Genomic DNA, 97,519 nt, shown 5'->3' with positions numbered 1-97,519 from the left:
CGCCCGGCTTCAGCGGCGAGATCGTCAGCGACGGCCGCACCCTGCGCTGCGGCCCGCAGGCCGCGCCCTATGCGACCGAGGTCCGCCGCGGCGAGGCCCCCGCACCGGGCAAGAAGGTCTTCTACAGCAACGGCAATGGCACCGGCAGCTGGCAGGACGGCAAGCTCATGGTGCCCGGCAGCACCCGCATCCTGCCGCGCCACGTCTACGAGGACGGCCGCGCCGAGCGCACGATCATTCCCGCCGGCTACCGTCCGGCCTGGGAAGACGACCGGCTGAACCCGCATCGCGCCCTGCAGACGGTCAAGGGCTACTACGACACCCAGCGCGTCTGGACCCACGAGGTGCCCTATGCCTCGACCGCCGGCACAGTGGTGACCGCCGTCGCCCCGCGCGTGCGCTTCGAGGGAGACCCGGTGCTGCGGCGCGCGCCATCGACCGCCGGCACAGTGATCGCCGCGGCCTCCGACAGCGCCTCCGACGAGGGCCCGGGGCTGCGCTACGTGCAGATCGGCGCCTTCTCCACGGCTGAGAAGGCCGCGGCCGCACGCAACCGGCTGCAGGCCGCGGGCCTTCCGGTGCAGGAGCTCTTGCGCAAATCCGACGGCATGCGTCGTCTGCGGGTCGGCCCCTATGCCGACGCGCGCGCCGCCAGCCTGGCGCTGGCCAGGGTCCAGGCCACCGGCTACCGAGGCGCCACCCTGCGCTGACCGTGGCTTTCTTCTAGGCAGAAATATCCCGGGGGAGGCGCGCGCAGCGCGTCGGGGGCAGAGCCCCCGCCTTGCGTGACGCGTTGCATCGCACCGCGATCCGCCCGGCGCGTCAGCCGCCGCAGATCCCCTGCAGCCGCACCCAATCCGCATCGCTCAACACTTGGACGCTGCCCTCGGCAGCGCGCGGATCGCCCTCGACCAGTGGCAGAACCGACTCGCCGGTGATGTCGCGGGCATAGGCATAGGGCGAGCTGCGCAGCTCGATCTTCGCGAAGCCCTCGAGCAGAGCGTCGAGCGGCACCGGCACCTGCGGGCGGGTGAGCAGCACCTCGGCGTAGCTCTCCAGCGTGCCGCGCGGCAGCGAGCCGGTGGTCAACAGCTTGAGGCTCGACCAGAGCCCGGCATGACGCAGCAGATCGCCCAGCGGGTCCGACTGCCTGGCGCGCAGCGACTCGGCGAGGATATAGCCCGCCGCCACGTCCGGATCCTCGTAATCCTCGAGCAGGTCGCTGCTGAGCAGGATGATCCCGCCGGGCAGATGCGCCGTGTCGCGCAGCCCGTCGTGCAGCACCACAAGATCGCCCCGCCGCGCCTCGCCCAGCACCCGCGCAGCGAGGTGGCGCAGTGGCCGCGCGGCCTCGCCCGTGCCGCAGGGGCGGCCGGAGACGCGGGTGATCTGGCCAAGCAGCGCCTGGCCGATCTCGACGCGCTTGGCGCGGGGCACAACGCGCTCGGCATGGTCGAGGAGCGCGCCGGGCAGCCAGAGCAGGATCCCGGCGGCAACCAGCGCGGCAACGCCGATGACCATGCGCAGGCGCAGCTTGCCGGGCTTGGGGCGACGCCGCTCGATGTCGCGCAGCACGCGGTCGATGGCGTCGATCATCGTGCTCTCGTCCTCGGTCAGCTCCAGCGTCTCGCCGGGATCGCCGTCGGGGTGATAGAGCGCCGGGCTGCGGCCCTTGTTGGCGCGCACCACGGCGGCCATCGACCAATGCGAGAGCGCGCGGCCGGAGATGTCCGAGACTGTGAGCGTGGCATCGCCCATCGAAAGGATCACCTCGCGCCGCTGCGCATCCGGCTCGGGCCGCCAGAGCGCGGTGGCTTCGAGGCGCTGGTACTCCTTGAGGGCTGTCATGCTCGGGGTGCGTTCTCGGCGATCTTCGGGGCGTTTCTGCGGCGCTTGTCCGGGCCGGGGGGCCCGCTGCTCTGCCTTGTCTCCGCCCCTGATTATCAAGCTCCCCGGGCGGGAGCAATCGCTGCCGCGCGGCGCGGTGCGGGCGCGGCCCCACGGCGCGATCACGGTTGCGAAAAAGACGCGGGTTTCGGAGGGTTGCGGATGTTCAGTTCCGGGTACCGGCACTAGGGTCGGCGGCATGATCATCTCGCCCGGCCGCGGCTACATCTTCGTGCATATCCCCAAGACCGGGGGCAGCTCGCTGGCGCGGGCGCTGGAGGCGCGCGCGCATCCGGACGACATCCTCATCGGCGATACGCCGAAGGCGCTCAAGCGCAAGGCGCGGCTGAAGCGGCTGACGCCGCGCGGGCGGCTTTGGAAGCACGCCACGCTCGCGGATATCGACGGTATCGTGACGCCCGCCGAGATCGCCGGGATGCGCCGCGTCGCGCTGGTGCGCAATCCCTGGGACCGGATGGTGAGCTATTACCACTGGCTGCGCGCTCAGAGCTTCGACCACCCGGCGGTGCACCTGTCGCAGGCGCTCGAGTTCACGCCTTTCGTGCTGCACCCGCAGACCAGCGCCAGCCTGCGCGCCTGGCCGGCGGCGCGCTACCTGCAAGACGTCACCGGCGCGGACCGGAGCGACATCTGGCTGCGGCTCGAACATCTCGAGGCGGATCTCGCGCCCTTCGAGGCGCACCTCGGCTTCCGCCTGCAGATCGGCCACGAGAACACCTCGGAGCGCCGGCGGGACCACCGCGGCTATTACGACGATCAGACCGCCGAGCATATCGCCCGGCTTTGCGCCGGAGAGATTTCGCGCTTCGGATACCGCTTTGGTTGAGGGTTGTCGAATTGTGGCGATGGTCCGAAAAAATATGCTCGGTTAAGGGCGATTAACGTTCTTGTTAACCATTTGTTAACAACTTCGAGATTTGACTGGCTGCACGGTCGCGACCTCGTACGCCTGTGGCCGTGCCAGGGGGTGAACCGCTCCTATGATCGTTTCCGTTTTCTGTATGCTGGCAAGCATTTGATCTTGGTTCGGGTACACCCTCTGGCGTTTTTTTGATCCCGACAATCCCCCAGCATACGGCCTCGGCCACACCCGCTCCACGGCCCGGTGCGCGGGCTGCAACCGGGCAGCGTCCGTCAGCGAACAGGATCAAGTAGAGCGTTTGGCAGGCGGCAATCCTTAACCACGTCCTGACCGCAGGGCACGGGCTCCAGCGCCTTGGACAGGCACAGCCTTGCCTCCTGGATGCGACCGGATTGGCAGGTGATGGTCAACATGTCCGGCTCCCAGCCGGGATTGGCCTTCAGGAAGGCTTCCTCGACGACCTTGGCAGGCAGGGTGACCGGCGCCTCGAGCCGACGCAGAACCTCGGGGCGGGTGACGCTCTCGTAGGCGCGGCGGGCGAGGGCGAAGTAATCCTGCGCCGAGAGCCCGGCGCAGGCGCCATGCTTCTTCCACTGGTACCAGGCCAGCCCCGGCGTGCCCATGATTTCGGCCATGGCGGCGGTCTCCTTGCGGCTCGGCGGCCGGGCGGAGCTGTCGCAATAGGAAGGGTAGCCGCGGCTGTATTGCGGCCAGAGCCCGTGCAGCACCCAGCCGAGCGCGCGGTCGCATTGCGGCGAGTTCCGCGCCTCGCCTTCAAGCGCGCACCACGTCGGAGACCAGCTCAGCGACAGCACGTAGTAGTCGAAGACCCCGGCGCGCTCGCCCTCGGCCCGGGCGGGCGCGGCGCAGGTGACGGAGACGAGCAGGATCAGCAGCCAGCGCATTTTCTCTTCCCTCTTGGGTTCCGCGAGACTATATAGGCCCGAAGTTCCCCGACAACGGTAACCCGTCCTGGAGAAGTAATCCGGGACCTCCCGAGGCCAACGCCTTGGGGGAGGGGAGAAGATTTACGTAAGGAGATGACCCATGGCAAAACTGCTGCATCCCAAGGCGACCGCTGTCTGGCTCGTCGACAACACCACTCTGACCTTCAAGCAGATTGCCGACTTCACCGGCATGCACGAACTGGAAATCCAGGGCATCGCCGACGGTGACGTGGCCGGCGGCGTGAAGGGCTTCGACCCGGTCGCCAACAACCAGATCGAGCAGATCGAGATCGACAAAGCCGAGAAGAACCCGCTCGCCAAGCTCAAGCTGAAGTACAACCCCGCCGCTGTCGACGAAGACAAGCGCCGCGGCCCGCGCTACACCCCGCTGTCGAAGCGTCAGGACCGTCCGAACGCGATCCTCTGGCTGGTGAAGTTCCACCCCGAGCTGACCGACGGCCAGATCTCCAAGCTGGTGGGCACCACCAAGCCGACGATCCAGTCGATCCGCGAGCGCACCCATTGGAACATCCAGAACATGCAGCCGATCGACCCGGTTGCGCTGGGTCTGTGCCGCCAGTCCGAACTTGACGCCGCCGTTGCCAAGGCCGCGAAGAACCGCGACGAGGTGATGACCGACGACGAGCGTCGCAAGCTGGTGTCGACCGAGCAGAGCCTTGGCATGGACAGCCACGAGCCGCGCCTGCCGACGGCGATCGAAGGTCTCGAGACCTTCTCGCTCTCCGACCCGCGCGGCGACGACGACGACGACGAGGACAAGGGCCCGAGCGACTTCTCGGATGCAGACAGCTTCTTCAACCTGCCGTCGAGCGACGAGGATGACGACGAGGACGACAGCGACGATCCGCGCGGCTGACACGCACCTCCGCTGACCAATCGAGAAAGCCCGCCGCAGCCACGCGGCGGGCTTTCTTTTGCCGAAAATCCAGGCGCCGCGCAGCGCCGACGGTCCGACTTCCGGCCCCCGAGAACACAGGTCCTTTACCTTAGCGTCAGCCCTTTGTGCGCCCAATTGACGGAAATCCCAGGACCGGCTATCGCCCGCGATGATGCACCCCGAGGCGGTGCAGCGTGTCGCCCGCCGCGTGGCCATTTCCGGCAAATGAGCGGGCCCTTTGGACAGATGAACGATGCTGGGAACGTCTTTTCCCTGTGGTGATCCGCTTGCCGAGCGCCGCGCCGCTTTTGCCGAGACCATGGCCCATCTGGGCGACTACGGGGGGGGCGATCGAGGCGTTGATCGGGGCGATGGATCTGGTGCCGGGCTGGGCCGCAGGGTGGTTCCGCCTTGGCGAGTATTACGAGGTCGTGGGCGAGGTGGATGCCGCCGCCGAGGCCTGGGACAAGGCCGTGGTCGCCGACCCGCGCGATCCGTTGGGCGCAGGGCTGCGGCGCGACCTGCTGCGCGGAGTGCCGGTGGCCGAGAGCATGCCTCCGGCCTTCGTCGAGCTGCTCTTCGACCAATACGCGCCGCGCTTCGAACGCTCGCTGGTCGGCAAGCTGAACTACCGCGGTCCCGAGCTGCTGCTCTCGGCGCTGAAGGCGCAGGACTTCACGCGGGCGCGGCACGCGCTCGATCTCGGCTGCGGCACCGGATTGATGGGTGAGCTTCTGCGGCCGCATTGCGACCGGCTCGACGGCTATGACATCTCCTCGGGGATGCTGGCCGAAGCCGAGGCCAAGGGCGTTTACGACGGGCTGGAGAAGCGCGACATCGGCGAGATGGCGGCGATCCTGCCTCGCTACGACCTGATCCTGGCGGCGGATGTCTTCATCTATCTCGGCGCGCTCGAGCGGGTGATCGGCTGGTGCGCCGGGGCGCTGGCGCCGGGCGGGTATCTCGCCTTCACGATCGAGCTGGGCGAGGCGCCCGTCCATCTGCGCGAGAGTCGCCGTTTTGCCCATTCGCAGAGTTATGTGACCGGCCTGTTGGCCGAGGCGGGCTTTGCCGGGGTGGCGCTGACGGCCTGCGTGCTGCGGCAGGATCGCGGGCAGGACGTGGCAGCGCTGCTGGTCACCGCCCGCGCCACGGCGCGCGTGCTCGACCGCGAGGGTGACGGGGAAACCGAGGCGCTGGTCTAGGCCAGTGCCCCCCGGGCGGCTCAGAAGCCGAAGCTGAGGTGCAGGCGCAGGGCGCTGTCGCCTTCGAAATTCGAGGCCGCCTCCAGCCGACCGCCAAGCCCGTGGCCGTCCTTGGAGCCATAGTCGAGGCCCAGCGAGAGCTGGTCCTCGCTGAGCAGCTCGCTTGCGTCGAAGCTGCGGCTGCCTGCCTCGGTGACATAGGTCATCTCGTCCTGGTCGCCGCCGAAGACGGTGTAGGCTGCATAGGGGCGCAGGATGCCACCCACCGCGCGCATCGGCGCGCCGAGCTCGGCGCGGAAGGCAGTGGAATAGGTGACCCGGCTCTGGATCTCGCCGCCCTTCCGGGCAAGCTCGTAATCGCCCGTGGCGTGGCGCAGCACGTCTCCTGTCACCACGAGGTCGAGCCCGGTTCCCGGGACCTCGCCCTCGCGCAGCATGGTCTCGCCGCGCAGGCTGAGGCCGAGGATACGGCCGTCGTGGTCGGTGCTGCCGGTGGCCCAGGCGGGGCTCGAGAGCTTGTTGTGGGTGCGGCTCATGAAGAGCGCTCCGCCGTACTCCACGCCGTTCGACGATCCCGAGTAGCCGGTGCCAAGGAAGTAGGAGCGGATGCGCGCTTCGTGGATGTCGTCGTCGAGATAGGACACCCCCTGCGCGTAGCCCGCGAAGGCCGAGAGCCCGTTCTCGAAGCCCCAGCCGAGCACCAGGCCCCGGCTGTTGTATCCCGAGTCCTGCGCGTGGTTCGGCGCGGTGGTCCCGCCCGCCGCATAGCCGCCGAGGAAGAAACCGTCCTGCCGGCTGGTCACCGCCGTATGGCCGATGCCGAAGCCGATCTCGCGCGACAGCAGGTCGACCTGCGACAGCGGCGCCGGATCGAGCACGGGGACCGACGCCTCCTGCGCCTGAGCGGCGCAAGGCGCGAGAGTGCCGAGAAGAGCGAGGCGGAGGAGGGTGGATGCGCGGGTCATGTGGCGGGCTTTAGCGCCAAGTCGCGGGGCCGCCCAGAGGCGCGGGGTCACAGCCACGTGACCCCGGAGGCATCAGAGTTTGCGCCGCGCATTGAGCGCCGCGGTGATCGTTCCATCGTCGAGGTAGTCGAGTTCGCCGCCTATCGGCACGCCCTGCGCCAGAGAGCTCATCTCGACGCGGGTTTCGAGCTGATCGGCGATGTAATGCGCCGTGGTCTGGCCATCGACCGTGGCATTGAGCGCAAGGATCACCTCGGTGATGCCCTCGCTCTCGATCCGGGCCACGAGCTGCGGGATGCGCAACTCTTCGGGGCCGACGCGGTCGAGCGCCGAGAGCGTGCCGCCCAGCACGTGATAGCGGCCCTTGAAGCTGCCGCCGCGCTCCATCGCCCAGAGATCACCCACATCCTCGACCACGCAGAGCTGGCCGTTGGCACGGCGCTCGTCGGCGCAGATCGGGCAGATTTCGGAGGTTCCGACATTGCCGCAGTTGAGGCACTCGCGCGCCGTCGCGGCGACCCGGCTCATCAGCTCGGCCAGCGGCGTGAGCTGCAGCTCGCGCTTGCGGATGAGGTGCAGCACGGTGCGCCGCGCCGAGCGCGGGCCGAGGCCCGGCAGGCGGGCCATCATCTCGATCAGCGCGTCGATCTCGCTGCGCTCGGGCATTCAGGGGTCACTCCTCGGTGCGGGACTCCGGCGACCTTCCTGCGAGGGTTCGCCCTGTCCCGCCACGCGCCATGCCTGCGGCAGGCGCGTCAGAACGGCATCTTCATGTCGGCGGGGAGGCCCAGCTCTTCGGTGAGCTTGCGCATTTCCTGCTCGGCGCGGTCCTGCGCCTTGGATTGCGCGTCCTTGATCGCGGCGAGGATCAGGTCCTCGACCACTTCCTTGTCGTCGCTGTTAAAGATCGACGGATCGATGTCGAGACCCTTCAGTTCGCCCTTGGCGGTGGCGGTCGCCTTGACGAGGCCGGCACCGGACTCGCCGGTCACCATGGTGGTGTGCAGGCCTTCCTGCAGATCGGCCATCTTGCCCTGCATCTCCTGCGCGGCCTTCATCATCTTGGCCATGTCGCCAAGACCGCCCAATCCCTTGAACATCTGGTTTCTCCTGTCTGGGGCCGCGGCGGGCCCTGTGTCCGAGTTGTCTCCTAGATACGGATCGTGCGTCGGGGCGACAAGGGAAGCTGCGCCGGAATTGCGGAAAACAAGGGCGCTACGGTACGGAAGTCGCTCCGGGTCAGCCGGCTGGCAGGTCTATTTGCCGTCGCGTCCGGCCGCTTCGTCGAGCAGGCGGGTCAGCAGCAGCGCCGCGCCGCCGAGCATCAGCGAACGTCCAATCGAGTCGGTCACGTTGGTCGGGGCGAAGGGTTCGATGTGGTCGCGGGTGGTCTGCGCCGCGCGCCGCGTGCGGGATCGGCGCGGAAGGTCGCCGAATTGCTTGGGCGTTGGCACGTGGCCGATGCGCGGCTTGGCCTTGATCAGCATCGCGCCGATGGCCAGCAGCCCGCCGGCAAAGACGATGGGGGCAAGGCGTTCGCGCCGGCTGGCGGGCAGGGCGTCGCCGATACGCTCGCGCAGGGCGGGCAGGGTGGCCTTGTGAACAGCCTTATGGGGGTCGAAAGTCATGGCGGCTCCTCCGGGTCTGACACAAGTCAAACCCGGAAAGGCCGCGCAGGTTCCCGCCCCGGGTAGCGATCACTCTTCCTCGAAGGGATCCCACTCGTCCTCGACCTCGGGAAGCGCCTCCACCGCGGCCTGCTGCTGCTCGGCCTGGGGGGTGCGGATCTCGACGATCTTCGCCTTGGGGAAGGCGGCGATGGTGGCCTGTACCAGAGGATGCTGTTCGGCCTCGGCACGCAGGGCCAGTTCGGCGGCGTCGCGCTTTTCGACGATGGTCGGGGAGTCGCAGCCGTTCACCAGGGACACGCCCCAGCGCGCGCCGGTGAAGCGCTGCAGCGCGGTGCCGAGCCGCTGCGCCAGATCGCCCGAGGCGTTGCGGGCCGGGGTGAACTCGATGCGGCCGGGCTGGTATGCGGCAAGGCGCAGGCCGCTTTCCACCTCGACCAACAGCTTCACGTCGCGGTTGGCGCGGATCAGCTCGAGCACGTGCTCGAAGGTGGGATAGCGGGCGAGGGCATTGTTCTGTGCTACCGCGGGCACGGCATTGCCATAGATCGCGCTGGGGCCGGAGGGGCCGGGGTGCGTCGGCTGCACGTGGCTGGCATAGGCCTGCGTGCCGCCGCCTGCAGAGGCTCCCGCCGGCGCATGGGTGTAGCCGCCGCCGGGGCCGTTCGGGCTGGGTGGCGGGGGCGTGTCCTGCAGCTTGCGAAGCAGCTCCTCGGGCGAGGGAAGCTCGGCCACATGGGTCAGCCGGATCACCGCCATCTCGGCGGCCATCATCGCGTTCGGCGCCTGCGCCACCTCGTCCAGCGCCTTGAGCAGCATCTGCCACATGCGGGTCAGCGCGCGCATGCCGAGGTTGGCGGCCAGCGCCGAGCCGCGCAGCCGCTCATCGGGGCCGACGGTGGGATCCTCGGCGGCCTCGGGGGTGATCTTCACCACCGAGATCCAATGGGTCAGCTCGGCCAGATCCCGCAGCACCGCCAGCGGGTCGGCGCCCTCGGCGTATTGCTCGGAGAGCTCGGTCAGCGCGCCGGGGGCGTCGCCGTGCATGATTTTCTCGAAGAGGTCCATCACCCGGCCGCGGTCGGCGAGGCCGAGCATGGCGCGGACCTGATCGGCGGTGGTCTCCCCGGCCCCATGCGAGATCGCCTGGTCGAGCAGCGAGGTGGCGTCGCGGGCCGAGCCCTCGGCGGCGCGGGTGATCAGCGCCAGCGCATCATCGGTGATCTCGGCGCTTTCCTTGGTGGCGATCTTGCGCAGCAGCGCGATCATCACCTCGGGCTCGATGCGGCGCAGATCGAAGCGCTGGCAACGCGACAGCACCGTCACCGGCACCTTGCGGATCTCGGTGGTGGCGAAGATGAACTTCACGTGCGCGGGCGGCTCCTCCAGCGTCTTGAGCAGCGCGTTGAAGGCGCTGTTCGAGAGCATGTGCACCTCGTCGATGATGTAGATCTTGTAACGCGCCGAGGCCGCCCGGTAGTGCACGCTGTCGATGATCTCGCGGATGTCGCCGACGCCGGTGTTCGATGCCGCGTCCATCTCGAGCACGTCGACGTGGCGGCCTTCCATGATCGCCTTGCAGTGCTCGCAGACACCGCAGGGCTCGGTGGTCGGCCCGCCGGTGCCATCGGGGCCGATGCAGTTCATCCCCTTGGCGATGATACGGGCGGTGGTGGTTTTGCCGGTGCCGCGGATGCCGGTCATGATGAAGGCCTGCGCGATGCGGTCCGCCTTGAAGGCGTTCTTCAGGGTGCGCACCATTGCATCCTGCCCGACGAGATCGGCAAAGGTCTCGGGGCGGTACTTGCGCGCGAGTACCTGGTACTTGGGGCTGTCGTCAGTCATGGAATCCGTGGCGCTCCTTCGGTTGCGGCCAAGGTAAGGTGGGGGAGGGGCGAGGTAAAGCCGGGCGTCGGGGAGGGCGCGGGCACGGGGCCGATCTTGGCGCATGTGTTGCGCGGGGACTTCCCCGCGGCGTGCCGCTCTGCTATGACCCGCATCAGGCCCGATCGCAGGGGGCCGCCCCGTCCGCGGAAAGCGCGCGCACCTGCCTTCGAGAGCCGATCCCATATCTTCGGTTTCACTCCTGCCCAGATCAGCGGACACTCGGGCGATGACGGAGGACACCGGCATGCTCTTTTCAGGGCCGACCCCATCCATCGACGATCTGCGCCGCGAGGCGCGCCGACTTCACAAATCCTACGACGCGGGGGACCGCGGCGCGCGTGAACGCCTGCGCGAGCTGCCGCCGCGCAGCGACGACCGCGCGCTCAAGCGCGCTGACTTCCTGCAGGTCGTGGCGCGCGAGCGCGGCTTCGAAAGCTGGCCCAAGCTCAAGCTGGCGGCCGAGTCGCAGGGCCTTGACCGGGCAGCGAAAATCCAGCGGCTGAAGATTGCACTCTTCCACGGGCAGATGCCGGTGGTACAGGCGCTCCTGGCCGAGACGCCCGATCTCGCCGAGGGCCTCTTCGGGCTGCAATGCGCACTGGCCGACCTGCCCGGCGTGCGCGCCGCGCTGGCGCAGGCGCCTCAGCTTGCCACCGAGCGGCTCGGCCGCGCAGCCCGATCCTGCATCTTGCCTTCTCGCGTTGGCATCACGTGCATCCCGAGCTGCGCCCCGCGACGCTGGAGATCGCCGCCTTGCTGGTCGCACAGGGCGCCGATGTGAATGACGCGCAGGAGGGGCCGCAGGGCGCGCGCCTTTCGGCGCTCTACGGAGCGCTCTGCGTTGCGCGCAACCTCGAGCTGGCGCGCTGGCTGCTGGAGAACGGGGCCTCGCCCGACGATGGAGAGTCGCTCTACCACTCGGTGGAGATCGGCGCGCCGGAGGGGCTGAAACTGCTGCTCGAGCATGGGGCGACGCCGCAAGGCACCAATGCTCTCTTGCGGGCGCTCGACTTCAACGACCACGGCGCGGTCGAGCTTCTGCTCGCCCATGGCGCGACACTCGACGAGGAGGTGCAGACCATCCCCGCGCTGCACCAGGCGGCGCGGCGCGGTTGCGACCGGCGTATGGTGGATCTGCTGCTTGAGGCCGGGGCTGACCCGGCGCGAGAGTGGCGCTGGGTCTCGTCCTATGCCTTTGCCAAGGTGCTGGGCAGCCGCGCGCTGGTCGAGGCGCTGGAGGCACGGGGCGTCACTGCCACACTGTCACGGGAAGAGACGCTCATGGCCGAGGCGGCCGAGGGGCGCACGACCAAGGGCGCTTACATCGACCCCGAGGCGCTGCCGCCCGCCTACGACGGACTGCTGCGCGGGCTCGCGGGCCGGCCGGACCGGCTGGCGCAGATCAAGGCGCTGGTGTCGCTCGGGCTGCCCTATGATGCGCCGGACGGGACCGATGGCGTGACCCCGGTGCAAGCCGCCGCGTGGGAGGGCTACCCCGAGGTGATGGCGTATTTCCTGAACCTGCGCCCGGACATGAGCCACGTGAACGCCCATGGTGGCACGCTGCTCGGCACTTTGCTGCACGGGGCCGAGAACGCGCCGAAGATCGGGGCGCGCGACCATCTCGCCTGCCTGAAGCTGCTGCTCGAGCATGGCGTCGCCCTGCCGCGCAAGGCCATGGCGATGGTCGGCAGGCCCGACCTTGCCGGGTTCCTGAGGGGCTGGGCCGAGGCGCATCCGGGGCAGGTCGTCTGATCCGGGCCCAGGTGCCGGTCGGTTCGCGCTAACCGGGAAATTCTGTTTCACAAAACCGCGGCACGCCCTACAATCTGGGCTGCCGCACGTTTTTTCATATAAGGAATTTGGTCATGCGTCTCAGAGGAGTGCGCCGAAGCAGCAATGTCGAGGACCGCCGCCGGTCCGGTGGCCGCGTCGCCATGGGAGGCGGGCTCGGGGGCATCGCGCTGCTGATCGTCTTGGCCATCGGCTATTTCGCCGGGGTCGACGTCACCCCGCTTCTGAACAACAGCACGGTGGAGACCTCGAGCGAGCCGCGGGAGCTGACGCCGCAGGAGAAGCTCGCCGGCGAATTCGCCTCGCAGGTCCTCGCCACCACCGAGGAAGTCTGGACCCAGATCCTGCCCGAGCAGGCGGGCCGAGAGTACACGCCGCCGACGCTGGTGCTCTTCTCCGGCCAGACCGCCTCGCCCTGCGGCGGCGCCAGTGGCGCGACGGGGCCGTTCTACTGCCCTCTCGACCAGCAGGCCTATCTTGACACCGAGTTCTTCGCCACGCTCGAGCAGCAGCTCGGCGCCGAGGGCGACTTTGCCGCCGCATATGTGATTGCCCACGAGGTCGCGCACCACGTGCAGAACCTGCTGGGCATCCTTCCGCAGGTCGAGGAGATCCGCCAGCAGTCGAACGAGACCCAGGCTAATGCGCTGACCGTGCGGCTCGAGCTGCAGGCCGACTGCCTGTCGGGCGTCTGGGCCACGCATGTCGATGGCATCCTCGAGCCCGGCGACGTCGAAGAGGCGCTGAACGCGGCCAAGATGATCGGCGACGACCTGCTGCAGAAGCGGGCAGGGCGGGTGCCGCAGCCGCATACCTTCACCCATGGCACCAGCGCACAGCGCTCGGGTTGGTTCGCGCGCGGCTACGAGGCGGGCAATATCGCCGCCTGCGACACCTTCTCGGGAGACATCTGATCGGATGATGATCCATGCGCTCTCGGTCCTCGACGGCATCCTTGCCATCTCGCCCCTGCCGGGCGGCGGCGGGGATTTTGTCGGGGACATGGCGCATGTGACCGAATGGCGCCCGGCGATGGTGATCACCCTCGTCACCCGGGCCGAGATGGAGGCGGCGGGGGCGGCGCTGCTGGGGGTGCACGTGCAGGACCACGGCTCGCGCTGGCTGCACCTGCCGATCCCCGATTTCGGCACCCCGCCCGAGGAGATGCGCCGGCTCTGGCCCGAGGTCAGCGCGCAGGCACGGCAGGCGCTCTCGGGCGGCGGCCGGGTGCTGGTGCATTGCCGGGGCGGCTGCGGGCGCTCGGGCATGGTGGCGCTGCGGCTGATGATCGAGGCCGGGGAGGCGCCCGACGAGGCGCTGGCCCGGTTGCGCCACGTGCGGCCCTGCGCCGTCGAGACCGACGCGCAGATGGGCTGGGCCATGGAGGCCCCGCGCCGCGCCGCGCTCTTTCTGCGCCACATGGACTGACCGCGCCTGCCGATTGCAGCGATTGCCACGCCCGCGCGGCTCGGCTAGACCGCGCTGCAGAGCCAGCCTTTCGCCAGCCCCTTAATCTTCAAGGAGATGGTGAATGATCCCCTGCCGCAGACGCTTCCTGACCACGCTTGCCGCTTTTGCAGGCTACCCCGCCCTCCCGGCGCTGGCGCAGCGGCAACAGCCCCCCCGCCGTTTTCCCGCTGTTCGACACGCCTCCCGCCAGCCATGAGCTCTCGCATTTCGACGTGAGCGCGGCGGGTTTCACCTATCGACTCTTCCTCGCCCATCCGCGCGGCGAGGCCCCGGCGCAGGGCTGGCCCTCGCTCTGGATGCTCGACGGCAACGCCGCCTTCAGTCGCCTGGATGCGGCGCTGCTCGAGGCCCATCCGGGGCTTGCGGTCGTCGGCATTGGCTACCCGGTCGAAGAGGCCTTCGACGGCGCCTCGCGTGCGCGCGACTACACGCCGGTGCCGCTCGAGGCGCCGATGCATGGCCGCGGGCGGGACTGGGACTTCGGCGGTGAGGCAGCCTTCCGGGCGAGGCTGCTCGGCCCGCTGGCGCAGGCGCTGACCGAGCGCGCGCCGCTCGATCCGGCGCGGCGCAGTCTCTGGGGACATTCCTACGGTGGGGTCTTTGCGCTGGCGACGCTGCTGTCAGAGCCCTCGGCCTTCCGCGCCTACATGCCGGTCAGCGCGACCACGGGCTTCGGCGGCCGCAGTCTCTTTGCGATGGAGGCGGAGGCGCCGCGCCTGGCTGATGGCCGTGCCGAGGTGCTGATCATGCTGGGAGACAGCGAGCACCGCTCGGGCACGCCCGCGCCCGAGGCGCCGCGCCCGAACCCGGACACCCTGGAAATGGGCGCCCTGCTGGCGCGTCGGAGCGATCTGCATGTGCAGGTCGAGGTGCTGGAGGGGCTCGGGCACGGCGCGACCTTTGCCGCTTCCTTGCCGCGCTGCTTCGCTCTGGCCGAGGGCTAAGGCCGTCTCGGGCCAAGGTCCCTGCCGTTCAGCCGAAGCGGCGGGGATTGCAGGGCGTCATGCTGGTGCCGGGCCGCTGGCCCACGCAGAGCGCACCCTCGCCGTCATCAAGCCTTGGGCAGAGGCGTCTGGCCCGTCTCCGCACCAGCGCGGTGCGCCGGGGTTCGCAGCGCCTTTCGAGCGGCCCGAATTCCACCGAGCCGCCGCCCGCCGCCCGCCGCCCGTCCGGCATCGAGCTGGCGACCGGATTGGCGTCCATGTCCATGACCAAGAGGTTGAACCGCACGCCGAGGGGGCGAACTGCATGTGGCAGCCGTGCTCGGCGATCAGCGGCCGCAGCCCGAGCGGGTGCAGCCGCCGCGCTGACCAAGCCCCTGCGGCCAGCATGACCCGCGCGGCCGAGGTGCTGGCACCGGCCCGGCGCCATAAGTCGTGCAGGAATGGGCAAGAAACCGCGCGATTGACGGTGGACAATGAAGCGGCCACCGAGGTCTGCGACCCTGAGAGCATCGGTGAGTGACGCAAAGTCAGCGCAGCCATGAACCCGCCTCAGGGGATGACCATGGACGCTGCTTTGGCGGAGTGTTGGCACTTATCGATTGGAGCTGTCGCGGAGACTCGCAAGTCGCGAGAGGACCCCCGGATCCTGAAGACCTCTGCAGCGGCGTTCGCTTTGCCAAGTTTCCGCATCATTCGAGGCAGAGCATTGCGACGGTCAGCGTGCAGCGCCGCCTGCAAGCGCCACATTTCGGAGCTTCGGCACCGGCTGGGAGTCATGCTGACCGTCGTACCATTTCCGCCTGCCCGGGGTCATCCGCGCATGAGGGGTATCTTCTGCGTGGCGCTCCTTCCGCCCGGGGCCAATGTCGCGCCTTGGTGGGCAAACTGTGGTCTTGTTGACGGAGGACAATGTGGGCGATGCGGCGGGCTGGCACCTTGCCTGCATCGGACCATCGCTCCGCGATGCCAAGGTGTGCAGGGAGGCGCGTCCCCGCAATGCGTGAGTGGAGCCTTGGGCGCGTGTTGAGTCGATGGTCCGAGACCCGCCCCGCGCTTGAGCCGCGCGCCTGGATCCTGCCCCCGTCCGATGCCCCGCCGTGTGCGCCGAAGAGACCCCGCTGCAGCGTCGCTCTTAATTTCGGCGACCGCCGGAGCCCGGCCCGATCATCCCGGCAAAGACATCGCCCGTCCAGCCGGGTTTGCTGGAGGAGGTCCCGCAGGAAGCGCTGGCGGGCTTCCTGTTGCCGGAACCTGCCGATGTCCCTGGGTCGAGGCGCCGCGACTGCAGCCCCGCCGCGATCCGGTCATCCTGCCACCGCGCGATCAGGCGGAGCTTTGCCCGGTCGAGGACTTTCACGCGGTCGCTGGCGTCGAGGGAGATCACCCGCTCGGCGTGGAGCTGACGCAGGGACCGGCACAGGGTCTCTGGCGACATGTCCAGCAGCGAGGCCAGATCGCGGCGCTTGAGCTCGATGTGGAAGCCCTGCTGCCCCTCGCCGGGGCAGAGCGAAACCTCGTCGAGGATCCAGAAAGCAACCCGCTGCAGGGCGCCCCGACCGCGCATGTTGGCGACCGAAGCCTGCAGGCTCAGAAGCTGCGCCTGCAGCGCATCCAGATAGGCCCCGTAGCGCTGCGGATGGCCGGCGAGAAAGGCGTCCCAGGCGGTCTGTGACATCCAGCACACCTCCACCGGAGTTGCGGCCTCCCAGGAAAACGGGCTCTTGGCACCGGAAGGAAGGCCGATCAACTGCCCATGCCGCAGGACCTGCAGCAGGCGTTCGTCGCCGCTTTCGAAAAGCATCACGGTCTTGAACAGACCCCGGGAGATGATGCCGACGCGCTCGCAGGCCTCGTCCTGCCGGATGAGTGTCACGCCTTCGGCATAGCTTTGCACGGTGGCACGCTCCGAGAGGATGTCGAGGGAACAGCCATCGAGGTGACCGCAAAACCCGCTCCGGCGCGCAGCGCAGAACCGGCAAGGATCCGTCACCGTCTTGGACAAGAAGTGCGTCTGCATCGGCTCCCCATCCCTGTGCACGCTTCAGGAGAGCGAATATTTCGAAAACAACTCTCGGCCAAAATCATAATTGTGCAGATTTGTAGTCGTCGCCAGCGTCCCAAGCTGGCCAGAGACCTCCATGGTTATGATCTTGCGGAGAATAAATCAGATTTCTCCTCGTGCCGGGGCGGCCCATCCGGGGCGCTCCGGTTTTTCATCGCCCATTGATCCGTATCATATCGCGGCCCGACCGGGGGTGGCACGCTGCCGGGACGAATTGCAACGCACGCGCGACATCTGGGAGGAATCGCGATGGCACATGTTGTTGTTCTTGGGGCCGGGCTTGGCGGCACCATCATGGCCTACGAGCTGCGCGAGCGCCTGGGGCCGGATCACGAGATCACGGTTGTCAGCAAGGGCTCGAGCTACAGCTTCGTGCCTTCCAACCCTTGGGTCGCCGTCGGCTGGCGGAGCCGGGCCGATATCGAGGTGGACCTTGCCGGGCCGCTGGCCCGCCGCAACATCCGGTTGCGGCCCGAGGGGGCGCTGCGCGTCCACCCCGAAGAGAACAGCGTCGAACTCGCCGGGTCAGAGAGGCTGCGCTATGACTACCTCGTCATCGCGACCGGTCCCGAGCTGGCCTTTGACGAGATCGAGGGATTGGGGCCGGAAGGCCACACCCAGTCGATCTGCGAGGTCGCCCACGCGGTGCGGGCCAAGGGCGCCTTTGACACGCTGGTCGCCACCCCGGGGCCCGTTGTCATCGGCGCGGTGCAGGGGGCAAGCTGCTTCGGCCCGGCCTATGAGTTCACCTTCATCGTCGACACCGCGCTGCGCCGGGCAAAGGTGCGCGACCGGGTGCCGATGACCTTCGTGACGTCCGAGCCCTACATCGGCCATCTTGGTCTCGACGGAGTGGGCGACACCAAGGGGCTGCTCGAGAGCGAGATGCGCAGCCATCACATCAAATGGATCACCAATGCCCGGGTCACCTCGGTCGAGGCGGGCGTGATGCACATCGAGGAACTGGGCGAGGACGGCGCGGTCAAGAAGACCCACGCGCTGCCCTTCGCCTTTTCGATGATGCTGCCGGCATTCCGCGGCGTCGAGGCCGTGCGCGGCATCGACGGGCTGACCAACCCGCGCGGCTTCATCCTTGTCGACAAGCACCAGCGCAACCCGGCCTTCGCCAATATCTTCGCCATCGGCGTCGGCGTGGCGATCCCGCCCATCGGCCCGACGCCGGTGCCGGTGGGTGTGCCGAAGACCGGCTTCATGATCGAGAGCATGGTCACCGCGACGGCACTGAACATCGCTGCGCTGGTGGCGGGCAGGGAGCCGCACGAGGTCGCCAGCTGGAACGCCATCTGCCTTGCGGACTTCGGCGACTCCGGTGTGGCCTTCGTCGCGCAGCCGCAGATCCCGCCCCGCAACGTGAACTGGGCTGCCTCGGGCAAATGGGTGCATTACGCCAAGGTCGGCTTCGAGAAGTACTTCCTGCACAAGGTCCGCTCCGGCAAGGCGGAGCCCTTCTACGAGAACCTCATGATGCGGGCGTTGGGGATCGACAAGGTCAAGGAGACGCACACCGAGTGACTGGATCGGCGGATCCGGCAGGGGGGGAGAATGTGGCGGCGCGGGCTCCGGCCGGAGCCCGCCGCCCGGGAGGATCGCGAATGAAGCTCTCGTTTCACGGTGCAGCGCGTCAGGTCACCGGCTCGTGCCACCTCGTGGAAGCGGCGGGGAAGAAGATCCTCGTGGACTGCGGCATGTTCCAGGGCGCGCACGAGCTGCACGACGAGAACGCTGCTGACTTCGGCTTCGAGCCCGCGGAGATCGACCTGCTGCTGCTGACCCATGCCCATCTCGACCATTGCGGGCGGATCCCGCTGCTGGTGAGCCGCGGCTTCTCGGGGTCGATCCTTTCGACCGCGGCGACGCGCGACCTGGCCCGGCTGGTGATGATGGACTCGGCGCACCTGCACGAGGAGGAGGCGCGGCGAAACCGACGCAAGGGCCGGAAGGGCGGGCGCTTCGAGCCGCTCTATGACACGGTGGATGCCCTCGATGCGGTAGGGCTCTTCGGTAAGCCCGTGCGCTACGCCAAGCCCATCGAGCTCTTCCCCGGTATCATGGCGACCTTCTTCGAGGCTGGGCATATCCTCGGCTCGGCCTCGATCCTGCTGGAGATCACCGAGGGCACGCGGCGGCGCAGGGTCCTGTTCTCGGGCGACATCGGGCCGGGCGGTCGCGTGCTGCTGAACGACCCGGCGCCGCCCGCCGATGTCGACGTGGTGGTGATGGAGACGACCTATGGCGACCGGGACCACCGATCGCTGGCCGGTTCCGTTCAGGAATTCTACGCCGCGATCCGCGCCACGGAGGCGCGCGGCGGCAACGTCATCATCCCGACCTTCGCGCTGGAGCGCGCACAGGAGCTGCTGTGGTACCTCCGCGAGGGGCTGGAAGCGGGACACATCAAGCCCGGCCTGAGCCTCTATCTCGACTCGCCCATGGCGATCTCGGCAACGCGCATCTTCGGCCGGCACCTCGAGGCGATGGGGCCCGAGCCCGCACGGATGGTCCGCAACGGGGAGGATCCATTCGACCTTCCGGGGCTGCATTTCACTCAGGAGGCGAGGGGCTCGATGGAACTGAACGACGTGCGCTCCGGCGCGGTGATCATGGCCGGCTCGGGCATGTGCACCGGCGGGCGGGTGCGGCACCACCTGCGCCACACGCTCGCGCACCCCGAGTCCAGCATCATTTTCGTCGGCTTCGCCGCCGAGGGTACGCTGGCGCGGATCATCATCGACGGGGCGTCGCGGGTGAAGCTCTTCGGCGATGAAGTGCCCGTGCGGGCGCAGATCCATACGATCAACGGTTTCTCTGCCCATGCCGGGCGGAGCGCCCTGAAGGCCTGGCATGCAAGTCTCGGCACCCCGGACCAGACGTTCCTGGTGCATGGCGAGCCGAAGGTGATGGAGGCTTTCGGCAGGGAGCTGACGGGCGGCACGGTCCGGATACCTGTCATGGGAGAGGCATTTGAGCTCTAGGGGCCGGGCGGCGGCGCCGCGAGCCTTGCAGCGTCGAGGGAGGACAGCAGATGGATGATCACGGGCACAGCGGCGGACCTGTTCTGACGTGGTTCGAGGACCTGACGCGGAATGATGTGCCCGAAGTGGGCGGCAAGAACGCCTCGCTCGGCGAGATGGTGGCCCGGCTCGGCAGCGAGGGGATCCGCGTACCGTCGGGCTTTGCCACCACCGCTGGTGCCTACCGCAGCTATATCGCTGCGAACGGGCTCGACGCGGTCCTGGCCGATGCGCTCGAGCAGCTTGCCGATGGGCGGCTGACGCTCGCCGAGGCGGGGCGCCGAATTCGCTCGGCCGTGGCGGCCGGAACGTGGCCCGCCGAGATCGAGCAGGCCATCCGCGCCGCCTACCGTGCACTGGCCGGCCGCGCCGGGACGGACGAGCCCGCCGTGGCGGTGCGCTCCTCGGCCACCGCCGAGGATCTGCCCGACGCCAGCTTCGCGGGCCAGCAGGAGACCTTTCTCAACATCCGCGGCGAGGCGGCGCTGCTCTCCGCCTGCCGCCGGTGCTATGCCTCGCTCTTCACCGACCGGGCGATCACCTATCGGCAGATCAAGGGGTTCGATCATCTCGCCGTGGCGCTTTCGATCGGGGTGCAGCTCATGGTGCGCTCGGACGAGGGCGGCTCGGGGGTGATGTTCTCGCTGGACACCGAGAGCGGCTTTGACAAGCTGGTGCTGATCAACGCCGCGTGGGGGCTGGGCGAGAACGTGGTGCAGGGGGCGGTGAGCCCCGATGAATACCAGGTCTACAAGCCCTTCCTCGATGACGAGACCCGCGTGCCGATCCTGCACAAGGCGCTGGGGGCCAAGGAGATCAAGATGATCTACGGCGCCGCCTCCGAGGCGCCGACCCGCAACGTGCCGACCTCGAAGGCCGAGCGCGAGAGCTTCGTGCTGTCGGACGCCGAGATCCTCGAGTTGTCGCGCATGGCGGTGAAGATCGAGCGCCACTACGGCCAGCCGATGGACATGGAATGGGCGCGCGACGGGCAGGGCGGGCCGCTCTATATCGTGCAGGCGCGGCCCGAGACCGTGCAGTCGCGCAGCAAGGGGCACGCCTTCCGCAGCTACCGGCTGGGCAAGACCGGCCCGGCGCTGCTGAAGGGGCTCAGCGTCGGCAGTGCGGTGGCGACGGGCGAGGTTTGCTTGATCGAGAGCGCCGCCGACATTGGCCGCTTCCGCGACGGCGCGGTGCTGGTCACCTCGACCACCGACCCTGACTGGGTGCCGATCATGAAACGCGCCGCCGCCATCGTCACCGACCATGGGGGACGGACGTCGCATGCGGCGATCATCAGCCGCGAGCTTGGCGTGCCGGCCATCGTCGGCACCGGGCAGGCGACGCATCTGTTGCACGACGGGCAGGCGATCACCGTCTCCTGCGCGGGCGGCGACGAGGGGGTGATCTACGCCGGGGAGGCCGACTTCGAGGTCGAGGAGACACGGCTCGACGAGATCCCGCGCACCCGCACCAAGGTGATGCTCAACATGGCCAACCCGGCGGCAGCGACGCGCTGGTGGCGGCTGCCGGCGGATGGGGTGGGGCTGGCGCGGATGGAATTCGTGATCTCAAACGAGGTCAAGGTTCACCCGCTGGCGCTGACCCGCTACGACAGCCTGCCCGACGGCCCGGACCGCGAGGCCATCGACCGGCTCACCCGCGGCTATGCCGACCGCACCGAGTATTTCGTCGAGACGCTCGCCCGGGGCCTCTCGCGCATCGCCGCGACTTGGTACCCGAACCCGGCAATCATCCGGATGAGCGATTTCAAGACCAACGAATACGCCGGGCTGCTGGGGGGGCGCGGGATTCGAGCCTAAGGAAGAGAACCCGATGATCGGTTTCCGCGGCGCCTCGCGCTACTACTCTGACGCCTACCGCGACGGCTTCGCGCTCGAATGCCGCGCGATCCGCCGCCTGCGCAAGACCATCGGTTTCCGCAACGCCGTGGTGATGATCCCCTTCTGCCGCACCGTGGTCGAAGCGGACCGGGTGCTCGAGGTGATGGCCGAGAACGGGCTGCGCCGCGGCGAGGAAGGGCTCGAGGTCTATGTGATGTGCGAGATCCCCTCGAATGTGATCCAGGCCGAGGCCTTTGCCGAGCGCTTCGACGGCTTCTCCATCGGCTCCAACGATCTCACACAGCTCACTCTCGGTGTCGACCGCGATTCCGAGGCGCTCGCCAGCCTCTTTTCCGAACGCGACCCGGCGGTGCTCTGGATGATCGAGACGGTGATCGCCAAGGCGCGCAAGGCGGGGCGCAAGATCGGCCTCTGCGGGCAGGCGCCCAGCAACCACCCCGAGTTTGCCCGGCTGCTGGTAGAGGCGGGGATCGACAGCATCTCGGTGACGCCTGACAGCTTCCTTGCGGTGAAGCGTCACGTGGCCGAAGCGGAGAAATAGCGCGGCGCGCAGCTGAGTTTTAAGGGGGCGGGTACGCCAGGAGGGGGCGCCGCATGACCATGGTCACGATCAACGGACGGCAGGTGCAAGTCGAGGAGGGCGCCACCCTGCTCGACGCGGCAAGGACGGCGGGCGTTCACATCCCCACCCTGTGCCATCACCCCTGCCTTCCGGCCCATGCCACCTGCCGCATGTGCCTCGTCGAGGTTGCGGGCGCACCCGACCCGCAGCCAGCGTGCAGGACCCCGGCGCAGGAGGGCGCCGTGGTGGATACGGACACCGAGGCGCTGCAGGCCTTCCGCCGCACAGATGCGGCCTGGCTGTTGGCGCGGCACCCCGACGATTGCCTGCGTTGCGAGATCGACGGTGCCTGCCAGCTGCAGACCCTTGTCCGGGAAAACCAGTGGCGGGACCTCTGGCCCAAGCTCCCTGCCGGAGAGCCGGGTTCGCCCGAGGACGACTTCACCGACCACACCTCGCCCGGCATCTGGCGGGACCTCGCGAAATGCATCGAATGCGGTCTCTGTGCCGACGTCTGCGGAGAGGCCGTGCAGCAGCAGTTCATCATCGGCTTCGCCGGGCGCGGAGGGGATCGTCGGCCGGTCACCGTCTTCGAGGCGCCGCTCGGCGAGACAGGGTGCATTTCCTGCGGCCAGTGCACGCTTGTCTGCCCTGTCGGTGCCCTGATCGAGGCGCCGCACTGGCACGAGGTTCTGCATACGCTCGATGGGCGCCGGCGGGCTTCGGTGGTGCAGGTCGCGCCGGCGACCCGGATCGCGATCAGCGAGGAATTCGGTCTCAGGCCCGGCACCGTGAGCACCGGCCGGATGATCAACGCGCTGCGCCAGCTTGGCTTCGACCATGTCTTCGACACCAATTTCGCCGCCGATCTCACGATCATGGAGGAAGGCACCGAGCTTCTGGCGCGGCTGCGGGCGGGCGCGGGGCTGCCGCTCTTCACCTCCTGCTGCCCGGGTTGGGTGAATTGGGTCGAGATTAACCGGCCCGACCTGCTGCCGCATTTGAGCACGACGAAATCGCCCCAGCAGATGCACGGTGCGATCGCCAAGCGGAGCGTCTTCGCACGCGCACTGGGCCCCGATTTCGCCGCGGGCAGGGCCGAGCCCTATGTGGTCAGCGTCATGCCCTGCACCGCCAAGAAGGACGAGGCGCTGCGACCTGGCCTCTCCGGCGACGTGGATCACGTGCTCACCACGCGGGAGCTGGCCCGGATGATCCGCTCCCGCGGGATCGCCTTCGGCGCGCTTTCCGAGGAGGGTCGCTTCGACAGCCCGCTCGGGGAGAGCACGGGCGCGGCGCAGATCTTCGGCGCCTCCGGCGGGGTCATGGAGGCCATGGTCCGCACCGCCGCGCATCTTGCTGGCGTGGAGGAGTCTCTGCCGCTGGAATGGGAAGCGCTGCGCGGCGTCCGCAACGGCATCAAGACAGCGACCCTCCCCGGCATCGGCATGGTGGCCGTGTGCAACGGCATCGCCGCCGCGCAACGGCTGCTCGAGGGAGAGGGCTGGCGCGAGGACTTCGTCGCCATCGAGGTCATGGCGTGCGTCGGCGGCTGCCTCGGCGGGGGCGGCGAGCCGAAGTCGATGGACCCGCAGATCCTCCAGAAACGCGCCGCGGCCATCTATGCCGTCGACGCCAAGGCGCCGCGCCGCCGCTCCTACGAGAACCGTGATGTGCAGGCGCTCTACGCCTCGGAACTGGGCGCGCCGAATTCGCCCGCGGCGCACCACTTGCTGCACACCCATTACGCCGGTAGGGGGTCTCGCCGGGCGCTACTGATGCGTTTTCTCGACTGCGTGGACAGACGGGACGGGGCCGCCGCCGCGAACCTGTTCGAGCCGGGCGGTATCTGGTCGACAGCCGCGGAATTTGGCGACATCCAAGGGGCCGATGCCATCGCGGCGTTCATAGACAACACCTTGCCGCCGAGACGCTACGGGGCGGCTTTCAAGCGGCACCAGATGGCATCCGCGGCAAGAACGGAAGATCTCACCGTCCTGACGCCCGATGGCGGCCGCTGCCGGTTCGAGCTGGCGCTGGTCGCCGGGGCCGGCGGGGATGCGCCGCGGGCGCGTATCGCGCACCTCACGCGTACGGTGCTGTGATTTCTGCCGAAACTTCCGCGGCCGGGGCTGGGCCGCAACTCGAATCCCGTTGAGCGCACATGCTGCACATCGTGCGTCCCGTCACGCACATCGCCCCCTGGGGGGGACGATGGTCGCGGTAGGTGGTTTTCCGCCTGCCTCCTTCTGGACCCGCCCACGAGGGTTGAAGAAAATGCTGGCTTGCTCGAAGGTTGCGGCATCGCCAGCGGTTTTCTTGATCCCGCTTTTCAACACGTTCCCATTTCGAAACGACAGACCCGGCCGCGGTCGGCACCGCGCCCATCCCGGCCCTCGCGTCTGGCTATTGAAGGAATTCGCATGGAGTTTCTCGACCGGGCCTTCGGCCTCATCAACGATCTGACCTGGGGGGCGGCGCTCATTCCCTTCCTCGTCGTCCTGGGCTGCTTCTTCACCATCGCCAGCGGCTTTGCGCAATTCCGCTACTTCAAACGCATGTTCAGGGTGCTTTCCAAGGATGGCAGCTCTGCCGATCCCAACAAGATCTCGGCACGCGAGGCGCTGTTTGTCTCGGTGGGTGGGCGCGTCGGGGGCGGCAACATTGCCGGCGTCGCCGTGGCGATCACCGCTGGTGGTCCGGGCGCGGTGTTCTGGATGTGGGCAATCGCGCTGGTGGGCATGTGCTCGGCGATGATCGAGTCGATCCTCGCGCAGGTCTACAAGGAAACCATGCCGGGCGGCGACTTCCGCGGCGGGCCAGCCCGCGCCATCGTGCATGGCCTGGGGCACAAGTACCGCTGGCTCGCGGTCATCTACTGCATCTGCCTCATCGGCTCGTTCTCGATCGGCTTCAACGCCTTCCAGGGCAATACGGTCGCCGGCGCGGCGGCGGACAGCCTCGGCGTGCCGCGCATCGCGACGGGGCTCGTGCTCGCCGCGATCACCGGCTTTGTCATCTTCGGCGGCATCCACCGCATCGCCAAGGCCGCCGACGTGATCATTCCGGTCATGGCCATCGGCTACATCGCCATGGCGCTGCTGGTGATCGTGCTCAACTTCACGTCGCTGCCGGCGGTGCTGGTGGACATATTCGCCAATGCCTTCGGCTTTCGCGAAGCGGTCTCTGGCGGCATGGGCGCGGCGATCGCACAGGGCCTGCGGCGCGGCCTCTTCTCCAACGAGGCCGGGCTGGGCTCGGCGCCGAACGTTGCCGCCACGGCCTATGTTCACCACCCGGTGAGCCAGGGCATCACCCAGAGCTTCTCGGTCTTCATCGACACCATCCTGATCTGCTCCTGCACGGCCTTCGTCATCCTGCTGGGGGATGTCTACACGCCAGGCGCCGCCGACATCGACGGGGTCGCGCTCACCCAGCAGAGCCTTGTCTCGCACGTGGGGAGCTGGGCGCAGTACTACCTTACCGCCGCCATCTTCCTGTTTTCCTTCAGTTCCATCATGTACAACTACTACCTTGGCGAGAACGCGCTGAGCTTCATGACCGATGAGCCGATGGCCCGAAACATCCTGCGCATCGCGATCATCGGGATCGTCCTGCTCGGTGCCGTTGCCCCCGGCGCCACCGCGGTCTTTGCCTTCTCCGACCCGATGATGGGCATCCTCGCCATCGTGAACCTGCTGGCGCTGGCCATGCTCTTCCCGATCGCGGCGCGGGTGCTCGACGATTTCACCAGGCAGGTCCGGGCGGGGGTGGATCGTCCGGTCTTCTGCGCCGATGACTTCCCCGATCTTCAACTCGACCGGACCTCCTGGCCGGAGAAACGGCCCGCGGAGTGAAGGCTCCCGCGGGCGCGGGGCAGGTCAGGGGATGCGGGTCCGTTCGATGAACTTGCGCAAGGCAAAGCGCGAGCGCACGCTGCGGACGCCGTCGATCTTCATCAGCTTCTTCTGAAGCACCTCTTCGTATTCCTCGAGGTCCCTCACCAGGACCTCGAGGAGGAAGTCCTGCGAGCCGGTCATCAGCATGCCGGTCACCACTTCCTCGATTCCCGATACGGCCTTCTGGAAGCGCTCCACGTCCTCTCCGTCCGAGCGCTCCAGCTCGACCGAGACAAAGGCGGTGACCCCGAAGCCCGACACCTTGCGGTCGATCTTGGCGACGTAACCGCTGATCAGCCCGGTTTCCTCGAGCCTCTGCACCCGGCGCTTGCAGGGGGTGGGCGACAGGCCGACCTTCTCGGCCAGCTCCACCACGGTGATCCGGCCGTCGGACTGCAGTACCCTCAGGATCTTGCGATCAAGTTCGTCGAGGGAAATTGGCATGTGGTGTCTCCTGCGTGGTGGAGGCCGGATGGCGACCCGTTGTTTCCGCTATACAAGGCGCAGATTCGAAGTGTTCCCCGGCCCTTTATGCAGCCTTGTAGTGACAATCACCGCAAAAGCACCTCGGCCTAGCGAATAGGTTTAGGGCGGATCGAAAGCGGCCCCGAGTTTGGCCGAAAACGCCGTGCCTTCTGTGCCACACTGTCGCAGACACCAATCTAGCGGTTTTTGAGGACCAGATGGCATTGAAACTTGTCGAAGAACAGGCTCCCGCGGGCTACGAGCGCCTTGTCTACATCGAGGACGAAGAGGCCGGGCTGCGCGCTTTCGTCTGCGTGCATTCCACCGTTCTCGGCCCGGCGGTCGGCGGCTGCCGGATGTGGAACTACGCCACGCTCGATGAGGCGCGCACCGACGTGCTGCGTCTCGCGGCGGGCATGACCAACAAGAACGCCATGGCGGGCCTTGGCCTTGGCGGCGGCAAGTCGGTCATCATCGGCGATCCCCGCAGTGACAAGACCGAGGCGCTCTTCCGCGCCTTCGGCCGCGCGATCGAGAGCTTCGGCGGCAGCTACTATACCGCCGAAGATGTCGGCATTTCACCCGAAGACATGGCAAATGTCGCCAAGGAGACCGCCTATGCGGTGGGGCTCGACCACGGCGCCCATGCCAGCGGCGACCCGTCGCCTTTTACCGCGGAAGGCGTCTTCCAGTGCCTGAAGGTCGGCGCGAAGGCCGTCTTCGGCACCGATGATCTGGCCGGGCGCCGCGTTCTTGTGCAGGGTCTCGGCCACGTCGGCTGGAGCCTTGCGGAAAAGCTCCATGCCGCCGGCGCGGAACTGGTGGTGTCCGATGTCAACGCGGAGGCGGTGGAAAAGGCACGCGCCAGCCTCGGCGCAGAGGTCTGCCCGCCGGGGGAAATCTTCGCGCAGCAGATGGACGTCTTTGCGCCCTGCGCCCTTGGCGGGATTCTCACCCATGAGACCGTGGCCCAACTGACCGCCCGCCTCGTCTGCGGGGCAGCGAACAACCAGCTGCTCGAGCCCTCGGTCGCCGAAGACCTTCTGGCGCGCGACTGCCTCTACCTGCCGGACTACGTGGTGAACGCGGGCGGCATCATCAGCGTCGCCGGAGAGGTCCACCACGCCGGGCCCGAGTACCGCGCGGACCGTCTCGTGCAGATTGCGGGCCGCGTTGCGCAGATCGTCGAGACCAGCCGAAAAGAGCGCAAGACGACAATCCAAGTCGCCGATGACATTGTCGCCGACATCCTTGCCAAGGCCGCCAAGGTCGAGGCGCTGGCCGTCTGAGGGCAACCTCCCGGAAGACCCGCCGCTCCCGTGACCTCGGCGCAGGCCCCGCGCGGGCCGGTCACGGGGGAGGCGAAGGCACCAGTGGCGTCCGGTCCGCTTTTCCGAGCGGGCCGCGCCTATGGCTCGAGTCGCGCAAAGCAGATCGCCGCCTGCTCGAGAAACACGCGCGGCTGCGGCGCCGGTCGGAAAACAGTCCGTCGCACGGGCCGGGCGGCAGGGCGTGATCACCGCGAGCAGGAACCCTCCGTCCTGCCGGATCGACTGCCACGTGTTCGGACCCGTATCTTCGCGATGCTTGCGCAGACACCCGCTCAAGAAGGGGTGCGACGGAATTTTCTTCTGTGAGTCGCACTCAGGTTGAGTATCTTGCCCCAAGATCGCCTCACTTAAAGCAATTTTGAATATTCCCAATTTATGAGGTCGGACGATGACAAAGTTCCGGTTCCCAACGGCGTTCACTATTCTTTTCGTTTTGATTGCGATTGTAGCGATACTCACCTGGATCATTCCCGCCGGCGAATATGCGCGAGAGATGAACGAGAGCCTCGGTGTCGAGGCTCCGGTCCCGGGCACCTACCAGCATGTCGACCCCAATCCGCAGGGGATCACCGATGTGATCCTTGCCCCGATAGCCGGGATGTATGACCCGGGCCTGCTCGGCTCCGCGTCCAGCGCGGCCATCGACGTCGCCTTCTTCGTGCTGATCATCGGCGGGTTCCTGATGGTCGTCACCAAGACAGGTGCGATTGACGCAGGCATCGGCGCGCTGCTGAACAAGCTCGGCGGCAAGGAACATCTGATGATCCCCATCCTGATGATCGCCTTTGCCTTCGGCGGAACGAGCTATGGCATGGCCGAGGAAACGCTGGCCTTCTACGCGCTGATCATCCCGGTGTTCATCCGGGCGGGCTACGATGCGCTGACCGGGGTGGCGGTGATCATGCTCGGGGCGGGGATCGGTACACTGGGCTCGACGTTCAACGCCTTTGCCACCGTCGTCGCCTCGCAGGGGGCGGGCATCGCCTTCACCCAGGGTATCGTTCTGCGCGTGGTGATCCTCGTGGTCTGTCTTGCCGCGGGCATCTTCTACGTCATGCGTTACGCCCGCAAGGTAAAGGCCAATCCCGCTGCCTCGCTCGTTTCGGACATGGCCGAGGACAATCGCAATTTCTTCCTCAAGTCGTCCGAGACGGCAGGCGCGGCCCTGCCGACGCTCACGCCCGTGCGCACCGCCATACTGGCGCTCTTCGGGCTGACCTTCGTGGTGATGATCATCGGCGTCGTCGGGCTCGGCTGGTGGATGGCCGAGATGGCCGGGCTGTTCCTTGCGATGTCCATCGTGGTGTGGATCGTGGCGAAGTTCGACAAGGAAACCTCGATGGACGAGAAGACCTTCGTCGAAACCTTTGTCGATGGGGCGCGGGACCTGCTGGGTGTTGCGCTGATCATCGGCGTGGCCCGCGGCGTGGTGGTGATCATGGACGCCGGCAAGATCACCGACACCATCCTGCACTCGGCCGAGGGCCTCGTCACCGGACTGAGCGAGACGCTCTTCATCAATACGATGTTCGGTATCCAGCTTTTGATGTCGTTTCTGGTGCCGTCCTCCTCGGGGCTGGCGACGCTTTCCATGCCGATCATGGCGCCGATGGCGGATTTCGCCGGGGTGGGGCGCGAGCTCGTGGTGACCGCTTACCAGTCGGCGAACGGCCTGGTGAACCTCTTCAATCCGACCTTTGCCGTCGTGATGGGGGGGGCTGGCCATCGGCCGTGTCGCCTTTGATCGCTGGCTGCGCTTCGTGATGCCGCTGGTGATCGGCCTGGCGATCATCATCATGCTGCTGCTCAGCCTGGGCGCGATGATGAGCTGAGGCGGCGCCCTGCCGATGGTTTGCCGGCGATGAATTTTGGCCGTGAATTTTGGCCGGGCCGCAGGACGCGGCCCCGCCGGGCGAATTTCAAAAGGGAGTTTCAAAGATGGAATTTGGCGTTCACTCCGAAGTCGGAACCCTGCGCAAGGTCATGGTGGCGCGCCCCTCCTTGGCGCATGAGCGTCTCACCCCGCGCAATTGCCACGAGCTGCTCTTCGACGATGTTCTCTGGGTTGAGCAGGCCCGCCGGGATCACGCCGAGTTCGTGAGCCAGATGCGGCAGCGGGGGGTCGAGGTCTTCGATATCCAGGACCTGCTGGCCGAGGCACTGGACAAGACCGACGACGCCCGTCCCTTCCTGCTTGACCGGCTGGTCACCGCGAACCTCTGCGGGCCGGGCCTGGCGGCCTACATGCGTCCCTGGCTGGACGATCTCGATGGCAAGACGCTGGCCCGGCAGCTCCTCGGCGGGATCATCATCGACGATCTGCCGGACGAGGACATGCGGCGCATGGCGCAGATCACCATGGCGCATACCGATTTCATCATCCCGGCGGTGCCCAACGCGCAGTTCCAGCGCGATCCCTCTTGCTGGATCTACAATGGCGTCACGGTGAACCCGATGTTCTGGCCGGCGCGCCAGCCTGAGACGCTGTTCCAGCGCACCGTCTACAAGTTCCACCCGATGTTCCGAGACGCCGACTTCAAGATTTGGTGGGGTGACAGCGACGAGAACTTCCAGTCGGCCTCGGTCGAGGGTGGGGACGTCATGCCGATCGGCAATGCCACCGTGTTCATAGGCATGGGCGAGCGCACCACGCGTCAGGCGGTGACGCAGCTCGCGCAGGCGCTGTTCAACCAGGGCGCCGTCGAGCGGGTGGTGGCCTGCGTCATGCCCAAGTCGCGCGCGGCGATGCACCTCGACACGGTGTTCTCCTGCCTCGACCGCGACAAGGTCACCGCCTTCATGGAGGTCGCAAGCGAGATCCGCTGCTTCTCGGGCCGCCCGGACGGCAAGGGGGGCAACGCGATTACTGAGGAGAAGGGCTCGATCTTCGACGTCTACAGCGAGGTGATGGGGGTCGAGGACCTCAAGATTATTGCCACCGGCGGCAACGAATTCCAGGCCGAGCGCGAGCAATGGGATGACGGCAACAACGTCGTGGCGCTCTCTCCGGGTGTGGTGGTCGGCTACTCGCGCAACACCTTCACCAATCGCAAGCTGCGCGAGGCGGGGGTCGAAGTGGTCGAGATCAACGGGCAGGAACTGGGCCGCGGTCGCGGCGGTGGCCATTGCATGACCTGCCCCCTGCTGCGCGACCCGGTCTGATCCCGCGCCTTCAAGACCAACGAATTTGAACTAATCCCAAATTTTACGGAGGCCGACATGGCACTCAATCTTAGAGGCAAAAGCTACCTCAACATCGCTGATTTCAGCCAGCGCGAGATGCTCTATCTGCTTGATCTCGCCCGCGACCTCAAGCGCGCCAAATATTCCCGCAGCGAAAAGAAGGCGCTGCAAGACAAGAACATTTGCCTCATCTTCGAGAAGACCTCCACGCGAACCCGCTGCGCCTTCGAGGTGGCCGCCCACGATCAGGGCGCTCATATCACCTACCTCGATCCGTCGGGCAGCCAGATCGGCCACAAGGAGTCGATGAAGGACACGGCGCGCGTGCTGGGGCGGATGTTTGACGCCATCGAGTTCCGCGGCGCCGGTCAGGACATGGTGCAGCAGCTCGCAGATTACTCCGGCGTGCCGGTCTACAACGGCCTTACAGACGACTGGCACCCGACGCAGATGCTCGCCGACATGCTGACCATGGTCGAGCACGCCGACAAGCCGCGCACCCAGATCGCCTACGCCTATCTCGGCGACGCCCGCAACAACATGGGCAACTCGCTGCTGCTGCTCGGCGCCATGATGGGCATGGACGTGCGGATGATCGCGCCCAAGGAGAACCAGAACGAACAGAATATCATCGACATGGCCGAGGACTGGGCGAAGCAGACCGGCGCGCGCATCACCATCACCGATGACGTGAATGCGGTCGATGGCGTGGACTTCATCCACACCGACGTCTGGGTCTCGATGGGCGAGCCCGCCGAGGTCTGGGAGAGCCGGATCAAGCTGCTCATGCCCTACCAGGTGAACATGGACTTGATGAAGAAGGCCAACAATCCGCATGTGAAGTTCATGCACTGCCTGCCGGCCTTCCATAACACCGAGACAAAGGTCGGCGCCAACATCGCCGAGAAGTTCGGCATCACCGAGATGGAGGTGACCGAGGAGGTCTTCGAGGGTCCGATGAACATCGCCTTTGAGCAGGCGGAGAACCGCATGCACACCATAAAGGCCATCCTCGTCGCAACGCTGGGGGCCTGAACCATGCGGATCGTTGTTGCTCTAGGCGGCAACGCGCTGCTTCGCCGTGGGCAGGCGCTCACGGCGGAGAACCAGCGCGAGAACGTCCGCGTCGCGGCAGAGGCGCTGGCGCCCCTGGCCGAGGGAAACGAGTTGGTGATCACCCATGGCAACGGCCCGCAGGTCGGGCTCTTGGCGCTGCAGGAAGCCGCCTACACAGAGGTCGACGAGTATCCGCTCGACGTTCTGGTGGGCGAGACGATGGGGATGATCGGCTACATGATCGAGCAGGAGATGGGCAATCTCCTGCCCTTCGAGACCCCGCTCGCCACGGTGCTGACCATGGTCGAGGTCGATCCCGCCGATCCCGCCTTCGACAATCCCACCAAGTTCATCGGCCCGGTCTACGAGGAGGCCGAGGCCAAGAAGAACGCCGAGGAGAAGGGCTGGGCGATCAAGCCCGACGGCGACATGTGGCGCCGGGTGGTGCCCTCGCCCGAACCCAAGCGCATCTTCGAGGTCCGACCGATCCGCTGGATGCTCGAGAACGGCGCGGTGGTGATCGCCGCGGGCGGCGGCGGCATCCCCACCATGTATGACCGCGAGCGGCATCTCACCGGCGTGGAGTGCGTCATCGACAAGGACTTCTGCTCCTCGCTTCTCGCCACCGAGATCGAGGCCGATGTCTTTGTCGTCGCGACCGATGCCGACGCGGTCTTCCTCGACTGGGGAACGCCCGACCAGACGGCGATCCGCAAGGCTTCGCCCGACATGATGGACAGCTACGACTTCCCGGCGGGCTCGATGGGGCCGAAAGTGTCGGCGGCGCAGAAATTCGCGCGGGCGAGCGGGGGCAGGGCGGTGATCTGCGCCCTCGCAGACATCGGCGCGGCCCTGCGCGGAGAGACCGGAACCACCATTTCCTCGGATGTGACCGAGATCGAACTGGTCCGCGGATAGCGCGGGGCTCGCGCCGGGCAGCGCGCGCAGGTGCCTGCCCGGCGGGCTCACAGACCGGGACCTTCGCCCGCCGCTGGCCCGGCAGCGGGGGCAGGCCGGGGGCCTGTCGACCCGCGCCTGCGCCAGCAGGCCGCGCATGGCCCGATCGTAGCAGCAAACCGGATTTCGCGCCGGCTGCGACATTTCGGGGCTATGCGAACCGCTTTCTCTTGCCTAGCCTGTAAGAACACGTCCGTGCAGACACTGGGGCAATTGCGCCTCGGGGTGCGGGCGATTTGAGATGAATTGATTGATACTCCTCTATTTTTCGCCTCCGGCCCGTGCCGGGGCGTGATGTGTTCGCGAAAGGTATTCGTAATGTCGGTTTCCATGACGCTGCGTTGGCTCGTGATTCTCACCATGCTTGCCCTCGTCCTCGCAGCAAGTTTCCTGCTCTTCGACGGACGTACCGAAACGCTGGTCACGGACCTGCTGTCCGGGACGCAGACGGTCTCCGGTCTCTGGGCGCTGATCGTGGCGGCGCTGGCGCTCGACGTGGTGCTTCCGGTGCCCTCGAGCGTGGTCAACGTCTCGGCCGGTACGCTGCTCGGGGTCGCATGGGGCACCTTCGCCTGCTGGATCGGGATGACGCTGAGCTGCCTTCTCGGCTACTGGATCGGCGCGACCGGCGGCAGCCGCGCGCTCGGCCGGTTGCTCGGCAGGGACTATCTCGCGCGGTCGGCGGAGGTGTCCGAGCGCATCGCGCTCGGCTCGGTGCTGATGATGCGCGCGGTGCCGGTTCTGGCCGAGACCTCGACCATCGCGGCGGGAGTGGCAGGTCTGCCCCTGCGCAAGTTCCTCGGCGTTGTGGCGCTGGCCAATCTCGGCATCGCCGCCGCCTATGCCTCGTTGGGAGCGCTGGCGCTCGAGGTCGACTCCTTCCTTCTGGCGCTCTGCGCCGCGCTGGCGTTGCCGGTGGCGGGCATGGCGGGGCGGTCCCTCTATGCCCGCATCAAGGCACCGACGACGGCGATGGCCACCCCGGACGCGCTGCCCCGGACAGAGGCGCGCGTCGAGGCGACCCCGGCCCGGGACGAGACCGCCCCGCAAGAGATCCAGCAGGCTGGAGCTCCCGCCTCCCTGACCGTCACGCAGGCCTTCTCGGTCAATTACGAGTACCGCGTGGCCTTCACCCGCGGTCTCTTTGCACCGGAAAACCCGGCACTGCGAGACGCGCTCGCCGCCGGGGCCGAGGCGCGCCGGCAGCGCTGCGTGGTCTTCGTCGACCGCGATCTGCTGGCCCACCGCCCGACGCTGGACGCAGAGATCGTTGCCTATTTCAGCGACACCGTCGAGGGCGTCGATCTGGTCGCCGCGCCGATCCCCCTCGCCGGAGGGGAGGGGATCAAGGCCGGCTTCGAGACGGTCTTCGAGATCTACCGCATCATCCTCGAGCACAGCATCGATCGGCACTCCTATATCCTCGCTGTCGGCGGCGGCGCGGTGCTCGACGCCGTGGGAATGGCTACGGCAACGGCACACCGGGGGATCCGACACATCCGCGTGCCCACGACGGTGTTGTCGCAGAACGACAGCGGTGTCGGGGTGAAGAACGCGGTGAACTTCGAGGGTTCGAAGAACTTCGCCGGCACCTTCGCCCCGCCGTGGGCGGTGCTGAACGATTTCGACCTGCTCGAGACCTTGCCCGCCGCGACCCGCCGTTCCGGCCTCTCCGAGGCGGTGAAAGTCTCGTTGATCCGCGATCCGGCGTTCTTCCTCTGGCTAGAGACAAATGCGGGCCGACTGAAGCATTTCGAGCCCGAGGCCGAGGAATACATGATCCGCCGCTCGGCGGAGCTGCACATGCGGCAGATTGCGCTTGGCGGCGACCCCTTCGAGCGCGGCTCCGCCCGGCCGCTCGATTTCGGCCATTGGTCGGCGCACAAGCTCGAGGGGCTGACCCATTATGCCGTCAGCCACGGCGACGCGGTCGCCATGGGGATTGCGCTGGACGCGCGCTACTCGGTGCTGGCGGGGCTTCTGCCGCCGGGCATGGAAGAGCGCGTCCTGGCGCTGCTGCAGGCACTTGGCCTTCCGATCTGGCACGACGATCTCGGCCGGCGCGACGAAGGCGGGCGGCTCGAGATCCTCGTCGGGCTCGAGGAGTTCCGCGAGCACCTCGGCGGCGAGCTCACCGTCACCCTGTTGGCGGATCTCGGGGTCGGGGTCGAGGTGCACGAGATGCGGCCCGAGCTGGTGGCCGAGGCGCTGGTCTGGCTTGCAGCACGCGGCGCGGCAAGCCACCGGGAGACGGACGCATGAAGCTCGGCGACGGGCTGGGCACCCTGACCTACTGCCTCAATATCCATGCCACCGAAAGCTGGGAAGATTGCCACGCCGCTCTGACCGGCCCCTTGCTGGCGGTCAAGGCGCAGCTCTGCTCCGACGAGCGCTTCGCGGTGGGACTGCGGCTGTCGTCGAACGCGCTCGACGAGCTTGACCAGGGGGACCGCCGCACCTGGCTGAAGGATTTCCTGCGCGAGAACGACCTCGTGCCCGCGACGATGAACGGCTTTCCCTACGGCCCGTTCCATGGCGTGCGGGTCAAGGAGCAGGTCTACCAGCCCGACTGGCGCGACCCCGAGCGGCTGCGCTACACCAACCGGCTCACCGACCTCATGGCAGAGCTCTCGGAGCCCGGCGACTGGGTCAGCCTCAGTACCGTGCCGGGCACCTTCCGCACGCTCGCCGAGGGCGCCGAGCCCGCCATGTCCGAGCTCTACCTGCAGGCGGCGGCGCATTGCGTGGCGGTGAAGGCACGCACGGGCGTCACCGTGGCGCTGGCGATCGAGCCCGAGCCCTTCTGCTTTCTCGAAACCATCGCGGGCAGCGTCGCCTTCTTCGAAGACTGGCTCTACAGCCCCTCCGCCGTGGCCCGCTTCGCGGGGCTCACCGGGCTGGACGGCGCGGAGGCGGAAGTGGCCCTGCGCGCGCACCTCGGCCTATGCTACGACGTCTGCCACGCGGCGGTGGAATACGAGGACCCGGCGCAGAGCCTCGCCCTGCTGCAGGGCGCGGGCATCCCGATCCACAAGCTGCAGCTCAGCTCGGCCCTGCGCGCGCAGGTGAGCCCCGAAGTGCGCGCCGCGCTCGCCGCCTATTCCGAGCCCACCTACCTGCACCAGGTGCTCGCCCGTCGCGGAGAGGGGCCGATCACCGCCTATTCCGACCTGCCCGAGGCACTGGCCCGCGGCGCCGAGGCGGATGGCGAGGAATGGCGGGTGCATTTCCATGTGCCGGTCTTCCTCGGCTCGCTGGGGCTATTTGACAGCACCCAGGCCTTTCTCAAGGACATCCTCGACCTGCACCGGGCCGAGCCGATCTCACCGCATCTCGAAGTGGAGACCTACACATGGGACGTATTGCCCCCGGACTTGCGGACCTCGAGCGTGGACGCGGCGATCAGCCGCGAGTTGGGCTGGGTGCTCGACCGCCTCGGGCAATGATCGGCACCGCCTTCAAGCTGGGGCGGGTGTCGAACCTGCCGACGGTCTGGACCAATGCCATGGCGGGGGCGCTGCTGGCGCTTTCCGCCGCCCCCGGCTCTGCGCTTGTGCCCATCCTGCTGAGCGCGCTGGCGCTGACGCTCTTCTACGTGGGCGGCATGTGGCTCAACGACGCCTTCGACGCCGAGATCGACCGGGCGCAAAAGGCGGACCGGCCGATCCCGAGAGGAGAGATCTCGCAGCGCGCGGTCTTCCTCGGCGGCTTCGTCATGCTCGGGGTCGGCCTCTTGCTGACCCTGCCGCTTGGCGGGCTGGCGCAGGTCTCGGCGCTGCTGCTGACCCTCAGCATCTTCCTCTATGACTGGCTGCACAAGCGCACCGCGCTGGCGCCGGTGATCATGGGCGTGACGCGGTTCTTCTGCTATGCGATGGCCGCCTTCGCCGCCACCGGTGCCTTTCCGGGCGTGGCGATCTGGGGCGCGCTTGGGCTCATGGCCTATGTTGTGGGCCTCACTTATGCCGCCAAGCAGGAGGCCTATGACCGGCTGGACCGGGCCTGGCCGCTGGCGGTGCTGGCCCTCCCCGCGGTGCTGGTGCTGGTGACGGGCTGGGGCAAGCCGCTGGCGCTGCTGATCGCGCTGGGGTTCCTCGTTGCCACTGGGTTTGCGCTGCGCTTCCTCTTCCGCCGGGCAAAGGGCGACGTGCCGAAGGCCGTCACCCTGCTGATCGCCGCGATCTCTCTCTATGACGCCGCGCTGATCGCCGGGGTGCATGGCGGCTGGCTCCCGGCGCTGCTGGCAGTCGCCGGGTTTGCCCTCACGCGGGTGCTGCAGCGCCGGATTGCGGGGACCTAGTCGAAGACATGGCTCAGCGTCAGCGCCTTGAAGTCAACCGCCCGCACCGGCCCCTCTGGCAGCAATCCTGCCTCGGAGGAGATCACCAGCGGCCCGTCGCCGGGATCGTCGGTGAGCCGCCCGTGGCTGCCCCTCACGAGGTCCGTCCGCGAGGGCGAGATCAGGTCGAGCATCTGCCGGAAGCCCAGCTTGCGCTTGGCCAGCTTCCAGCCCGCCGCCAGCTTGGGAGAGCGCAGGTCCGGGTCGAGGAAAAGCTCGACGGGATCGTAGCCGGGCTTGCGGTGGATATCGACGGTGGGGGCGAAATCGGGCGCCTTGGCCTCGTCGAGCCAGTAATAGTAGCTGAACCAGCGGTCGGGCTTGCTGATCGCCACCAGCTCGCCCGAGCGGGGATGGTCGAGGCCGTTGGCGCGCTTGCCCTCCTCGTCCCAGACCGCTTCCACGCCGTCCAGCCCCTCGACCAGCGCCTTCACCTCGGACAACCGCGAGAGGTCATTCACGTAGACATGCGCGAGCTGGTGGTCGGACATGGCAAAGGCCGCCGACGCCCCGGCGTCGAGGATCTCGCGCCCGTGCTCCTCGGGGCGCACCGCGATCAGCCCGGCCTCGCGCAGCGCGCGGTTGATGTGGATGGCGTCGGTGACCGGGGTGATGCCGTATTCCGAGACCACCAGCACCCGGCGCCCCTCGGCATCGGCGGCGGCAACCAGCTTGCCGACCAGCGCGTCGATGTCGCGCAGCGACTGCTGCACCTCGGGGTGCTGCAGATCGGGGCCGAACTTCTGCAGGTCGTAGTCGAGATGCGGCAGGTAGGTCAGCGTCAGCGTCGGCTGCCGCGTCTCCATCACGTGCAGCGTCGCATCGGTGATCCACGCCGAGGAGTTGATGCTCGCCGTCGGCCCCCAGAAGGTGAAGAGCGGAAAGCGCCCCAGCTTGGCGTCGAGCTCGTCGTGCAGCTCGGGCGGATGCGCGTAGTGGTCGGGGATCTTGCGCCCGTCGGCCGGGTACATCGGCCGCGGCGTCGCCGAGTAGTCGGCGGTCGAGTACATGTTGTACCACCAGAACATCTTGGCGCAGGTGAAGGACGCGTCCCGCGCCTTGCCGGCATCCCAGATCTTCTCGCCCTCCAGAAGCGAGTTGGGCTGCCGCCAGAGCAGCACCTCCTTGAGATCGCGGAAGTACCAGCCATTGGCCACGGCCCCATGCCCCGAGGGCGGCAGGCCGGTCGCCAGAGTGGCCTGCACCGTGCAGGTGACCGCCGGAGTGACCGTCTCCAGCGGGCGCAGGGCGCCGCGGGCGGCAAGGGCGGCAATGTTTGGAGTGAACTGGCCGACAAGCTTCGGTGTCAGGCCGACGACAAGAATAACGAGAGTCGGTGTCATGAGATCAAAAAATATCCAGCAACAAAATACTTGCCGACTATGACGCGCGTCCCCTCCGCCCGTCCAGTGTTTCATTGACCATTTGGGAGAGAGTTTGATGACAAGTCCAAAAGATCTTTTGCAGGAATGGATAGGGGACCGCGCCGGGGCCGAAAGGCCCTGGTTCGAGGAACAGCTCGCAACGCTCGCCGCCCCAGGGGCGACGGAGCGCGACCTGCACCTCTTTCTCGGCTTCGCGCCGCGGCGGCTCGGCAAGGCCGACCTTGACCTCGGCCCAGAGGATCTGGCCAAGGCCGATGCCGCGCGCCCCGGCTGGCAGCCCGGCGACTGGAGCCTCGACGGCGCCGCGCGGGTGCTGGGGCTGCTCACCTACAGCGGTGAGCGCCCCTTTGCCGAGACCTTCAAGGACTTGCGCCGCACCGCGGATGCCGCCGAAATGATCGCGCTCTACCGCGGTCTGCCGCTCTATCCGCAGCCCGAAACGCTGCACTTCGAGGTGGGCGAGGGGCTGCGCTCGAACCTCAAGCCGGTGTTCGAAGCCATCGCCCACAACAACCCCTATCCGCGCGACCATTTCGACGAGCACCGCTGGAACCACATGATCCTCAAGGCGCTGTTCATCGGCGCTGCGCTGGGGCCGATTTCCGGCCTCAAGGACCGCGCCAACCCCGAGCTGGCGCGCATCCTCGTGCAATACGCACGCGAACGCTGGGCCGCCGGGCGGCCGGTGATGGAAGAGCTCTGGCCGCTGGTCGGCCCCTTTGCGGAAACCCCGGAAATCCAGGCCCAGCTTGATCGGGCGCGGGCCGAGGGACGTGTTATCGAGGAGTTTGTGTCATGATGCTGATTGATCCCCACGCGCATATGATCTCGCGCACCACCGACGATTACGAGGCCATGGCCGCCGCCGGCGTGGTGGCGCTGATCGAGCCCGCCTTCTGGCTCGGCCAGCCGCGCACCTTCGTGGGCACCTACGTCGACTACCTGTCGACCATCGTCGGCTGGGAGCGCTTCCGCGCCGGGCAGTTCGGCATCCGACACTACTGCACCATCGGGCTCAATTCGAAGGAGGCCAACAACGAGGAGCTGGCCGAGGGCGTCATGGAATGGCTGCCGCGCTTCGCCCTCAAGGAGGGCGTCGTCGCCATCGGCGAGATCGGCTACGACGAGCAGACCGCGCTCGAGGACAAGTATTTCCGCCTGCAGCTGACGCTGGCCAAGGAGCTCGGCCTGCCGGTCATGGTCCACACGCCGCACCGCGACAAGAAGCAGGGCACCAGCCTGTCGATGGATGTCTGCGAGGAGATGGGGCTCGATCCCTCGATGGTGGTGATCGACCACAACAACGAGGAGACCGTCGGCGAGGTGCTCGACCGCGGCTATTGGGCGGGTTTCTCGATCTACCCCTCGACCAAGATGGGCAACGCGCGGATGGTCGAGCTGCTCAAGCAGTACGGATCCGAGCGGATCATCGTCGACAGCGCTTGCGACTGGGGCATCTCGGATTGCCTCGGGGTGGCCAAGACCGCGCAGCTGGCGCTGCAGAGCGGCGTCTCCGAAGCGGTGGTGAGCGCGGTCTGCTACGGCAACGCGCTCGCCGCCTATGGCCAGAGCGGGCAGATGAAGGAGAGCGATTGGCTGTCGCCGCCCGCCATCGACCAGCGCACGCTCTACGAGGGCAACTCGATCCTCCGCGGCGGCCGCGAGCCGGTCATCGAGGAGCCTGGGACCCAGCGCCGCAAGGGGCTGACCATCGAGTGAGCCTGCGCGGTCGGCCCTCGGACCTCTGGACCGAGGGCGACCGCCTGCGCCCCTGCGGGGCCAGCCGGCTCAGGCCGGGGCGCTGTCCACGCACCAGCCGCGGATGATCACCGCCTCGCGCTCGGGCCGGGCGCTCTGCAGCGTGCCGATGAACAGACGTTTGTTCAGCCCCTGCCAGGGTCCCTGCGGCACTGTCAGGGTGATGCGCGACATGGCATAGCGCGGGCCCTCTCGGGTCTCGTCGATCACCACGGAGTTGCGCACGGTGATGATGCCGCCGTCCTCCAGCTTCATCTCGTAGAGCGCGTCGAGTTCCTTGCAGCCGTCGGGCCGGACCAGCTGGCGGTCTGCACCGCCGGGCAGCACCGTGCCGCGGAATCCCTCGTAGCCCGCCACGCCGCGGAAGCTGCCGCCGGTGATCGGCACGATGAAGCGGTGGCCGGCCGGTCCGGCCCCGAGGTCCTCGCGCGGGGCGACATCGACCAGCGCTTCCCAGACAAGATGGGCTGCGGGCACCGCGGGGGGCACCCGGTCGAAATGCGCGTCACTGTCGGTCATTTGGTTGTCCTGTCCGTGTCCTGCCCGGGCGTCTGCAACGGGCTCTGAGTGGTGATGAAATCGACGAAGAGGCGGGTGGCGCGCTGCGCCCGCGCCGGATCCCAGACGAGACCCAGCGGCGGCAGCGGCGCGTCGATAGCTGTCCGCAGCACGGCGATCTGGCCGGTGACGATCCAGGGCAGCGCGACGCTGCGCGGCATCATGGTGACCATCGTGCCCTCGCGCAGCATCATCCACGAGAGGGCCATCTGGCGCGACACCACGCGCGCCTGCGGTGCGTTCTCGAAGCCGTGCTCGCGGGCCAGCCGCTCGAACTCGTGCCGCGCCACCGTCGAGATGTGGTTGGGCAGCCAGAGCGCCTGCGCGAGCTCCTCGCTGGTGACCTGCGCCTTGTGCGCGAGCGGGTGGGTGGTGGCGGCGATCACCACCATGGCGTCGCCCCGGCAGGGCACGAAGGACCATCCGTCGGGCAACACCTCGGGGGCGCGGCAGCACAGCAGGTCGATCTCGCCGCTGGCCAGCGCCGCTTCCTGGCCCATGCCCATGACCTCGCTGAGCTGCACCTGCACGTTGCGGTGCCGGTGCACGAACTCGGGCAGGAGATCATGCAGCAGCCCCCCGGCGGCGGCGACGGTGGTGGCCACCCGCACGAGGGTCGCATCGTAGTCGCGGCGCAGCACGATGGTCTCGGCGCTTTCCTCGACCGCGGTGACGATGCGCCGCGCCACCAGTTCCAGATCGCGGGCCAGCTCGGTCGCGTCGACGCCGCGCGAATGGCGCAGGAAGAGCGGCAGGCCGACAAGCTTCTCGAGCTCCGACACCAGTTGCGACATGCCCGGCTGGGTGATCCCCATCGCCTCGGCGGCGCGGCCCATGCTGCGCAGGTCGCACAGCCTGATCAGCGCCTGCATGTGGCGAAACTTGCCGCGGGCCATCAGCCGCTGCACCAGCGCGTGGGTATCGATCTCTCCAGGCATCAGAATCCCTTATGCATTAAGCTCATTCTTTATTATTCATTTATGCCTTTTGTCCTTACAGCTTCGGACCGGAGGAGAAAAGGAGGAGGAGACAATGTCTCTTGATTTCGTGGTGCGGCTGACTCGTCGGACGCTGATCCTGTCGGGCCTGGCCCTTTGTGCATCGCTGACCCCGGCGGCCGCGGCCGACTGGCCGAAGGGCGCTGTGCAGCTCGTGGTGCCGGCGAAACCCGGGGGCGGCACGGATTCGGCGGTGCGTGTGCTGGCAGCAAAGCTGAAGGCGGTCATTGGCCGTCCGGTGATCGTGGTGAACCAGCCCGGCGGCGGCGGCGCCGTGGCGGCCGAGACGGTGCGCAACGCCAAGCCCGACGGCTCGACCCTGCTGTTCTACCACTCGGGGCTTCTGTCCGCCTATCACACCGGCGGCTACGCCCATTCGCCGGTCGGCGAGTTCAGCGCCCCGGCGGTGATGCCGATTGCCGGCAGCTACGCGCTGGTGAGCGGGCCGGACGGCGAGAGCGACGATGTGGCGGATCTCGTGGCACGGGCCAAGGCGCACCCGGACGAGGTGACGCTGGCGGTACAGATCCGCGGCGCATCGCATTTCATGGCGGGCTTGCTGCAGAAGGACAGCGGCGCGCAGTTCCGGGTGGTCGACGCGGGCTCGGACAGCGACAAGCTGATCGCGGTGCAGGGCGGGCAGGTCGATGCGGCCTTCGTCAACACGCCAAGCGCGCTGCAATATGCCGAGGCGGGCAAGGTCCGCATCCTCGGCACGCTCTCGGCGGAGCCCGGACGGGATCCGCTGACACCCGAGCTGCCCTCGCTCGACGAGCAGGGCTACCCCAGCGTGGTCTTCGGTTTCACCTTCTTCGCCCTTGCGCCGAAGGGCCTGCCGGAGGAGACCGCCGACGCCATCAATGCCGCTTTCACCGAGGCTCTGACCGACCCGGAGATTGTGGAGCAATACGCCAAGATGAAGATGCCGCTCGGGATCTACGGACGCGCCGAGGGCGAGGCACGCCTTGCCGAGGCCGATGCCGGCATGGCCGAGACCGCGGCGCTCCTGGGCTTCAAGTAACCCCCTGCAACTGACCTGTCCGGCCAAGCCGTCGCGCCCGGCCGGACACCCTATGCCGATGGCAAAGAGGAGAGCAATGTGAGTACGAGCGAGATGACCGAAGGAGACCGCGGCGCGCTGGCCGAGAGCCTGCGCAGGAACCCGACGCTGGTCTTCGAGAATACGCCGGAGAAGCAGGCGCTTCTGGACCGTGTCACGGTCTCCGAGCTGGCGATCCCGACCCGCCACGGTGACTGCCGCGCGATGCTGGTGGTGCCGCCGGGAGCGGATGAGAATGCGCCGCTCTTCATCAACTTCCACGGCGGCGGCTTCGTGCGCGGCTACGAGGTGCGCGACACCATCTTCTGCGCCGACATCGCCCTGCGCACCGGCGCCAAGGTGCTCGACGTAGACTACCGCCTTGCCCCCGAGCACCGCTTCCCCGTCGCCTTCGAGGAATGCTACGACCTCTGCGCCTGGGCTTTCGCCAATGGCGCCATCCTCGGGATCGACGCTGGCCGCATCGCCATCGGCGGGCACAGCGCGGGGGGCAACCTGACCGCGGCGATCACCCTGCGCGCCAACCAGACCGGCGATTTCGTTCCGGTGCTGCAGGTGCTCGACTACCCGTTCCTCGACGCCGCCACGGACCCCGCCGATAAGACGCCGGGGCTCGAGGATGAGGTGCTGCCCTACGAGCGGATGCGCGCCTTCAACAAGCTGATCCTGCGCAGCCCCGAGGATGCGCTGAACCCCTACCTTTCGGTGGTGCGCGCCGATCCCGCCGATTTGCCGGGGATGCCACCCGCCGTAGTGCTTGTCGCCGCCAAGGACCCGCTTGCGGGCGAGGCGTTGCGCTACGCGCAGATGCTGGTCGAAGCCGGTGTGGACGTGCGGCTGCGCAAGTTCCTGAACAGCCGCCATGGCTTCGTGACCAATGGGCTCGAAGAGGCGGCAGACGCCCGCAGCCTCATCGTCGCCGCCCTGACCGGGGCGTTCAGGCCGGCGGGCTGAGATCGTGACCGTTTTCAAAGGGAGGAGAAAAATGAACATACTGAAGACACTTGCCGCCGCGACCCTCGGGCTTGCCATCGGCACCGCCGCGCTTGCCGGCGACTGGCCGAAAGGGCCGGTGCAACTGCTGATTCCGGCCAAGGCCGGTGGCGGCTCGGACGTCATGGGCCGAGTCTTTGCCGACTACCTGCAAGCGCAGATCGGCAAGCCGGTGGTGGTGGTGAACCAGCCCGCCGGCGGAGGCACCGTCGCCTTCGAGACCGTGCGCAATGCCAAGCCCGACGGGCAGACGCTGATTTTCACCCATACCGGGCTCTTGGTGAACTACCACACCGGGCGCTACGACCATCCGCTTTCGGAGTTCACCACCATCGCCATCGGCCAGACCTACCCGCCGCAGGTCTACGCGGTGGCGCCCGACGCGCCCTGGTCCGACATGAAGGCCTTCGTCGAGGACGCTCGCGCGCATCCCGGGGAGTACACCTTCGGCGTTGCGCTCGGCGGCACCTCGCATTTCATCGCGGGCCAGATCATGAACGCCGAGGATGTGGAGTTCAAACTGGTCGAGGCGTCGTCCGAGGTCGACAAGGTCGCTGCGCTGCAGGGCGGGCATATCGACATCGGCAACATGGGCGCGGGCGCCGCGGCGCAATACGTCGAGGCCGGCAAGCTCAAGGTGCTGGCGATGATCGACGCCGAGGCCGATCCCAAGTATCCCGACTTCGTGCCGGCCCTCGAGCAGGGGGTTAACGCCACCTGGGTCGCGCCGCTGGTGCTCTGGGGGCCCGCAGGCATGGACCCGGCACTGGTCGCCGAGATCAACGCGGCGGTGAAGGGCATGTCCGAAGATGACGCGGTGCGCGAGCAGCTCGACAAGATGTCGAGCAAGGTGCGCTACTATGACGTCGACGAAGCGCAGGCGCTGATCGCCGCCGAAGACGAGAAGATCGGCACGCTGGCGCAGGAACTCGGCCTCGGCCGCAAGTGACCCGGCAGGCCGGCCCCGGCCCGGGGCCGGCCACCATAAGGGAGGAGAGAGAACCCAGATGCAACGCACGGATCGCATCACCAGCCTCGTGCTGATCGGGCTTGGCCTGATCGTGGCCGGGATGACCAGCCAGATCACCTACACGTCCTTTACCGATGACCCGGGGCCGCGGCTCTTTCCCTATTTCGGCGCGGCGGTGCTGATCCTGTCGGGCATCGCCATCTTCCTGCGCGCCGGGCGCAGCGAGATCGCCGAGGAGACCATCCCCGTCGACCGACCGCAACTTCTTCGGGGCGGCCTCTTCTTCGCGCTGCTGGCGCTCTACGCGTTGGCGATGAAGCTTTTCGGCTTCTACGCGGTAACGCCGCTGCTCCTCTTCGCTTTCTACTGGCTGATCGCCGGACCGAAACGGCGGGTGCTCTGGCGCGGGGTCGTGCTGAGCCTTGCCGCCACCGGTGCCGTCTACCTTCTCTTCACGCTTGGGCTCGGCTCTTACCTGCCCGAAGCCTCGATCTTCTGAGGCCGCCATGATCGACTCATTCCTGCACCTCTTCGAACCGCTCACCTTCCTGATCATCCTCGGCGCCGCGATCCTCGGTGTCATCCTCGGCGCGATCCCGGGTCTCTCCGGGGGCCTTGGCGTGGCGCTGCTGCTGCCTGTCACCTTCGGCATGGACCCCGGCACCGGGCTTGCCATGCTGGTGTCGATCTGGATCGGCGGCGTCTCCGGCGCGATGATCGGATCGATCCTGCTGGGAATCCCCGGCTCGCCCTCGGCCATAGCCACCTGTTTCGACGGCTATCCGATGACCCGCAACGGCGAGGCGGTGAAGGCGCTCGGCGCGGCGATCACCGCGAGCTTCATCGGCACCTTCTTCTCGATCCTGATCGCCGCCGTGGCGAGCCCCGTCCTCGCCGATCTGGCGCTGAAACTGGGGCCATGGGAATATTTCTCGCTCGGTTTCTGCGCCATCGCGCTTGTCGCCTCGCTCTCGCGCGAGAACGTCGGCAAGGGCATGGCCTCGGCCGCGCTCGGGTTGCTCTTCGCCTGCGTCGGCTTCGCGCCGATCGACGGCACCGCGCGCTTTGCCTTCGGCAACATGTACCTCTCAAGCGGCTTCGATCTCATCGCCATGATGCTGGGGCTCTTCGCGCTCAAGCAGATCGTCATGGATTTCGCCAAAGGCACGCAGGACTTGCCGACGGTCGACGCGGGGCGCATCTCGGGCTTCGGCGTGAGCCTGCGCGAGTACCGCGACAACCTGTGGAACATCATCCGCTCCTTCGGCATCGGCATCTGGATCGGCTTCCTGCCGGGCATGGGCGCAGCGCTGTCGAACATGGTCGCCTACGCGCAGGCCAAGAGCGCCTCGAAGCATCCCGAGAAATTCGGCAAGGGTTGCATCGACGGGGTATTCGCCTCCGAGACCTCCAACAACGCCAGCGTCGGCGGCTCGCTGATCCCGATGATCGCGCTGGGGATTCCCGGTGACGGCACCACGGCGATCCTGCTCGGCGGGCTGATGATTCACGGCGTGCAGCCCGGTCCGCTGCTTTTCACCAACAACCCCGAGATCGTCTACGCGGTCTTCGGAACGGCGCTGCTCTCGGCGGTGCTGGTGCTGTTGATGCAGTTCTTCGGCATGCGGCTCTTCCCGGCGATCCTCAAGGTGCCCTACCACTACCTCTATCCGCCGATCGTGGTGCTGAGCTTCGTTGGCGTCTTCGTCAACGTGGGCGGCAGCTACATCTTCCTCTTCCTGCTTGGTTTCGCGGCGCTGGGGATCGTGATGGACATGGTGCGGCTGCCGGTGAGCCCGTTCCTGCTGTCGTTCATCCTCGGGCCGATGCTCGAGTCGAACCTGCGCAAGGGCTTCACCTACTCGGCGGACGGGGCATGGGCCTTCTTCACCCGGCCGATCTCGGCGGCGCTGCTGGCCGCGGCAGTGCTGAGCATCGTCTGGCCCTACCTCAAGCCGGCGCTGCGGCGCTATCGGCTGCGGGCCTCCTGAGCGCTGAGGCAAGGGCGGGCCCGGCAACGGGTCCGCCAGAGTCCACCGCCCGCTGGTTGTCGCACCGGGACGTCTCGTGATAGACCGCGAAAACGCCGCGCCCTGCCTTATTTCAGAGGCTTTCTAAGGGCGCCTTTCGCGAAAGACGGGGCCATGAGCGACGTAGAAAGAGGCAGGACCACCCGCCGCTCCCGCCCGGTGCGGGTGGCCGAAGCGATCAAGGACTGGGTGGTCGAAAAGGGTCTGATGCCCGGCGACCGGCTCCCCGGCGAAGCCGAGATGATCGCGCATTTCGGCATGTCCAAGGGCACCATCCGCGAGGCCATGCGGCTGCTGCAGGCACAGGGGTTGGTGGTCACCAAGACCGGCCCCGGCGGCGGCAGTTTCGTCGGCGAGGTCAGCACTGACCGGGCACGCGCGCTGCTGGCCAATTACTTCTACTTCCGCAATGTCTCGATCGACGACATCTACCAGCTGCGCGTGGCGCTCGAACCCGAGGTCGCCGCCGCGCTCGCGGGCAAGCTGGACGCCGAGCAACTGGCGCGGCTCGAGGCGATCATGGCGGACTATGCCCATCCCGCCGCCGATGCCGAGGAGGAGCGCGCACAGCATATCGCCTCGCTGCGCTTCCACGCCTGTCTTGCGGAATTCTCCGACAACGCGCTGCTGAGCTTCTTCATCGGTTTCATGGCGCGGATCCTCACCGACCTGACCGTCTACAAGAAGCTCTACTCCCAACCCAACGAGGAACTCTGGAAACGTGGGCGCGCGTATCAGTTGAAGCTCATCGCAGCCTTGCGCGCAGGCGATGCCGAGGCGGCACGCGGGATCATGCGCGATCACATGCTGATGGCGCGGCGGATGATGGAGGACCAGGAAGCGGTCGTGATGAAACGCTTCATCGCCGAATAGGGCTACCGGCTGACGATCTTGGGGAAGGGCGCGCCAAGGAAGGGTGCGTCCAGCGTCGGAACCGTCGCGGCCCAGTCCGCATAGGCGCCGCCGGTGGCATGGCCATGGAGCGCGCGCAGGTCCTGCAGTGGCGTTTCCGAATGGTCGATGCGCAGGGTCAGCGGCGCGGCGTGGCGGCTCACCACCAAGAGCGCGGCGGAGAGCAGGCCCCGGCTGTCGCCGCCCGTCGCCGCGGCGCGGTCGAGGCTCTCCAACAGCCGCTCCTCGAGAGGCGCCCCGGAGGCGAGGAAACCCTCGAGGCAGGCATCGAGCACCGCCTCCGACGACAGCAGGTTGCCCGAGACGATCACGTGCTTCGCCTGCCTGAAACCGGCGGCGGGGATACTCTCGACCCCGGTATGGTTCGCCGTGCGCCCCTGCAGGTCGAGCGCCGAAAGCTGCCGCTGTGCCTTGCCGGTGTCAGGCGCCGTGATCTGCGCCACCGCCTCCTCCGCCGCCACGCCCTGCCGCATCAGATCGAGCACCGCTGTGCCCCACATTGTCGAGGGCAGTGAGCCCTGCGACGCGCTCAGCCCCGCCTCGGCATCGCCCCGCAGCACCCAGCCGCCGACGCAGAGGCTGCCGGTCGTGGCCGCACCGCCGTAGCTGCCCGATTTTTCGTCGTAGGCGAGGATGGAAATCGTCATTCACCGAACCTGTCTGCTGCAGGCTTGAATTTATCATGAAAATTTGGCCTGATGCAATTTATCATGATAAATAATTCATCCTGACCAGCTGGGAGGTCACGAAATGTCCATAACGTCCTTCACCCGCCGGGGCCTGCTGGCCGCGGGCACCGCGCTCACATTGACGTTCGGCACGCTGACGGCCGCGCAGGCGCAGACCCCGCCGGGGGTTCTCATCGTCGGGCAGATCGCCGAGCCGAAATCGCTCGACCCCGCCGCGGTGACCGCGGTGAACGATTTCCGCATCCTGATGAACGTCTACGACGGTCTCGTGCGCTACAAGGATGGCACGCTGGAGGTCGAGCCGGCGCTGGCAACGGACTGGACGATTTCCGAGGATGGTACCGAGTATACCTTCACCCTGCGCGAAGGCGTCTCATTCCACGACGGTGCGCCGTTCAACGCCGAGGCGGTGAAGTTCAACTTCGACCGGATGCTCGATGAGGGCCATCCGTTCCACGACACCGGTCCCTTCCCGCTGGCCTTCTTCTTCTCCTCGGTGGAGAGCGTCGAGGCCGTTGATGCTCTGACCGTCAAGTTTACCCTCTCGGAACCCTACGCGCCCTTCCTGTCGAACCTCGCCTATCCGACCGGCCTGCTGGTCTCGCCCGCCGCGGTCGAGCAATACGGCGCGGACTACGGACGCAATCCCGCAGGCACCGGGCCGTTCAAGTTCGCCGAATGGCGCGCCAACGAGGCGGTGGTGATAGAGGCCAACCCCGACTACTGGGACGGCGCGCCGGAGCTGCAGGCGGTGGTCTTCCGCCCCATCACCGACGCCAACACCCGCACAGCCGAGATGCTGGCGGGCGGGATCGACCTGATGGTCGAGGTGCCGCCCGTGGCGCTGAGCGAGTTCCAGGGCGAGACCTATACCGTTCACGAGCAGGCCGGCCCGCACGTCTGGTTCCTGATCCTCAACGCCAAGGAAGGGCCGTTCTCCGACAAGCGCGTGCGGCAGGCCGCGAACTACGCGGTCAACAAGGAGGCGCTGGTGAACGACGTGCTCGAGGGCACCGCCGAGGTCGCCGCCGGGCCGACGCCGCCCGCCTTTGCCTGGGCCTATAACGACGACCTCGAGCCCTATCCCTATGACCCCGAGAAGGCCAAGGAACTGCTCGCCGAGGCCGGGGCCGAGGGGGCGGAGCTGACCTTCTACGTCACCGAGGGCGGCTCGGGGATGCTCGATCCTATCGCCATGGGCACCGCCATCCAGGCCGACCTCAATGCCGTGGGCTTCGACACCAAGATCGAAACCTACGAGTGGAACACCTTCCTCGGCGAGGTGAACCCGGGGCTCGAGGGCAAGGCGGACATGGCCGAGATGGCGTGGATGACCAACGATCCCGACACGCTGCCCTTCCTTGCGCTGCGCAGCGATGCCTGGCCCGACAAGGGCGGCTTCAACTCGGGCTATTATTCCAACGCCGAGGTCGATGAGCTGCTGGAAGCCGCGCGCGTCGCCACTAATCAGGACGAGCGCGCCGAGCTCTACAAGCAGATGCAGACCATCGTGCAGGAGGATGCGCCCTGGGTCTTCGTGGCGAACTGGAAGCAGAACGCGGCGACCTCGGAGCGGGTCGAGAACTTCTCGCTGCAGCCGTCGTTCTTCCTGCTCCTCGACGAGGTGGTGAAGAACTGATCCACTGGCGGTCGGGGGCGCCCCGGCCGCCGGGCGCCTCCGCTGCACACTGTGCCAGATGAACGGGGCCGGGTGCCCCGGTCCGAACCCATGGAGCTGCCATGACGGGGTACATCCTCAAGCGACTGCTCTCGGCCATCCCGGTGCTGCTGGGGATCACCGTGATCGTCTTCGCGATCATGGCGCTGATCCCCGGCGATCCGGCGACTGCGATCCTCGGATCCTATGCGACGCCGGAAAACGTCGAGAAGCTTAACCGCGACCTCGGGCTCGACAAGCCGCTGGTGCAGCAGTATTTCATCTGGCTCGGCAATATGCTGGGCGGGGATTTCGGTACCTCCTTCTCGCTCAACCGGCCGGTGCTCGACGAGGTGGTGGAGCGCTTCGGGGCGACGCTGGTTCTGGCGGGCACGGCCTTTGTTCTCTGTTCCATCTTCGGCATCGTGGCGGGGGTGATCTCGGCGGCGAACCAGTACGGCTGGGCCGACAAGAGCATCACCTTCGCGGTGCTGCTGGGGATCTCCATCCCGTCGTTCTTCCTCGGCATGATGATGATCCTGATCTTCGCGGTGAAGCTGAGGTGGTTCCCAGTCTCGGGCATGTGGCCGATCTATGGTGACCGCGACCTCTGTGCGCTGATCCAGCACCTGACTCTGCCCGCCATTGCTCTCGCCGTGGTGGCAACCGGGGTCATCGCGCGGCTGTCGCGCTCGGCCATGCTCGAGGTGCTGCGGCAGGATTTCATCCGCACCGCGCGGGCCAAGGGGGTGCACGAGCGCGGGGTGATCTGGCGCCACGCGCTGAAGGCGGCCATGGTCTCCATCATCCCCGTGCTGGGCATCCAAGCGGGCTTCGTGCTGTCGGGCGCGGTCTATATCGAGATCGTCTTCCAGTGGCCCGGGGTGGGGCGGATGCTGGTCGATGCGATCCTCAAGCGCGACATCCTGCTGGTGCAGGGCGGAGTGGTGCTGGTCGCCGCATGCTACGTGCTCTTCAACATCGCGGTGGACGTGGCGCAGAGCCTGCTCGACCCGAGGATCAAGACATGAGCGGCTTTCTCAAACTCCTCGCCCGCAACCGGCTGGCACTGGCCGGGGGCGTCGTGATGGCGCTGGTGGTGCTGCTTGCGCTGGTCACCCCGCTTCTGCCGCTGGCCGATCCCGACGTCACCAACACCGGCGCGCGCTTCCAACGGCCGTTTTCCGAGGGCGCGCTGCTGGGCACCGATCATCTTGGCCGGGACCTGCTGTCGCGGCTGCTCTGGGGCACGCGGCTGTCGCTGGCGGTGGGCTTCGCCGCGGCCATCGCGGCGGCCAGCATCGGCGCGGCGGTGGGCATCATCTCGGGGTTCTACGGCGGGCGCACCGACAACCTGATCATGCGCGGCGTCGATATGCTCATGGCCTTTCCCTACATCCTGCTGGCGCTGGCCATCGTCGCGGCGCTGGGGCCGGGGCTGCTCAATGCGCTGATCGCCGTGGCGGCGGTCAACATGCCCTTCTTCGCGCGCAATATCCGCGGCATCACGGTCGGCCTCGCGCATCGCGAGTTTATCGATGCCGCGCGGCTTTCGGGCCTGTCAAACACCCGCATCATCCTGTCGGAGATCCTGCCCAACGTGATCCCGGTGATCGTCATCGCCATGTCCACGACCATCGGCTGGATGATCCTCGAGACGGCGGGGCTCAGCTTCCTAGGCCTCGGCTCGCAGCCGCCGCAGGCGGATCTGGGCTCGATGCTGGGCGAGGCGCGCTCGGCGCTGATCACCAACCCGCACACCTCGGTGGTGCCGGGGCTGATTATCCTGATCATCGTCATGTCGATCAACCTGCTCGGCGACGGGGTGCGCGACGCCCTCGACCCGCGGCTGAAGTCCGGCGCGCTGTCGCGGCCAATGGCGGCGACCCGGGTGGACCGCAAAGGCCCGGTGCCGGAAAGCGCGGGGCAGGGGCTGCTCGAGGTGCAGGAGCTGCAGACCCAGTTCCACGTCAAGGACCGGGTTTACCGCGCGGTGGGCGGCGTGTCGCTGCATGTGAAGCCCGGTGAATGCCTTGGCCTCATCGGCGAGAGCGGCTCGGGCAAGTCGGTCACCGCACTCAGCGTCATGGGGCTGGTGGCCTCGCCGCCCGGGGTGATCGCCGGCGGCGCGGTGCGCTACGAGGGCGAGGACCTGATCGGCGCGTCCTACGGCCGTCTGCGCGACATGCGCGGGCGCAACGTGGCCTATATCTTCCAGGACCCGCTGGCGACGCTGCACCCGCTCTACCGCGTCGGCGACCAGCTCATCGAGGCGATCCGCGCCCACCGGCCCATCGGGCAGAAGGACGGCCGGGCCCGGGCGCTGGAGCTGCTGAAGTCGGTGCGTATCCCGAACCCCGAAAAGCGCCTGAGCGACTACCCGCACGAGCTCTCGGGCGGCATGCGCCAGCGCATCGGCATCGCCATTGCGCTTGCCAACGAGCCCGACGTGATCATTGCCGACGAGCCGACCACCGCGCTCGACGTCACGGTGCAGGCGCAGATCCTCGCGCTGCTCGACGACCTGCGGCGCGAACGCGGGCTGGCTATCGTCTTCATCACCCATGACTTCGGCGTGGTGGCGCAGCTCTGCGATCGGGTGGCTGTGATGTATGCCGGGCGCATCGTCGAAGAGGGGCCGACCAAGGCGATCCTCGACACGCCGCTGCATCCCTATACGGCGCGGCTCATGGCCTGCGTGCCAGAGCTCGGCACGGGGAAAAGGCGGCTCGAAGCGATCCCCGGGCTGCCGCCAGTGGTGGACCGCCTGCCGCAGGGCTGCGCCTTTGCCGAGCGGTGCACCCGGGCGCGGCCCGACTGCCGGGCCACCGAGATCGACCTGCACCGCGCCGGGATGCGCGCGGTGCGGTGTATCCATCCCGAAGCGCCGCTGCAGGAGGCCGCAGAATGAGCGTCGCGTTGAAGCTGACCGACTTGTCGAAATCCTTCGCCGTGGGGCGGCGGCTCTTCGGCGGACCGGTGGGACATGTCCATGCGGTGCATCCGATCACGCTCGAGGTACCGCGGGGCGAGACGCTGGGCATCGTCGGTGAGAGCGGCTGCGGCAAGTCCACGCTGGCACGCCTTCTGGTGGGCCTGATTGCGCCCACGACGGGGAGCATCGAGATCGACGGCGCGGCGCTCGACAACGCCAACCCGGCCCTCTTCGGCAAGCGCATCCAGTACGTCTTTCAGGATCCGATCTCCTCGCTCAACCCGCGCAAGACCATTCGGCAGATCATGGAGGCGCCGCTGAAGCGCCTGCACGGCATGGGCCGGGCCGACCGCAACCGGCGCATTTCCGAGATTTTCGCCAGCGTGAACCTGCGCGAGGAATTCCTCGAGCGCTACCCGCACGAGTTCTCGGGCGGGCAGGCGCAGCGCATCGGCATCGCGCGTGCGCTGGCGGCGCAGGCGAGCACCCTCATTCTCGACGAGCCGGTCTCGGCGCTGGATGTCTCTGTGCAGGCGCAGGTGCTGAACCTGCTCGCGGACCTCAAGGCCGAGTTCGGGCTGACCTATCTGTTCATCTCGCACGATCTGGCGGTGGTCGAGGCGGTGAGCGACCGGATCGCGGTGCTCTATTTCGGCTCGGTGGTCGAACTCGGCCCGGCCGTGGAGGTGTTCCGCGCGCCGCGCCACCCCTACACCAAGCTGCTCGCCGACAGCGCGCCGGTGGTGGGGCGCCCGCTGCGGGCGCCCGAGCAGGAGGGGACAGAGCTGCCCGATCCGCTGAATCCGCCACCCGGCTGCGCCTTTGCCGCGCGCTGCCCGCGGGCGACGGACCGCTGCCGGGCCGAGGTGCCGCGGCTCTCGGCGACGGGCGGGGCGACGCAGGTCGCCTGCTTCCACCCTCTGAGCTGAGCCTCCGGTCCGTGCCGCCAGGTCAACCGTTGCCGAAGCGCCGCGTCATGAGCCGATCATGCCGATCAGTAGCCGGGCGCTGGACCTTTTTCCCGATCTGCGCAAGCGTTCCGGGCCGCCGATCCCCGTCGCCCGCGGGGCGTCGCAGTCCCAAGACCCGATCGGCGCGCCGAGGGCAGGCAAGCTGATGGAGACCCGAGCCATGCACGACATCTTCCCAAGGTCCCGAGGGGACCGCAAGCGGCAGCTGCAGGCAGGGCCGGGCACCCGCGGGGCAAAGGCAGGCGTGGCATGAAGGGCGTCATCGCGACGACGAGCGGCGTCGATCTCTGGCGGCTCTATCCCCCGGTGTTCGGCGAACACGCCCCGGAGCTCACCGTCCTGCGCCCCGAGGATGTGGCCGACAAATCCGAGGTGACCTTCGCCTTCACCTTCCGGCCGCCCGACGATCTCTTCGAGGGGATGAGCAACCTGAAGGCGATCTTCTCCGCCGGGGCCGGGACCGACGCGATCATGGCCTGCCCGTCGCGCCCGGCGCATGTGCCGGTCTTCCGGGTCGAGGATGCGGACCAGGCGCTGCAGATGGCGGCCTTCGCCACGTTCCACGTGGTCTGGCATCACCGCGACATCGGACGCTACGTTGCGCAGCAGGCGCACGCGGAATGGTCGCGCGCCGCGTCCGGCTTCTCTGCGGAGCATCGCCGGGTCGGCGTGCTGGGCTTTGGTCACATGGGGCGGGCCATCGCCAAGGCGCTGGTGGGACTGGGCTATCCGGTCGCAGGCTACGCGCGCCGGGCGCCCGAGCCGGCGGAGCCGGGGGTGGAGCATTTCCATGGAGACGGGCTGGAGGCCTTCCTCGCCCGCACCGACATCCTGGTCAACGTGCTGCCGCTGACCGGTGCGACGCAAGGGATGATCGACGCGGCTCTCCTGTCGAAACTGCCGCAGGGCGCGGCGCTGGTGCAGATCGGGCGTGGCGGGCAGGTGGTCGAGGAGGATCTTCTGGCGCTGCTCGATGCGGGGCATCTCTCGGGCGCCTCGATGGATGTCTTCGAGACCGAGCCCCTGCCGCGCGAGCACCCGCTCTGGACGCATCCGAGGGTGCTGATCACCCCGCATGTCGCCTCGATCCCCGAGCCGCGCTTCGTCGTGCAGTCGATCCGTGAAAGGCTCTCGTCGCTCTGATTCTGCTGCCCGAAGGCCAGTCGCAGGCTCAGGCCCGGAGCCCCACTCGGATCCGGGTGACCGTGCCGTCCGCGGCCACCTCGGAAATCTCGCCGCTGGGCTCCTCGAGGAAAAGCAGCGCGACAAAGCCAAGCACCGCGGTGCTCGCGATGACGAAGAAGAAGGTCGCGGTGTCGACCAGTGTGTAGACGAGAAGGTAGACCACCGCGCCGACATTGCCGTAGGCCCCGGCCATCCCGGCGATCTGCCCGGTGAGCGAGCGCCTGATCAGTGGCACCACGGCAAAGACCGCGCCTTCGCCCGCCTGTACGAAGACCGAGCAGGCCATGGCGACCGCCACCGCCCCCCAGATCGGCCAGTCGGCCCCGATGAGGCCCATGGCGGCATAGCCCGCCGCCAGCCCGGCGGTGAGGATCAGCAGTGTCGGGCGGCGGCCGAAGCGGTCCGAGAGCCAGCCGCCGCCGGGCCGCGACATGAGGTTCATGACCGCATAGGCCGAGGCCAGCACGCCCGCCGACACCGGCGAGAGGCCGAAGGTCTCGGCAAAGAACAGGGGCAGCATGGAGACCACCGCCAGCTCCGAGCCGAAGGTGGCGAAGTAGAGGGTACTTAGGATCGCCACCTGTCGGAAGCTGTAGCGCTCGAGGGCGGGGACCTCGCCGGTCAGGACCAGGCGGTTGGCGCGCAGGGTCAGCATCGTGTCGCACAGAAAGAGCAGCAGCAGGCCGGAGCAGACCGCCTGCAGCACCGCGCTCGAAAGGAGTTCCACCTCGCGCAGCCGCCAGGCCAGGGCGCCGAGCGCGATGCAGAGCGGCAGCTTCATCGCCAGCAGGAGGAGCAGGTCCGTCTTCGAGGTGACCTGCATCGCGGTGGCAGTCCTTGGCCGGAAGTAGGTTCTGCCCTCTGGCACGTCGCGCACCGCAGCGCGGTAGACGACCCCGTAGATCAGGGCCAGCGCGCCGGTCAGCCCGATCGCCCATCGCCAGCTGTCCTCGCCGCCGATCCAGAGCGCGACGCCGGGCAGGGTGAAGGCCGCCGCCGCCGAGCCGAAGTTGCCCCAGCCGCCGTAGATGCCCTGGGCCGTGCCCAGCTCTTCTGTGGGGAACCACTCCGAGATCATGCGAATGCCGATGACGAAGCCCGCGCCGATGAAGCCGATGGCCAAGCGCGCCAGCGCGAGCTGGGTAAAGCTGTCGGCCATGGCAAAGGCGAAGCAGGGGAGCGCTGAGACGATGAGCAGCCCCGAGTAGACCCGCCGCGGCCCCCAGAGGTCGGTCAGCGCGCCGATCACGATCCGCGCGGGAATGGTCAGCGCGACATTGAGCACGAGGAGTGTCGTCACCTGAGCCTGGTCGAGCCCGAGGCTGTTGCGGAGTGCCTGCAGCATCGGCGCGAGGTTGAACCAGACGACGAAGGTCAGGAAGAAGGCGATCCACGTCAGGTGGAGGATGCGCATCTTGCCGGTGAAGGAGAGGAGGTCGAATTTCTGGCGGGACATGACGGCTCTGGCTGCTGCTGTGCCCTCACTCTGCGCCGGGCCGAGGGCTTGCAACGGAGGTGGGCGATGCGGCCACGGAAATCCCCGGAAATCCGCGGACCAAAGCGGCAAGTGCCCAAGGAATGACCGCCGCGTCGGGGCTGGCTTGGGCGTGGGGAGCGCGGGTCAGGGAAAGACCAGGTAGCCGCCGCGCCCGCCGTCGAGGGTGAAGCTGGCGCTGCTGCCGCTGCCCTCCTCGGGAGTGGCAAAGAGCGCGTTGCCCTGAGCGCCGTCGGTGCAGGCCAGCGCCGAACCCATGCTCGGGAAGAGCGCGGGTGGCCCGTCGAGCTGGCCGAGGCAGGTGATGCGGCTCTCGGGCAGGGTGAGCAGCAGCACGTAATTCTCGCCGTCCGAGCTGAGCACCTGTCCCAGCGCCGTGCCGCCGCCGTTGAGCTCGCCGATACCCTGCTGCGCCTGCCCGGGCAGGGCGGGGGCCGCGGTGGCGGGGGCGCGCTCGACGATGGGTGGCTGGCTGAGGCGGGGAGAGGCGCTTTGCGGCGCGCTGCCCGCCGGGGCGCGGGCGAATTGCGGATCCGCTTGGTGCGGGCGGGGCTGTCGCGCTCGAGGGTCATCACCGGCTCGCGCACCGAGCCGTCGGCGCCGGGCACGCGGGTGCCGAGGTCGATGGAGACGCCCAGCCCGCCGTAGCCGCCCCAGCCCGGCGCCCAGTCACCTCCCCAGCCGGGACCACCGGGCCAGCCGGGACGGTTCGGAAGATCCGGACGGCTGGGCCAGCCCGGACGCACCGGCCAGCGGAAGGCGGGGCTGCGCGCGGCGGCGTCGAGATCGACCGCCGGAACCTGCGCCGAAAGTGGCGCGGCGAGGGCGATCAGCAGCGGGGCGAGGCGGGGGAACCTGAACATCGGGGTGACCTCCGAAAGCGAAAAAGTGTCGTCCTCAGAGTGGCATGCAACCCGAGGCCGAACGCAAGTCGGAAGTTCGCAGGGCAGTTCGGCGGAAGTATGGCGCCGTCAGGCGCCGAAGCGCCTGGCACGCAGGAGCACCGGCCCGAAAGCTCACACGTAGCGGTTCCAGAGGTTCTCGAGCCGCTCCTGCCGCCCCGAGCGCGGCTCGGGGTTGATCGCCCGATCCCGCACCCGCGCCTCGATGCTGGCGAGGTCCGAGGTCAGCAGGGCCTTGTTCTCGGGGGTCTCCCAATCGGCGTAGCGCTCGGTACGCAGCGCCTCGAGAGTGCCGTCCTCGAGCAGCGCCGCCGCTGCCTTCAGCCCACGCGCGCAAACGTCCATCGCCCCTGCGTGGCCGAGGATCAGGTCCTCCGGATCGAGCGATTGCCGCCGCAGCTTGGCATCGAAATTGGTGCCGCCTGTGGTGAAACCGCCCGCCTTGAGCACCTCGTAATAGGCCCGCGCCACCTCGGGCACGCTGTCGGGGAACTGGTCGGTGTCCCAGCCCGACTGATAGTCGTTGCGGTTCATGTCGATCGAGCCCAAGAGGCCCAGCGAGGCCGCCAGCGCCAGCTCGTGCTCGAAGCTGTGCCCGGCAAGGATCGCATGGCCCTGCTCTATGTTCAGCTTCACCTCGTTCTCGAGCCCGAAGCGCTTGAGGAAGCCGTAGACCGTGGCGACGTCGAAGTCGTACTGGTGCTTCGAGGGCTCCTGCGGCTTCGGCTCTATGAGGATCGTGCCCTCGAAGCCGATCTTGTGCTTGTAGTCGACGACCATCGACAGGAAGGCCCCGGCCTGCTCGGCCTCGCGCTTGAGGTCGGTGTTGAGCAGCGTCTCGTAGCCCTCGCGTCCGCCCCAGAGCACGTAGTTCTCGCCGCCGAGCTTGTGGGTGGCGTCCATGCAGGTCTTCACCGTCGCGGCGGACCAGGCAAAGACCTCGGGGTCGGGGTTCGTGGCCGCACCGGCCATGAAGCGGCGGTGGGTGAAGAGGTTCGCCGTGCCCCAGAGCAGGCGGGTCTTCGAGCCCTCCATCTTCTGGGTGAAGTAGTCGGTGATTTCCTCGAGGTTGCGCGTGGTCTCGGCGAAATCCGCGCCCTCGGGGCGCACGTCGGCGTCGTGGAAGCAGAAGAAGGGCACGTCCAGCAGGTCGAACATCTCGAAGGCCACGTCGGCCTTCATCTTGGCCCTCTCCATCTCAGAGCCGAACCACGGCCGGTCGAAGGTGCGCCCGCCGAAAGGATCGCCGCCCTCCCAGGCAAAGCTGTGCCAATAGGCGATGGCAAACCGCAGATGATCCTCCAGCCTCTTGCCCATAACGATCTCGTCGGGGTTGTAGTGGCGGAAGGCAAACTCGCTGCCCCCTTCCGGCTGGTAGGTGAGTTTCGGGATGTCTCCGAAGAAGCTCGTCATGAGTGCCTCGCAGTGAGAAGGGGTGCCCTTGGAAATGCGGTTCAGCGGTGCGGATGCTTTCCGAGGATGATCATCCCGAGGATGTCCTCGTCGGTGACCTCGTCGACGTTGACCGTGCCGACGAGTTGGCCGTTCTTCATCACCGAGGCGCGGTCGCAGAGCTTCATCACATTGTGGATGTCGTGCTCGATAAGGAAGATGCCGAGGCCCTGCGCCTTGAGTTGCTCGATCAACTCGGCGACCATCTGCGTCTCCTGCGGGCCGAGCGCGGCGGTGGGCTCGTCCATGATCAGGATGCGGGCGTTGAAATAGACCGCGCGGGCGATGGCCACCGATTGCCGCTGCCCGCCCGAAAGCGCCTTCACCGGGTCCTGGAACTTGCGGAAGTTGGGGTTGAGCCGGGCCATGATCTTGCGCGTCTCGGCCTCCATCTGCGCGTCGTCCACCAGTCCAGTGGGGGTCACCAGCTCGCGCCCGAGGAAGAGGTTCGAGGCGGCGTCAAGATTGTCCGCCAGCGCCAGCGTCTGGTAGATCGTCTCGATGTTGTAGCGGCGGGCGTCGCGCGGGTTGTGGATCTCGGCCTTTTGCCCGTCGATCAGGATCTCGCCGCTGTCCATCCGGTAAGCGCCCGACAGGCACTTGATCAGCGTCGACTTGCCCGCGCCGTTGTGGCCGAGCAGGCCGACCACCTCGCCGGGGTAGAGATCGACGGTGACGTGATCGACCGCCTTGATGCCGCCGAAAGAGACCGAGACGTCGCGCATCTCGACCAGCGGAGGTCCGGTTCTGTCAGCCATCACGCGTCTCCCGTGCGCTTGCGGTAGAGGATGTCGATCAGCACGGCGAACACCAGCACGATGCCGACGACGATGTTCTGGAACGGCGCATCAACGCCGACCATTGCCATGCCCGATTGCAGCGACTGCATGATCAGCGCGCCGAGGATGGCGCCATAGATCGTGCCGATGCCGCCCGCCAGCGCGGTGCCGCCGATCACCGCCGCGGCGATAACGCGCAGCTCGTCGAGCGTGCCGATGTCGTTGGAGTGGAACGACAGGCGGGCCGAGGCGACCATGCCGGCGAGCGCGCAGAGCACGCCCATCACCGCGAAGACCTTGACCGTCAGCAGGCGGGTGTTGATGCCGGAAAGCTCCGCCGCCTCGGGGTTGCCGCCGGTGGCGAAGATGTAGCGGCCGAGCCGCGTGCGGCGGGCGACCATGGTCATCACCACCGCCACGGCGATCAGCAGCAGCACCGAGTAGGGGATGCCGTAGCCCGCGCTGAACCCTTCGGGCATGGTCTCGCCGCGCGCCTCGAAGGAGCGCCGCAGCACCCGGGTCGGCACCTCATAGGCATTGAGGATGGCCACGAAGCCGAGGATCGCCGCCGCCGAGAGCGCCATGAGCACGCCTTCGGCCCAGACCGGCTTGACCGGGAACTCGTGGTTGATCCGCGCCTTGCGGGCCTGCGCGATGGCGGCCCAGGCGACCAGCGTGGCAAGCACGCCGAAGATCCAGCTGCCGGTGACGCCGAGCGTGCCGCCGATGCCGCCGAGGGTCTGGAAGGTGTCGTCGAGTGGGCCGATGGTCTGTCCGCTGGTGAGGTACCAGGCGACGTTGCGCCAGACCAGCAGCCCGCCGAGCGTGACGATGAAGGCGGGCACGGTCAGATAGCCGACGATCCAGCCCTGGAAAGCGCCGATGATCCCTCCGGTGAGCAGCCCGACAATGATCGCCAGCGGCGCGATCACCGGGTTGCCGTAGTCCAGCCCGAGGCCGGGCAGCAGCTTTGTCTGGGTGATCGCCATCATCGCCGAGCAGGTGGCGAGCAGCGCGCCGACGCTGAGGTCAATGTTGCGGGTGACGATGACGAAGACCATGCCCGTGGCCATGATCGCCACGCTGACCGTCTGGATCGTCAAGTTGAAGATATTGCGCGGGGTGAGGAAGCGGCCGTCCGTTAGGACGTTGAACACGATGCAGACCAGGATGAACGCGCCGACCATGCCAAGCAGGCGGGTGTCGAATTCCAGGGTCTTGAAGATGTTCCTGCGGCCGGCCCCTGCGCCGGAGGCGTTCGCCTCTGCCATGGTGACCTCGGGGGATTGAAGAGATGCGTTGCGTGGAGCGCCCCGCCGCACCTGTGATCAGGCGGCGGGGAGCGTGTCTTTCGGCCGTGCGCCGCGATCAGTTGCAGGGGGCGGGGCCGCCCGAGACGCCCTGGCACAGCGCGTCCTTGCTGATCCAGCCCGCGTCGACCACGGTCTCGAGGTTGTCCTTGGTGATCGGCACCGGCTCGAGGAACTTGGCCCAGAGCGTGGTGCCTGCCGGGGAGGTCCATTCCGCCGCGCCCTCGATGTCGCTGGCCATGGTGTCGCCGGCCAGCTGCACGGCGATCTCGCCCGCCGCCTTGCCCAGCTCGCGCGCGTCCTTCCACACCGAGACGGTCTGGGTGCCGCGGGCCACGCGGTTCAGCGCGGCGTGGTCGCCGTCCTGGCCTGAGACCGGGATGCCGTCGAGCCCCTGCGCGGTCAGCGCCGCCACGGCGCCGCCGGCGGTGCCATCGTTCGAGGCGACCACCGCGTCGACCTTGTTGTCGTTGGCGGTCAGGATCTGTTCCATGTTGCGCTGCGCGTTGGCGGGCAGCCAGCCGTCTGTATAGGCCTCGCCGACGATGGTGATCTTGCCGCTGTCGATGGCCTCCTGCAGCACCTCTTGCTGGCCGCCGCGCAGGAAATCGGCGTTGGGATCGGTGGGCGAGCCCTTGATCATCACGTAGTTGCCCTCGGGCGCCGCATCGAGCACCGCGCGGGCCTGCATCCGGCCGACCTCGACGTTGTCGAAGGTCAGGTAGAAGGCGCGGCTGTCCTCGATCAGGCGGTCATAGGCGATCACCGGCACGCCCTCGTTGGCGGCGGCCTCGACCGCGGGGATGATGGCCTGGGTGTCCTGCGCGAGGATGATCAGCGCGTCCACCCCCTGCGCCATCAGCGACTCGACGTCCGACAGCTGCTTCGAGGACGAGGATTGCGCGTCGGCCGAGACATAGCTCGCGCCCGCGGCTTCCAGAGCCGACTTGATCGCGGCCTCGTCGGTCTTCCAGCGCTCCTCCTGGAAGTTTGACCAGGACACGCCAACGGTCTGGGCGGATGCCGTTACGGCAAGCCCGAGTGTGATGGCCGCAGAGGCCAGCAAGGTCTTATACATGTTTTCCTCCCTAGGTGCCCCGGTGGGGCGTGCGTCGTTCTCCCTCGACGCTAGGTCAGCCTGAGCCTCTTAAATTCAGTTGTCAAATTAAATTTGGCCGCGCATATTGCTGGATAGGGCAAATTTCGGCCATAACTCCTGACCTTGTGCCCTTCATGTGGCCTGGGTGTGGATTTCAGGCTGAAATTTGTTTTTGGAATAAATGAATTCGGGGCGTCCCAGCGACATGAACGACGAGGCGGAAATCATCGGCTGCGGCCCCCTCCTCCAGTCCCCGGACTCGGCGCTGCGCCCGCTGCGCCAGCAGGTTTTCGAGCATGTGCGCGCGCTCGGGCGGGTGCCGCGGGTGCAGGTGGCCAAGGACCTTCGGGTCAGCCCCGCCTCGGTCACCACGATCACCTCCGAGTTGATCGAGACCGGCTTCCTCGAGGAAGTACAGGCGGCGCGGGTCGGGGACAGCGGGCGCGGGCGCCCCGCAGTGGCGCTGCAGGTCCGGCCCGGCGTGCATCACGTCATGGGGATGAAACTCTCGGACATCCATCATACCGCGGTTCTTGCCGACCTCTCGGGCCGGGTGATCGCCACCGCCTCCATGCCGCGCACCCCGGGGCAGCTGTCGGTGCAGGCGGTCGGCGAGGTGACCGAGGCGCTCATGCGCGAGGTCTGCGGTGCGGCCGGGGTCGAGGCGGGGTCGCTGCGCGGGCTCGGGCTCGGGGTGCCGGGCTTCGTCGATGCCGAGACCGGGCTGGTGCGCTGGTCGCCGATCCTCGATCTGCGCGATACCGACCTCAGCCCGGCGCTCTCGCAGCGGCTTGGCCTGCCGGTGCATATCGACAATGACGCCAACCTCGTGACCCTCGCCGAACTCTGGTTCGGGGCGGGGCGGACCATGTCGAACTTTGCCGTGGTCACCATCGAGCATGGCGTCGGCATGGGGTTCGTCATGAACCACCGGCTCTATCGCGGCGCCCATGGCATGGGGATGGAACTGGGCCACATGAAGGTGCATCTCGACGGGGCGCTCTGCCGCTGCGGACAGCGCGGCTGTCTCGAGGCCTATGTCGCCGACTACGCGCTGGTCCGCGAGGCGCGCACGGCGCTGAACCTGCCGGACCTTGAAACCCGCTCGGTGCGGGCGCTTCTGGAAAGCCTCTTCAGCCAGGCCAAGGCCGGCAACCCGGCGGCGCATTCGATCTTCCGCCGCGCCGGGCGCTACCTGTCGTTGGCGCTGGCCAATGTCACCAACCTCTTTGATCCGCAGCTCATTATCCTGTCGGGCGAACGGATGCGCTACGATTACCTCTATGCCGAGGGCACGCTGACCGAGATGAAGACGATGATGATCGAAACCGGCCGCGGGGCGCCGAAGGTCGAGATCCACGCCTGGGGCGACATGGTCTGGGCACGCGGCGCGGCGGCGCTGGCACTTGAGACGCTGACCGAGCAGATGCTCGGCGCGGGCCGCGAGATGGCAGCGCAATGAGGCGGGCGGCAGCTCTTCTGGCGCTGGTGCCGTCGGTGGGCACGGCGGGGCCGGTCTTTTTCGACGACAGCGCGGGCCTGCCGGTCGCGCACCTCTATTCCGGCGGCTGGGAGCATTTTGTCGGCGGCGGGCTGGCCGCCTTCGACTGCAACGGCGACGACCTGCCAGAGCTTTTTGCCGCCGGGGGCACCGCGCCCGCGGCGCTTTTCGTCAACAGATCCGAGACTGGCGGGGAGCTACGCTTCGAGCCCGGCGAACTGCCAGAGCTGACCGGCGTCACCGGCGCCTACCCTCTGGACGTCGACAGCGACGGGCAGCTCGATCTCTTCGTGCTGCGGGTCGGACCGAATGTCGTGCTGCGCGGGCTCGGCGAGTGCCGCTTCGAGGATGCCTCCGAGGCGTGGCAGCTTCCGCAGCGCGACGCCTGGTCCACCGCTTTCGCCGCCACCTGGGAGGCCGGGCAGGATTGGCCCACGGTCTTTGTCGGAAATTACGTCGACCGTTTCGACCCCGATGGCCCCTTCGAGGCCTGCGACAGCAGCGAGCTGATCCGCCCCGGCGACACCGGCTTCGGCGCGGTTGAGACCATCGAACCCGGCTGGTGCACCCTCTCGGCGCTGATCTCGGACTGGCGGCGCAGCGGCACGCCCGAGCTGCGCCTGTCGAACGACCGGCACTACTACGTGAAGGGCGGCTACGAGCAGATGTTCCGCCTCTCTCCGCTGGAGGAGCGCACCGATTGGGCCAAGGTCTCGCTCTGGGGCATGGGGATCGCCTCGCGCGATCTCACCGGTGACGGGCTGCCCGAGGTGATGATGACCTCGATGGGCGACCAACTCCTGCAGTTCAACCGCGGGCAGGGGTTCGAGGATGCGCCCTACGCGCAGGGCACGACCGCGCACCGGCCCTATACGGGGGGGCGACGGGAGGCCCTCGACCGGCTGGCACGCGGAATTCGGCGACGTCGACAACGACGGACGGGCCGATCTCTTCATCTCCAAGGGCAACGTCGACCAGATGCCCGGCATGGCAATGGCCGATCCCAATTCGCTGCTCATGCAGGGGGCGGACGGGCATTTCGCCGAGGCCGGGCTCGAGGCAGGCATCGCCACCATGCACCGCGCCCGCGGCGCGGCGCTGGCCGATCTGAACAGCGACGGGCTGCTCGATCTGGTGGTGGTGAACCGCCGCGCCCCGATGGAGCTCTGGCGCAACGTGACCGAAGCGGCGGGGGGCTGGGTCGGGGTTGGTCCGGCACAGTCGGGGGTGAACCGCCATGCGGTTGGCGCCTGGGTCGAACTGCGCTCTGCCTCCGGCGTCCAGGCGCAGGAAGTCACGATCGGCGGCGGCCACGCAGGGGGCAGCGCCCTGCCGCTGCACTTCGGTCTCGGCGCGGAGACGGAGGCCGAACTGCGAGTGATCTGGCCGGATGGCGTGGCGGGCGACTGGCAGGCCGCGCGCCCCGGCGAGGTGATGCGGGTCGAGCGGCCCTAGGGGCTCAACGGTCCACTGGCAGGCCCGAGGGGACTGTCTCCGGCACGCCGAGGCGTCCCGAGAGCGCAACCGGATCGGTCAATGTCTCGAGAAAGGCCATGAGCGCCGCGATCTCGTCTTCGGTCAGCACCGTGCCCGGCCCGGCGGCGGCGACCAGTGCCTGAACCTCGAGAGGGTCGTCCAGCACCGCCCAGTCGGGCTTCGTCTCCGGCAGCTCTGGGAGGACGACATGCCGTGCGTAGTGCCCCAGCCCCTCGGCGCGCGCCGAATGGTCGGCGACGAAAGTCGCCAGGTCGTCATGTCCGCCAGCGTGGCCCCATGGCCCGGTCTTCGCCACATTGCGCAACGAGGGCGTGCGGAAGGCGAAACGGTCCTCCTCGCGGCCGGTCACCCGCATCCGCCCGTCGTCGCGCGCGTGATGCTCGAAGCGCTCGGCCTTGCCCGGCCCGAGCTGCGGCGCGCCCATGGCGTGGAAATCGTGGTCGGTGAGGAAGGGGCCGGAGTGACACGCTGCGCAGCCCGCCTCGCCGAAGAAGAGCGCGGCACCCTCGGCCGCCGCGCCGTTCAGCGGCATCTCGCCACGAAGCGCCGCGTCGAAGGGACTGTCGTCGGAGCGCCACTCAAAGGCGACAAAGGCGGCGATGGCATTGGAGATGTCGGTGAAATGGATCGGCGCGCCCTGCGTCACATGCGGATAGACCGCCTCGAAGCGCGCGGCATAGCCGGGGATCGCCGCAACCCGCCGCGAGATGATGTCCCAGGCGCCGCCGTCGCCGGTGATCCGCCCTGAGCGCACCGCCTTGGAGACGTCGCTCTCGGAATAGTGCCCGGCCATCTCGTCGGGCGAGAGCACCGGAAACATGGTCTGGGCCGAGAGCACCCCCGAGAAGCCTTGCTCCATGTCCTCGGCCATCGGCGTGCGGATGCCGGCGGGACGGGACGGGTCGGCCTCGATCCGGCCATCGTGGAAGAGCGTGGTGAATTCATGTGCCCCAAGGTTGAAAAGCGCCGTGGCGTTGCGCGGGATGCGCTGCTCGGGGGTGTCTTCGGTGGTGACGTGGCGGTCGGGCCCGAGGCCGACGGCGCCCTCGCCGAGCCCGAGGCTCAGCCCGTCCGAAGTGGCAAACCGCGGGTGGTGACAGGTGGCGCAGGCAATGTTGCGGTTGCCAGAGAGAAGGCGGTCGTAGAAGAGCAACCGCCCCAGCGCGACTTCTTCGGCGCCGGTCTCCACGAAATCCGCATCGCCCACGGCGCGCGGCAGGCGCGTCTCCGCCGTGGCGGCGCCCGCCAGCACGGTCAGCCCCGCCAGGGCCATGCCCATCCTGCGCATCGTCTTCTCCTCCCCCTCGGTGGGATATTGATGACACGCGGGCGGTGCATGCGGCAAGCGGCGGGTTTGGGGGCGCTGCCCCCGTCCGCTGGCGCGGACTCCCCCGGGATACTTGGGCCTAGAAGAAAGGCTCAGCGGAGGGCGAGACCTTCGGCGTCGAAGGCGTGGATTTGCGCGGGCTCGAAGGCGAGCCCGCAGGGGGCGCCAGGGGTCAGTTCGGGGCTGTCGATGGCGCGCACCGTGAGGCTGCCCGCGGCGCCGCAGTCGACGATCACATAGGTGTCGGCGCCGAGGTATTCGAGTACGTCCACCGTGCCGTCGAGCTGGCCCTGCCCGGGGGCGGTCAGCGCGATGTGCTCGGGGCGGATTCCGAGGTGCCGGGCGGCGGCGGGCAGTGGCTCGGGCAGGTTCAGCCCCGCCACCCCCGTGGGCATCACGTTCATCTTCGGCGAGCCGATGAACTGCGCGACGAAGAGGTTGCCGGGCCGCTCGTAGAGCGCGCGCGGGCTGCCGACCTGGCTGATCTTCCCGGCCTCGAGCACGACGATGCGGTCGGCGAGGGTCATCGCCTCGACCTGGTCGTGGGTGACATAGATCATCGTCGCGCCGAGCGCCTGGTGCAGCTTGGCGATCTCGTAGCGCATCTCGACGCGGAGGGCGGCGTCCAGGTTCGACAGCGGCTCGTCGAAGAGAAAGGCGGTGGGGTCGCGCACGATCGAACGGCCGATGGCGACGCGCTGGCGCTGGCCGCCCGAGAGGTCCTTGGGGCGGCGCTCGAGCAGCGGCTCCAACTTCAGCACCCGCGCGGCCTCGTCCACCTTGGCGGTGATCTCCGATTTCGGCGCGCCCGCGGATTTCAGCGAGAAACCCATGTTCTCGCGCACCGACATGTGCGGGTAGAGCGCGTAGCTCTGGAACACCATGGCGAGGCCGCGCTCGGCGGGGGGCGCGGCGGTGGCGTCACGCCCGCCGATGGTGATCTGCCCGCGCGAGGTCTCCTCGAGCCCGGCGATCATCCGCAGCAGCGTGGACTTTCCGCAGCCCGAGGGGCCGACGAAAATGACGAACTCGCCTTCCTCGACGGCGAGGTCCACGCCCTTGATCACCTGCGCGTCGCCGTACCATTTCTCGACGGATTTCAGCTCGATGCCAGCCATGTCAGTCATTCCTTGTTGGTCTGGAGAGGGGCGCGGCCCGTCTCATCCTTTAACCGATCCGGCGGTCAGCCCCTTGGTCATGAAGCGCTCGAGCCCCAGGAAGAGGACCATGATCGGCAGCGTGGCGATCACCGCGCCCGCCATAAGGTGCTGGCGCGGCACCTCCGAGGAGTTCAGCGAGGCGATGCCGCGGGTCAGGGTGAACTTTCCCGGATCGTCGAGCAGCATGAAGGCCAGCAGGAACTCGTTCCAGGCGATCATGAAGACGTAGAGCGAGACCGAGGCCAGCGCCGGCAACGACAGCGGCAGGGTGATGCTCCAGATCACCCTGAGCCGCGACAGCCCGTCCATCAGCCCCGCCTCCTCGACCTCGGACGGCAGTCCTCGGAAGTAGCCCTGCAGCATGTAGAGCGCCACGGGAATGGTGGTGACCGGGTAGATCAGCACGATGCCGAAGATCGTGTTGCGCAGCCCGGTCATCGAGAAGGCGATGTAGATCGGCAGCGCGAGCACGATCATCGGCACCATGTAGATCAGCAGGATCGAGCGCGAGAAGACCTTTTGCCCACGGAACCGCAGCCGCGCCACGGCGTAGGCGCCCGGGATGGCGAAGGCCAGGGTGATCAGCACGGTCAGCACCGAGACGTAGAAGGACGTCCACAGATAGCTGCCGAAATTGTAATCCCGCATCAGCTCGACGTAGGACCGGAAAAGGCCGAGTCCCTGGCCCAGGTCGAGCGAGAAATCCAGCGGGTTCTGCACCAGCGCCGCCTGGTTCTTCAGCGATGTCATCACCATCACGTAGAAGGGGATGACCACGATGGCGGTGAAGAAGATGTAGCCGAAGCCGGTCAGGAACCGGATCACCGCCGCCTCGAAGACGTGGCGGGTGAGCGCGCCGGGCACCACCTTGTCGAGGATCTTCCAAAGGCCCAGTCCGGTGAAAAGCACGGTCGCGAGGTGTCCGATCCAGCGTGCCAATGGGGCCGCCTCCGGGGCGATGGCGATGGGCGAAAGACCCGCCAGGCCGGAGGCGAGCAGCGCGGCCAGGCCGAGGCCGAGTGGCAGCGCGGGCCCGCTGCCGCCGCGCAGGCAGGCCAGCCCCATCAGCGCCCCCCCAGGGCAGCGACAGCCATGAAGGCCGGAAGCCGGCGCCGGTGGCAAAGCTCATGGCGACCGCCACGGTGGTGGCGATGACGAAGCCCCAGAGGCCGCCCAGAAGCGGCGCGGTGACATATCCGAAACGCAGCGCTCTCATGAAAGCCCCCTCTTTCTTCTAGGCGGAAATATCCCGGGGGTCCGGGGGCTGGCCCCCGGTCCGGCGCCGGTGGCGGGCCGCAGCATCGCGCAGACGCGCCTCACAGCCCCTCCTCCCGGCTCATCACGCGGAAGAAGACCAGCGAGAAGAGGATCAGCGACAGGAAGATCACCACCGCCACCGCCGCGCCCGCGCCGATGTTCGACAGGGCAAAGGCCTGCTCGTAGACATTCACCGTCAGCACGCGGGTGCCGGCATTGCCGCCGGTGAGCAGGAAGATGTCGTCGAACTTGTTGAAGGTCCAGATGAAGCGCAGCAGGAAGAGCACCGAGAGGATCCCCAGCAGCTGCGGCAGCGACAGGTAGCGGAATTTCTGGAACGGCGAGGCGCCGTCCATGTCGGCGGCCTCGTACATGTCGGTGTCGATCGACTGCATCCGCGCGAGGATGAACAGGAACGACAGCGGGAAATAGCGCCAGATCTCGAAGAGTGTCACCATGATCAGCGCCAGCGGCCGCTCGCCGAAGAAGTTGATTGCCTGCGAGGTCACGCCCATCTGCATCAGCAGCGCGTTCGCCGAGCCGGAGTAGGGGTCGAACAGCAGGATCCAGGCGAAGGCGACAGCGATCACCGGGGCGACATAGGGAAAGAGGTAGAGCCCGCGCAGGAGGCCCTGGCCGGTGAAGCTCTTGTCGAGCAGCATGGCGGCGAAGAGCCCGAGGATCAGCGCGCCGGCGGTGCCAAAGACCGTGTAGAAGAGCGTGACGCCGAGCACCGACCAGAATTCCGAGCCGTCGAAGATGCGGGCGAAGTTCTCCAGCGTGAAGCTCGAGAAGGAGGTGAGCACGTTGTTGGCCTTGCCGGTGATCACCGGCTCGGTCTCTTCGACGTCCGGCCCTTCGAAATAGCTTGGGTCGGCCGCGACGGGGATGCGGATCTGGTCGCGGAAGCCGCCCTCCCAGTCGCCGAGATCGCAGCGTAACGTGGACCCTTCGAGCGTACAGCGCGGGTCCATCTCGGAAGCGGTCAGCCCCTCGGGCCAGCTGTCGGTCAGGGTGACACCGGTGATCGCCTGGTCCTGCGAGGAATTGCGCAGGCGGTAGCGCAGGTAGGCGTCGGGATCGCCCGCCTCGAGATCGCCGCGGATGTCCTCGCGCACCACCGGCGCGGGCGGGCGCAACTCGGCAAGGCCGATCGGCTTGAAGGCGATCCAGAAGACCGCCAGCAGCGGCAGGATCACCACCAGTGCCACGGCGATCAGCGTCGGCATCAGCAGGCCCCAGGCGAGCCGCGCCTCGCGGCGGGCGAGCGGGCCCATGCCCCTGGGCGGGCGGGCCATGTCAGGTGGAACGGGTTCCGTCATGGACACCCTCCGGTCTTGCACGTCGGAAAGGAAACGGGGCGCCGCGTGAGCGCCCCGCCATGTCGGGGGTTACTGGATCGCGCCCAGCTCGTCGTTGAGCTGCGTGACGGCTGCTGCGGCATCGATCTCGTCGTCGATGAAGGCGCGGACCACGCGGTTCACGACCTGGCTGTTGACCATCTTCGAAGCCAGCGCCATCTGGCCGACGTCGGCGCCCCATCGCTGTGCCACATCGAGGCCAGCGACCAGCTCGTCGACGGTGTCCTCGCCATAGAGATCGACGAGAGACGCCTGGCGGTCGACGCCGACCGGCAGCTTCGACCATTCCTTGACGAAGATCTCGGGATCCTCGTCGGTGCCGCGGCGGACGGGAAACTTGCCCTCGGGTGCGATGGCCAGCGTGTCGAGATAGCCCTCGTCCATCGAGTATTTCACGAAGGCCTCGGCGACATCGGTGTTGGCATCGCCGGTGATGCCGAGGAAGTTCAGCTCGGCAAAGGCGGCGCCATCGGGATTGGACGGTCCGGAGAAGTTGGTGACGATGCCGGTCTTCCCGGCCAGCTCGGCCGAGGTCGGATCATCGTTGATGGTGGGCGGCGCGCTGTCGCGGAGGCCGGCCAGCTCGTCGAGGATGAAGGGCGACCAGATGGTCATCGCGGTGTTGCCCGAGAAGTAGATCGTCCGGGCCTGGTCCCAGTAGAGATCGCCCGGCGGCGAGGCCTTGGCGATGGCCTTGTAGAACTCCAGCACCTCGGTGGTCTTGGCCTCGTCGAGCTCGGCAAAGCCGTCGGCGCCGACCGGCGAGACACCATTGGCAAGGAAGACATGCTCGAGCACCTGGCTCATGAAGGCCTCGTCGACCTTGGTGGCGGCGACGAAACCGTACATCTCGGGCGGGTTGTGCAGCTTCTCGAGCGCGGCTTCCACGTTGGCGTAGCTGGTGGGCGGCTCGAGCCCGGCCTCCTCGAAGAGGTCCTTGCGGTAGATGATCATCTGCGTCCAGCCATCGGCGGGCACCGAGGCGAAGCCGTCGTCGAACTCGGCCATCTTCAGCGCACCGGGGGCGAAGGTGGCGCCGCCCAGCTCCTCGATCACGTCGGTGGCGGCATCGGGGTCGAGGATGCCGGCCTCGGCCCAGGGCAGGGCGTAGGACAGCGGGTGGTATATGACATCGGGCATGTCGCCGGCGGCGAAGGCGGCGGTGGCACGGGTGCCCATCTCGCTCTCGGTGACCGGGATCACCTCGACCTCATGGCCGGTGGCCTCGGTGAAGGCGGCGGCCATGGCCTCCTGCTTGGCGAGCCGCTCGGGCTGCTCCTCGATGGTCCAGAACCGGATCGTATCGGCGTGGGCCATCCCGGCGGTCAGCGCCAATGCCATGGCGGTGCCGCCGAGACCTCGGCGTTTGATGGGTGTCATCGTCTTCCTCCTGTTGTTGGTCGTCAAACCAGCGGGCGGAAGGGGATGGGCGCAAGATGCGCAAAGCATGAAAAAGGACGGGCGCGCAGATGCGCGCGGATGCCGCAATGCGGCAAGACCTCCTCCCTGGAAAACCCCTTCACAACCATAAACAATTGAACAATCTCCTAGCAGGAGACTTGGGGCTCAAACCGCTTTAAGCAAGGAAAAAAAGACGCCGCAACGCAGCAACTTACCGGGTTTCCGGGTCAGATTGAGACTTTTTCGAGCAGTGCCTCGCGATCGATCTCCCCGGCCTGTCCGGAAAGCGACACAGCGCCCCGGGTGACCGCGTAGAAGCTGTCGGCCAGCCCCCAGGTGAAATCGAAATATTGCTCGACCAGCACCACCGCCATGTCGCCCTGATCCCGCAGCTGCGCGATGACCCGGCCGATCTGCTGGATGATGTTGGGCTGGATGCCCTCGGTCGGCTCGTCGAGGAGCAGCACGCGCGGCCGGGTGATCAGCGCGCGGGCGATGGCGAGCTGCTGCTGCTGCCCGCCCGAGAGATCGCCGCCGCGGCGCTGCAGGAAGTCCTTGAGGATCGGGAAGAGCTCGAAGATATGCGCCGGCACGCCGCGCTCGGAACGGTCGAGGCAGGCAAATCCGGACTCGAGGTTCTCCTGCACGGTCATCAGCGGGAAGATCTCGCGCCCCTGCGGCACGTAGGCGATGCCGGCGCGGGCCGCCTGATAGGCGTTGAGGTGCTCCAGCGGCTTTCCGTCGAGGCTGATCGTTCCGCTGGAGTAGGGGTGCCGCCCGGCGATGGCCTTGAGCAGCGAGGTTTTGCCCACGCCATTGGTGCCCATAACTGCGGTGACCTTGCCGGGCTCCGCAGCGAGGCTGATCCCGTGCAGGATCTGGCTCTGCCCGTAGTGCAGGGTGAGGGTGTCGACTTTCAGCATGGCATCTCGCTCCATTCGCAAATCTCTTCGAAGAGATTTGCAACGTCCTTCAAGGGACGTTGCAGGTCAGCGTGTGTCTTCATCGTCCAAGGTAGACGTCGATGACGTCCTGGTTTGCGGTCACGTGATCCAGCGAGCCCTCGGCCAGCACCGAACCCTCGCAGAGCACCGTCACCTTGCAATCGAGCCGCCGCACGAATTCCATGTCGTGCTCGACCACCACCACCGCGTGTTTCGTGGCCGCGCGGCGCAAGAGGTCGGTGGTATGCTCCCGCTCCGCCGGGGTCATCCCGGCGGCGGGCTCGTCGACCAACAAGAGGCGCGGGTCCTGCGCCAGCAGCATGCCGATCTCGAGCCATTGTTTTTGCCCGTGGCTTAGCTCGCCCGAGATCCGGCCGAGCTGGTCCGAGAGGCCGATCTCGGCGGCGATGGCCTCGATCCGCTCGGCCCCGGCGCGGGTCTTGCTGTGGAACAGCACGTCAAAGGGCCCGCGCTTGTTTTTCAGCGCCATGGCGAGGTTCTCGCGCACGGTCTGCGCCTCGAAGACCGTGGGCTTCTGGAACTTGCGCCCGACCCCGGCGCGGGCGATCTGGCTTTCGCTCATCTTGAGCAGCGAGACGGATTTCTCGCCCCAGAGCACGCGGCCCTCGTCGGGGCGGGTCTTGCCGGTGATGATGTCCATGAAGGTGGTCTTGCCGGCGCCGTTGGGGCCGATGATCGCCCGCAGTTCGGGCTCGCCGATGCGGAACGACAGGTTGTTGATCGCCTTGAAGCCGTCGAAGCTGACAGAGACGCCGGACATCTCGAGCAGGGTGCTCATTTCTCTTCCTCCCCTTCGACGGTGCGCCGCGCGCCCTGATCGGGGCCGAAATCGCCGACCCGCTCGGGCACTGCGTGGCGGCGGCTGAAGAGATCGAAGATCCCGCCGATGCCCTTGGGCGCCAGCAGCGTCACCGCCACGAAGCTGAGCCCCAGCAGCACCAACCACCAGTCGGTCCAGTTGATCGTGTAGAAACCGAGGTTGATGTTGGGCGCGCCGCCGCCGGTGAACCAGCTCGACAGCAGCGAGACCACCGCAGCGCCGAGCGCCGCGCCATAGAGCCGCCCGCGACCGCCGATGGCGACCCACACCGCGAGGTAGATCGAGGCGATGGGGGCGATCTCGGCCGGGTTGATGATGCCTGCCTGCGGATAATACAGCGCGCCCGCGAGGCCCGAGATGATGCCGGTGAGCGTGAAGATGAAGAGCTTGTAGCTCTCCACGTGGTAGCCGAGGAAGCGCACCCGGTTCTCGTTGTCGCGGATGCCGCGGATCACCGAGCCCATCTTGCCCGAGACCACCCAGGCAAAGAGCAGGTAGCCGAGGCCGAGCGCCAGCGCCGAGCCCCAGAAGAACCAGATCGAGATGGTGGATTGCGGCACCGCGTCGAGCCCCGGCAGGTTCTGCAGACCGGAAAGCCCGTTGTTGCCGCGCAGGCCTGCCTCGTTCTGGAAGAGGTAGAGCGACAGCGCCAGGGTCATCGCCTGCGTCAGGATCGAAAGGTACACCCCGGTGACCCGGCTGCGGAAGGCGAGCCAGCCGAAAACCAGCGCGAGGATGCCGGGCACCAGCACCACCATCGCGAGCTGCAGCGGGAAGCTGTGCGCGAAGCCCCAGAGCCAGGGGAAGTCGGCGCTGCCGACCACGCCGAAGATCTGCTGGCCGATGGCGTCATGGATCTCCTCGGGGGTGGGCGGGATCGGCGCGGCGCGCAGGCTCTCGGCGATGATGAGCTCGGTGCGGGCATACATCAGCCACATGCCGATCATGTAGCCGCCGAGGCCGAAGAAGGCCATGTGGCCGAGGCTCAGGATGCCGGTGTAGCCCCAGACCACGTCCATCGCTACCGCGACCAGCATCAGGCAGAGCGTCTTGCCCAGCGTCTTGACGAAGGAGGTCGACAGGAACCCGGTGCCCGTCGCCGGCGCCAGCACGGTGACCAGCAGCACGAAGAGGGCGAGAGCCAGCAGGAACCAGGCGGCGGACTTGTTGCGGGCGAAGAAGCTGGTCATGCGCTGGCTCCCTGGGGCTGGGGGGCCGCGGGGGCTCTGCCCCGAGCCGCTGCGCGGCTCTCCCCCGGGATATTTCTGCCTAGAAGAACGGGCGGGTGTTGGGTGCGGGGCATGGTCAGTCTCCCGCAGCGCGGCCCTTGAGGGCGACGATGCCCTTGGGGCGGAACTGGATGAACAGGATGATGAAGAGGATCATGTAGGTTTGCGCTGCCAGCGTATTGCTGGGGTTCATCCACTCGATGCCCTTTTGCAGGATGCCGATCAGCGCGGCCCCGGCGAGGGTGCCCCAGACGTTGCCGACACCGCCGACGACCACGGTCATGAAGCTCTGCACGATGTAGTTGCCGCCCATCTCGGAGGTGACCTGCGCGTAGAGACCGATGGCGATGCCGGCGATCCCGGCGATGCCGGATCCGAGGCCGAAGGTCAGCATGTTGATCTTGTCGGGGTTGATGCCCATCGAGGCGGCCATGCCGGGGTTCTGGGTGACCGCACGGACCTCGAGGCCGATGCGGGTCTTGTTGAGGATGAAGAGGATCAAGCACAGGAAGACCAGCGCCAGCACGAAGATCCCGATGCGGATGTTGGCGATGCCGGCGACGTCGTTGATGATCCATGCCCCGTCGAGCCAATGCGGCGAGGTCAGCGGGCGGGCCTGGGTGCCGAAGACGTTTTTTCGCCAGCTGCTGCAGTGCGATCGAGATGCCGAAGGTGGCGAGCAGGGTCTCGAGCGGGCGGTGGTAGAGCCAGCGGATCACCAGCCGCTCCATCGCCACGCCGGCGGCGAAGGTGATGGCGAAGGCCAGCGGCAGGGCGACGATCAGCGACAGCGTGTAGTCGGGGATGATCTGCTGCACCACGTAGCCGGTATAGGCGCCCATCATGATGAATTCGCCATGCGCCATGTTGATGACGCCCATGACGCCGAAGGTGATGGCAAGGCCGATGGCGGCAAGGAAGTAGATCGAGGCCAGCGACAGGGAGTCGAGGCCGAAATCCACCGCCTGCCACAGGCCGACGCGGGTGCGCACCGAGCCGAGCGCCGCCTTCGCCGCATCGGTGATGGCGGCGTCGGGCTCGAGGTATTCCTCGTAGAAGACGTGGGAGGAGAGGGCGGCCTTGCGGTCCTCTTCGGTGACGCGGGCGGGCACGAGACCCTCGGCGGCGAGGGCGGCATAGGCGCGGGCGCGGCCGGCTTCCGACACGAGTTGGCCGAGCGGCACGCCGCCGACGGCACCGCCCTCGAGGTTGGCGGTGAGCGCGGCCTTGATCTGCTCGCGGCTCTGCACCGGCTGGGCGAGATCGGCGCTGACCAGCCGGGCGTAGGCCTCGGCCTCGGTCAGCTCCTTGCCGGGTTTCAGAACGCGGGCGATATTGGCACCCTCGGGCAGGCTCTCGGCGACGCCGGCGCGGGTGGTGAGGATCTGGTTGAGCACCGCGCGCACGTCGACGCTGAGCTCGGAGGACAGCGCCCCGATGGCGGCAATGCGGGTCTCGGGGGTGGCGCCGAAACTGGCGGTGAGCATGCCGTCGAGGCGCTTCTTGCGGGCCAGAACGCCGGGGTCTTCCTCGGTCTCGATGGAGGCGCGCAGCGGCTCGATCTGGTCGGCGGAGGGGCTGCGGGCGATGGCGTCGAGCGCGGCGATGCGATTGGCGATGTTGGGGTCGGAGAGCTGGAACTGCACCAGCGCGGTGCTGATCACCCGGCGCACGCCGCCGTTGGGGCGGATTTGCTCGATCTCGGCGCTGGGGGCGGTGCCGGCGAGCTGGCCGGTGACGATGTCGCTCAGCGCGTAGTCTCCGCCGTTCTTGCTGGCGAAGAAGAACTGCCCGTCGGTCTTGCGCTGGTAGACCTCGCGGTCGCCCCAGTTCTGCAGGAAGGCAGGCACCGCGGGATCGCCGGAGGAGACCAGCGCCTCGATCAGCGCGTCGACGGTCTGTCGACCGGGCTTGGCGACTTCGGCCTGGTATTGCTGGAGGATCGCCTTGAGTCCCGTCTCCTGCGCGGCGGCGGTGAGCGGCGCGAGGATCAGACAGAGCAGGAGCGCAAGAGACGAAAGAAGCGCGCGCGGCATGGACGGCCCCCGGGAACAGAGTGCGGAATTCGGTAAACAGGCTGGGCGGGCGCGAGGGATCCCCGCGCCCGCCGCCGGTCAGCTCAGGTCAGTAGTTGGACTGAAGCTGCACGCAGGTCTTGGTCTCGGTGTTGTACATGCCGCACTCGAGGTCCTTCCAATCCGACTCCAGCACCGCGGACTCGGGGAGGTAGTCGGTCCAGGCATCGCCCGGCACCGGCTCGGTCGAGGAGATGATGTCGAACTGGCCATCGGCGCGGATCTCGCCGATCAGCACCGGCTTCGAGAGGTGGTGGTTCACGCCCATCACCGCGGTGCCGCCGGTCAGGTTCGGGAACTCCTGGCCCCACATGTGCCCGCGCACGGCGTCGACATCGGTGGTCTCGGCGGCGGTGACCGCGTTCACCCACATGTTGAAGCCGATGTAATGCGCCTCCATCGGGTCGTTGGTCACGCGCTTCTCGTCGCCGATGAAGGCATGCCATTCCTTGATGAACTCGGCATTGGCCTCGCCCTCGGCGGACATGAAGTAGTTCCAGGCGGCGAGGTGGCCGACGAGGTTGGAGGTGTCGAGGCCCGAGAGTTCCTCTTCGCCCACCGAGAAGGCGACCACGGGGATGTCATCGGCCGAGACGCCCTGCGCCGCGAGTTCCTTGTAGAAGCCGATGTTGGCATCGCCGTTGATCGTCGAGATCACGCCGACCTGCTTGCCGTCGGCGCCGAGCGCTTTCACGTCGGACACGATGGTCGACCAGTCGGAGTGGCCGAAGGGGGTGTAGTTGACGAAGATGTCCTCTTCGGCGATGCCCTTCGACTTCAGGTAGGCCTCGAGGATGCGGTTCGTGGTGCGCGGGTAGACGTAGTCTGTGCCGAGCAGGGCGAATTTCTCGACGCCAAGCTCGTCGAGGAAGTAGTCGGTGGCCGGGATCGCCTGCTGGTTCGGGGCGGCGCCGGTGTAGAAGACGTTCTTCGAGCTTTCCTCACCCTCGTATTGCACCGGGTAGAAGTAGAGCGCGTTCAGCTCTTCGATCACCGGCAGCACGGCCTTGCGCGAGGCCGAGGTCCAGGAGCCGAAGATCACGTCGACCTTGTCGTTGGAGATCAGCTCGCGGGCCTTTTCAGCGAAGAGCGGCCAGTCGGAGGCCGGGTCCTTCACCACGGCTTCGAGCTGGCATCCCAGCAGGCCGCCGGCCTTGTTCTGCTTGTCGATCAGCATCAGCATGGTGTCTTTCAGAGTGGTCTCGGAAATCGCCATGGTGCCGGAGAGCGAGTGCAGCACGCCCACCTTGATCGGGCAGTCTGCGGCCTGCGCGGCGCCGGCTGCAACGAGCGCGAGCGCGGCCACGGTGGAAAATTTCATTGCTGTGATCATGTTCAACATCCCTATAGAGCGGGGTCTCGGTTCCGCGCAGAACGGCTCTGATGGCCGGTTATCCGGGCGGGTCCTCCTCCGCTTCGATTATCGTTGCGCCTCAGGCGGCTGCCCTGTCGGGCTTGGGCCGCCACGGCTCCCCGTTGACGCGCCGACAACCGGCGCTCCCTTCGGATAACGGAGCCGTGAGGCGCCGCCACGTGGTTTCAACGGCGGATACCGGTTGCGGAGTGGCGTGATGATTTGGTGGGCGTCCGTCGCGCGAATTGCCCAATATGCGAGCAAAATATATCGGAAACACGGGGCATATCCGGCTAAACTAAGGCGAATGCTCAAGAGATCAGATTCGTGAGGGCGCATTTGCCGAATTTTTGGGCAGTCAATTTGGGGCCGGGATCGTTTTTCTGCGCGGGGGGCTTTTCCTCCGCTTGCGAAACGGAGAACGTGGGCCTCAGAGCAAAGGGATTGTCATGAGCGCCACGAAGCCAGCGATTTTCAATGAGATGTTGAACGGCGAGCAGGTTCGCTCGGCCTATCAGAACCTGGAGAAATGGTATCGGTCGATGCCGGCCGAATTGCGAAGCCTGAAACAGTCCGAGGCCGAGGCGCTGTTCCGGCGGGTCGGGATCACCTTCGCGGTTTACGGCGAGGGCGGCGACCCGGAGCGGCTCATTCCCTTCGACATGTTCCCCCGCGTGATGACTGCCGAGGAGTGGCGCAAGCTCGACCGCGGGGTGCGCCAGCGGGCGGCGGCGCTGAACGCTTTCCTCGCCGACGTCTACGACCGCCGCGAGATCATCCGCGCGGGCAAGATCCCCGAGCACCTGGTGACCAACAACGAGGCCTTCGAGAAGGCCGCCATCGGCTTCCGCCCGCCGCGCGGCGTGTTCAGCCACATCGTCGGCGTCGATCTGGTGCGCACCGGGCCCGACCAGTTCTACGTGCTGGAAGACAATTGCCGCACCCCGTCGGGTGTCAGCTACATGCTGCAGAACCGCGAGATCATGATGCGCATGTTCCCGCAGCTCTTCATGGAAAGCCGCATCCGCCCGGTCGATGGCTACGCCGGACTGCTGAAGAAGACCCTCGCCTCGGTCGCGCCGCAGAAATGCCAGGGCGAGCCGAATATCGTCATCCTCACGCCGGGCCATTTCAATTCGGCCTATTACGAGCACAGCTTCCTTGCCGACCTCATGGGCGTCGAACTGGTCGAGGGGCAGGACCTTTTCGTCGAGGGTGACTTCGTCTGGATGAAGACCACCGAGGGGCCCAAGAAGGTCGACGTCATCTATCGCCGGATCGACGATGCCTTCATCGATCCGCTTTGCTTCCGGCCCGACTCGATGCTGGGTGTGCCGGGGCTGATGAGCGTTTACCGCTCGGGCGGGGTGACCATCTGCTCGGCCCCCGGCGCGGGCGTCGCCGATGACAAGGCGATCTACACCTTCGTTCCCGAGATGATCCGCTTCTACCTCGGCGAGGAGCCGATCCTCGAAAATGTGCCGACCTGGCAATGCGCCAAGCCTGACGACTGCAAGTACGTGCTCGAGAACCTCTCGGAGCTTGTGGTCAAGGAGGTGCACGGCTCGGGCGGCTACGGCATGCTCGTGGGGCCGAAATCCGACAAGTCGACCATCGAGTCCTTTGCCGCGAAGATCCGCAAGAACCCCGACAATTACATCGCCCAGCCAACGCTGGCGCTCTCGGCCTGTCCGACCTTCGTCGAGGAGGGGATCGCGCCGCGCCACGTCGATCTGCGCCCCTACTGCCTCGTCGGAGAAACCATCGAACTGGTGCCGGGTGGGCTGACCCGCGTGGCGCTGACCGAGGGCTCGCTCGTGGTGAACTCGTCGCAGGGCGGCGGGGTCAAGGACACCTGGGTATTGGCGGAGTGATCACATGCTGAGCCGGACTGCAGAACATCTCTACTGGATGGCCCGCTACATCGAGCGCGCCGAAACCACCGCCCGCCTGCTCGAGGTCGGGGCGCGCAACGCGCTCTTGCCCAATGCCACCGGCGGCTATCGCAACGACTGGGAGGCCGTGCTGCTCGCCAAGGGCACGCTCGAGCCCTTCGTCGAGAAATACACCGATATCAACCAGCGCAATATCGAGACCTGGCTGTTCTTCGATTCCGACAACCCCTCGTCGGTCTACTCGTGCCTCTCGGCGGCACGCGAGAACGCCCGGGTGGTGCGCACCGCGCTGACTGCCCCGGTCTGGGACGCGATCAACGGCGCCTTCCAGGAACTGCAGCAGCTGCACCGCACCGAGCGCAGCAAGCTGATGGTCACCGACCTTTGCGAATGGACCCTGCGCGCCTGCCAGTTGATCCGCGGTGCCTTTACCTCGACCCAGCTGCGCAATGACGGTTATGATTTCTCGGGCATCGGCACGACCATCGAGCGTGCCGACAACACCGCCCGGCTGATCGACGTGAAATACTACGTGCTGCTGCCCTCGGTGAACTACGTCGGCTCCGGACTCGACCAGAGCCAATGGGCGCTGCTGTTGCAGTCGATGACCGCGCAACGGGCCTTCAACTGGAGCTACCAGGGCGAGGTCACCGCCGCCAAGATCGCCCACCTGCTGATCCTCAACCACCGCTTCCCGCGCTCGCTGCGGGCCTGCGTGCAATGGTATTGCGAGCATCTCGACAATCTCGCCGAGAGCTACCAGACTGCCACGGCGGCGCAGGAGGTGGCGCACAAGTTGCTCGACGATCTGCGTGCAGCGACCGTCGAGGAGATTTTCGAGGAGGGGCTGCACGAATTCCTCGCGCGCTTCATGTCGCGCAACGCCGAGGTCGCGACCACGGTGCAAGAGGTCTACTTGAGCGGAATGCCGGCATGAGACTTTCGATCCGTCATATCACCCGCTACCGGTTCGACGAGCCGGTGCGCGGCATCGTCCAGTCGCAGAAGCTTTGGCCTGCGAGCTGCGACAACCAGCGCATCCTGTCATGGGAGGTCACCTCGCACGGTGGCCAGACCGGGGCCGAGTTCACCGACGGCGCCGGCGACGTGATCCGCCTCGCCACCTGGCGCGGGCCGCTCACCGAGCTGACCGTCGAGGTGACGGGCGAGGTCGAGACCACCGATCTTTTCGGCGTGCTGCGCGGCCACCGCGAGCGCGTGCCGCCCTCGGCCTACCTGCGCGACACCCGGCAGGTCGAGGCGGATGCCGCGCTGAAGGCGCTGTCCGCTGTAGCGCTCAAGGGCATGGAGGGCGCAAGCGCGCTCGACCGTGCCCATGCGCTCAGCCGCGCCGTATCGGGCGCCATTGCCTACAAACCCGGCGAGACCAAGCCGCACACCACCGCCTCCGAAGCGCTCTCGGGCGGCGTCGGGGTCTGCCAGGACCATGCCCACGCGCTGATCTCCATTGCCCATGTGGCCGAGATGCCGGCGCGCTACGTCACCGGCTACCTTCAGGCAAGCGAGGACGGCTTTCCGCATGAGGCCAGCCACGCCTGGGCCGAGATCTGGGTGCCCGAGCTCGGCTGGGTCGGCTTCGACGCGGCGAACGAATGCTGCCCCGACGAGCGCTACGTGCGGCTCGGCTCGGGCTATGACGCGCTCGACGCGGCGCCGATCCGTGGGCTGGTGCAGGGCGCGGCGCCCGAAGAGCATCTCGAGGTCGAGGTGATGGTCAATGCGGTCCAGTCGGGTCAGCAACAGCAGCAGTGACGCGGCGGGGGAGCGCCCCGGATGCTGCGCCCGAAATTTGGGCAGCGGCTCATGATACCGTAACCCTATCCCTTCGAGCAGGATTGCGGGGGCAGGGGCGCGGCGGTATATCGGTGCGTTGCCATTCGGAAGGACCAGGGGACAGATGACCTATTGCGTGGGATTGCTGCTGGATGCGGGCGTGGTTCTGCTGTCCGACACGCGCACCAATGCCGGGCTCGACAATATCGCGACCTATCGCAAGATGTTCCTCTTCGAGAAGGAAGGCGACCGCGCCATCGGCATCATGACCGCGGGGTCCCTGTCGATCACCCAGACTGTGATCGCGCGGCTGACCGAGGCCAACGAGGACCCCGACTCGCCCCGTTCGATCCTGCGCGCGCCCGGCATGCTGCAGGTTGCCGAGATCGTCGGCGCCACGCTTTCGGACGTGACCTCCGAGGTGTCGTCGAAGATGGAGCGGATGAACCAGAGCGCCACCGCCTCGATGATCGTCGCGGGCCAGCGCAAGGGCGGGCCGATGCGCATGTTCCTCGTCTACCCTGAGGGCAATTTCATCGAGGCGACACCCGACACCCCCTTCCTGCAGATCGGCGAGCACAAATATGGCAAGCCGATCCTCGACCGGGTGATTTCCTCTGCGACCACGCTGGCGGACGCCGAGAAGGCGGTGCTGCTGTCGATGGATTCCACTCTGCGTTCGAATCTCAGCGTCGGCATGCCGCTCGATTTCGCAGTGATCGAGCGCGATGCGCTGGCGGTGACACGCCGGCGACGGATCGAGCCGACCGACGAGGCCTTCCAGAAAATGAGCCACGACTGGTCCGAAGCCTTGCGCAACGCCTTCGTCGAGATCGACCCGATCTGATCAGGCGTCACGCCGCCGTCCTCTGTCAGAACAGGGTGATCTCGGACTGCGGCGGTTTGGGCGGCTGGACCGGCGCCACGGATTCGATTTCGCCGGGCACGATGAACTGCCGCACCCGCCCGTCGGCGGGCCAGAAGCGGATCCGCCGCGCCGAGGTGCCGCCGGTGCTTTCCGAAGCCAGCGGGATCGCCTCGTTCTGCAGGAACTCCTTGGCGAAGGTGACGTTCGAGCCGCCGATGTCGCGCAATTGGCTGAGCATGTTCGCCCCGCCGAAGAGCTTGGCGACCAGACGGTTCTTGCGCGCGCCGGATTTCAGCAGGCCGTTGATCAGAAGTTCCATCGAATAGGCGCCGTAGCGCACGTTCTCGCCCTCCTTTCCGGCGCGCTGCGGAAGCAGGAAATGGTTCATCCCGCCGACGCCGGCTTCGACGTCGGTGAGGCAGACGGCGACGCAGGAGCCGAGCACGGTCGACAGCACCTCGGAGGGGGAAGAGGAGATCCGGTATTCGCCCTGGATCACGTTCACCAGCTTCTCTGCGGCATCGGTCATCTCGCGGGGATCCTTCCATTCAGTCCGGCCGGGGCGGAGGTAGGCGCGGCGCAGGCCCTCAGCAGGGCGGGGCCGATCTGCGGCAGGGGCAGGCTGGTCTCCACCGCGCCGAGGTCGCGCGCCGCGCGGGGCATGCCGTAGACGATGCAGGTCGCCTCGTCCTGGGCGAATGTGGTGGCACCGGCGTCGCGCAGCGCCTTGAGCCCCTGTGCGCCGTCCCGCCCCATGCCGGTGAGCAGCGCTGCGACCGCGCGCGGCGCCCCGGGCAGCGCTGAGGTGAAAAGCGCATCGACCGAAGGCATGTGGCCCGCGATCGGCTCGCCCGCGCGCAGGGCGATTTTCATCGGATTACCTCCCGCGAGGTGAAGATGCGCCCGGTTGCCCGCGGCGATGACCACCTGACCGTGATCGACCCGCACCCCGTCCTGCGCCGGTCGAACCTGCGCCGCGCATTGCCGGTCGAGGAGCCGGGTCAGGCTTTCGCCGAAGCCGCCGCCGGTGTGCTGGACGATGAAAGTCGGCGGACAGTCGGCGGGAAAGCTCGACAGCACGCTCAGCAGTGCATCGACACCGCCGGTGGAGGCGCCGAGCAGGATGAAGCGGTTGCTGCGCAGGCCGCCCGCGGGAGCCTGCGTCGGAGGGGCCGGGACCGGGGGCTGCGGCCCGCGCCGCCGGGTGGTGCGGGTAAGCGAGCGCAGCGTGCCGATCAACTCGTCGGCCGGCACATCCGCATCGACGGCGAAGAGATCCGAGCGCTTGTCCCAGGGGCTTGCCGGATACCCCGGCGCAGAGGCCGCGCGCGACTTGATCACCAGCCAGCGCACGTCGAGCGTGGCGAAAAGCGCACGCATCACTTCGAATTCCGGCAGCATGGCGAGCCGCTCGCTGATCAGCACCGCCATCGGCTCCTGCTCCTCGACCTCGGTGTAGGTGGTCATCAGGTCATGGGTTTCCGACACCAGCATGATGAAGGCGGATGTGCGGAGCTCGGCGGCGAGCCGTCGCCGCAGGCCGAGGTCCGGGTGGGCCAGGATCAGGGATATCTTCGACATCTGTCTTGTCCTTCATGGCCTGTGGCGCCGGGGTCCGTGGCGCTTGGTCGGTGCACCTGAGGGCTGCCCAGATGCTGTCTTCTGCCCCGTCGAGGGCGGCTGGCGGTCAAAACAGCTCGGGCGCATTCGGCTCGAGGCCATCCCCCTGCGCGCCGCCGAGCCTCTGGCGAAGATCGCGCAGCGGGATCACGTTCAGCGCCTCGCGCAGGTCCAGCGCCGCCTCCGTGTCCAGCAGCCGGGCGAGTCGCTCGACGTAGCCGGCAAGCGCGTCGGTGGATTGCGCCAGCATGTCGAGCTCCTGGAAGGCGGTGATCGCCACCGATCCGAGGCGGGAATCCGCGTTGCCTGAATAGATATGCTCCATGCCATGCTCGAGCCGTTCCAGCCGCTGCTGCAGGTGCCTGATTTCTCGCGAGAGCAGCCATGTCGCCTCATTGGCGGTGATCGAAGCGGCGTTTGACGTGGACATGGCCTCAGAGCTTTCCCACAACACTCTCGATGCATTGTTTCATCGCGAGCGAGGTGAAGGGCTTCTTGATCATGTTGTTGAGGCCCAGCTGTTTCGCTTGCGCCACCATGTCGGGGGTGGGCTTGCCGGTGACCAGGATGAAGCCGATCTTCTGGGTCGCGCGGTTCTGTCGCACCGCCTTCAGCAGCGCCAGCCCGTCCATGTTCGGCATGTTGAAATCCGAGAGCACCAGGTGCACCGGGCTTCCGGCCATCCTTGCCAGCGCCTTGCTGCCGTCGTTCTCCGTCAGGTAGTTCTTGATGCCGATCTCGTCGAGTGCCTGGGTGATCAGCCCGCGGCTCGTGGCCATGTCGTCGACGACCATGATGCGCAGCGAATCCTTCAAACTCATTTCATTCTCCTAGGTCGGCTGGGCGGGGCCGGGGATGGCGCGCTTGCGGTAGGTGGTCACGCCGGCGGTGCCGAACCCCGGCAGGGCGGGGCCAGCGAGGCGTTCGGAATGGCCGATAAACAGGAAACCGCCGGCGCGCAGTTTTTCGGCGAACCGTGACCAGAGCCGTTGCTGGGTCTCCTGGTCGAAATAGATCGCGACGTTGCGGCAGAAGATCGCGTCGAAAGGGCCGGCGAAGGGCCAGTCGCAGATCAGGTTGAGTTCGGCGAAGCTGATCAGGGCCTTGAGCTCGGGTCCCATTTCGACCAGCTCCGGCTCGCACGGTGTCGGCCGCAGCCATCGGCTGCGAAACTCGGCGGGCACGGTTTCGCACTCCTCCGCCGGGTAGCGCCCGGCGCGCGCCTTGCGCAGGATCGCCGGATCGATGTCCGTCGCCAGAATGCGCATGTCGCGCGCCCCGGGAGGCAGGGCGTGAAGCAGTGTCATGGCAATCGAGAAGGGTTCCTGGCCCGAGGAGCACCCGGCCGACCAGATGCGAATGCGTTTCTGCGCCGCAAGCTCCGGAATCAGCGCAGTGCGCAGGGTTTCGAAGTGATGCTTCTCGCGGAAGAAACTCGTGACATTGGTGGTGAGGGCAGAGACCAGTTCGAGGCGCTCTGCGGCCTCCTCCGCGCGGTCGAGAAGCGCCATATAGTCGTGAAATGTGGCAAGTCCGCGGGCGCGCAAACGCCGCGCAAGCCGCGAATAGACTAGGGGCTTCTTGCTTGACGCAAGGCTGAGGCCGAACTCACTCCGCGCAAGACGGGCGAGTGCCTCGAAATCCGCGTCGGTGAAGGTGAACTCCCCCGGCAGAGCGTCGGCGCTGGCCAGACTCATGCGGCCGCTCCGCCTTCCTGGTCGGGCACCGCGTCGAGATTGACCACGCGCACCATGGATTCGCCGACCGAGATCACCCCGAGGATGGCTTGGCGCGCGGCGTCGGATTTCATGTCGGGAGTTTCCTGGATCGAGGATTTCGCGACCGAGAGGATCTCGGAAACGGATTCCACCAGGAGTCCGATGGTGGTGCCGCCGGCGGCCGCGACGATCACCACGTTGCGCTCGTTATCCGCCGTCTCGCCGAGGCCGAAGCGCGCGGAGAGGTCGAAGATCGGGATCACCGCGCCGCGCAGGTTCATCACCCCCAGCACATCGTCGGGCGTATGCGGCAGCTTGGTCACCGGCGTCCAGCGGCGGATCTCGCGGATTTGCATGATCTCGAGGCAGAAACTCTGGTTCCCCGCCGAGAAGGTGATGAATTCGAACTGCGTTTCGGTCTGTCCCTCGTCGGCGTCAAGCATGGCGAAGCTCCAGTTTCGGGGGGGGGTTACGGCAGGGAAATAAGGGGCGGCGGGCTGCAGTTTCACCACCTCCTCGGGGTCGAGGATCAGGGCGATCTTGCCGTCGCCGAGGATCGTTGCCGCGGATACGCCGGGAATGGCGGCGTAGTTGCTCTCGAGACTCTTGATCACCACCTGTCGCTGGTCGTGGATCGCCTCGACCCGCAATGCCGTGAGCCCCTGGCTTTCCGTGCTCACCAACAACAGAACGCCGTCTCCCGCCTCCTTTCGCGCGGGGGAGAGGCCGAGGTTGAAGGCGACATCGACGACCGGGACGTAGGCGCCGCGCACGAGGATCACCACGCCCTTGGTGCCGACCGCGTGCAGGTCGCGCTGGCTGGGACGGATCGTTTCGATGATCGACGCGATGGGAATCACCATGGTCTGATCCGCGACCGAGATGACGAAGCCGTCCATCACCGCAAGCGTCAGAGGCAGCACGATGGTGAAGGTGGTGCCGGCGCCGGGGGTGGAGGCGATGGAAACCCGCCCGCCGAGGGCGGAAACCGCGTTCTTGACCACATCCATGCCGACCCCGCGGCCCGATAGATTGGACACCTCGCTCGCCGTGGAGAACCCAGGCAGGAACAGCAGGTTGTCGATCTCGGATTCCGACAGTTCGGCTTCGGGAAGGACCAGTCCTTTCTCGATCGCCTTTTCGAGGATACGCGCCCTGTTCAGCCCGGCGCCGTCGTCGCCGATCTCGATGAAGACGCTGCCGGAGCGGTGCGACGCAGACAGGCGGATGGTGCCGATCGCCTCCTTGCCGGCAGTGGCGCGGATATCGGATTTTTCCAGTCCGTGATCGACCGCGTTGCGCACCATGTGGGTGAGCGGATCGGCCAGGCGTTCGATCACCGTCTTGTCGACTTCGGTCGAGTCGCCGATGGTGACCAGCCGCGCCTTCTTTCCGGTGGCTTCCGCGGCCTCGCGGACGATGCGAGACATGCGCTGGAAGAGCGGCTTGACCGGCTGGGCGCGGATCGCCATGACGCCCTCCTGAATGTCGCGGGCAAGCAGCTTGTAGGCCTCGAGTTCATTGGTGAGATGGGCGACCGCGGGCAGTTCCAGTTCCTCGATCCGCTGCGAGATCATCGCCTGGTTGATGATCAACTCGCCCACCGTGTTGATCAGCCGGTCGACCCGTTCGAGATCGACGCGCAGGGTGGGCCGCGGGCCGCGCGCCTCGCCGCGCTGGGGATCGCCGCGGGCGTCGGCGGGCTCCAGGGCAGAGCTCGGGCTGTCGAGGCCGAGCGGCGGGGGCGGGGGCGCGAGGCCGGGAAGATCGGGGTCCGGGTCGGTGAGCGCGGGCTCCGCCGCGCCGTCGTCCTCGCGGATGTCGAGCTCGCAGAGCGACTCGACGAATTCGAAGATCTCGTGCAGCACGGTCTCGGGTTCCGGGGTCTCGAGTTGGAGCGTCCAGGACAAGACCGCGTCATTGGGGTCGAAGGCGTCGAACTCGGGGAGCGCCGAGAGGTCCGCCAACACCCGCAGTTCGCCAAGTTCGGCGAGTGCGTCGAAAAGCAGGAGCGGCTCGTGCCCGTTGGCATAGAGCGCGGGGCTGGGCTTGAAGCGGATGTGGAAGCGGCGCAGGGAGCCTTCCTCGTCGCCGTCATCGCCCGCGCCGCCGAGGTCCGCCGGGGCCGCATCAAAGTCCAGCGTGAGGGCGTCGAAGCTGAAGCTGTCGTCCTTGTCCGCCTCGCCGAGATAGCCGTCGAGTTCCTTGAGGATGGCGGCCTCGGATTCGGCGTTCGGCTCGCGCTCGTCGCGCGCCGCTTCCACGAGGTCGGCAAGCTGGTCGCCGGAGCGGTGGAAGAGGTGCATCAACTCGGCGTTGACCTTCAGCTCCTGGCTGCGCACCTTGTCCATCACCGTCTCGAAGGTGTGGGCAAAGCTCACCAGCCGGTCGAGGGCGAAGGCTCCGGCGCCGCCCTTGATCGAATGCACGGCGCGGAACACGGCGTTGACCACGTCCATGTCCTCGGGGTCCTGCTCCATCGAGGAGAGCCCCTCGACCAGGGCCTCGAGCAGCTCTTCGCATTCTTCGAAAAACGTATCGCGGATCGAATTTCCCGACATCTCTACACCATGTGTCCTGTGAGCCGGCGCAGCACCGAAACAAGCGATGCGTCGTCGAATGGTTTGACGATCCAGCCGGTGGCCCCGGCGGCACGGGCGCGGGCCTTGAGATCGGCGCCACTTTCGGTGGTCAGCACGATGATCGGCACCGTCGTGCGGTTTGGGCCGCTGCGCAGCGTCTCGATCACGCCGAAACCGTCCATGTTGGGCATGTTGATATCGGTGATCACCACATCCGGCTCGACCTCGGAGAATTGCTCGACCCCCTCGACCCCGTCGCAGGCGGAGTGAAATTCGAAGCCGGCCCCTTCGAGCGAAATGCGCAGGAGGTTGCGGATCGTCCGGGAATCGTCGATCGCGAGGACTTTCGTCGTCATTGCAGTGCCTCCTTGCCATCCGCGAGATCGGATCCGGCATCCGTGCCGGCGGCGTCGAAATGGGTGGGCCGCAGGCCAAGCCGGTCGAGCCCGCCGCGGAAGGTCTCGTTGATTTCGGTCAGGCTGAAAGTGAGCCCCTCCTCCTGCCATTGCTTCTGCGCCACGAGCAGGATCTGCAGCCGGTGGGCATCGAGCCGCAGAACGTCCCGCATGGAGATCGAAACGGGCATGTGCCGCGCCCCGAGCAGGAAGGGCACGAGAGGGTCTTCGCCATTGCGGTTGCGCCCCGGGTCGAGCACATGGCTGTGAAGCTCTGTCATCGCGAAATCTGTCCTTTGCCAGAGGAGAGCGGGGGCAACCCGCGGCCAGCGAGCTGCCGGTCCCCGTGGGAGTGTCGAGCCTTCGTCCCGAGGCCGGCGGAGGGCGCATGACAGGTCACGCGCGGGTCAGATCCGGACCGAACCTCAGACTCGCAGGTCGCCCCCGGGACGGCTTCGAGAACTACAGTCGGGGTCTTAACAAAGCGTTCTGGCTCCCGGCCTTTTTGTGCTGCGTCATGCATTCAGTGAAGAACCCCCGGGCAGCGCTTGCATCCCCTCTGCACAGCGCGCACAAATTCGCAAAAGCGATCTGGCAGGGAGCAGGACAAGATGCGCAACGGTGGTCAATTGGTGGTCGAAAGCCTGATCGCGCTGGGGGCCACGCGGGCCTTCGGCGTTCCGGGAGAGAGCTACCTTGCGGTGCTCGACGCTCTGCACGACACGGCGGGCAAGCTGGATTTTGTGCTCTGCCGGCAGGAGGGCGGCGCGGCCTTCATGGCGGCGGCGCATGGCAAGCTGACCGGCAGCCCGGGGATCTGCATGGTGACCCGCGGGCCGGGCGCGACCAATGCCGCGATCGGCGTGCACACCGCGATGCAGGACAGCGTGCCGATGATCCTTCTTGTCGGGCAGGTGGCCACCGACATGAAGGAGCGCGAGGCTTTCCAGGAGGTCGATTACCGCGCGGTCTTCGGCACCATGGCGAAATGGGCGACCGAGATCGAACACGTCGAGCGCATCCCCGAGATCCTCTCGCGGGCCTGGATCACCGCCACCACCGGCCGTCCCGGCCCGGTGGTCGTGGCGCTGCCCGAGGACGTGCTCATGGCGCAGACCGCGGTGCCGCCGCTGACCGGTCCGGTGAAGGTCTACGCCGCCGAGCCCGCCGCCGACGCCGTGGTCGAGGCGGTCGCCTTGCTGCAGCACGCCGAGCGGCCGCTGATCGTGATCGGCGGGGCCGAGTGGACCGGCCCCGCGCGCGCCGCGCTGCAGAGCTTTGCCGAGGCCTCGGACATCCCGATCATCACCTCCTTCCGCTACCAGGACCAGGTCGACAGCGCCTGCGCCTGCTTCTGCGGCGACGCGGGCGTGGGCATGACGGCAGGGGTGAAGGCCCTGCTGAAGGACGCCGACGTGGTACTGGCGCTGGGGACCCGCTTCGGCGAGAACATGACCGACGGCTACACATTGCTTGAGGTGCCGCAGCCCAAGCAGAAGATCATCCACGTTCACGCCTCGGACCGCGAGATCGGCAAGGTCTACCGGCCCACCCTCGGCGTGCATGCGGACCCGGGACGCTTCGTGCAGGCGCTGCCGGCCAAGGTGACCGGTCATTGGAAGGCCTGGCGTTCCGAGGCGCGGGCGGCTTATCTGGGCTTCATCGACAAGGCCCCGGCGCAGCCCGGGCCGGTCGACATGGTGGCGGTCTGCAAGCACATGCGCGCTGTGCTGGGCAGCGACGTGGTGCTGACCAACGGCGCCGGCAACTTCACCGTCTGGCCCACCCGCTTCTTCCGCTTCCGCCCGGGCATGCGGCTTCTGGCGCCGCAGTCCGGCGCCATGGGCTACGGCGTGCCTGCCGCCATTGCCGCCAAGCTGGCGCGCCCCGGGTCGACGGTGATCTGCTTTGCCGGGGACGGAGATTTCCAGATGAACGGTCAGGAGCTCTCCTCGGCGCGGCAGGCCGGGGCGGCGGTGATCGTCCTGGTGCTCAACAACGGCACCTATGGCACCATCCGCGCCCACCAGGAGCGCGAGTTCCCCGCGCGGGTCAGCGGCACCTCGATCGTCAACCCCGACTTCGCGGCGCTGGGGCGGGCCTACGGGATGCACGGCGAGCATGTCACCCACACCGAGGAGTTCGCTGCCGCCTTCGAGCGGGCGCTGGCGGCGCCGCATGGCGCGGTGCTCGAGCTCGACATCGCCGCCGAGGCGCTGACGCCCTACCGCACGCTGTCGGAGATCCGCGCGGGCGGGCTTGCGGCCAAGTCCTGAGATCGGCGGACCCGGCGGCAGCGCCGGGTCTTCGCCCGTTGCGATCAGGGGCCCGGCGCAGTCCAGCTGGATTCACCCCTTAGTGATAAGCGCTTAGGCGCCGACTCTCACGTCACATGTTGCCGTAATGTTCCGCGCGCGGTAGGAGGCCGGAAAACAACGTACCAAGGCGGCAGCAAATGAAAAAAGAGTACGAAACCATCCTTGGCGCGGTGACCTTCTTGGCGCTGCTCTGCTTGGGCTATGCCTATTTCGCGCTGGGTGTGTCGGCGGCCACCACGCGGGCACTGCCGGTGATCCTGGCGGGCTACGTCGCGGTGCTGGTGCTGGTCTTCAAGGGGTTGGGGCTGTCGCTGACCCGCTCCCGGCGGCAGGAGCTCTCCCGGCACGTGCAGGCCCATGCGCCGGCGCTCTCGCGTAACCTGCGGCTGGCAGTGAAGAAGAACGATTACAACCGGGTGATCGCCGACGAACGGCACGACATCGTGCTCGAGTTCCTCGACAGCATCGAGCTGTCCTTCGACTATCACCGTATCGAGCCAGCGGTGGTTGATTACATCATCGACGAAATTGACCGGATCGAGAGCGAGGCGCGCGAGGGCGGATTCGACGCCGAGGACTATCCGAGCGATCCCACCGAGTTCGAGCACTGGTGCGCCGCGCAGCTGCGCCATTTCGGCTGGGACGCGGATGTCACCAAGCGCGGCTACGACCAGGGCATCGACATCGTCGCGCGCAAGGGCGCTCTCGTGATCGGCCTGCAGGTGAAGCGCTACAACTCGCCGGTCGGCAACAAGGCCATCCAGGAGGCCTTTACCGGCAAGAACTACTACGGGCTGGCCGGGGCCGGGGTGCTGGCCACCGCCGGCTTCACCTCGAGCGCGCAGCGGCTCGCCGCGACCACCGGTGTGCTGCTGCTGAGCCCGCACGACCTGCCGAGCCTCGATCGCGAATTCGGGGTCGAGAGCTTCACCGAAGCCTGGGCCATGTGACCGCGATCGCGCGGCCTGCGCCGAAACTGGCGGGCCGCGCGGGGTTCGCGCTGGCCAAGGTGGGTGGGCGCCGACAGGGTGGTGGCACGATGATGGACACGAATCTCCGACCCGCCCCCAGGGCCTTCGAACTCCGCAGGCAGAGCGACGATCTCGTCTATCGCTTCGAGCGATGCACGGGGCCGTCGGGCCACGCCGGTTTCAAGCGGACGGACGGCGACCACTGGATCATCCGGCACGAGCTGCTTGGCTGGATTGCGGGGGATTGGGGGAGCGACGAGGTCTTCGGTCGGCCATGGGATCTGCTGGCGGTCCAGTCCGGGGAGGTGCCCCCCGAAGGCATCTGGGTCAGCCGCAAGGGGCCGAAGTCCTACGTCTACGAGCTGGTCTATCTTTGATCAGGTAGCGAAGCCGCCTGCTCACTGCGGGCGGAAGTGACGGTAGAAGTTGCGGAAGTAGCCATCGGGCGAGAGCCAGTCCTCCCAGATTTCCCGTGCTCTGCGCTGCTGGTCGACGAACTGCTCGGCGCTGAGCCCAGCGTGGTGATCGGCAAGGATCTGCCCCGCGCGGTGGTGCTCGGACAGCGGAACCCAGACCAGCTCCTTCTGCCAGTCGAGAAGGAAGTCGTAGGGCAGGATGCAGTTCGTGTCGAGAAACAGCGGCGGGCGGCCCGCGGCCATGATCTCGTAAAAGCGCAGCGAATAGTTCCCGATGCCGCGCACGCAGAGGCTGTAGTCGCTGCCGGCGAGATTGGACAGAAAGGTCTCGAGCGCGCTCTGGCGCGCGACGTTCTTCTCGCCGTCGGTGGACTTCTGGTCGGCCCCGGCGAAGAAGTCCCCGTGCAGCACGAAGTTGGTGTCCACGCCGGGGTGATCGAGCAGGGTCTGGATCGCCCGGCCGCGCAGGAACTTGTATTGGAAGTTCTCCTTCAGTGAGGCGGAATAGCCTGCCATGCGCAGCTCGGAGAAATGGGGCAGCGAGGTGCGGGCGAACTGCACGAGGCGGGTCTTGGCGGTGGGTCTCTTCACCTGCCCGCAGAAGCCGATCGAGGGGCGCTCATGTTTCTGGCGCAGCGGCGCGGGGCCGTTGGTGTGATCGGGAATCCAGGCGGGCAGGCCGAATTCGTTCGGCTGGCGGTCCTTCTCGATGGTCGGCGTGAACAGCAGCGCGTTGGGGGCGGGGAACTTGAAGTCATAATCGCGCTCGTGGAAGACGACGATCCGCTTGCCCGCCTCCGCCGCCTTTTGCGCGAAGCGCAGCGCGACCTTGGTCGTGCCGTCCTGAAGGTAGCGGTGCCATGTGCCGGGCAGCACCGCGACGTCGGCATCATCCATTGACTCGGCCAGCTCGAAATAGCCCGGTCCGCTGTGCTTGTACTTGTCGAAGGCATTGGTGTCGGCGGACCAGAATGCGCGCTCCTCCTGCCCGAAGAAGGGCAGCAGCATTGCGCATTGCATGGGGTTTGCAGGCGAAGCGAACGCCGTGTCGGTGTAAATCTTCAAGCGCATTGAAATGGGTCCAATCGTAATCGCGGCGTCAACCGGGGGCGCGTGGGAATGACTTCGCAAAAAAATCTCTTGAGCGCTGGGTCGGCAAAAAAAAGCGCGGCGCTCATAGGAGGTTAGGAAGGCGGGTGTGATTTTGCAAGGGGGACTTGGGAGTCCGAGGGGGCGCAGCGCAGCATAGGCCGGGGTCTGCCAGTTGAATGCGCGACCCTCACAACCAACCGGGGGGGGCGCCGGCCGCGACGCTCCGGGACGGCGCGGTGACGGGCGCCCCGGGGGACAATTCGGCGTGCCGGGCGCGTGACCTCTGGTCATTGGCCGCGCGCTTGCTTTAGAGAGGGGGGAAATTCTGCGGGAGAGGCGCGATGGACGATCTGGTCAATTCCTTCATGACAGGCCCCGACGAAAAGGGCCGCTTCGGCATCTACGGCGGGCGTTTCGTCTCCGAAACGCTCATGCCGCTGATCCTCGAGCTCGAGGAGCAGTACGAGCGCGCCAAGACCGACCAGAGCTTCTGGGACGAGATGGACTGGCTGTGGAAGCACTACGTCGGCCGGCCCTCGCCGCTCTATTACGCCGAGCGCCTCTCCGAGCACCTCGGCGGCGCCAAGGTCTACTTCAAGCGCGACGAGCTGAACCACACCGGCGCCCACAAGATCAACAACGTGCTGGGCCAGATCATCCTTGCCCGCCGCATGGGCAAGACCCGGATCATCGCCGAGACCGGTGCCGGTCAGCACGGCGTGGCGACGGCAACGGTCTGCGCAAAGTTCGGCCTGAAGTGCGTCGTCTACATGGGCGCGCATGACGTCGAGCGCCAGCAGCCCAACGTCTTCCGGATGCGCCTGCTGGGCGCCGAGGTGATCCCCGTGACCTCCGGTCGCGGCACGCTGAAAGACGCGATGAACGACGCGCTGCGGGACTGGGTGACCAACGTGCGCGATACCTTCTACTGCATCGGCACAGTCGCCGGTCCGCACCCCTACCCGGCGATGGTCCGCGATTTCCAATCGATCATCGGCAAGGAGACCAAGGAGCAGATCCTCGAGCAGGAAGGCCGTCTGCCCGACACGATCATCGCCGCCATCGGCGGGGGCTCGAACGCCATGGGCCTGTTCTACCCGTTCCTCGACGACAAGGACGTCAAGATCATCGGCGTCGAGGCCGGCGGCAAGGGCGTCAACGAGAAGATGGAGCATTGCGCCTCGCTCACCGGCGGACGCCCCGGCGTGCTGCACGGCAACCGAACCTACCTGCTGCAGGACGACGACGGGCAGATCCTCGAAGGCTTCTCGATCTCGGCGGGTCTCGACTACCCGGGCATCGGGCCGGAACACGCCTGGCTGCATGACACCGGCCGCGCCGAGTACGTGGCGATCACCGACAAGGAGGCGCTCGAGGCGTTCCAGCTGTCGTGCTCGACCGAGGGCATCATCCCGGCGCTCGAGCCGTCGCACGCGCTGGCCCACGTGATGAAGATCGCGCCCGATCTGCCCAAGGACCACATCATTGTCATGAACATGTGCGGCCGCGGCGACAAGGACATCTTCGCCGTCGCCAAGCACCTCGGCGTCGATATCAGCTGAGGGCTGCAAGCCATTGAAGGATCCGGGCGATGCGTCGCCCGGGTCTTCTAGTCCTCGCCGCGCCCGGTACCTTCGCGATTGCCCGCGTAATGGTGGGCCAGCGGGAAGTCCGGCAGCCAGGGCTCGCGCCTGACCGTCCAGTTCTCGTAACTCGGAAGCAGCTGCCCCGGTGCATCCAGCGCGCCGAGATGCAGTTCCACCTCGTCTCCGTCGATTGCAAAGACCGATGAGCCGCAGAGCGGGCAGAAATGCCGCCCCCTATAGCTGCGGGTCTCGCCGGTCACGGTGACCGCCGCCTCCGGGAACATCGCGGCAGCGTAGAACAGCGCGCCGTGGTGCTTGCGGCAGTCGAGGCAATGGCAAAGGCCGGTGCGATATGGTTGTCCCTCGGCCTTGATGCGGACCGCGCCGCAGAGGCATCCGCCTTCGTAGGTGTCCATTGTGCCTCTCCTCCGGTCAGGCCTTGCACGGAAGGTATCGCCCAAGGCGCGCCCGGCAAGACCTGCGCTCAGCGCGCCCGGTGCATCGGCTGGAACACTGGGCCGTCTGGCGTCTGCGCGTGGTAGGCGGTGATGCCGAAGCCCTGCGCCAGCAACTCGTCGGTCAGCACCTCCTCAGGGGGGCCATCCGCCAGCAGCCGCCCCTCGGCCAGCATCACCAGCCGGGTGCAATGCCGCGCCGCCAGCCCGATATCGTGCAGCGAGAGCAGCACGCCGTGACCCTCGGCAGCAAGGGCGCCGAACACCTCCATGGTGGCGATCTGATGCGCCGGGTCGAGCCCCGCCGTGGGCTCGTCAGCCATCAAGAGCGGCGTCTCCTGCGCCAGCGCACGGGCCAGAAGCGCGCGCGCCTGCTCGCCGCCCGAGAGGTTGGTGGAGCGCCGCTTGCGCAGCTCCTCCAGCCCCATCTTGGCGATCGCCGCCTCGACCGGGCCGCGCGCATGATCGCCATGCGGCAGGCGTCCAAGCGCGACGAGGTCCTCGACCTTTACCGGCCAGGCGATCTCGCGTGCCTGGGGCATCCAGGCGACCGCCTTCGCCCGTTGCTGCGGGGTCAGAACCGCCAGAGAACTGTGCCCGGCCGAAGGGATCAACCCCAGCGCGGCGCGCATCAGGCTGGTCTTGCCGGCGCCGTTGGGGCCGATGAGGCCGACCACCTCGTGCGGACCGATTTCCAGAGAAATGCCGAAAAAGACCTGTCGTCCGCGCAGGGTTACGGAAAGGTCTTCAAGTGCCAGAAGGGTCATGCCCGCTCCCCCCGGCTGCGCCAGACGAGGTGCAGGAAAAAGGGCGCGCCGACCAGTGCGGTCAGCACCCCGAGCTTCAGGTCGCGGTCCGGGGCGACCACCCGTACGGCGATATCCGCCGCCAACAGCATCGCGGCCCCGCCCGCCGCCGAGACCCAAAGCAGCGGCCCGGGGCGGCCGCCCACGGAGCCGCGCAGCAGGTGCGGCACGACCAGCCCGACGAAGCCGATCGCCCCGGCGACCGCCGTGCCCGCGCCGACGACGCAGGCGGTGCCCAGCACCACCCGCAGCCGCAGCCGTCCGAGGTCGATCCCCATAGACGAGGCCGCGTCCTCGCCCAACGTCAGCGCGTCGAGCCCGCGCCCGACGCCTGCCAGCAGCAGAACGCCAAGAGCCATGAAGGGCAGGGCCAGCCAGACGTGCAGCATCGAGCGGTCGGCGAGCGAGCCCATCATCCAGAAGACGATCTCGCTGGCGGCAAAGGGGTTGGGCGAAAGGTTCAGCACCAGCTGCGTCAGCGCACCCGCGACGGCTGAGAGTGCGACCCCGGCAAGGATCAGCGTCAGCGTCTCGGCGCGCGGCCCGGCGAGCACGACGAGGATCACCACCGCCACCACCGCCCCGGCCAGCGCGCTCAGCGGCAGCGCCAGGGCAAAGGCCGCCGACAGCCCGGTCTGGATCGCCAGCACCGCCCCCAG

General features: G+C 67.4%; 87 protein-coding genes and 3 pseudogenes. 47 read left to right on the top strand and 43 right to left on the bottom strand.

Annotated elements, in window-relative coordinates:
- Positions 1–710, top strand: a 710-nt coding sequence (locus CLG85_RS09525; protein WP_260348785.1) for an SPOR domain-containing protein, incomplete at its 5' end; no start/stop codon positions are given.
- Between the two features lie 112 nt (positions 711–822).
- On the opposite strand, the gene CLG85_RS09520 is transcribed toward CLG85_RS09525, so the two are convergent.
- Positions 823–1,848 carry a hypothetical protein gene (locus tag CLG85_RS09520; protein WP_224845622.1) on the bottom strand — a complete coding sequence of 342 codons (1,026 nt, stop codon included), beginning with the start codon at positions 1,846–1,848 and terminating at the stop codon, positions 823–825.
- Positions 1,849–2,086: 238 nt separating this feature from the next.
- Between CLG85_RS09520 and CLG85_RS09515 the strand changes: the two genes are divergently transcribed.
- Positions 2,087–2,734 carry a sulfotransferase family 2 domain-containing protein gene (locus tag CLG85_RS09515; protein WP_260348783.1) on the top strand — a complete coding sequence of 216 codons (648 nt, stop codon included), beginning with the start codon at positions 2,087–2,089 and terminating at the stop codon, positions 2,732–2,734.
- 308 nt (positions 2,735–3,042) lie between these two features.
- On the opposite strand, the gene CLG85_RS09510 is transcribed toward CLG85_RS09515, so the two are convergent.
- Positions 3,043–3,675 (bottom strand): ribonuclease T2 family protein, encoded by a 633-nt coding sequence (locus CLG85_RS09510; protein WP_260348782.1) that lies wholly within the window; start codon positions 3,673–3,675, stop codon positions 3,043–3,045.
- Positions 3,676–3,817: 142 nt separating this feature from the next.
- Between CLG85_RS09510 and CLG85_RS09505 the strand changes: the two genes are divergently transcribed.
- On the top strand, positions 3,818–4,594 hold the full coding sequence (locus tag CLG85_RS09505) for a DUF1013 domain-containing protein (protein ID WP_224845628.1): 777 nt from the start codon (positions 3,818–3,820) through the stop codon (positions 4,592–4,594).
- A 392-nt stretch (positions 4,595–4,986) separates the two neighbouring features.
- Positions 4,987–5,820, top strand: coding sequence for a class I SAM-dependent DNA methyltransferase (locus tag CLG85_RS09500; RefSeq protein WP_260348781.1), 834 nt, complete (start codon positions 4,987–4,989; stop codon positions 5,818–5,820).
- Between the two features lie 20 nt (positions 5,821–5,840).
- On the opposite strand, the gene CLG85_RS09495 is transcribed toward CLG85_RS09500, so the two are convergent.
- The 5 genes from CLG85_RS09495 to CLG85_RS09475 all read right to left on the bottom strand — a co-directional run bounded on the left by CLG85_RS09495 (position 5,841) and on the right by CLG85_RS09475 (position 10,258).
- Positions 5,841–6,698 carry a hypothetical protein gene (locus tag CLG85_RS09495; protein WP_260348780.1) on the bottom strand — a complete coding sequence of 286 codons (858 nt, stop codon included), beginning with the start codon at positions 6,696–6,698 and terminating at the stop codon, positions 5,841–5,843.
- 159 nt (positions 6,699–6,857) lie between these two features.
- Positions 6,858–7,451, bottom strand: a complete 594-nt coding sequence (recR, locus tag CLG85_RS09490; protein ID WP_224845634.1) for a recombination mediator RecR — start codon at positions 7,449–7,451, stop codon at positions 6,858–6,860.
- A gap of 89 nt (positions 7,452–7,540) precedes the next feature.
- A complete protein-coding gene (locus tag CLG85_RS09485) occupies positions 7,541–7,885 on the bottom strand; it encodes a YbaB/EbfC family nucleoid-associated protein (RefSeq protein WP_108968402.1) in 345 nt (114 codons plus the stop codon).
- Between the two features lie 156 nt (positions 7,886–8,041).
- On the bottom strand, positions 8,042–8,413 hold the full coding sequence (locus CLG85_RS09480; RefSeq protein WP_260348778.1) for a hypothetical protein: 372 nt from the start codon (positions 8,411–8,413) through the stop codon (positions 8,042–8,044).
- Between the two features lie 69 nt (positions 8,414–8,482).
- Positions 8,483–10,258 (bottom strand): DNA polymerase III subunit gamma/tau, encoded by a 1,776-nt coding sequence (locus tag CLG85_RS09475; RefSeq protein WP_260348777.1) that lies wholly within the window; start codon positions 10,256–10,258, stop codon positions 8,483–8,485.
- 268 nt (positions 10,259–10,526) lie between these two features.
- Here CLG85_RS09475 and CLG85_RS09470 point away from each other — a divergent pair, with 268 nt between their 5' ends.
- The 5 genes from CLG85_RS09470 to CLG85_RS09450 all read left to right on the top strand — a co-directional run bounded on the left by CLG85_RS09470 (position 10,527) and on the right by CLG85_RS09450 (position 14,508).
- Positions 10,527–11,081, top strand: a complete 555-nt coding sequence (locus CLG85_RS09470) for a hypothetical protein (RefSeq protein WP_260348776.1) — start codon at positions 10,527–10,529, stop codon at positions 11,079–11,081.
- Positions 11,054–12,055, top strand: a complete 1,002-nt coding sequence (locus CLG85_RS09465) for an ankyrin repeat domain-containing protein (RefSeq protein ID WP_260348775.1) — start codon at positions 11,054–11,056, stop codon at positions 12,053–12,055. The genes CLG85_RS09470 and CLG85_RS09465 overlap by 28 nt, the downstream gene beginning before the upstream one ends.
- A gap of 113 nt (positions 12,056–12,168) precedes the next feature.
- The gene (gene ypfJ, locus CLG85_RS09460; RefSeq protein ID WP_260348774.1) at positions 12,169–13,008 is read left to right on the top strand and encodes a KPN_02809 family neutral zinc metallopeptidase; all 840 of its coding nucleotides are present in this window, start codon (positions 12,169–12,171) and stop codon (positions 13,006–13,008) included.
- A gap of 4 nt (positions 13,009–13,012) precedes the next feature.
- Positions 13,013–13,522, top strand: a complete 510-nt coding sequence (locus CLG85_RS09455) for a protein-tyrosine phosphatase family protein (RefSeq protein ID WP_260348773.1) — start codon at positions 13,013–13,015, stop codon at positions 13,520–13,522.
- Between the two features lie 254 nt (positions 13,523–13,776).
- A complete protein-coding gene (locus CLG85_RS09450; RefSeq protein WP_260348772.1) occupies positions 13,777–14,508 on the top strand; it encodes an alpha/beta hydrolase in 732 nt (243 codons plus the stop codon).
- Positions 14,509–14,536: 28 nt separating this feature from the next.
- On the opposite strand, the gene CLG85_RS09445 is transcribed toward CLG85_RS09450, so the two are convergent.
- On the bottom strand, positions 14,537–14,767 hold the full coding sequence (locus CLG85_RS09445) for a hypothetical protein (protein WP_095884256.1): 231 nt from the start codon (positions 14,765–14,767) through the stop codon (positions 14,537–14,539).
- A gap of 873 nt (positions 14,768–15,640) precedes the next feature.
- Positions 15,641–16,510, bottom strand: a complete 870-nt coding sequence (locus CLG85_RS09440) for a Crp/Fnr family transcriptional regulator (protein ID WP_260348770.1) — start codon at positions 16,508–16,510, stop codon at positions 15,641–15,643.
- Positions 16,511–16,819: 309 nt separating this feature from the next.
- On the opposite strand from CLG85_RS09440, the gene CLG85_RS09435 reads away from it, so the two are divergent.
- From CLG85_RS09435 to CLG85_RS09410, 6 genes are all read left to right on the top strand, one after another.
- Positions 16,820–18,103 (top strand): NAD(P)/FAD-dependent oxidoreductase, encoded by a 1,284-nt coding sequence (locus CLG85_RS09435; RefSeq protein WP_095884259.1) that lies wholly within the window; start codon positions 16,820–16,822, stop codon positions 18,101–18,103.
- An 80-nt stretch (positions 18,104–18,183) separates the two neighbouring features.
- Positions 18,184–19,563, top strand: coding sequence for an MBL fold metallo-hydrolase (locus tag CLG85_RS09430; RefSeq protein ID WP_095881302.1), 1,380 nt, complete (start codon positions 18,184–18,186; stop codon positions 19,561–19,563).
- A 50-nt stretch (positions 19,564–19,613) separates the two neighbouring features.
- Entirely contained in the window at positions 19,614–21,425 is a 1,812-nt protein-coding gene (ppsA, locus tag CLG85_RS09425; protein WP_260348769.1) for a phosphoenolpyruvate synthase, read from the top strand.
- 13 nt (positions 21,426–21,438) lie between these two features.
- Positions 21,439–22,008 carry a putative PEP-binding protein gene (locus tag CLG85_RS09420; RefSeq protein WP_260348768.1) on the top strand — a complete coding sequence of 190 codons (570 nt, stop codon included), beginning with the start codon at positions 21,439–21,441 and terminating at the stop codon, positions 22,006–22,008.
- A 53-nt stretch (positions 22,009–22,061) separates the two neighbouring features.
- Positions 22,062–24,134, top strand: coding sequence for a [FeFe] hydrogenase, group A (locus CLG85_RS09415; protein ID WP_095881300.1), 2,073 nt, complete (start codon positions 22,062–22,064; stop codon positions 24,132–24,134).
- Positions 24,135–24,452: 318 nt separating this feature from the next.
- The gene (locus tag CLG85_RS09410; RefSeq protein ID WP_095881299.1) at positions 24,453–25,886 is read left to right on the top strand and encodes an alanine/glycine:cation symporter family protein; all 1,434 of its coding nucleotides are present in this window, start codon (positions 24,453–24,455) and stop codon (positions 25,884–25,886) included.
- A gap of 24 nt (positions 25,887–25,910) precedes the next feature.
- Here CLG85_RS09410 and CLG85_RS09405 read toward each other — a convergent pair whose 3' ends face one another.
- Positions 25,911–26,372, bottom strand: coding sequence for an Lrp/AsnC family transcriptional regulator (locus CLG85_RS09405; RefSeq protein WP_095881298.1), 462 nt, complete (start codon positions 26,370–26,372; stop codon positions 25,911–25,913).
- Between the two features lie 239 nt (positions 26,373–26,611).
- Here CLG85_RS09405 and CLG85_RS09400 point away from each other — a divergent pair, with 239 nt between their 5' ends.
- The 8 genes from CLG85_RS09400 to CLG85_RS09365 all read left to right on the top strand — a co-directional run bounded on the left by CLG85_RS09400 (position 26,612) and on the right by CLG85_RS09365 (position 37,220).
- The gene (locus CLG85_RS09400) at positions 26,612–27,682 is read left to right on the top strand and encodes a Leu/Phe/Val dehydrogenase (RefSeq protein ID WP_095881297.1); all 1,071 of its coding nucleotides are present in this window, start codon (positions 26,612–26,614) and stop codon (positions 27,680–27,682) included.
- Positions 27,683–28,112: 430 nt separating this feature from the next.
- Positions 28,113–29,468 (top strand): YfcC family protein, encoded by a 1,356-nt coding sequence (locus tag CLG85_RS09395; protein WP_260348766.1) that lies wholly within the window; start codon positions 28,113–28,115, stop codon positions 29,466–29,468.
- 194 nt (positions 29,469–29,662) lie between these two features.
- A complete protein-coding gene (locus tag CLG85_RS09390) occupies positions 29,663–30,886 on the top strand; it encodes an arginine deiminase (protein ID WP_095881295.1) in 1,224 nt (407 codons plus the stop codon).
- Between the two features lie 57 nt (positions 30,887–30,943).
- Complete coding sequence (locus tag CLG85_RS09385) at positions 30,944–31,942, top strand: ornithine carbamoyltransferase (protein ID WP_095881294.1); 999 nt, start codon at positions 30,944–30,946, stop codon at positions 31,940–31,942.
- A gap of 3 nt (positions 31,943–31,945) precedes the next feature.
- A complete protein-coding gene (gene arcC, locus CLG85_RS09380; protein WP_095881293.1) occupies positions 31,946–32,881 on the top strand; it encodes a carbamate kinase in 936 nt (311 codons plus the stop codon).
- 369 nt (positions 32,882–33,250) lie between these two features.
- Positions 33,251–35,182, top strand: coding sequence for a 3-dehydroquinate synthase (locus CLG85_RS09375; protein ID WP_260348765.1), 1,932 nt, complete (start codon positions 33,251–33,253; stop codon positions 35,180–35,182).
- Positions 35,179–36,366: a metabolite traffic protein EboE gene (gene eboE / locus CLG85_RS09370; RefSeq protein ID WP_095882571.1), complete on the top strand. Its 1,188-nt coding sequence runs from the start codon at positions 35,179–35,181 to the stop codon at positions 36,364–36,366. The genes CLG85_RS09375 and eboE overlap by 4 nt, the downstream gene beginning before the upstream one ends.
- Positions 36,363–37,220, top strand: a complete 858-nt coding sequence (locus CLG85_RS09365) for a UbiA family prenyltransferase (RefSeq protein ID WP_176476606.1) — start codon at positions 36,363–36,365, stop codon at positions 37,218–37,220. The genes eboE and CLG85_RS09365 overlap by 4 nt, the downstream gene beginning before the upstream one ends.
- Here CLG85_RS09365 and CLG85_RS09360 read toward each other — a convergent pair.
- On the bottom strand, positions 37,217–38,602 hold the full coding sequence (locus tag CLG85_RS09360; protein WP_095882569.1) for an alkaline phosphatase family protein: 1,386 nt from the start codon (positions 38,600–38,602) through the stop codon (positions 37,217–37,219). The genes CLG85_RS09365 and CLG85_RS09360 overlap by 4 nt on opposite strands.
- Before the next feature lie 97 nt (positions 38,603–38,699).
- On the opposite strand from CLG85_RS09360, the gene CLG85_RS09355 reads away from it, so the two are divergent.
- Complete coding sequence (locus CLG85_RS09355; protein WP_141244570.1) at positions 38,700–39,443, top strand: EboA domain-containing protein; 744 nt, start codon at positions 38,700–38,702, stop codon at positions 39,441–39,443.
- Positions 39,440–40,363: a TatD family hydrolase gene (locus tag CLG85_RS09350; protein ID WP_235865406.1), complete on the top strand. Its 924-nt coding sequence runs from the start codon at positions 39,440–39,442 to the stop codon at positions 40,361–40,363. The genes CLG85_RS09355 and CLG85_RS09350 overlap by 4 nt, the downstream gene beginning before the upstream one ends.
- A 69-nt stretch (positions 40,364–40,432) precedes the next feature.
- Here the strand turns inward: CLG85_RS09350 and CLG85_RS09345 are convergent, their stop codons facing one another.
- Both CLG85_RS09345 and CLG85_RS09340 read right to left on the bottom strand, forming a co-directional pair.
- Positions 40,433–40,921: a DUF3237 domain-containing protein gene (locus CLG85_RS09345; protein WP_095883999.1), complete on the bottom strand. Its 489-nt coding sequence runs from the start codon at positions 40,919–40,921 to the stop codon at positions 40,433–40,435.
- Positions 40,918–41,898 (bottom strand): LysR family transcriptional regulator, encoded by a 981-nt coding sequence (locus CLG85_RS09340; protein WP_095884000.1) that lies wholly within the window; start codon positions 41,896–41,898, stop codon positions 40,918–40,920. The genes CLG85_RS09345 and CLG85_RS09340 overlap by 4 nt, the downstream gene beginning before the upstream one ends.
- Positions 41,899–41,992: 94 nt before the next feature.
- On the opposite strand from CLG85_RS09340, the gene CLG85_RS09335 reads away from it, so the two are divergent.
- The 6 genes from CLG85_RS09335 (at position 41,993) to CLG85_RS09310 (ending at position 47,884) form a co-directional block, all read left to right on the top strand.
- Complete coding sequence (locus CLG85_RS09335) at positions 41,993–42,979, top strand: Bug family tripartite tricarboxylate transporter substrate binding protein (protein WP_176476704.1); 987 nt, start codon at positions 41,993–41,995, stop codon at positions 42,977–42,979.
- A 78-nt stretch (positions 42,980–43,057) separates the two neighbouring features.
- Entirely contained in the window at positions 43,058–43,972 is a 915-nt protein-coding gene (locus CLG85_RS09330; protein ID WP_141244711.1) for an alpha/beta hydrolase, read from the top strand.
- Positions 43,973–44,003: 31 nt separating this feature from the next.
- Complete coding sequence (locus tag CLG85_RS09325; RefSeq protein ID WP_095884002.1) at positions 44,004–44,960, top strand: Bug family tripartite tricarboxylate transporter substrate binding protein; 957 nt, start codon at positions 44,004–44,006, stop codon at positions 44,958–44,960.
- A 58-nt stretch (positions 44,961–45,018) separates the two neighbouring features.
- Entirely contained in the window at positions 45,019–45,480 is a 462-nt protein-coding gene (locus tag CLG85_RS09320) for a tripartite tricarboxylate transporter TctB family protein (protein WP_095884003.1), read from the top strand.
- A gap of 7 nt (positions 45,481–45,487) precedes the next feature.
- Positions 45,488–46,972: a tripartite tricarboxylate transporter permease gene (locus CLG85_RS09315; RefSeq protein ID WP_095884004.1), complete on the top strand. Its 1,485-nt coding sequence runs from the start codon at positions 45,488–45,490 to the stop codon at positions 46,970–46,972.
- Between the two features lie 153 nt (positions 46,973–47,125).
- A complete protein-coding gene (locus tag CLG85_RS09310; protein ID WP_176476705.1) occupies positions 47,126–47,884 on the top strand; it encodes a FadR/GntR family transcriptional regulator in 759 nt (252 codons plus the stop codon).
- Positions 47,885–47,886: 2 nt separating this feature from the next.
- Here CLG85_RS09310 and CLG85_RS09305 read toward each other — a convergent pair whose 3' ends face one another.
- A complete protein-coding gene (locus CLG85_RS09305) occupies positions 47,887–48,570 on the bottom strand; it encodes a DUF1028 domain-containing protein (protein ID WP_095884006.1) in 684 nt (227 codons plus the stop codon).
- A gap of 103 nt (positions 48,571–48,673) precedes the next feature.
- On the opposite strand from CLG85_RS09305, the gene CLG85_RS09300 reads away from it, so the two are divergent.
- From CLG85_RS09300 to CLG85_RS09275, 6 genes are all read left to right on the top strand, one after another.
- Positions 48,674–50,251, top strand: coding sequence for an ABC transporter substrate-binding protein (locus CLG85_RS09300; RefSeq protein WP_095884007.1), 1,578 nt, complete (start codon positions 48,674–48,676; stop codon positions 50,249–50,251).
- A 101-nt stretch (positions 50,252–50,352) separates the two neighbouring features.
- Complete coding sequence (locus tag CLG85_RS09295) at positions 50,353–51,300, top strand: ABC transporter permease (RefSeq protein ID WP_095884008.1); 948 nt, start codon at positions 50,353–50,355, stop codon at positions 51,298–51,300.
- Entirely contained in the window at positions 51,297–53,180 is a 1,884-nt protein-coding gene (locus tag CLG85_RS09290; RefSeq protein WP_095884009.1) for a dipeptide/oligopeptide/nickel ABC transporter permease/ATP-binding protein, read from the top strand. The genes CLG85_RS09295 and CLG85_RS09290 overlap by 4 nt, the downstream gene beginning before the upstream one ends.
- Entirely contained in the window at positions 53,177–54,133 is a 957-nt protein-coding gene (locus CLG85_RS09285) for an ABC transporter ATP-binding protein (RefSeq protein WP_260348763.1), read from the top strand. The genes CLG85_RS09290 and CLG85_RS09285 overlap by 4 nt, the downstream gene beginning before the upstream one ends.
- Before the next feature lie 58 nt (positions 54,134–54,191).
- Entirely contained in the window at positions 54,192–54,428 is a 237-nt protein-coding gene (locus CLG85_RS09280; RefSeq protein WP_260348762.1) for a hypothetical protein, read from the top strand.
- Positions 54,425–55,318, top strand: coding sequence for a 2-hydroxyacid dehydrogenase (locus tag CLG85_RS09275; RefSeq protein WP_260348761.1), 894 nt, complete (start codon positions 54,425–54,427; stop codon positions 55,316–55,318). The genes CLG85_RS09280 and CLG85_RS09275 overlap by 4 nt, the downstream gene beginning before the upstream one ends.
- 28 nt (positions 55,319–55,346) lie before the next feature.
- On the opposite strand, the gene CLG85_RS09270 is transcribed toward CLG85_RS09275, so the two are convergent.
- The 6 genes from CLG85_RS09270 to xylF all read right to left on the bottom strand — a co-directional run bounded on the left by CLG85_RS09270 (position 55,347) and on the right by xylF (position 62,376).
- Positions 55,347–56,816 carry a NarK family nitrate/nitrite MFS transporter gene (locus CLG85_RS09270; protein ID WP_095883353.1) on the bottom strand — a complete coding sequence of 490 codons (1,470 nt, stop codon included), beginning with the start codon at positions 56,814–56,816 and terminating at the stop codon, positions 55,347–55,349.
- Between the two features lie 165 nt (positions 56,817–56,981).
- Positions 56,982–57,218, bottom strand: coding sequence for a hypothetical protein (locus CLG85_RS09265; RefSeq protein WP_260348760.1), 237 nt, complete (start codon positions 57,216–57,218; stop codon positions 56,982–56,984).
- A gap of 653 nt (positions 57,219–57,871) precedes the next feature.
- A complete protein-coding gene (xylA, locus tag CLG85_RS09260; RefSeq protein WP_260348759.1) occupies positions 57,872–59,170 on the bottom strand; it encodes a xylose isomerase in 1,299 nt (432 codons plus the stop codon).
- A gap of 41 nt (positions 59,171–59,211) precedes the next feature.
- Positions 59,212–59,967, bottom strand: a complete 756-nt coding sequence (locus tag CLG85_RS09255; protein ID WP_095882933.1) for an ATP-binding cassette domain-containing protein — start codon at positions 59,965–59,967, stop codon at positions 59,212–59,214.
- On the bottom strand, positions 59,967–61,259 hold the full coding sequence (locus CLG85_RS09250; RefSeq protein WP_260348758.1) for a sugar ABC transporter permease: 1,293 nt from the start codon (positions 61,257–61,259) through the stop codon (positions 59,967–59,969). Before CLG85_RS09250 ends, CLG85_RS09255 begins: the two co-directional genes overlap by 1 nt.
- Before the next feature lie 97 nt (positions 61,260–61,356).
- Positions 61,357–62,376, bottom strand: coding sequence for a D-xylose ABC transporter substrate-binding protein (xylF, locus tag CLG85_RS09245; RefSeq protein ID WP_260348757.1), 1,020 nt, complete (start codon positions 62,374–62,376; stop codon positions 61,357–61,359).
- Between the two features lie 226 nt (positions 62,377–62,602).
- On the opposite strand from xylF, the gene CLG85_RS09240 reads away from it, so the two are divergent.
- Entirely contained in the window at positions 62,603–63,859 is a 1,257-nt protein-coding gene (locus CLG85_RS09240) for an ROK family protein (RefSeq protein WP_224845711.1), read from the top strand.
- A pseudogene (locus CLG85_RS27715) lies at positions 63,856–65,353 on the top strand (CRTAC1 family protein). The gene CLG85_RS09240 and the pseudogene CLG85_RS27715 overlap by 4 nt, the downstream one beginning before the upstream one ends.
- Positions 65,354–65,357: 4 nt before the next feature.
- On the opposite strand, the gene CLG85_RS09230 reads toward CLG85_RS27715, so the two are convergent.
- The 10 genes and pseudogenes from CLG85_RS09230 to urtA form a co-directional block, all read right to left on the bottom strand.
- Positions 65,358–66,683, bottom strand: coding sequence for a cytochrome-c peroxidase (locus CLG85_RS09230; RefSeq protein WP_260348756.1), 1,326 nt, complete (start codon positions 66,681–66,683; stop codon positions 65,358–65,360).
- Between the two features lie 131 nt (positions 66,684–66,814).
- Positions 66,815–67,840 (bottom strand): ABC transporter ATP-binding protein, encoded by a 1,026-nt coding sequence (locus CLG85_RS09225; protein ID WP_224845716.1) that lies wholly within the window; start codon positions 67,838–67,840, stop codon positions 66,815–66,817.
- 42 nt (positions 67,841–67,882) lie between these two features.
- Entirely contained in the window at positions 67,883–68,947 is a 1,065-nt protein-coding gene (locus tag CLG85_RS09220; protein ID WP_260348754.1) for a carbohydrate ABC transporter permease, read from the bottom strand.
- Between the two features lie 251 nt (positions 68,948–69,198).
- Entirely contained in the window at positions 69,199–70,461 is a 1,263-nt protein-coding gene (locus CLG85_RS09215) for a carbohydrate ABC transporter permease (protein ID WP_235865392.1), read from the bottom strand.
- Between the two features lie 69 nt (positions 70,462–70,530).
- On the bottom strand, positions 70,531–71,880 hold the full coding sequence (locus CLG85_RS09210; RefSeq protein ID WP_095882317.1) for an ABC transporter substrate-binding protein: 1,350 nt from the start codon (positions 71,878–71,880) through the stop codon (positions 70,531–70,533).
- Positions 71,881–72,128: 248 nt separating this feature from the next.
- Positions 72,129–72,824, bottom strand: a complete 696-nt coding sequence (gene urtE, locus CLG85_RS09205; protein ID WP_095882328.1) for an urea ABC transporter ATP-binding subunit UrtE — start codon at positions 72,822–72,824, stop codon at positions 72,129–72,131.
- A gap of 79 nt (positions 72,825–72,903) precedes the next feature.
- Positions 72,904–73,644 carry an urea ABC transporter ATP-binding protein UrtD gene (gene urtD, locus CLG85_RS09200; RefSeq protein ID WP_095882318.1) on the bottom strand — a complete coding sequence of 247 codons (741 nt, stop codon included), beginning with the start codon at positions 73,642–73,644 and terminating at the stop codon, positions 72,904–72,906.
- On the bottom strand, positions 73,641–74,876 hold the full coding sequence (gene urtC / locus CLG85_RS09195; protein WP_095882319.1) for an urea ABC transporter permease subunit UrtC: 1,236 nt from the start codon (positions 74,874–74,876) through the stop codon (positions 73,641–73,643). The genes urtD and urtC overlap by 4 nt, the downstream gene beginning before the upstream one ends.
- Positions 74,877–74,991: 115 nt before the next feature.
- A pseudogene (gene urtB, locus CLG85_RS09190) lies at positions 74,992–76,951 on the bottom strand (urea ABC transporter permease subunit UrtB).
- Between the two features lie 88 nt (positions 76,952–77,039).
- A complete protein-coding gene (gene urtA / locus CLG85_RS09185; protein WP_095882321.1) occupies positions 77,040–78,323 on the bottom strand; it encodes an urea ABC transporter substrate-binding protein in 1,284 nt (427 codons plus the stop codon).
- A gap of 470 nt (positions 78,324–78,793) precedes the next feature.
- Here urtA and CLG85_RS09180 point away from each other — a divergent pair, with 470 nt between their 5' ends.
- From CLG85_RS09180 to CLG85_RS09165, 4 genes are all read left to right on the top strand, one after another.
- Complete coding sequence (locus CLG85_RS09180) at positions 78,794–80,218, top strand: circularly permuted type 2 ATP-grasp protein (protein WP_095882322.1); 1,425 nt, start codon at positions 78,794–78,796, stop codon at positions 80,216–80,218.
- Positions 80,219–80,222: 4 nt separating this feature from the next.
- A complete protein-coding gene (locus CLG85_RS09175; protein ID WP_095882323.1) occupies positions 80,223–81,176 on the top strand; it encodes an alpha-E domain-containing protein in 954 nt (317 codons plus the stop codon).
- Entirely contained in the window at positions 81,173–82,012 is an 840-nt protein-coding gene (locus tag CLG85_RS09170) for a transglutaminase family protein (RefSeq protein ID WP_095882324.1), read from the top strand. The genes CLG85_RS09175 and CLG85_RS09170 overlap by 4 nt, the downstream gene beginning before the upstream one ends.
- A gap of 145 nt (positions 82,013–82,157) precedes the next feature.
- Positions 82,158–82,880 carry a proteasome-type protease gene (locus CLG85_RS09165; RefSeq protein ID WP_095882325.1) on the top strand — a complete coding sequence of 241 codons (723 nt, stop codon included), beginning with the start codon at positions 82,158–82,160 and terminating at the stop codon, positions 82,878–82,880.
- Between the two features lie 25 nt (positions 82,881–82,905).
- On the opposite strand, the gene CLG85_RS09160 is transcribed toward CLG85_RS09165, so the two are convergent.
- The 9 genes and pseudogenes from CLG85_RS09160 to CLG85_RS09125 form a co-directional block, all read right to left on the bottom strand.
- Positions 82,906–83,430 (bottom strand): chemotaxis protein CheD, encoded by a 525-nt coding sequence (locus CLG85_RS09160; RefSeq protein WP_095882326.1) that lies wholly within the window; start codon positions 83,428–83,430, stop codon positions 82,906–82,908.
- Positions 83,427–84,482, bottom strand: coding sequence for a CheB methylesterase domain-containing protein (locus tag CLG85_RS09155; RefSeq protein WP_260348752.1), 1,056 nt, complete (start codon positions 84,480–84,482; stop codon positions 83,427–83,429). The genes CLG85_RS09160 and CLG85_RS09155 overlap by 4 nt, the downstream gene beginning before the upstream one ends.
- A gap of 106 nt (positions 84,483–84,588) precedes the next feature.
- A complete protein-coding gene (locus CLG85_RS09150) occupies positions 84,589–84,951 on the bottom strand; it encodes a DUF8776 family protein (RefSeq protein ID WP_224845736.1) in 363 nt (120 codons plus the stop codon).
- A gap of 4 nt (positions 84,952–84,955) precedes the next feature.
- Positions 84,956–85,342: a response regulator gene (locus CLG85_RS09145; RefSeq protein WP_095882971.1), complete on the bottom strand. Its 387-nt coding sequence runs from the start codon at positions 85,340–85,342 to the stop codon at positions 84,956–84,958.
- A 9-nt stretch (positions 85,343–85,351) separates the two neighbouring features.
- The gene (locus CLG85_RS09140) at positions 85,352–86,218 is read right to left on the bottom strand and encodes a CheR family methyltransferase (RefSeq protein ID WP_095882970.1); all 867 of its coding nucleotides are present in this window, start codon (positions 86,216–86,218) and stop codon (positions 85,352–85,354) included.
- Positions 86,215–86,682: a chemotaxis protein CheW gene (locus CLG85_RS27380; protein WP_095882969.1), complete on the bottom strand. Its 468-nt coding sequence runs from the start codon at positions 86,680–86,682 to the stop codon at positions 86,215–86,217. Before CLG85_RS27380 ends, CLG85_RS09140 begins: the two co-directional genes overlap by 4 nt.
- A pseudogene (locus CLG85_RS09135) lies at positions 86,675–88,800 on the bottom strand (chemotaxis protein CheA). Before CLG85_RS09135 ends, CLG85_RS27380 begins: the two are co-directional and overlap by 8 nt.
- Positions 88,801–88,802: 2 nt before the next feature.
- On the bottom strand, positions 88,803–89,177 hold the full coding sequence (locus CLG85_RS09130; RefSeq protein WP_095882021.1) for a response regulator: 375 nt from the start codon (positions 89,175–89,177) through the stop codon (positions 88,803–88,805).
- Positions 89,174–89,497 (bottom strand): hypothetical protein, encoded by a 324-nt coding sequence (locus CLG85_RS09125; protein ID WP_095882020.1) that lies wholly within the window; start codon positions 89,495–89,497, stop codon positions 89,174–89,176. The genes CLG85_RS09130 and CLG85_RS09125 overlap by 4 nt, the downstream gene beginning before the upstream one ends.
- Before the next feature lie 330 nt (positions 89,498–89,827).
- On the opposite strand from CLG85_RS09125, the gene CLG85_RS09120 reads away from it, so the two are divergent.
- The 3 genes from CLG85_RS09120 to CLG85_RS09110 all read left to right on the top strand — a co-directional run bounded on the left by CLG85_RS09120 (position 89,828) and on the right by CLG85_RS09110 (position 92,882).
- Positions 89,828–91,492: a thiamine pyrophosphate-dependent enzyme gene (locus tag CLG85_RS09120; RefSeq protein ID WP_260348749.1), complete on the top strand. Its 1,665-nt coding sequence runs from the start codon at positions 89,828–89,830 to the stop codon at positions 91,490–91,492.
- A gap of 179 nt (positions 91,493–91,671) precedes the next feature.
- Positions 91,672–92,484: a restriction endonuclease gene (locus tag CLG85_RS09115; RefSeq protein ID WP_095881362.1), complete on the top strand. Its 813-nt coding sequence runs from the start codon at positions 91,672–91,674 to the stop codon at positions 92,482–92,484.
- 89 nt (positions 92,485–92,573) lie between these two features.
- On the top strand, positions 92,574–92,882 hold the full coding sequence (locus CLG85_RS09110; protein WP_217989717.1) for a hypothetical protein: 309 nt from the start codon (positions 92,574–92,576) through the stop codon (positions 92,880–92,882).
- A gap of 21 nt (positions 92,883–92,903) precedes the next feature.
- On the opposite strand, the gene CLG85_RS09105 is transcribed toward CLG85_RS09110, so the two are convergent.
- Entirely contained in the window at positions 92,904–93,941 is a 1,038-nt protein-coding gene (locus CLG85_RS09105) for a hypothetical protein (protein WP_260348746.1), read from the bottom strand.
- A 413-nt stretch (positions 93,942–94,354) separates the two neighbouring features.
- Between CLG85_RS09105 and trpB the strand changes: the two genes are divergently transcribed.
- Positions 94,355–95,575 carry a tryptophan synthase subunit beta gene (trpB, locus tag CLG85_RS09100; RefSeq protein WP_095881360.1) on the top strand — a complete coding sequence of 407 codons (1,221 nt, stop codon included), beginning with the start codon at positions 94,355–94,357 and terminating at the stop codon, positions 95,573–95,575.
- A 47-nt stretch (positions 95,576–95,622) separates the two neighbouring features.
- Here the strand turns inward: trpB and CLG85_RS09095 are convergent, their stop codons facing one another.
- The 3 genes from CLG85_RS09095 to CLG85_RS09085 form a co-directional block, all read right to left on the bottom strand.
- On the bottom strand, positions 95,623–96,015 hold the full coding sequence (locus tag CLG85_RS09095) for a GFA family protein (protein WP_095881359.1): 393 nt from the start codon (positions 96,013–96,015) through the stop codon (positions 95,623–95,625).
- A gap of 68 nt (positions 96,016–96,083) precedes the next feature.
- Positions 96,084–96,821, bottom strand: coding sequence for an ABC transporter ATP-binding protein (locus tag CLG85_RS09090; protein WP_260348745.1), 738 nt, complete (start codon positions 96,819–96,821; stop codon positions 96,084–96,086).
- Positions 96,818–97,519: FecCD family ABC transporter permease (locus tag CLG85_RS09085; RefSeq protein ID WP_260348744.1), on the bottom strand; the 702-nt coding region annotated here is incomplete at its 5' end. The genes CLG85_RS09085 and CLG85_RS09090, both read right to left, overlap by 4 nt.

It is taken from the genome of Alloyangia mangrovi, assembly GCF_002300555.2.
GTDB lineage: Bacteria > Pseudomonadota > Alphaproteobacteria > Rhodobacterales > Rhodobacteraceae > Salipiger > Salipiger mangrovi.
This window is presented reverse-complemented; position numbering and strand designations above follow the sequence as displayed.

Coding starts and splice junctions, on each gene's coding strand:
- CLG85_RS09375 (WP_260348765.1), top strand. CDS start 33,251: ATGACGCTGCGTTGGCTCGTGATTCTCACCATGCTTGCCCTCGTCCTC.
- CLG85_RS09140 (WP_095882970.1), bottom strand. CDS start 86,218: ATGAGTCTGGCCAGCGCCGACGCTCTGCCGGGGGAGTTCACCTTCACC.
- CLG85_RS09355 (WP_141244570.1), top strand. CDS start 38,700: ATGACAAGTCCAAAAGATCTTTTGCAGGAATGGATAGGGGACCGCGCC.
- recR (WP_224845634.1), bottom strand. CDS start 7,451: ATGCCCGAGCGCAGCGAGATCGACGCGCTGATCGAGATGATGGCCCGC.
- CLG85_RS09320 (WP_095884003.1), top strand. CDS start 45,019: ATGCAACGCACGGATCGCATCACCAGCCTCGTGCTGATCGGGCTTGGC.
- CLG85_RS09420 (WP_260348768.1), top strand. CDS start 21,439: ATGATCGGTTTCCGCGGCGCCTCGCGCTACTACTCTGACGCCTACCGC.
- urtD (WP_095882318.1), bottom strand. CDS start 73,644: ATGAGCACCCTGCTCGAGATGTCCGGCGTCTCTGTCAGCTTCGACGGC.
- CLG85_RS09485 (WP_108968402.1), bottom strand. CDS start 7,885: ATGTTCAAGGGATTGGGCGGTCTTGGCGACATGGCCAAGATGATGAAG.
- CLG85_RS09500 (WP_260348781.1), top strand. CDS start 4,987: ATGGATCTGGTGCCGGGCTGGGCCGCAGGGTGGTTCCGCCTTGGCGAG.
- CLG85_RS09350 (WP_235865406.1), top strand. CDS start 39,440: ATGATGCTGATTGATCCCCACGCGCATATGATCTCGCGCACCACCGAC.
- CLG85_RS09180 (WP_095882322.1), top strand. CDS start 78,794: ATGAGCGCCACGAAGCCAGCGATTTTCAATGAGATGTTGAACGGCGAG.
- CLG85_RS09170 (WP_095882324.1), top strand. CDS start 81,173: ATGAGACTTTCGATCCGTCATATCACCCGCTACCGGTTCGACGAGCCG.
- CLG85_RS09455 (WP_260348773.1), top strand. CDS start 13,013: ATGATGATCCATGCGCTCTCGGTCCTCGACGGCATCCTTGCCATCTCG.
- urtC (WP_095882319.1), bottom strand. CDS start 74,876: ATGACCAGCTTCTTCGCCCGCAACAAGTCCGCCGCCTGGTTCCTGCTG.
- CLG85_RS09275 (WP_260348761.1), top strand. CDS start 54,425: ATGAAGGGCGTCATCGCGACGACGAGCGGCGTCGATCTCTGGCGGCTC.
- CLG85_RS09395 (WP_260348766.1), top strand. CDS start 28,113: ATGACAAAGTTCCGGTTCCCAACGGCGTTCACTATTCTTTTCGTTTTG.
- CLG85_RS09130 (WP_095882021.1), bottom strand. CDS start 89,177: ATGACGACGAAAGTCCTCGCGATCGACGATTCCCGGACGATCCGCAAC.
- CLG85_RS09430 (WP_095881302.1), top strand. CDS start 18,184: ATGAAGCTCTCGTTTCACGGTGCAGCGCGTCAGGTCACCGGCTCGTGC.
- CLG85_RS09160 (WP_095882326.1), bottom strand. CDS start 83,430: ATGACCGATGCCGCAGAGAAGCTGGTGAACGTGATCCAGGGCGAATAC.
- CLG85_RS09115 (WP_095881362.1), top strand. CDS start 91,672: ATGAAAAAAGAGTACGAAACCATCCTTGGCGCGGTGACCTTCTTGGCG.
- CLG85_RS09345 (WP_095883999.1), bottom strand. CDS start 40,921: ATGACCGACAGTGACGCGCATTTCGACCGGGTGCCCCCCGCGGTGCCC.
- CLG85_RS09155 (WP_260348752.1), bottom strand. CDS start 84,482: ATGTCGAAGATATCCCTGATCCTGGCCCACCCGGACCTCGGCCTGCGG.
- CLG85_RS09445 (WP_095884256.1), bottom strand. CDS start 14,767: ATGGACGCCAATCCGGTCGCCAGCTCGATGCCGGACGGGCGGCGGGCG.
- CLG85_RS09165 (WP_095882325.1), top strand. CDS start 82,158: ATGACCTATTGCGTGGGATTGCTGCTGGATGCGGGCGTGGTTCTGCTG.
- CLG85_RS09270 (WP_095883353.1), bottom strand. CDS start 56,816: ATGTCCCGCCAGAAATTCGACCTCCTCTCCTTCACCGGCAAGATGCGC.
- CLG85_RS09105 (WP_260348746.1), bottom strand. CDS start 93,941: ATGCAATGCGCAATGCTGCTGCCCTTCTTCGGGCAGGAGGAGCGCGCA.
- urtA (WP_095882321.1), bottom strand. CDS start 78,323: ATGATCACAGCAATGAAATTTTCCACCGTGGCCGCGCTCGCGCTCGTT.
- CLG85_RS09090 (WP_260348745.1), bottom strand. CDS start 96,821: ATGACCCTTCTGGCACTTGAAGACCTTTCCGTAACCCTGCGCGGACGA.
- trpB (WP_095881360.1), top strand. CDS start 94,355: ATGGACGATCTGGTCAATTCCTTCATGACAGGCCCCGACGAAAAGGGC.
- CLG85_RS09365 (WP_176476606.1), top strand. CDS start 36,363: ATGATCGGCACCGCCTTCAAGCTGGGGCGGGTGTCGAACCTGCCGACG.
- CLG85_RS09415 (WP_095881300.1), top strand. CDS start 22,062: ATGACCATGGTCACGATCAACGGACGGCAGGTGCAAGTCGAGGAGGGC.
- CLG85_RS09520 (WP_224845622.1), bottom strand. CDS start 1,848: ATGACAGCCCTCAAGGAGTACCAGCGCCTCGAAGCCACCGCGCTCTGG.
- CLG85_RS09175 (WP_095882323.1), top strand. CDS start 80,223: ATGCTGAGCCGGACTGCAGAACATCTCTACTGGATGGCCCGCTACATC.
- CLG85_RS09305 (WP_095884006.1), bottom strand. CDS start 48,570: ATGACGATTTCCATCCTCGCCTACGACGAAAAATCGGGCAGCTACGGC.
- CLG85_RS09325 (WP_095884002.1), top strand. CDS start 44,004: ATGAACATACTGAAGACACTTGCCGCCGCGACCCTCGGGCTTGCCATC.
- CLG85_RS09295 (WP_095884008.1), top strand. CDS start 50,353: ATGACGGGGTACATCCTCAAGCGACTGCTCTCGGCCATCCCGGTGCTG.
- xylA (WP_260348759.1), bottom strand. CDS start 59,170: ATGACGAGCTTCTTCGGAGACATCCCGAAACTCACCTACCAGCCGGAA.
- CLG85_RS09125 (WP_095882020.1), bottom strand. CDS start 89,497: ATGACAGAGCTTCACAGCCATGTGCTCGACCCGGGGCGCAACCGCAAT.
- CLG85_RS09475 (WP_260348777.1), bottom strand. CDS start 10,258: ATGACTGACGACAGCCCCAAGTACCAGGTACTCGCGCGCAAGTACCGC.
- CLG85_RS09435 (WP_095884259.1), top strand. CDS start 16,820: ATGGCACATGTTGTTGTTCTTGGGGCCGGGCTTGGCGGCACCATCATG.
- ypfJ (WP_260348774.1), top strand. CDS start 12,169: ATGCGTCTCAGAGGAGTGCGCCGAAGCAGCAATGTCGAGGACCGCCGC.
- CLG85_RS09240 (WP_224845711.1), top strand. CDS start 62,603: ATGAACGACGAGGCGGAAATCATCGGCTGCGGCCCCCTCCTCCAGTCC.
- CLG85_RS09360 (WP_095882569.1), bottom strand. CDS start 38,602: ATGACACCGACTCTCGTTATTCTTGTCGTCGGCCTGACACCGAAGCTT.
- CLG85_RS09480 (WP_260348778.1), bottom strand. CDS start 8,413: ATGACTTTCGACCCCCATAAGGCTGTTCACAAGGCCACCCTGCCCGCC.
- CLG85_RS09505 (WP_224845628.1), top strand. CDS start 3,818: ATGGCAAAACTGCTGCATCCCAAGGCGACCGCTGTCTGGCTCGTCGAC.
- CLG85_RS09215 (WP_235865392.1), bottom strand. CDS start 70,461: ATGACGGAACCCGTTCCACCTGACATGGCCCGCCCGCCCAGGGGCATG.
- CLG85_RS09315 (WP_095884004.1), top strand. CDS start 45,488: ATGATCGACTCATTCCTGCACCTCTTCGAACCGCTCACCTTCCTGATC.
- CLG85_RS09095 (WP_095881359.1), bottom strand. CDS start 96,015: ATGGACACCTACGAAGGCGGATGCCTCTGCGGCGCGGTCCGCATCAAG.
- CLG85_RS09410 (WP_095881299.1), top strand. CDS start 24,453: ATGGAGTTTCTCGACCGGGCCTTCGGCCTCATCAACGATCTGACCTGG.
- CLG85_RS09310 (WP_176476705.1), top strand. CDS start 47,126: ATGAGCGACGTAGAAAGAGGCAGGACCACCCGCCGCTCCCGCCCGGTG.
- CLG85_RS09400 (WP_095881297.1), top strand. CDS start 26,612: ATGGCATTGAAACTTGTCGAAGAACAGGCTCCCGCGGGCTACGAGCGC.
- CLG85_RS09285 (WP_260348763.1), top strand. CDS start 53,177: ATGAGCGTCGCGTTGAAGCTGACCGACTTGTCGAAATCCTTCGCCGTG.
- CLG85_RS09515 (WP_260348783.1), top strand. CDS start 2,087: ATGATCATCTCGCCCGGCCGCGGCTACATCTTCGTGCATATCCCCAAG.
- CLG85_RS09510 (WP_260348782.1), bottom strand. CDS start 3,675: ATGCGCTGGCTGCTGATCCTGCTCGTCTCCGTCACCTGCGCCGCGCCC.
- CLG85_RS09220 (WP_260348754.1), bottom strand. CDS start 68,947: ATGGGGCTGGCCTGCCTGCGCGGCGGCAGCGGGCCCGCGCTGCCACTC.
- eboE (WP_095882571.1), top strand. CDS start 35,179: ATGAAGCTCGGCGACGGGCTGGGCACCCTGACCTACTGCCTCAATATC.
- CLG85_RS09385 (WP_095881294.1), top strand. CDS start 30,944: ATGGCACTCAATCTTAGAGGCAAAAGCTACCTCAACATCGCTGATTTC.
- CLG85_RS09120 (WP_260348749.1), top strand. CDS start 89,828: ATGCGCAACGGTGGTCAATTGGTGGTCGAAAGCCTGATCGCGCTGGGG.
- CLG85_RS09150 (WP_224845736.1), bottom strand. CDS start 84,951: ATGTCCACGTCAAACGCCGCTTCGATCACCGCCAATGAGGCGACATGG.
- CLG85_RS27380 (WP_095882969.1), bottom strand. CDS start 86,682: ATGCTTGACGCCGACGAGGGACAGACCGAAACGCAGTTCGAATTCATC.
- CLG85_RS09230 (WP_260348756.1), bottom strand. CDS start 66,683: ATGCGCAGGATGGGCATGGCCCTGGCGGGGCTGACCGTGCTGGCGGGC.
- CLG85_RS09470 (WP_260348776.1), top strand. CDS start 10,527: ATGACGGAGGACACCGGCATGCTCTTTTCAGGGCCGACCCCATCCATC.
- CLG85_RS09390 (WP_095881295.1), top strand. CDS start 29,663: ATGGAATTTGGCGTTCACTCCGAAGTCGGAACCCTGCGCAAGGTCATG.
- CLG85_RS09110 (WP_217989717.1), top strand. CDS start 92,574: ATGATGGACACGAATCTCCGACCCGCCCCCAGGGCCTTCGAACTCCGC.
- xylF (WP_260348757.1), bottom strand. CDS start 62,376: ATGTATAAGACCTTGCTGGCCTCTGCGGCCATCACACTCGGGCTTGCC.
- urtE (WP_095882328.1), bottom strand. CDS start 72,824: ATGCTGAAAGTCGACACCCTCACCCTGCACTACGGGCAGAGCCAGATC.
- CLG85_RS09300 (WP_095884007.1), top strand. CDS start 48,674: ATGTCCATAACGTCCTTCACCCGCCGGGGCCTGCTGGCCGCGGGCACC.
- ppsA (WP_260348769.1), top strand. CDS start 19,614: ATGGATGATCACGGGCACAGCGGCGGACCTGTTCTGACGTGGTTCGAG.
- CLG85_RS09145 (WP_095882971.1), bottom strand. CDS start 85,342: ATGAGTTTGAAGGATTCGCTGCGCATCATGGTCGTCGACGACATGGCC.
- arcC (WP_095881293.1), top strand. CDS start 31,946: ATGCGGATCGTTGTTGCTCTAGGCGGCAACGCGCTGCTTCGCCGTGGG.
- CLG85_RS09250 (WP_260348758.1), bottom strand. CDS start 61,259: ATGGCAGAGGCGAACGCCTCCGGCGCAGGGGCCGGCCGCAGGAACATC.
- CLG85_RS09280 (WP_260348762.1), top strand. CDS start 54,192: ATGCCGATCAGTAGCCGGGCGCTGGACCTTTTTCCCGATCTGCGCAAG.
- CLG85_RS09335 (WP_176476704.1), top strand. CDS start 41,993: ATGTCTCTTGATTTCGTGGTGCGGCTGACTCGTCGGACGCTGATCCTG.
- CLG85_RS09210 (WP_095882317.1), bottom strand. CDS start 71,880: ATGACACCCATCAAACGCCGAGGTCTCGGCGGCACCGCCATGGCATTG.
- CLG85_RS09340 (WP_095884000.1), bottom strand. CDS start 41,898: ATGCCTGGAGAGATCGATACCCACGCGCTGGTGCAGCGGCTGATGGCC.
- CLG85_RS09290 (WP_095884009.1), top strand. CDS start 51,297: ATGAGCGGCTTTCTCAAACTCCTCGCCCGCAACCGGCTGGCACTGGCC.
- CLG85_RS09405 (WP_095881298.1), bottom strand. CDS start 26,372: ATGCCAATTTCCCTCGACGAACTTGATCGCAAGATCCTGAGGGTACTG.
- CLG85_RS09225 (WP_224845716.1), bottom strand. CDS start 67,840: ATGGCTGGCATCGAGCTGAAATCCGTCGAGAAATGGTACGGCGACGCG.
- CLG85_RS09255 (WP_095882933.1), bottom strand. CDS start 59,967: ATGGCTGACAGAACCGGACCTCCGCTGGTCGAGATGCGCGACGTCTCG.